Raw genomic sequence first — 115,343 nt, forward strand, 5'->3', positions numbered from 1 at the left:
TTGCGGTGGTGGCGGCTCGACAGCGAAGTACTCTTTCGAGAATCCGGCGGCGGCCAGCCTGTCGGCCAGTTGCCCTAGCCGCAGCGGGCAGGCGTCGCCCATGTCGCGATAGCGGTAGCCGAGCCCGCTGCCCGCAGCCACGGGCGCATCTTCCTTGGAACTGATGGAAAGCGAGAGCGAGGCCCGGTCGGGCAAGTACTTCGCTTCGACCTCTTGCGTGAACGCCATGCCGGCGGCGTCGACGAAAGCAGCGAAGACGTTGCCGACCGGTGGCCGCGGCGAGGGATTCCACGGTTCGGCATACGGCGGCGGCAGCATGCCGGGGAAAAAATCCAGGTCGAACCGATCGCAGAGATGGCGCAAGGTCAACGCCGCCTCGTCGCCAGCGATCACCGCGTCGAGCACGCCGAGGTAGCGTTGCATCATGACGTGCGCGGGCACGCTGGAATCCTGTTCGGGATCGGCCAGATAGCGCTGGTGCTGCGCCTCGCAAGTGTAGGGCTGGCTCCACTGTTCCATCGCATAGGACGGCGGCGGCGCGGCCCGCGCGAACGCTGGCAGGGCGAAGAGCAGCAGCGGAATCGAGCGGATGGCGGCGCGTTGCATCGGGTGAGCATCCCGGCGGGCTGGCCGGCCCATCATACCGGGTGCTCGCGCGCCGTCCGCGCCGGGTGGGCTGACAACCCGGCGTCATGGCCTCATAACCGCGGGTTTGCATTCGCTGCCACGCAGGGCGCTATCGTCTCGGCTCCTCTTGCCGAGACCCGCCCATGCCCGACCCGAACTGGAAGCTGGAAACCATCGCCGTGCACGGTGGCTACCGTCCCGATCCGACCACCCGCGCGGTGGCCGTGCCGATCTACCAGACCGTGGCCTATGCCTTCGACGACACCCAGCATGGCGCCGACCTGTTCGATTTGAAGGTGCAAGGCAACATCTACAGCCGCATCATGAACCCCACCACCGACGTCCTGGAACAGCGCATCGCCGCGCTGGAGGGCGGCATCGGCGCGCTGGCGGTGGCGTCCGGGCAGGCGGCGGTGACCTATGCCATCCAGACCATCGCCGAGGCCGGCGACAACATCGTGTCCTCCAGCGCGCTGTACGGCGGCACCTACAACCTGTTCGCGCACACCTTGCCGCTGTCCGGGATCCGGACCCGCTTCGCCGACTATCGCGATCCGGGCGCCTTCGCCGGACTGATCGACGAGCGCACCAAGGCGATCTTCGTCGAGTCGATCGGCAACCCGCGCGGCAATGTCACCGACCTGGAAGCGGTGGCCGCCATCGCCCACGCCCACGGCGTGCCGCTGATCGTCGACAACACCGTGCCCACGCCATACCTGCTGCGGCCGTTCGACTTCGGTGCCGACATCGTGGTGCATTCGCTGACCAAGTACCTGGGCGGCCACGGCACCAGTCTGGGCGGGGCGATCGTCGATTCCGGGCGCTTTCCGTGGGCGACGCATGCGCAGCGCTTCCGCCGCCTCAACGAGCCGGACGTGAGCTACCACGGCGTGGTCTACACCGAGGCGCTGGGCGAGGCGGCCTACATCGGCCGCGCGCGGGTGGTGCCGCTGCGCAACACCGGTGCGGCGCTGTCGCCGTTCAACGCGTTCCAGATCCTGCAGGGCATCGAGACGCTGCCGTTGCGCATGGACCGGATCAACCAGAATACGCTGGCGCTGGCGCGTCACCTGCAGGGCGAGGCCAAGGTGGAGTGGGTCAACTACGCCGGCCTGCCGGACCATCCCGAGCATGCGCTGGCGCAGAAGTACCTGCGCGGCCACGGCTCCGGCGTGCTGACGTTCGGCCTGCGCGGCGGCCGCGCCGCCGGCGCATGCTTCCTCGATGCGCTGCAACTGTTCACCCGCCTGGTCAACATCGGCGACGCCAAGTCGCTGGCCACGCATCCGGCGTCCACCACCCATCGCCAGCTCTCGCCCGAGGAATTGCAGCGCAGCGGCGTCAGCGAGGACACGGTGCGGCTGTCGGTGGGCATCGAGCACATCGACGACCTGCTCGCCGACCTGCGGCAGGCGCTGGCGCAGGCCTGAGCCACGCCGCGCGCTGCATGCGTGCTCAGCGGAAGAACTGGCTCGGCGGCTGCCCGAACTGGCGCTTGAACATGGCGGTGAACGCGCTGGGGCTGTCGTAGCCCAGCTCCACCGCCACGTCGATGATGCGGTCGCCGGCGGCCAGCCGTTCGAGCCCGCGCAGCAGGCGCAGTTGCTGGCGCCACTGGCCGAAGCGCATCTGCAGTTCGCGCTGGCACAGGCGCTGGATGGTCTTGACGTCCACGCCCAGCTGCGCGGCCCAGGCGTGCAGCGTGGTGGGAGCGGCCGGGTCGGCGTCGAGCGCGGCGGCGATGCGCAGCAGGCGCGGATCGCGCGGCTGCGGCAGGTACAGCGGCAGCGCCGGCAGCGCATGCAGTTCGTCCAGGATCAGCCGCATCAGCCGCCCGTCGCGCGAGTCGGCGGCGTGGTCCCAGGGGATCTCCGCGGCGCTGCGGATCAGCGCTTCCAGCAGCGGCTCCACCGCCATCACCGTCGGCGTGTCTGGCATGCCGGCGATGGCGGCGGGACGGATGTACAGGCTGCGCATGCGCAGGACGCCGATCCAGCGCACGCTGTGCTCGGTGCCGGCGGGGATCCACAGCGCGCGCGTGCTCGGCACCACCCAGTGGCCCTGGCCCGAGCGCACCACCATCAGGCCGGACACCGCGTAGATCAACTGGTGGCGCGCATGCCGGTGCGGGGCGATGGCGCTGTCCGGTGTGTAGTCGATGGCCTTGCACACCACGTCGGCGGGCGCGTCGTCCGCATTGCGGCCGGACCCCGGCACCATGATGTCCTTTTTGCGATGGTTGCTGGGCATGTCGCGCGAGAAGGTCGGGGCAGGGCAGCCTACCATGCACGCACTCCCGGCAATGCCTGTCCCGCCATGTCCACGTTGCGTCCTGCCGCGCCCGTCGTTTCCTCCCCCGCCGCTCCCGCCGCCCCGCGCAAGGTCGCGTCCGGCGTCCTGGCCGCGATCACCTCCTCGCACCTGATCAACGACATGATGCAGTCGCTGATCCTGGCGCTGTACCCGGTGCTCAAGGGCCAGTTCCAGCTCAGCTTCGCCCAGGTCGGGCTGATCACTCTCACGTACCAGATCACTGCTTCGCTGTTCCAGCCGCTGATCGGGCTGCGCACCGATCGCCGACCGGCGCCGTATTCGCTGCCGATGGGCATGAGTTCCACCATGTGCGGGCTGTTGCTGCTGGCCTATGCGCCGAGCTTCGGCATGGTGCTGCTGGCGGCGGCCTTGGTCGGGATCGGCTCGGCGATCTTCCATCCCGAATCCTCGCGCATCGCGCGGCTGGCCTCGGGTGGCCGCCACGGCCTGGCCCAGTCGGTGTTCCAGGTCGGCGGCAATACCGGCACCGCGCTGGGGCCGCTGATCGCCGCGGCGGTGATCGTGCCCAACGGCCGCCACAGCGTGGCCTGGTTCGGCGGCGCGGCACTGCTCGGCATCGCCTTGCTGTCCTACGTCGGGCGCTGGTACGCGCTGCATCTGCAGGCCGCGCGCGCGACGCCGCGGCCGGCCGCCGCGGTGCCGGCGCTGCCGCGCGCCACGGTGGTGCGGATCGTCGGCATCCTGCTGCTGCTGATCTTCTCCAAGTATTTCTACATCGCCGGGCTGAGCAGCTACTACACCTTCTACCTGATCCAGCGCTTCGGCGTCTCGGTGCAGAGCGCGCAATTGCACCTGTTCGCGTTCCTGCTGGCGTCGGCGCTGGGCACGCTGATCGGCGGCCCGGTCGGCGACCGCATCGGCCGCAAGCCGGTGATCTGGGTGTCGATCCTGGGCGTGGCGCCGTTCGCGCTGGCGCTGCCGCACGTGGGCCTGCATGCGGCCACCGCGTTGACCGTGCTGATCGGCTTCGTGTTGTCCTCGGCGTTCTCGGCGATCCTGGTGTACGCGCAGGAAATGATGCCCGGGCGCATCGGCACCATCTCCGGGCTGTTCTTCGGCTTCGCCTTCGGCATGGGCGGGCTGGGCGCGGCGGTGCTGGGCCTGCTCGCGGACCACCGCGGCATCGTCTTCGTGTACCAGGTGATGTCGTTCCTGCCGCTGCTGGGCATCGTTGCGGCGTTTCTGCCGAGCCGGCGGCCGGCGCACTAGCGCGACCGCGCTTGGCCGGCATCGACCGGCACGGACAGCTTGGCGAAAGCCTGCGGCCGCATGCTGTCGCGCCGGCCGTCGCGCCCCCATCGCTGTCTTCGCATGCCTGTCATCGCCCTGGTCTCGTCCGTTGCCCACGCCTGGTCCACGCTGGTCGACCTGGTCGCCAGCCACGCGGTGGCGCCGCTGCTGGCGGCGCTGCACCTGACCGGACTCAGCGACGATCCGCACGACATCGCCGCCTCGCTGCTGGTGGCGGCCCTGCAGTTGTCCATCATCGGCGTGCTGTTCCGGCCGCTGGAGAGCCTGTGGCCGGCCGAACGTTGGGAACACCGGCGGCTGGCGCGGATCGACTTCCACTACACCTGGCTGATGTTGATCGGGGTGTTCCCGCTGTTCTCGTTCCTGATCCTGACCCCGGTGGTCAACGCACTGGGCGGCGCCGACCCCAACGCCGCGGCGGCGCCGGAGACCGGCCTGCGCCATGCCTGGCCGTGGCTGGACCAGCATCCGCTGGCGCTGTTCGCGCTGTACTACCTGGCCTACGACTTCACCTACTACTGGATGCACCGGGTGCAGCACTGGATGCCGTGGTGGTGGGCCATGCACAGCATGCACCACAGCCAGCGCCAGCTCAGCTGCTGGGCCAACGACCGCAGCAACTACCTGGACGGCATGCTGCAATCGTTCGTGCTGGCCGCGGTGGGCATCGCCTTCGGCATCGAGGCCGACGAGTTCGCCTGGCTGATGCTGCTCGGCGAACTGGTGCAGAACCTGTCGCACGCCAACGTGCGCTTCGGCTTCGGCCCGGTGCTCGACAAGCTCCTGGTCGATCCCCCGTTCCATCGCCTGCACCACATGCGCGTGGATCCGGAGCGGCCCGGCCTGCACAACTGCAACTTCGGCCAGGTGTTCGCGTTCTGGGACGTGCTGTTCGGCACGGCGCTGTACGGCGAGCCGGTGCGGCCGACCGGGGTGGGCGATCCGATGGTGGACCGCGACAACGAGCTGGGCCTGGTCGCGCTGCAGTGGGAAGGGCTCAAGCGCTTCTGGGGCGCGGTGTGGCGCCGCTCCGGCTGGACACCGGGCGAGGTGGCGTTCGGTGAGGACTATGCGCCGATTCCGGTGGATCACGCGGGGATGCCGGTGGGCGGTGGGGATTCGGGAGTGGGGATGACCAGCCGTTCGGCTGTGGAAAGCCGGGATTCGTAGGAGCGGTGGCGGTTGGCGATGCGGCTGTTGCCTGCTTCGCTGGCTGTCGTACCCTCACCCCACCCCCTCTCCCGGGGGGAGAGGGGCTTACTGCGCTCACTGCTTCTTCAGACAACCGCTCATGAAGGTCTTGCGGGCGTCGCCCTGCAGCTTCTGCGTGGCCGCCTGCGCATTGCAGTCCTTCATCCGCTGCTGGGAGGCGTTGCCCGCCGCCGGGGCGGTGCCGCCGCTGAGGCAGGCCTTTTGCGCGCTCTTGTACTCATCGCCTTTCTTGCCCTTGTTCTGGGCCGAGCACTTGGCCATCAGGGTCTGTTGTGCGGTCTGCGGCTTGGTCGCAGCAGTGGCCAGCAGTGGGGCGGCGGTGAAGCTCAGCAGCAGACAGGTGGCGGCGAAGCGGGCGGAACGGGTCATGGCGGCAGCTCCGGTTGGATGTGCCGGCAGGGTGCGCCGGCACGGGTGACCGGATCATGACGCCGCGGTGGCCGGGTCGGCAATGCGGCGCTGCGGCAAGGCGTCGGCGGCCTGCGCCGGCCCGTCGAGGAACAGCATCTGCGGCGGTGGATGCATCAGGAACTGCTGGTGCGAGATGTTCCAGGCGTAGGCACCAGCCAGCGGGAACGCCAGGCAGTCGCCAGGCGCCAGTGCGGCCACCGGCTGGTCGCGGGCCAGCACGTCCTTGGGCGTGCACAGTTGCCCGACCAGGGTCACCCGCGCATCGCGCAGCACTGGCGGCTGCGTGCCGCGCAGCACCAGGAACGGATGATCGTGGCCCTGCGCGGCAGGCGTGCGGAAATGATGGGTGCCGCCGCGGCCGATGGCGAACTGCGCGCCATGGCTGCGCTTGATGTCCAGCACCTCCATCAGGTACCAGCCGCAGGCGGCGCTGACGTAGCGGCCCGGCTCCAGGCGCAGGCGCAGGCCCTCGCCATGCGTGCGCAGCAGCGCCGGCAATCCCGCGCAGAACGCGGCCCAGTCGAACGAGGCCGCCGGGTCGGCATAGTCCACGCCGAAGCCGCCGCCCGCGTTCACCGTCAGCGGGCCCAGCGCATAGGCCTGGCGCCAGCCCTGCACGGTCTGCAGGTAGTGCGCGATCAGGCGCAGCTGCAGTTGCGCATCGCGCTGGTGCGACAGCAGGTGGAAATGGAAGCCGTCCAGGCGCAGCCCGGCCGCGCCGCGCAGCACCTGCATGGCCGTGTCCAGGTCGTCCGCGTCCAGGCCGAACGGCGAGGGCCGCCCACCCATCACCAGACGCGTGTCCTGCATGCCCGGCACCACGATGTTCAGGCGCAGGAACACCGACAGCGGCCGCTCCCGCGATGCGGCGATGCGCGCCAGCCGCTGCAGTTCGCCCAGGCTTTCCACATGCACGCTGCAGTCGGGCAGGCTGGCGGCCAGCTGCAGTTCGGCATCGAGCTTGCCGGGGCCGCCGAACAGCAGCCGGCGCCCCGGCTGGTGCGTGTGCAGCCACTGCAGTTCGCCGCCGGAGGCGGCCTCGAAGCCGTCCACCCACGGCGCCAGCGTGCGCAGCACGGGCGGCTCGGCGTTGGCCTTGGCCGCATAGAACAGTTCGCAATCGGCCGGCAGCTGCGCGCGCAGCGTCGCCGCGTGCGCCTGCAGCGCCGCTAGGTCGTAGACGTAGGCGCAGACCGGGCCGTCGGCCTGTGCGCGCAGCCGCGCCAGCGCCGCCTGCAGCGGGGCGGAATCGATGCGCAGGCTCATGCCGCCGCCTGCCGCAGCGCGGCGCTGCCGATCGGGTTGGGCAGGAAGCTGTAGTCGGCATGGCGATCGGCGCGCTGCAACAGGCGCAGGCGCAGGTTGTTCTTGGCCGGCAGCGGCGCGCCGTCGAGCAGGGCCTGCAATGCCGGCTGCGCGCCGTGACGCTGCTGCCAGCGGCGGGCGATGTCGCCGACGATCTGCCACAGCTGCCGTTCGCGGCGGTCGTGGCCGTCGGCGAGGTGGAAGATCGCTTCGGCCAGGTTGTTGACCAGCGCGCAGTAGGCGATGCGGTTCCAGCCGCGTTCGGCGCTGTAGTACAGCGACTGTCGCGCGGTCTCGGACATGCCGGGCAGGCGTGCCGCCGGCCAGCGCGACGGCAGCAGCTTGGTGCCTTCCAGGTCGCGGATCCACACCTGTGTCGGCAGGCCGCCTTCGCAGCCGATCACGGTGTTCTGCAGGTGCGGCTCCAGCACGATGCCGTAGCCGAACCAGGCGCTCCACACGCCGTCCAGCAGCAGCTGTGCATAGGCGCGGAACCAGGCCGCCGTGGCTGCCTCCAGGCTGCTGCCGCTGCGCTGCGCCAGCGTCTGCAGCGCGGCGGTGCAGGCCGGCTGGCCGCGCGCGTCGTTGGTGAACAGCGCACCGGCCACCTGCGGGCGATAGCGCGCGCGCTGCGCCGCCGGGATCGCCTGCCGGTACAGCACGCCGAAGCTCTCGCCCAGCTCGCGGCAGGCCTGTGCATCGGCATCCAGCGCGGAGAAATCGAGGTCGGTGGCGGCCGGTTCCAGCAGCACGTGGAAGCCAAGCACGCGCTGCGCCAGCGCCTGCCAGTCCGGCGCCAGCAGGCGGGTCAGCGCCACCGCGCTTTCCAGTTCGTACCAGGCGTTCTTGCGCACGCAGTTGGTCAGGCGCACATGCACCGACAGCTTGAGGAAATGATCGAGGTCGGCGTGGTAGAGCGTGCGCACCGACGAGGTCGGGCGCAGCGCCAGGCCACGTTCGCCCAGCGGTTCGATCCAACCGCGCGCCTGCGCCTGGCGCAGCAGCGGATGCGCCAGCACGCGCTCGGCCTCCCACGGGTGGCAGGGGTACAGGTCGGCGCCGCCGCCGGCCTGTGCCAGGGTGGTGCGCACGTCATCGCCCTGTGCGCGGTACAGGCGCGGGTCGATGCGGAACCAGAACAGCGGGAAGGCGCTGCGCGCTTCCGGCGCGCAGGCCAGCACCTGGTCCAGCGGCACGCCCTCGCGGCTCTTGGGCGTGGGATGGAAGGCGTGGCCCCACAGCATCGACTGCTCGGCATCGATCAGTGCCTCGCCGGTGGGCTGGGCGGCGTCGGCCTGGCGCAGCAGCTGCGCGGTGATGGCGACGCTGTTGGCGCTCTGCGCCAGCAGTTCCAGGTTGGGCGCGTGCTCGCCTTCGCTGAGCTCCTGCAGCAGCAGGCGCACCAGCGTCTCCGCGTCCAGGCAGTGCCACGGACGGCCGTCAGCCTTCAGGTAGGGCGCCGAGGCGAAGCGGCAGCGGCCCAGGCGGTCGGCATGCGCCAGGCGCACGCACAGTGTCGCGCCCGAGTGCAGTTGCAGGCGCAGCCAGCGCTCGCCGGCGGCGGCCACGCCGGGGCGGTCCAGGCCGCGGTAGTCGAAGTCGGCCAGGCCGCGACCGAGCGCGACTTCGCGCAGGTAGCAGTTGAGCCAGCAGGTGATCGCCTGCGCTTGCGCCAGGCTGTCGTACCACGGGTCATGCATCGGCAACGGGGACATGGACGGTTCTCCGAACGGACGTGAGCATCAGGGCCGGCAGCAGCGCCAGCAGGGCGGCCGCGGCGGCGGCGAGGAACGGCACGGCCAGGCCATGGCCTTGCACCAGGGCACCGGCGAGGACGCCGCCGGCGACGCCGGCGTATTTGCCGGCGGCATCGAAGCGGCCGAACAACTGGCCCGCGCCGCGCCCGCCGGCGATCTCGGCCAGGCTGCGGTTGAGGCCGCGCAGCGCCATCCACATGCCCAGGCCGAACAGCAGCCGCGCGGCGATCAACCAGCCGGGCGCCGGCGGCGCCATCTGCAGCAGACAGGCCAGGGCGAACAGCGCCAGCCCCGCCGGCAGCGGCGACATGCGGTGGTCGCGACCGCGCCAGCACGGCATCAGCACCAGGTAGACCAGGTGCGGCAGGCTGTACAGCAGGCCGGCGACCGCGCTGCTGCCGATGCCGTGCGCCTGCGCATACGGCAGGAAGTAGGGAAAGGTCACCACCATCGCGAAACAGAACAGGAACTGCGTGGTCCACAGCGCCCAGCGCTGGCGGCGCTGCGCCGCATCCGCCTGCGGCATGGCGGATGTGGACGCAGCTGCCGCCGGCGCGCGCGGCGGATCGGCCGGCAACCGCCAGCTCAGCGCGAAGGCGAGCAACGGCAGCAGCGCCAGGTAGCGGTACAGCGACTGCGCCGGCCCCAGCGCGGTGGCCAGGCCGAGCAGCGCCGGCGCGGTGACCATCGCCAGGCGTGCCGAGAACTGTGTCCAGTCCAGCGCCCGCGCCAGCGAGCCACTCTGCGCCTGGCTGCTGAGATAGGCGTTGGTCGCGGCCAGCGAGCCGCCGCAGGCGCCCTGCACGACCAGGCCGGCGACCAGCCAGCCCAGGTTCGGCGCGAAGCCGGCCATGAGGAAGCCAAGCGCCAGGCCGAGTTGCGCGCGCAGCAGCGAGCGCTTGCGCCCGTAGCGGTCGGCCAGCCGCCCCCAGGCGCTGGCGGTGAGCGCGGTGCACAGCGTCGGCAGCACGTACAGCACGCCGCTCCAGCCGATCGCCGCGCCCGGCGCGAGCTGCTGCAGCACCTGCGGCAGGAACAGCGGCATGCCCAGCGCGGTGAAGGCAGCCAGATAGTGCGCGGCCAGCACCGGGCCGAGGAGGCGCTTCATCGCCCCGCCCCGGCCGCGACCGCGCGCGCCGGCAGTGCATCCTCGCGCAGCAGGTTGGGCGCGCTGTCGCCGTAGAACTTGTTGATGTCCGCCGCGCCGGTGATCTGCTTGCCGAGCAGGCTGCCGGCGCTGAGCAGGTACTTCACCGGCAGCGTGGGCGCGTCCAGCAGCGCCTGCGCCGGGGCGGTGTCGATGCCGTCCTCGCGCAGCGCGCGCAGGGTGCCGTGCAGGCGCGCGCGCAGCAGTGCGTACAGCGGGGCACGCAGCCCCGGCTGCCGTTCCGCCAGCCCTTCCAGCACCGCCTGCAGATCCAGTTGCAGGATGATGGTGCAGAACATCCGCGCCAGCGCGGCGTCGTCCTGCACCACGATGCGCGCGTCGCGCGGAGCGCCCAGCGCGGCCAACGCCGGCCGTTGCGCGTGCAGCCGCGGCAGCAGCACCCGCGCCGCGTCGTTGTCCTTGAGCAGCAGCCGCGGCGCGCGGCCGGCGGCGTAGATCAGCACGCTGTTCTGCTGATTGGCCTCCAGCGCGATGCCGTAGCGCAGCCACAGCCGCAGGTGTACCTGGCACATCAGCGCCAGGTAGCCGTCCCACCAGGCGGCGAGGTCGCCGCCATGGAAGCGCTCGGCCAGGTGCACGGCCAGCGGCCGGCCATCGGGCAGCGTCGCGCACAGGCCGGCCACCGGCACCAGGGTCGCCTCCGGCAACGCCGGATAGCGGCGCAGCAGGTAGGAGAGGTGGCGTGTCTCGCCGACATGGCCGGCATGCGCCTCGTCCACGTGCAGGTAGCGTTCGCCCAGCGCCGGATCGTGCGCGGCGAGGTCGCACAACACGCGTTCGAACCAGTGCCCGTCGTACAGCGTGGACGGCTTGATCAGGCGCAGGTTGAGCGCGCCGAGGGTGCGCATCGGCACCGGCAGCTTCAGATGATGATCGGGAAACGCCAGCGGGATCACCGTGCGCAGCGACAGCGACGGGCGCACCTGCAGCCACGGCTGCGGCGCGGCGATCGCGCCGTCCGGCAGGGCGAAGCCGTCCTCGCCCAGCCGCGCGAAGATCAGCGGGTGCAGCGGCCAGGCGACGTGGTCGGCGTCCAGCGCCGGATCCAGGCCGAGCATGCTCGGGCGCGGCCAGAACGCCGGCGGCGGGGTGGTCTGGGTGACCTGTGCGACCGGCAGCGCCAGCCAGCGCAGGGCGAAGCTGGGGCCGAACTCCGGTGCGTAGCGCGGCAGGTCGGCATCGTCCAGACCGAGCTTGGCGCGCGCACTGGGATAGAACGGATGGTCGCGGTGGCTGGCCAGTTGTTCGCAGCGGTAGGCGCGTTCGTGCGCGTCGGCGGCGTCCAGCGCGGTGGCCAGCAGCGGCTGTTGCTGTGCGTAGGCCTGTCGCGCCAGCGCGCGCTGGCGCACCGCGCAGTCGGCTTCCTCGACATAGGCGCGGTGCAACGCCTGGGTTTCCGCGTCGAGCCCGGCGCCCAGCCGTGCCAGCCACTGCGCGGCGCCGGATTCGTAGGCAGCTTGTTGCCCGGTGTGCACGACCCAGCCGTCGCTGCAGGCGCTCACGGTCTGCAGGTAACCGGCGCGGCGCAGCGGCAGCCATAGTTCGCCGTCGGGCAGGTGCGCGATGCGCCACCAGATGGCGTCCGCGGGCAGCGACGCCTGCGCCCAGGCGGCGAGCACCGCCGGCGGCGGGGTGGCCGCGGCGCCGCGGCTGACGATGCCGCGCAGGTCTTCGCGCAGGCAGGCGTCGATCACGCGCAGGTCGATGTAGCGGCGGTCGGCGTCCTGGTTCATGCCGCCACTCCGGTGGTGGTGTCGATGCGCCAATGCAGCGACGCCTCGGTGCTGGCCAGCGCCTGCTGCAGGTCCGCCTCGGTATCGGCGAGCACGTCCAGCACGCCCAGGTAATCCTTGTTGGAATGGCTCAGGCGGATGGCGTCGCCGGGTTGCCGCAGGCGCCGGTAGCGTGCCTCCCAGTGCGTATCGCTGCTGGCGTGGTCGGCGCTGGCCACCGCCAGCGTGCCGTCGTGCTCGGCCACGTAGTAGCGCACCAGCGCCTGCGCGCGGCGCGCCTGCAGCACCGGCAGCGGCCGGCCCAGGTGCAGGCCGAGCACGCTGTCGAACCAGTGTCCGCCGAACAGGCGATCGAGCAGGAATTCGCGGCCGTCGCCGATGCTGCGGTAGTTGATCTCCACCAGCACCGGGCCGTCGGCGGTGAGGATGAACTCGCTGTGGCACACGCCGAAGCCGATGCCGAACGCCTGCAGTTGCGCCAGCGCCTGCTGCAGCACCGGGGTGTCGATGGCGCTGCGCCAGCGCGCCTCGCATTCGACGAAATGCGGTGGCGCCGACAGCTGCACGTCGAAGCCGCCGATCGGCTGCAGGCTGCGCCCGTCGCCCAGCGTTTCCAGGGTGAACAGCGGACCCTCCAGCACGCTCTCCAGCAGCACGCTGCGCTGCGGGTGGCGCTGCCAGAAATCATCGAGGTAGGCCTGCAGCGCCGCCGCGTCGGCGCAGTGGCGCACGTCCAGGCTGGCCACGCCTTCGCGCGGCTTGGCGATCAGCGGCCAGGGCGCCTGCGCCGGCGGTTGCCCGCCCGGCGCCAGGCTGCAGAACCACGGCGCCGGCAGGCCGAGCGCGCGCAGCCGCTGGCGCATCGCCGCCTTGTTCTTGGCCGCGTAGCAGACCTGCCAGTCCTTGCCCGGCACGCCGAGCGCGGCGGCGACCACGGCGGCGCTGGTCTGCAGGTGGTCGCTGTTGCTGAACACCGCGCGCGGTGGCTGCGGCAGGCCGCCGAGCAGGTCGAGCACGCCCAGCGGATTGAACACGTCGCACTCCAGCACCTGCACCGGTGCGGCCGGCGGATGGCGGCGGAAGTGGTCGAGGTGGGCGTGGCGGTGGTCGGTCAGCAGCAGCACCGGCACGCCCAGGCGCTGCGCGGCGGGAAGGAAGCCATCGGTCACCGCCGGGTGGCAGACGTGGCTGAGGAGCAGCAGGGGAGCGTCGTGCGAGGTCATGTGCGGGTCTCGTCGGGCGCAGGCGCACGCACGCCACCGGCGCGGCCGCGCGGAGGCGGACACGGGAGGCATGCGCCGCGGCTGCGGCAGGGTCGCGTGGTTGCCTGGCGCATCGCATCGGGCGCGCGCTGGGTGGGGAAGGACGCGGCTGCGTCCGTTGCACTGGCCCGCGTCTCCCGCGGGCGGCGGCGCGCCGTGCTGGCGCGCGGTGGTGCGGTGACCGGCGTCGTCGTCCGACGCCGGGGTGGATCAGAATTTGTACTCGAGGCCGACGGTGACGCTGCGGCCTGGCGCCGGCTGCCGGCCCCAGGGGCTGGTGTCGATGCCGCGGTACCAGTACTTGCGATCGAACAGGTTGTTGACCGCCAGCGACGCGCTGAGCTTGCCGCTGGCGCCTTCGCTGAGCACCTGGCTCAGCTGCGCGTTCCACACCCAGTAGGCCGGCAGTTCGCCGACCGAGCCGATCGCGTTCTCCTGCACGGTGTTGGCCGCATCGCTGAAGGCGCGGCTGAAGTAATAGCTGGAAACGGCGACGGTGGTGTGACCGGAGTCGGGCCGGTACGACGCGCCGAGGGTGAGCTGGTTGCGCGAGGTGTAGGGCACGCGCAGGCCGTCGTACACGCCCGATTTCTGCCGTGCGTCCAGATAGGCGTAGCCGGCGTTGAGGGTCAGCGCGCGCAGTTGCGCCGGGCTCCACTGCAGTTCCACTTCGCCGCCCTGGTGGCGTGTCTTGCCGAGGTTGCGGTAGGTGCGCGTGGTGTTGTCGAGCTGGATCTGCTGGTCGAAGTCGATCAGGTAGCCGCCGAACTGCACGCGGGTGCGTTCGTTGGGCTGGTAGCGCGCGCCGGCCTCGTAGTTCCAGGCCAGTTCGGCGTCGAGGTTGTCGCCGAAGATGATCTGGGTGACCTGCGGCGCGCGCAGCGAGCGCTGCCCGTCGGCGTACAGGTACCACTGCGGGCTGGCCTGGACGCCCAGGGTCAGACCGGGCAGCACGTCGTCGGTCTTGTTGCGCGTGCGCGCGCCGCTGGCCAGGTTGTAGTAGCGCGAATCGACCTGCTCGTAGCGCAGGCCGGGGGTGACGGTGACGCGGCCGTCGGCGAAGGCGATCGCGTCGCTGACGTAGGCGGCGGCGCCGCGGTCCTTGAAGCGCCAGTCGCGCACCAGGGTGTACAGGCCATCGCTCAGGCGGGTGTTGCCGACCAGGAAGTCGATGTCCTCGTTGATCGCGCGCGCGCCCAGCGTCCACTGCTGGCGCACCGCGCCGTCGCCCATCGTCCAGCTCAGCCGCGGCTCGCTGCCGTAGACGCGGAAATCGCGCGGCGCGCTCTGCCGCAGCTGCGGCGGCAGGTCGGGGCGCCAGGTCTCGCTGGAGGCCGACCGCATGCCGACGATGAAGTTGCGGCTGCTGCGCGCGCTGAAGTTGCTCCAGTCCAGGCGCAGGTCCTGGAACGGCCCCACATCGCCGAAGTCCTGCTGGTAGACCAGCGAGGCGCGCGTGGTACGGCCGTTGAACTCATCCAGCGGCCGCGTCGACTGGCGCGGATCGCGCAGGTAGTCGGCGGTGGACAAGGCGCCGGCCATGTCCATGTCGGCGACGTAGCGCTGCACGCTGGCCTTGAGCAGTTTGTCCGGCGCCAGCCACCACTCCGCGCGCAGGCGCAGGTTCTTGATGTCGGTGGCGCTGTGCTCGCGCCAGTAGTCGCCCTTGGTCCAGTTGGCGTCCAGTTGCAGGCCGAAGGTATCGCTGGCGTAGCCGCCGGTACTGATCGCGGTGTCGCCCAGGTAATGCCCGGCGCCGCCGGCGGTGACCTTCTGCCCCAGCGTGGTGGTCCAGGTGGTGGGGATGTCCGGGCTGATCAGGTTGATCACGCCGCCGACGTTGTTGGGGCCGTACTGCACCGCCGCGCCGCCGCGCACGATGTCGATGCGGTCGACCTGGTTCAGGCCGACCGGGAACAGCGACAGGCTGGTCTGCCCATACGGCGCCAGCGCCAGCGGAATGCCGTCTTCCAGTACCTGCACGCGGCCGCTGCGGCTCTCGTACAGGCCGCGCAGCATGATCTGCGGCAGCGCGCCGGTGCCGGTCTCGTCGAACACCTTGATTCCCGGCACCTTCTGCAGCGCGTCGTCCAGCGAGCGGTTGGCGCCGGTGCGCAGCTGCGTGCTGTCGATCACCTGGCGGCTGCCGGCGTAGTGCTGCACGTCCTCGACGGTGGAGCGGCCGAGCAGGCTGCCCTGTACCTGCACCGCGTCGAGCTGGCGGATCCGCGCCTGCGCGTCGGCGTCGGGCGGCGTGTCCTCGGCGCGCGCGCTGGAAGGGGCGAGCATGGCGGCGGCGAGGGCGACGGGCAGCAGCGAAGGGGAAAGCGAAGCGATCAAGACGACGACTCCAGAGGCACGAAAACGGTCAGGGACTGCGCAGGTCGGCCGCGCGCTGGCGCAACGCGGCCTGCAGCAGCGCGCGGTCTTCGCCGGCGAACAGCCACTGCAGGTCCGCCTGCGCCAGCCAGTGCGCGCGTTGCGCGGCGTCGCGGGGATTGGGGCAGAAGGGAACGCCAGCAGCGCGGCAGGCCGCGTCGATCGCCAGCAGCTGTTCCCAGACCTGCGGATGGGTGGGCTGCGGGCCGACGCCCAGGTCCAGCGCCAGGTCCAGCGCGCCTTCCATCACCAGCGACACGCCGGGCACCTGCAGGATCTGCGGCAGGGCGCGCACGCCGGCGGCGCTCTCGATCATCGGGATCACGCGCAGGCGCGCGCGGCTGCCGGCGATGTAATCGGCCAGGGCCACGCTGCCGAAGCCGGTGACGCGGCCGCCGGTGATGCCGCGGCGGCCGTGCGGCGGGAAGTGCGCGGCGGCGACCGCGCGCTCGGCCTGCTCGGCGCTGTCCAGCCCGGCCAGGACCACGCCGCGGGCGCCGGCGTCGAGTACCCGGCCGATCAGCTTGGCATCGACCTCGGGCACGCGCACCCAGGGTTCGCAGCCGCCCAGCTCGCAGGCGCGGATGGCGTGCTCCAGCTCGGCGGGCGAGCGCAGCACGTGTTCCAGATCGAGTACCGCGAAGTCGTAGCCGACATGCCCGAACATCTCGCACAGCAGGGCACTGGGCACGGAGTTGAGCAACCCGATCTTGCAGGCCATGGGGGGAGGGCGCGCGGAACTGGGGAAGGGAGCGCAATCCTGCCGTAAACGAGAATGCTTATCAAGACGATCGGCCGCGGGCCTTCCCAGCCGCCGTAGACGCTTTCTGTGCGCTACCGCGCTTTTCGCTGCGACTCACTCTCCGAAGAGGAGCCGCTTTTGCGAATCCCCAATCCCCAATCCCCAATCCCTGCGGTCAAGGCCTCAGCGCGCCGCGGCACGCATCCCCCGATACGGCGGCGTCGCCATCACCATTTCCGCCAGCGAATAGGCCAGTTCGCGCTCGGCCATCACCGTGCCGTCGGCGCCGTGGTCGAGCAGGTGCTTGACCTCGGCGTCGCTGTGCGCACGCGCCAGCAGGGTCAGCGCCGGGTTCAGCGCACGCAGTTTGGCCAGGGCTTCGCCGGCTTCCAGCGGTTGCGGGATCGCCAGGATCGCGATCTTGGCCCGGTCCGGGTGCGCCTCGGCCAGCACCCGGTCGGCGGCGGCGCTGCCGCGGATGCCGGGGATGCCGTCGGCGTGGGCGCGCTCGACGTGGTCGCGGTTGTCGTCGATCACCAGCACCGGCACGCCGCGCTCGCGCAGCACCGCCGCCAGCGCGCTGCCGACCCGGCCGTAGCCGATCACGATGGCGTGGTCGACCAGGTCCAGCGACGGGCCCGGCGGCAGTTCCGGTTCCACCGTCACCGGCGCCTCCACCGCCTGCCGCGCCTGCCAGCGATCCAGCCAGGTGAACAGCAGCGGGTTGGCGATGATCGACAGCAGCGCGCCGGCCAGGATCAGGTCGCGGCCGGTCTCGGGCAGGATCGCCAGGCTCACGCCCAGGCCGGCGAGGATGAAGGAGAACTCGCCGATCTGCGCCAGGCTGGTGGAGATGGTCAGGGCGATGCCGGTGGGGTGGCCGAACGCCCGCACGATCACGAAGGCGGCCAGCGACTTGCCGACGGTGATGGTCAGGAACGTGGCCAGCACCTGCCAGGGATGCTCGAGCAGGATGTGCGGATCGAACAGCATGCCCACCGAAACGAAGAACAGCACCGCGAAGGCGTCGCGCAGCGGCAGCGAGTCGTTGGCGGCCTTGTGGCTGAGCTCGGACTCCTTCAGCAGCATGCCGGCGAAGAACGCGCCCAGCGCGAACGACACGCCGAACAGAGTGGCCGAGCCGAACGCCACGCCCAGCGCGATCGCCAGCACCGACAGGGTGAACAGTTCGCGCGAGCCGGTCGCGGCGACCTTCTCCAGCGCCCACGGAATCGCGCGGCGGCCGACCACCAGCATCACCGCCACGAAGGCGGCCATCTTCAGCAGGGTGACGCCGAGCGCGCCGAGGATTGCCCCGGTGTCGGCGCCCTTGCCGCCGAGCGCGTCGGCCAGCGCGGGCAGCAGCACCAGCGCGAGCACCATCACCAGGTCCTCCACGATCAGCCAGCCGACCGCGATGCGCCCGCGCAGGGTTTCCAGCAGGCGCCGTTCCTCCATCGCCCGCAGCAGCACCACGGTACTGGCCACCGACAGCGCCAGGCCGAACACCAGGCCGTGCAGGGTCGGCCAGCCCATGCTCCAGGCCAGCCCCCAGCCGAGCAGGGTGGCGACCGCGATCTGCGCCAGCGCGCCGGGGATCGCGATCCACTTTACTTCCATCAGGTCTTCGAGAGAGAAGTGCAGCCCCACCCCGAACATCAGCAGCATCACCCCCAGTTCCGACAACTGGTTGGCCAGGGCCTGGTCGGCGACGAAGCCCGGCGTGAACGGGCCCACGCAGATGCCCGCCACCAGATAGCCGACCAGCGGCGAGAGTTTGAGGCGATGGGCGAGCGTGCCGAGGATGAAGGCGAGCGCGAGCCCGACCGCGATGATGTCGATGAGACTGGTGTCGTGATGCATTCAGGATCGCAGAACAAGTAGGCCCCGAGTGTCGCCGATCGGGGCTTTTGTCGGCAAATCGGTAGGGGGCGCCAAACGGCCGGCGGAGCCGGGGCATCGTGATTGGGCCACAGGCCTATTACGTCGAGGGCTGCGCGTGCGGCGACAACGGGACCATCTCGGGCGGCGGCTGGGCGGCTGGGCAGCTGGCATCGGGAGCGGGCGGCCGCGAGACGCATGCCCCCGGCATCGCGCAGATGGGGGCACGGGCACGCTTGCCAGGGTCGGCGAGCCGCGCAACCGGCGCCCCTGGTAGTGCGGTATCCAGGCCCCGGGCTTCTGCTCCCCGACACCCTGAGTGGGATGGAAGTCGCAGCGATCGGGTCCCCCGCGCAACTCCCTGTCAGGAAAGGCATTACAGCGGATGATGGACGTTATCTGTCTACTGTTTCGGCCCATCCCGTGGTGTATGTTTGCGCCAATTAGGTGTCCTGCCAGGACCAGGGTGGCATGGCTAGACTGAAGACATTCGCGAAGGGACTGCTCCTGAGCTCCGTGTACTGCGCCGGATACCTGATGGCGTGGCAGTTGTCTCTGGACCAATGGTTCCTGCCCGCCGGCCTGCGCGCGGCCGTGTTGCTGTTCATGCCCTTGCGGCTATGGCCCTACTTGCTGCTTGGCGATGCCGCTGCGCTGCTGGTGCTGCGTGTGCCGCTGATCGACGAGGGACAGAGCGCGGCCTGGGCCTATCTCAGCCCGTTGCTGCTGATGCCGCTGTCGGCGCTGGTGCCGTTGTGGTTCCGCCGCCGCGTCCCCGACATGCTGGTCTGGCAGCAGCGGTTGCTGCCGGTGGTGCTTGGCATGGCGCTGTGGGGCGTGCTGATCAACAAGGCGCTGAACTGGGTGCTGGATGGGCCGACCACCGACATCAACGTCGAGAACGCGCTGAAGTTCTGGGTCGGTAACTATCTCGGCATCCTGGTGTTCGTGTTGCCGGCCTTGCTGTGGGTGCGCCGCGAAGGCACCGCGCTGATGTCGCGTGGGCTGATGCACGACAGCCTGCGCGCGGCGCTGATGGTGGCGGTCCTGTTCGCGGCGGCGATGAACGTACCGGATGGAGTGGCGCGCCAGTTCCTGCTGGTGATGATGATCGTGCCGGGTTTCTGGCTGACCCTGGGCCACGAGTGGCGCGGTGCTGCGGTCGGCATCGTCATGGCCGACATCGCGGTGGCGATGGCGCTTGCCAAGTCGCATCACGCCGGTGCGTTCGACCTGGAAACCTTCTACGTGCAGATGCTGGTGTCGTTCGCCGCCACCACGCTGTTCGTGCTCGGTACCCGCATCGCCGGGGTGATGGACCAGGCTCGGCGCCTGGGCTTCGCCGAACAGGAGGCGCTGCAGGTGGCCCAGGCCAGCTATATGTCGGCCGAGCGCACCCTGCGTAATCGCGTGATCGAGTACACCGACATCCACGTGCACATCAACAAGCTGCGCCGCGACATCGCCAGCACGCTGAAGGAGCATGGCCACTACGCCGCGGCGATGGAAATGAACCGTACCGGGGTGATCCAGGCGCAGTTGCTGGACGATTACGTCGCGGCACTGTATCCGCTGGATATCGAAACCCACGGCCTGTACGGCGCGCTGAACTCCATCGCCTTCGCCAACGCCTGCGATACCGAGGTCGAGGCGCGCCTGCGCGGGGATTCGCGGCGGCTGTCGATCGGGCTGCAACTGGCGGCGTATCGCTGCGTGCTCAATGCCATGGAAATCCTGCCCGATGCGGGCCGGCACACGATCACCGCACGGGTCTGGTCGGCACGCGGCAAGCGCGGCGTAGTAGTGACGGTGGAAGCCGACGCGGCGATGCCGGGCAGCGGCCGCAAGCATCACAGCGCCAACGAGATGGACTGGGAACTGGCCAGCCGGTTGAAGGCTCATGACGGCACCTGCCGGCGCCGTCATGAGCAAAAGATCAGCTTCCTGATCTCCGAGCCGCTGGAAAAGACCGTTACTTCTTGATGGTCACGGTCCAGACGTCGCCGTTGGCGCTGCTGGCCAGCTGCACGGTGAAGTAGCGCGCATCGTAGACCACGGTGCCGCGGCTGCTGTCGAAGGTGTCGACGGTGCTCACCCGATCCACGTCCTTGCCCATCGGCGTCACCCAGGCGGTGTCGCCGACGCGGCCGATCGCGCCACGCACCTGGCCGGTGGAGTCGTTGATCTGCAGGTAGGTCACGCCGTTGCGCTCGAACTGGTAGATGCGCGCCGACGCGTTGGTGGACAGATTGGTCGCCGCCGGCGCGCTTTCACCCAGACCACGGATGGAGATCGGGCTGCCGTTGCCGCCGCTCGGGCAACAGCTCTGCGCATAGGCGCTGGACGCCAGCGCCGAGCACGCGACGATGCCTGATAGCACCGCTATTTTTGAAGTTTTCCACATGACACGGTCCTTCCCCGGATGGGGCTTTTTTGCCTGCCGTTCAGGCGATTCCACATTACGCGAATCGCAACAGGCCACTGTTGACAAATAATCAATCGATTCATACTTGTGATGTGGCTCACGCTTATTTTTGCGGAAGAATTCCCGCAAATACGCCGCATCGGCTTGCTCAGGTATGGCCCCAGGTCACGCGCGATTCGCGTGACCATCCGGCATCGCCGGGGTGTCGGGCGTGGACCTTACTGCAGTTTCCATGCCATACAGTGCAGGCCTGTCCTCGCGGTGCAGCAGGGCATTTTGTTTATGGCGTTCCGTTTTCCGCACAGCCAAGTAATGCCGAATGCCACTGTCGATGGCGAGCGAGTTGCATCGTGGGGAAAATCCATCGCGCCGTCGCCCGGCGTTTGTCGAATGCGATCACGAGTCGTGCCGTGTCTGAGATGGCCATCACCGACGTGACGCGATGGGTGCAGTCGGGTGGCCGGATCCGCCCGGATCGCGCGGCGAATGTTTGACGCCTCTGCGCGTCGCTGCCGGCCGCGATCAGGCGGAGTGCCGCTGCAAACGCATGGTTCGAACGGACGACGGCGCGAGTGCGATGCGTTGCCGAACGGAGACGAGGTTGATGAGCGCGCGCTTGCCGACGCTTCGTCACCGCTGCGTTGGTGCCCATCCGATTCCTGCGTCAGCGGCGTAGCGCCGCACGCCATCGAGACCGACCCGGCGGACATGCGGTCGCGGCGTTGTCTGCGATGAACGTGGCGGCGGCGGTGCCGGGACACCGCCGCCGCAATGCATCACCAGCTGTAGTTGACGTTGGCGTAAGCGAAGGCGCCGTTGAAGCCGAACGGCGAGGAGGTGCTGTACGGCAGATAGGTGCGGGTGCCGGCGCCGGCGCGCGAGCGGTCGGGATACTCGTTGAGCACGTTGTCGCCGCCGACGGTCACGCGCCAGCGGCCCAGCGTGTAGGCCGCCGACAGGTCCAGGGTCCATTTGGCCGCGTAGGTCTGGTCGGCGGCCGGCGTGGTGCCGAAGTCGGTGAATTCGCCCCAGCGCGTGGCGGTGGCGGTGAAGGCCCAGGCGCCGGGCGACCACACGCTGCTCAGGAAGAACTTGTCGCGCGGCGAACCACGGGTGATGCGGCCGATCTCGGCGCGGCCGATGCGCACCGCGGTCGGGTCGATCGCTTCCAGCACCGCCGGGTTGCCGGCGATCTTCTCGATGTCGGTCTTGTTGTAGTTGTAGCCAGCGGTGAGGTCGAGGCTGCTGGCGGGCAGCGCCAGCTTGTAGGTGCCGATGGCGTCCACGCCCTGGGTCTTGGTGTCGATGGCGTTGGTGAAGTAGCGGCCGCCGCCGATGCCGGCGTAGCCATTGCCCTGCAGGTAGTTGCGCACGGCGGTGGAGGTGAGATTCTCCGAGAGCACGATGCGGTCGTCGATGTCGATGCGGTAGGCGTCGAGGGTGATGTACAGCGCGTCCACCGGCTGCAGCACCAGGCCCAGGCCGTAGTTCTTGGACTTCTCGGCTTTCAGCGGCTCGGCGCCGAGCGCGATCGCCGCCGGGTTGTCGGTGCGGAAGGTGCCGATCTCGAACGGTGTGGCGGCGATGCTGCCGTCGGGTTGGGCGACGTTGATGAAGTTGGTGGCGACCGACTGGAAATACTGCTGCTGCAGCGACGGTGCGCGGAAGCCGGTGGAGACGGTGGCGCGCAGCGCGACCTTCGGACTGAAGGCGTAGCGCAGCGAGAGCTTGCCGGTGGCGGTGTCGCCGAAGTCGCTGTAGTTCTCGTAGCGCCCGGCCAGGCCGGCGGAGAACTTGTCGGTGATGTCGCCTTCCAGGTCGAGGTAGGCCGAATAGCTGTTGCGATCGTAGTGGCCGGAGTCGCTGGGCTTGAAGCCGGCGAACACCTGCGCGCCCGGCAGCAGCGTGCCGTTGGCCGAGGGAATGCCGCCGTTGACGTAGGACGCCGGCGCGCCCGGCGATTCGTTGAATTTCTCGCCGCGCCACTCGGCGCCGAAGGCCAGGGTGAGCGGGTAGGCCAGGCCGACTTCCAGCGATTTGCTGAAGTCGGCGTTGAGCACGTTCTGGGTGACCTGCAGCGCGCCCGCATAGAACTCGGTGGGGCTGGCCAGGCCCAGGCTGTTGTTGAGGCTGTGGCGCACGTCGAAACTCAGATCGTTGCGGCCGTAGTTGTAGCTGAGGTCGATGGCCAGGCCGCCGGCGGTGCTGGACTTGACCCCGCCGACCCAGGACACGTCCTTGCTGACGTTGTAGATCTGCGGCAGGAAGCCATCGGGGTAGATCTCCGGGCGGTTGCGGTTGTCGCCGGACCAGCGGAAGTAACCGTTGGACAGCACCTCGCGGCGGCTGAGCATCGCGTAGGAATAGAAGGTGATGTAGTCGGCCGGGCTGTACTGGCCGTTGTAGGAGACCGCGCCCTGGTCCACGTCGGGGTCGCCGTAGCGCTGCTGCACCTGGCCCTGGTACGGCGTGGCGCGGTCGGTCTGGTCCTGGTGTCCGGCCTGCGCGGCGAAGTGCACTGTGCCGGTCTCGGCGAAGGTGAGGCCGGCATCGCCGGAGAGCTGGTACTGCTCGCCGTCGCCGGCGCTGTACTTGCCGTAGCGCCCGGCCAGGCTGCCGCCCGTGCCGCTGCCCTTGAGCACGATGTTGATGACGCCGGCGATGGCATCGGAACCGTATTGCGCGGAGGCACCGTCGCGGAGCACTTCGATGCGTTCGACCGCGGCGATGGGAATGGTGTTGAGATCGGCCGGCGAGGAGCCGCGGCCCTGCGCGCCGTTGAGGTTGACCAGCGCGGTGGTGTGGTAGCGCTTGCCGTTGACCAGCACCAGCACCTGGTCCGGCGAGAGCCCGCGCAACTGCGCCGGGCGCACCGCATCGGAGCCGTCGGTGATCGCCGGGCGCGGGAAGTTCAGCGACGGCACCGCGCGCGACAGCGCAGTGGCCAGTTCGGTGGTGCCGGTGGACTGCAGCGTCTCCGGCGAGATGATGTCGATCGGCGAAGCCGATTCGGCGACGGTGCGATCGGCCACACGCGTCCCGGTCACGATGACGGTGTCCAGCGTTTGCGCGTTGCCGGAGTTCTGCGCGTGGACCGAAACGGCGGACGTCGCCAGGCACAGGGCGACGGCGTGGGCGAGCGGAGTGAGCGTGCGCGTCATGGGGGAGGCGGCTCCAGAAGTGGGGGGAGGCGCCGCTGCATGCGCACTCCCCTGTCCCCTGGCGGATGCGACGACGCGACCTAGGGATTACCGGTTGATGTCAGTGGAGTCAATATTCCGTTAAGCCTGATGCCGAGGTTGCAATTGCAACCACCGCTGCAGGCGTTGCGGCAGCGCCAATCCCGGGATTTTCCGGGCGTGTAGACAAAACGCCGGCCATGCGCACGGACATGGTGCACGGCGGTGCCTGCGCGCGGGCGCTGCGGCGTTTTTCGCATCGCGATGTGCAGGATGCTGGCTGTGCGGCACGGGGCAGAGCACGGTGTTGGGCGCGTCGCGGTTGCACGCGCGCAGCATGTCGTGCGCATGCCGCTGTCCCTGTAGGAGCGGCTTCAGCCGCGACACGTCACAGATAGAACGTCGCGGCTGAAGCCGCTCCTACGGGTGCAATGGCGTTGCGTTGCAGAAGCGCGGGCGAGCCGGCGAGCGATTCGCTCGATCGCCTGTTTCGGCGAGATCGAACTTCACGGTGCAGGCTGGGGTGAGGATCCGGAAAGGTGCCCGTGTGGCGAATTTCGTTCTTCGTAAATCTCGTTCTTCGTAGGAGCGGCTTCAGCCGCGACGCGCCACCGGCGAAGCGTCGCGGCTGAAGCCGCTCCTACAACACAGCCTAGGCCGGCGAAAACATCGCAGGCTGGTGGAGTTCGAATCCCCAATCCCAAATCCCGAATCCCCGCCCCAACAACAACGGCCCGGAAATCCGGGCCGTCGTCATGCCGTTCGACGCAGGCGCAATCGATGCCCGCGCATGCGATCACCAGCGGTAATTGATCCGCCCGTACACGTAGGCACCGTTGAAACCGTACGGCGAGTAGTTGCTGTACGGCAGCATGCCGTAAGTGGAGTTGATCAGGTTGGCGGTCTTGTCCGGGTACTGGTCGAACACGTTGTCCGCGCCCAGCGTCAGCGTCCAGTTGGTGCTCGGCTTGAAGCTGGCCGAGGCGTCGACCACCCAGTCCGCGCCGTAGGTCTGGTCGCGGGCGGCGGTGGCCGAGTTGCGCACGGTGAACTCGCCGTAGCGGGTGGCGGCCAGGCTCAGATCCCACTTCGGCAGCTTCCAGGTGCCGCTGAGGATCAGCTTGTCCTTCGGGTAGCTGTCTTCCAGGCGGCCGATCTCGTCGCGGCCCAGGGTGGTCTGGGTCGAGCCGATGGCGGCCAGCGCCTGCGGCTGGGTCACCGCATGGGTGATGTCGGTCTTGCTGTAGCCGTAGCTGGCGGTGAGGTCTAGCGTGCTGGCCGTCAGCGGGATGCTGTAGGTGCCGACCACGTCGACGCCGCGGGTGCGGGTGTCGGCGGCGTTGCTGAAGTAGCGCACGCTGGTGACGTTGCTGTAGCCGAGCTGGCGCAGTTTGCCCAGCACCGCCGCGTCGTTGAGGTTGGACGAGAGCAGGATGCGATCGTCGATCTCGATCTGGTACGCGTCCACGGTCAGGTACAGGCGCTCGACCGGCTGCAGCACCAGGCCGAGGCTGTAGGACAGCGAGGTCTCGGCCTTCAGCGGCGCGGCGCCCAGGGCCTGGGCCACGGCGCTGTTCACCGGGAAGGTGCCGGATTCGAAGAAGCTGCCGTTGATGTAGCTGCTGGTCACCGCCTGGTACTGCTGCTGCGCCAGCGACGGCGCGCGGAAGCCGCTGGCAACGGTGCCGCGCAGCGCCACCTTGTCGGTGAACGCGTAGCGCGCCGACAGCTTGCCGGAGGTCTTGCTGCCGAAATCCGAGTAGTCCTCGTAGCGGCCGGTGAGGCCGGCGGAGAACTTGTCGGTCAGGTCCGCTTCCAGCCCCGCGTACACCGCGTAGTTGTGGCGGTCCGAATGCACCGCGTTGAGCGGCGCGAAGCCGGCGAAGCCCTGCGCGCCGCCGGTGGTGCCGGTGTACGAGGCCGGCTCGCCGGGCGATTGGTTCCACTTCTCCTGGCGGTACTCGGCGCCGAAGGACAGCGTCACCGGATAGGCCAGGCCCCACTCCAGCGGCTGGGTGAAGTCGGCGTTGACCGCGTTCTGGGTGTACTCCAGCGCGCCGTCGTAGAAGCGACTCGGGCTGTCGACGCCGAGGCTGTAGTTGATGCTGTTGGCGGTGTGGAAGTCGACCTTGTTGTAGCCGTAGTTGTAGCTGACGTCCCAGGTGAAGCCGCCGGCGGTGCTGCCCTTCAGGCCGGCGACCAGCGAGCGGTCCTTGGAGTACTGCTCGATCTGCGGCACGTAGCCGTCCGGATAGACCTGCGCCAGCAGCGCGGTCTGGCCGTTGTGGTTGCGCGAGCGGTAGAACGCGAACGAGGTGATGTCGCGGTTGCTGGCGATCGCGGTGGCGTAGCCGGTGAGGTTGTCGCTGAAGCGGAACTCGCCGTTGGCCGAGACCGCGGTGGCGTCGACCTTGGGGTCGCCGTAGACGAAGGTGGTCTGGCCGATGCCGGGATAGTTGCCGGTGTTCGGCGCGGTGCCCTGGTAGGGGCCGGCGCGGTTGGTGGCGTCCTGCTGGCTGATCTGCCCGGCCACGTGCAGGCTGCCGCGGCCGTCGCCGAAGCCGACCCCGGCGTCGCCGGAGAGCTGCGACTTGGCGCCGTCGCCGGCCGAGTACTTGCCGTGCTCCACGGCCAGGCTGCCGCCTTCGCCGGCGCCCTTGAGCACGATGTTGACCACGCCGGCGATGGCGTCGGAGCCGTACTGCGCCGAGGCGCCGTCGCGCAGCACTTCCACCCGCTCGATCGCGGCGATCGGGATCGCGTTGAGATCCACCGCCGAGGCGCCGCGGCCGATGGTGCCGTTGACGTTGATCATCGCCGAGGTGTGGCGGCGCTTGCCGTTGACCAGCACCAGCACCTGGTCGGGCGAGAGCCCGCGCAACTGCGCCGGGCGGATGCCGCTGGTGCCGTCGGTCAAGGCCGGGCGCGGAAAGTTCAGCGAGGGCAGGGCGCGCGACAGCGCGGTCGCCAGTTCCGAGGTGCCGGTGGCCTGCAGTGCCTCGGGGGTGATGATGTCGATCGGCGATTGCGACTCGGCGACGGTGCGGTCGCTGACGCGGGTGCCGGTGACGATCACCGTGTCCAGCGTGCTGGGCGTGCTCGGTGCGTCGGACACGGTCTGGGCGAAGGAGGGGGCGGCGAGGGCGGCGAGCACGGCGCTCGCCAGCAGCGACAACGGACGGTTCATGAAAACTCCAGCAGATGCCGAAACGGCAGGCGGGGCATGCGGCGACCGGCAGGGCCGGCAGGCCGCGTCCTCAGGGATGTCTAATTATTTTTTAACATGCGTGCTGCGTCGCAGGATGCAAGCGCATGTTCTTATTCCATTGCGTTCTAAGGGGCGGCAGAACGCCGCGCGCCACCGTCCGCAGAGGGCGGACGGTGGCCGCAATGGCGAGGGACGAACAGCGTTCCGGCGGCGTCCGCGCTCACCGGGACAGATGCGGCGTAGGCCTGTTGGTCGTGCGAGCCACGCGTGGCGAGACGTCGTCGCCCATCGCGGCGACGCCCGCCAGGGTCGCTCAGAAGCGGTAGCTCACCCGCCCGTACCAGTAGCGTCCGTTGAAGCCGAACGGCGACAGCGGCGAGTACTGCAGGCCGTTGGGGCGGTCGTCGTAGATGTTGTTCAGCGCGGTCCGGGTCGGGTACTGGTTGGTGACGTTGTCGGCGCCGACGGTGAAGGTCAGGTCGTGCCAGGCATAGCTGGTGGACAGGTTCAGCAGCCAGCGCGCGGCGAAGCCCTGGTCCTGGCTGCCGTCGGCCTCGTCGCCGCGGCGGGTGATGGCGCCATAGCGGGTGGCGTCGCCGTGCAGGGTCCAGCCGGCCAGGCTCCAGTCGCCGCTGAGCACGTACTTGGTGCGCGGCGTGGCATCGGTCAGCAGGCCCTGGCTGGCGCGGCCGAAGTTCGGATCGGAGATCTCCAGGATCTCGATCTTGTTGTAGTTGGCGCTGAAGCTGAGGTTGAGCGTGCCAGCACGGTCGAGGTCAAGCAGGTAGTTGCTCACCCAGTCCACGCCGCGGGTGCGGGTGGTGGCGCCGTTGACGAAGAACTGCGCGGCGCTGACCTGGCCGATCGGCACGGCCAGCGAGATCTGATCCGAATACAGGATCTGGTCCCAGATGCGGATCTGGTACAGGTCCAGGGTGGAATTGAAGCCGCCTCCGGGCTGCCAGACCGCGCCGATGCTGTAGTTGGTGGATTTCTCCGGCGACAGCGGCTTGGCGCCGAGCGCGATGGCCACCGGATCGGAGGTGCGGTAGGTGCCGATCTGGCTGAGCACGCCGTCCACCGGCAGGGTCACCACCGAGGCGTAGTTCTGTTGCGCCAGCGAGGGCGCGCGGAAACCGTTGGAGATCGTGCCGCGGACGGCGAAGGCGTCGTTGAGCTGGTAGCGCGCCGACAGCTTGCCCGAGCGGGTGGTGCCGGCATCGCTGTAGTCCTCGTAGCGCGCGGCCACGCCGCCGGACAGGCGCTCGCTCAGGTCCGCTTCCAGGTCCGCGTACACCGCCTTGCTGTGGCGCTGGAACTGCCCGGCCACGGTCGGCGACAGGCCGGGGAACACCTGGGAGCCGCCTGGATACGGTGCGCCGGTGTCCGGGTTGATGGCATTCGGATCGAAGTAGATCGAAGTGGGCGAGCCGGCCACCACGGCGTACTTGTCCTGCCGGTACTCAGCGCCGAAGGCGAGGTTGACCGGGTAGGCCAGGCCCCAGTCCAGGGACTTGCTGAAGTCGGCGTTGAGCGCGTTCTGCTCGTTGCGGAAGCCGCCGGCGTTGAAGCGCGTCGGCGAGGCGCCGGTGCTCCAGTACAGGTTGGTGTTGATGGTGTTGCGCAGATCGAAGGTGACGTCGTTCTTGCCGTAGTCGGCGGAGACGTCCCAGGTCCAGCCGCTGTCGGTGCTGCCCTTGAGCCCGAGCACGGCGGCGCGGTCGTTGGACGGGTTGTAGATCTGCGGCAGGAAGCCGTTGGGGTAGACCGCCTGCACGTTGCGGTCGCTGTTGTCCCAGGCGCGGTAGTAGCCGTTGGACAGCACCTCGCGACGACTGACGTTGGCGTAGCCGTACAGGTCGACGTGCGGGGTGAGCGCGTAGCCGAAATTGACCAGCCCCTGGTAGGTTTTTACCGCGGGGTCGCCGTAGCGCTCGTAGGGCACCCCGCTGGGGTTGGCGGCACCGGCGAGGGTGGTGGCCTTGTCGGTGTTCTCGGCGCGATTGGTGTTCATCGCGTTCTGGTAGTTCCACGACACCCGCACCCAGCCCGGCGCCTCGCCGCCCGGCGCGCCGCCGAAGGCCAGGCCATAGGAGCCGTCGATGCCGTTCTGCGCGCCGTCGCCCTTGTCCATGATGCCGCCGTTGACCGCGACGCTGTTGCTGCCGGCCTTGGCGCCGTGCTTGAGCACGATGTTGATGACGCCGGCGATGGCGTCGGAACCGTATTGCGCCGACGCGCCGTCGCGCAGCACCTCGATGCGCGCGATCGCCGACATCGGGATCGAGTTGAGGTCGGCTGGGGCCGAGCCGCGCCCGACCGACGGGTTGTAGTTGACCAGCGAGGTGGTGTGGTAGCGCTTGCCGTCCAGCAGCACCAGCACCGCGTCCGGCGACAGGCCGCGCAGGGTCGCCGGGCGCAGCGCGTCGTTGCCGTCGTTGATCGCCGGGCGCGGGAAGTTCAGCGAAGGCAGCAGCTTGCCGAGCGCGCTGGCGAGGTCGCTGGCGCCGGTGGCCTGCAGCGCTTCCGGCGCGATGATGTCGATCGGCGATTGCGATTCGGCGACCGTGCGGTCGGCGATGCGGGTGCCGGTGACGATGATGTTGTCCAGCGTGGTCGGCGCCTGCTGGGACTGGGCGAGGCTGTTGCCGGAGGCGAGCACGAGCAGGACGGCACGGACGAGGGGGAGGCGGCGTTGCGTCATCGGGCGGAGACTCCTGGCTGGGGGATTGGCGCGGGTCTGGCGATTTCCGGTGGGGCGGGGGATGCTGCGGTGCAGCGTGTGCCATCGGATTGAAATCCGTTTTTCACATGGGCGCGTATACAAATAACGGACCTGGGTCGGGTTTTCGCGGCGGCCCGCGCGCCGCGCCGGACCGCGCCGCATCGCCGCCCCGGGTGGGCCGGGGCGGGCGAAGCGGCTACACTTCCGCCTCGCTAGCCGAGTGCCCTGCCTTGATTTCCCTACGTAATTTCGCCTTGCGCCGCGGCGAGCGGCTGTTGCTGTCCAATGTCGACCTCACCCTGCATGCCGGTTACCGGGTGGGCGTGGTCGGCCGCAACGGGGCCGGCAAGTCCAGCCTGTTCGCGGCGGTGAAGGGCGAACTGGAGGCCGACAAGGGCGATGTCGACCTGCCCGGCAAGGTGCGCATCGCCAGCGTGGCCCAGGAAACCCCGTCGCTGCCGGACCCGGCGCTGAGCTTCGTGCTCGGCGGCGACACCGCGGTGGCCGCGGTGCTGGCCGAAGAGGCCGAGGCGACCGCGCGCGAGGACTGGGAGGCGGTCGCCGCCGCGCACACCAAGATGGCCGAGATGGGCGCCTACGACGCCGATGCGCGCGCCGGCAAGCTGCTGCACGGCCTCGGCTTCCCGGCCGAGACCCATCACCGCGCGGTGTCCTCGTTCTCCGGCGGCTGGCGTGTGCGCCTGAACCTGGCGCGCGCGCTGATGATGCCCAGCGACCTGCTGCTGCTCGACGAACCGACCAACCACCTCGACCTGGACGCGGTGTACTGGCTGGAGCAGTGGCTGCTGAAGTACCCGGGCACGCTGCTGCTGATCTCGCACGACCGCGAGTTCCTCGACAACGTCGCCACCCACACCCTGCACCTGCACAACGGCGGCGCCAAGCTGTACACCGGCGGCTACACCGATTTCGAGCGCCAGCGCGCCGAGCAGTTGCGCCAGCAGCAGATCGCGCACGAGAAGGAACAGGCCGAGCGCGCCCACCTGCAGAGCTTCATCGACCGCTTCAAGGCCAAGGCCTCCAAGGCGGCGCAGGCGCAGAGCCGGATGAAGCGCCTGGAGAAGCTGGCCGGCACCGAGGCGGTGCGCGCCGAGCGCGAGTTCCGCATCGAACTGGCGCCGCCGGCCAAGCTGCCGTTCTCGCTGATCCGTCTCAACCACGCCGAGGCCGGCTACGGCGCCGACGCGGTGATCCTGCACAACGTCGGTTTCGGCCTGGAGGCCGGCCAGCGCATCGGCCTGCTCGGCCCCAACGGCGCCGGCAAGACCACCCTGGTCAAGACCCTGGTCGGCGAACTGCCGCCGATCGCCGGCGAGCGCATGGCGCACCCGGACCTGCGTATCGGCTACTTCGCCCAGCACACGGTGGAGTCGCTGCACGAGGGCCAGTCGCCGATGGACCACATGCGCGAGATCGACAAGGAGGCCAGCAACCAGGCGTTCCGCGATTTCCTCGGCAAGTGGAATTTCCCCGGCGACCGCGCGTTCGAGCCGGTCGACGGGTTCTCCGGCGGCGAGCGCGCGCGCCTGGCGCTGGCGCTGATCGCCTGGCAACAGCCCAACGTGCTGCTGCTCGACGAGCCGACCAACCATCTCGACCTGGAAATGCGCGAGGCGCTGGCCGAGGCGCTGAGCGATTTCGAGGGCGCGATCGTGATGGTCTCGCACGACCGCCACCTGATCGGCCTGGTCTGCGACACCTTCTGGCGCGTGGCCGACGGCGTGGTCGAGCCGTTCGACGGCGATCTCGACGCCTATGCCGCGTGGCTGCGCACCCGCCCGGCCGCGCAGGGCACCAAGCAGAAACTGGCCGAGGCCGCGCCGACCCCGCCGCCGCCGGTCAAGCCGCTGCCGGCGAAGAAGCCGCCGAATCCGCACAAGCTGGCCGCCGCGGAGAAGCGCGTGGGCGAACTGGAAGCGACCCTGGCCGAACTCGACCGCCAGCTCGCCGATCCCAGGCACTACGCCGATGCGGAGAAGATGGCGGTGCTGGGCCGCGACCGCGAGGCCGCCGCGCGCGACCTGGCGCAGGCCGAGCAAGCGTGGATGGAACTGATCGACGGCGCTTGAGCCGCGGTGGGATCTCGCCATTGCCGGTGTGTGCCGGCGAGCACGGATGATCCACGTCGCGCCAGCGTTTCCTTCTTCCTGCGGGGCCATGGCCCCCTTTTGGGGGAAGGTGCCCCGAAGGGGCGGATGAGGGTGCGGGTGCCGGGGGAGTCGGAGTGGCCAGCCGTGCGTGCCGCCGCACCCTCACCCCAACCCCTCTCCCGGAGGGAGAGGGGCTTCAATCGCTTCTTCACGCCGCTCCAGGCCAGGCCGGAACGCGAGCCGGCACCCCGTGTGGGAGGGGCTTCAGCCCCGACGCCACATCGCCTCAGTCAACGGCAAAGTCTCGCCTGCATGGCATGCGCCAGCACCCAGGGCTGCGCGCGCGCCTGGCCCACGAGGACGCTGCTGGCGACAGCGGCACGCCGTGCCCGGAGGCAATCGCGCGCGCCGGACGTGCCGTGCAGGAGGAGGACGATCGCATCCGACGACGCGCGCGGCGCCGGCCCGTGCCGCTCAGGCAGCAGCGCTGGCCACGACCAGCAGGCCGCCAGCGATCGCCGCCCAGTCCAGCGGCGTGCGCGAGCGCAGGCTCTGCAGCGAGGGGCGGGCGGTCGGCGTCGGTCGCAGGCTGGCCTTGAGCGCCATCAGCGCCAGGCCGGCGGCGCTGAGCGCCCAATGCCATTCGCTGGCGCCGCCGCGCAGGAAGTAGGCCAGATGCAGCACGCACAGGCAGGCCAGTGCGGCCGCCAGCACGACGTCACGCGAGACCAGGCCCGGACGGGTGGTCAGGACAGCACGGTTCATCAGCATGGTTCCCCCGAAACGGTCAGCGCCATCCCCGGCGCACAGTGCGACTGCGACCGGGATCATAGTTCGGCCCCGGCATGGCCGCCAAGCGGCAGTGCACAAATTCTTCACATCCTTGTCAGGCCGTGCTGGTAGGCAGCAAAGCGCGTGCCGGGAGTGCCTCGACGTGCCTGGAGACGCCACATCCGGCTGCGGCGCTGGCGCTCAGTTCGCCTGCGCCACCTGCTCGGCCAGCAACCACTCGCGCAAGCGCCGCGCGGCGTCGCTTTCCGCGCGCGACCGCAGCCGGGTCAGCCAGTAGCGGCCGAGGTCGATGCGGGTGGTGAACGGGCATACCAGCCGCCCGGCATCCAGATCCTGGGCGAACAGCCGCAGCGGCAGCAGGGCCACGCCGTGGCCGGCCGCGGCGATGCTGGCCAGGGTCAGCGAGGCATCGCAGATCGGGCCGCCGGCCAGCACCTCGGGCGCGCCGGCGGCCTGCAGCCAGCGCGGCCATTCGTCCAGCCGGTAGGAGCGCAGCAGGGTGGTCCTGGCGAGGTCGGCAGGCGTGCGCAGCCGTTGCGCCAGCGCCGGCGCGCACACCGGCGCGAACGGTGCATCCAGGATCGCGGTGGCGTGCTGACCTTGCCAGTCGCCATCGCCGAAGCGGATCGCCAGGTCCAGGCCTTCGCCGGCCAGGTCGACCCGGTTGTTGTGGGTGTACACGCGCAGTTCGATGTCCGGGTGTGCGGCGTGGAAGGCGTCCAGCCGTGGCAGCAGCCAGCCCACCGCGAAGGTGCCGACCACGCCCACGCTCAGCGTCTCGCGATAGCGGCCGCCGGCGAAGCGTTGCAGCGTCCCGGCGATGCGGTCGAAGGCCTCGGTCAGCACCGGATGCAGGCGCAGGCCCTCGTCGGTCAGGGCCACGCCGCGCGGCAGCCGCTGGAACAGCACCACGCCCAGGCGCGCCTCCAGTTGCTTGATCTGATGGCTCAGCGCGGCCTGGGTCACGCACAGCTCGGCGGCGGCGCGGGTCAGGTTCTGGTGCCGTGCCGCGGCTTCGAAGGCGCGCAGGGCGTTCAACGGCAGATGTGGACGGATCATTGCCAGGTATCAATTCGGCTCATGGGTGCGATTGAATAACCTCGCTGGTGGGGGTGGGTCAATGCGGCCATCATCCTGGCTCCCGACGGAGGTGGACGATGCTGACGAGACGACGGTTCCTGCAGGGCGTGGGAATGGGCGCGAGCCTGCTGGTCGTGGCTGGTGCGCAGGCAAAAACCGCTAAAAATCCGGCGCCGACGCTACAGCAGCGGCTGGCCGAGATCGAGCGGCGCAGTGGTGGCCGGCTCGGCGTGAGCCTGCTCGACGGCAGCGGTGCGACGCTCGGCGGACAGCGCCAGGACGAGCGCTTCCCGCTGTGCAGCACCTTCAAATTTCTATTGGCGGGGGCGGTGCTGCAGCGGGTCGACCGCGGCGAGCTGGCCCTGGAGCGGCGCCTGTCGGTGCGCAAGGCGGATCTGCTGGCGAATGCGCCGGTGTCCGAGCGCCATGTCGGCGGCACCCTCAGCGTGGTCGAACTGTGCCGCGCGGCGATGATCTACAGCGACAACACCGCGGCCAACCTGCTGCTGCCGCTGGTCGGCGACCCGCCCGGGGTGACCCGCTTCCTGCGCGCGCTGGGCGATACGCAGACCCAACTGGACCGCAACGAGCCGGGCATGAACGAGTTCGTCGCCGGCGATCCGCGCGACACCACCACGCCGGCGGCGATGGCGGCGACGATGCGTGCCCTGTTGCTCGGCGACGTACTGCAGCCGGTGTCGCGGCAGCGCCTGATTGCCTGGATGCGCGACAACCGTACCGGCAACGACTGCCTGCGCGCCGGCCTGCCGGCGGGCTGGCAGATCGGCGACAAGACCGGCAGCAACGGCACCGATACCCGCAACGACATCGCCATCGTGTGGGCGCCGGGACGGCCCACGCCGCTGCTGCTGACCGCGTATCTCAATGGCGCCACGGTCGACAGCGCTGCGCGCGATGCGACGCTGAAAGCGGTGGCGCAGGCGGTCGTGGCCTCGCTGCCTGCGCAGACGCGGCGTACCGGCTAGGCGGCGTTGCGCGCGCTGTATCGCCTGCGTTCGCTGCAATCGCGCCGGATGCAGGTCGCTCTCCCGTAGGAGCGGCTCCAGCCGCGACAGGCTTCACCGCGAAGGTCCGTCGCGGCTGATCCCACACACACGGGAACCGCAGCCATGCGTACGAGACGCTGCTCGCGAGCAGCGGCGACGCCACGTGCCGATGCCGCGTGCGATCGCCTGCGTTGTACCCAACGGCCACAGCCGCCGAGGCCGTGCTCACTGATCGTGCGGTCCCTTCCATTCCCAACCCTGTTCGGAGCGTCCCATGCGTCGATTCGTGTGCTGTTCGTTGGCCATTGCCCTCGGTCTGTCTGCCCACGCCGCGCAGGCGCGGGTCTGGGAACCTGCACCGGGCCACGTGCAGGTGCCGATCTGGCCCGGCGCGGTGCCGGATGCGTTGCCGCATCCGAAGCCGGAAACGGCTGGACCCGGGGCCAGGATCGACAACGTCAGCCGGCCGACCATGACCGTGTACCCGGCGCAGGGCCGCAACACCGGCGCCGCGGTGGTGGTGTTTCCCGGCGGCGGCTACCAGATGTTGGCGATGGACCTGGAGGGCACGGAGATCTGCGACTGGTTGGTCTCGCGCGGCATCACCTGCGTGCTGTTGAAGTACCGCGTGCCGAACTCCGGGCCGACCTGGGTCAACGACCGGCGCTACTACCCCAAGGTGCAGACCGCGCTGCAGGACGCGCAGCGCACGCTGGGCCTGGTGCGCCAGCAGGCCGCCACCTGGGGTGTGGACCCACACAAGATCGGGGTGATGGGCTTTTCCGCCGGCGGGCACCTGGTGGCGGCGGTGAGCACGCACTTCGCCCAGCGCACCTATCCGCTGGTGGATGCCGCCGATCGCGTGAGCTGTCGCCCGGACTTCGCCATCGCCGTGTATCCGGGCCATCTGTGGGTGCACGAGGACGAGGACGCCGACACCCGCAATCCCACCGATCTGGCCTTGCGTCCGGACATCCGCGTCGTCGCCGACACCCCGCCGACCTTCCTGCTGCAGGCCCAGGACGACTACGTGGACGGCATCTCGCAGGTGCTGGCGTACTACGTCGCGCTCAACCACGCCGACGTGCCCACGGAAATGCACATCTACGCCAAGGGCGGCCATGCCTTCGGCCTGCGCGCGAAGAACCTGCCGATCGCGCAATGGCCGCAGCTGGTCGAGACCTGGCTGCGGACGATCGGAGTGCTTGAGGGCCGGGATTAGGGACAGCCGGGATTGGGGATTCGGGATTGGCAAAAGCGTGTCGGCGCGCGGATTGCGCTTTCACGAATCCCCAATCCCGACTCCCCAATCCCGCCCGCCTCCGGCGGGCTCCTGATACAGCCGCGCCGGTCCGCCCATCGCCGGATCGCTGATGCCGGGCTTGCCGGTTTCCACGCGGCCGGCCAGGCGCTGGCGGGCGTTGTCCTGGACCAGCCACAGGTCGTACCAGCCGCCGCTCGGCTTGGCATTCCAGTGAATGCGCTGCTCCGCACCGGGCGCCAGCGTCACTCGTTGGCGCGGTTGCGCCTGTGCATAGGCGGCCGGTTCCAGGGACACGCCGAGCGGGGCGGTACCGGGATTGCGCAGGACCAGGCACAGCGCCTGTGCGTCGTCCGGGTCCTGGGCGATGTCGGCCTGCAGCAGCGGGGCGCTCAGGTCGCCGCGGTAGTGGCGGTGGAAGCCGTTGGGGCCGAGCAGCCACAGGTCGTAGCTGCCGTCGTAGGTGGTCCAGGCGCCGTCCAGGGTCGCGCCGGTGCCCACCGTGTAGCGGCGCGGGATCGCGTCGAGGAGATAGCGGTCGTAGACGTGCAGCACCGCCGCTGCGCCGGTGTTGGCCATGCGCAACTGCACCTCGCCGCGCTCCGGCACGTGCTGCAACTGCACCGTCGGCCGATACGGCAAGGCACGTGCGCGGCGCACGCCGAACGCCTGGCGCGGTGCCTGCAGTTGCGCCGGCAGCGGTGGCACTGCGTGATCGTGCAACGCCGCGGCGCGCGCGGCCGCCTCGCGCACGTCCGGCAGGTCGGCGACGAACGGGCGGGTGTCGGCCTGGCGGAAGTCGAAGGCGTCCAGAAGATCGCCGCAGACCGCGCGGCGCCACGGGGTCAGGCCGGCGGCGGCGACGCCGAAGCGGCGCTCCAGCAGGCGCAGCACCGAGGTGTGGTCGTAGACCTGCGAATCGACCCAGCCGCCGCGGCTCCACGGCGAGATCACGTACAGCGGTACGCGCGGGCCCAGGCCATAGGGACGCCCGCGCAGCTCCGGCGGATCGGCCTTGGCGTCGCCCGGCGCCGGGTGCAGGTGATATTCGCCGTCGGTGGCGACGCTGGAGGCGCCGGCCCAGCCGCCGGCCACGGACGGGTCGGGCGAGGGCGGCGCCGGCGGCGGCACGTGGTCGAAGAAGCCGTCGTTCTCGTCGAACATCAGCAGCAGCGCGGTGCGCGCCCACACCTTGGGGTCGGCGGTCAGCGCGTCGAGCACGCGCGCGGTGTAGGCCGCGCCCTGCGCCGGGCTGGACGGATCGGGATGCTCGCTGCCGGCGGCGTCGGCGATGATGAAGCTCACCGACGGCAGTCGCGCGGCCAGCACGTCCTCGCGCAACTGCGCCAGGCTGCGGCTGGAGACGCCGCGTGCGCGCAGTTGCGGATCGTGCCCGGGCGCACCGCGCCAGGCCGCGCGGAACGGCGCGAAGCCGGCCAGCGGGTTGTCGGTGAAGTTGTCGGCCATGTCCTGGTAGATCTGCCATGACACGCCGGCCTGTTGCAGCGCCTCGACGTAGCTGGGCCAGCGGTAGTCGTCCGGATCGCCGCCCAGTTCCGGGAAGTTGTCGTGCGAATTGGCGATCGCCGGGCCGCCGGCGCGCGCGTGCGGATCGTTCTGCCCGGTCCACAGGAACACGCGGTTCGGATTGGTGCCGGCCTGGATCGCGCAGTGGTAGGCGTCGCAAACGGTGAAGGCCTCGGCCAGGGCGAACTGGAACGGCAGGTCGTCGCGTTCGTAGTGGGCCAGCGCGTGGTCGCGCTTGGCCGCCGGCCACTGGCCCATGCGGCCGTGGTCCCAGGCCTGCTGCGCGTTCGGCCAGGTATGCGGGGTGCCCTGCACGCGCATGGTGGCGAAGTCGCGCGCGGTGCGCAGCGGGAACGGCGCGAGCTGGCGGCTGCCGTCGGCGCTGGGCTGCAGCCACACCGTTCGCGGCGCGGTGCCGGGCAGCGGCGGGGCGGGGATCGGGAAGCGGTCGCCGAAGCCGCGCACGCCGGCCAGGCTACCGAAGTAATGGTCGAAGGCGCGGTTCTCCTGCATCAGGATCACCACGTGCTGCAGGTCGTCGAGGGTGCCGCTGCGCACGTCCGGGGCGATCGCGGCGGCGCGGGCGATGCTCGGCGGCAGCAGCGCGGCGGCGCTGGCGGTGAGGCCGGCGCGGAGCAGTCGGCGGCGGGTCTGGTCGGTCATGGCGGTCCCGGGAATCGCAAAGCGGCGGCGGCCGGGATCGGCCGCCGCCGCGAGACTGCCACGGCGCCGGTTACAGGTCGACCATGAAGGTCAGGCCGACGGTGCGCGGCGGCGCGATGAAGGCGCTGTCGCTGCCGTCCACGCCGTTGAGGTAGCGCTTGTCGGTGAGGTTGCTGATCACCAGGTCCAGCCTGGCCTGCTGCAACTGCGGGCTCAGTCCGCCCAGGGCGATGCCGAGATTGGCGTCGAAGGTGGTCACCGCATCCAGCGCCGCGCTGTTGGCCGCGTCCAGGTAGCGCCGGCCCAGGTAGCGGCCGGACAGGCCGCCGTGCCAGCGCTGGCCCTGCCAGTCGGCCGACAGCACCAGGGTCTGGCGCGGCTGGCCAATCACCTGCGAGCCCGGCGCGATGTCCAGCGCCTGGTCGCGCGCGGCGTTGCCGCTGCCCAGGTAGGTCGCCTTGTTGTAGGTGTAGGCGCCGTTGAGCCGCCAGCCGTTGTCCCAGGCGTAGCCCAGCGCCAGCTCCACGCCGCGCGCGTGCACGCCGCCGAAGTTCTCGTAGACGCCGTCGGTCTCGCCCAGGTAGTCGATGCCGGTGACGAAGTTCGCCGGCACGTAGACGATGCGGTTGTCGAAGCGGATGTCGTACAGGGTGATGCTGCCGGTCAGCGGCCAGCGGCTCATGCGCAGGCCGACTTCGATGTTGTCGGCGGTCTCAGGCTTGACCTTGCTCAGCACCAGCGGATCGGTCTCGCCGAGCACGCCGGAGGGGATCGCGGCGAAGTTCTGCGAGAAGCCGGCGAAGGCTTCCATGCCCTTGAGCGGCGTGGTCCAGGTCAGGCCGGCGGAGAACAGCGGATCGGAGTGCGAATCCGATTCGATGTGCGCGGCGTCGCCGATGCGGCGGTCGCGGGTCTGGTCGACGAAGAACTGCTTCACGCCCACGCGCCAGGCGAAGTCGCCGTAGCGCATCACGTCCTCGACGTAGTACATCTGCTCGTCGGTGCGGTAGTCGTCCTTGAACTGCACCCAGTACGGCACGTGGTCGAAGGCGATGTTGGTGCCGACGTTGAGCAGGCGGTGCCAGTCGCGGGTGACGCTGCGGTCGTAGCGTTCCAGCCACAGGCCGCCGCGCACCGTGTTGTGCAGCCCGCCGAAGTCCTGCGCCCATTCCACGTCGGCGGTGACGCCGCCGCGCTGGTTGTCGTAGTGGCTGTGGCGGTAGGACTGCACCGGCAGCGAGCCGGCCGGGTAGCAGGCCGGGTTGGACTCGGCCGGCAGGGTCGCGGTGTCGGCGCAACCGGGCAGCATGCTCGCGGCCGCGCCGCCCGGGGTGACGAAGTAGAGCTTGCCCAGGGCGCTGCCGCCGTACACGGTACGGCCGCCGGTGTATTCGGATTCGGGACGCCCGGCGCCGTCGTTGGTGACGTCCACCAGATAGGGCGGGATCCAGTCGCCGCGGCCCTGCATGCGGTGCGCGTAGCCGGTCAGCGTGGCCTTGAAGCCGTTGCCGCCGTCGAACAGGCCGCGCAGGTAGCCGAAGGTGTTCTTGCGCAGCGCGCGCGAGCCGGAGCGGTAGTTCTGGTCGTAGTAGGGAATGCCGGTGAGCGTGCCGGTGAGCAGGTCGTGGTCCGGGTCGGTGGCGAACTGCGCCGGGGTGACGCTGCTGTACTCGGATTCGTTGGCGTCGTCGTAGGACAGGTAGCCGCTGAGCGTCCACGCGCCGAGGTCGCTGACGAACTTGCCGGCCAGGTGGTCGCGGGTGGTGTGGCCGCTGCCGTCGATCCAGTCGTCGTTGCTGGCGTGCGAGCCGCTGACCCAGGCGCGGGTGCCGCCGAGGTCGCCGCTGTCGTAGCGCGCGTAGTACTTGCGCGCCTGGTTGTCGCCGATGCCGAAGGCCATGCGCACGCGCTGCTGTTCCAGCGGCTCGCTGGTGAGGAAGTTGAGGGTGCCGCCCAGCGCCTCGTTGGAGCGCGAGGCGATGTCGGCGGTGCCCTGGCTGACCTCCACCGTCTCCAGGTCCAGCGTGTCGATGAAGCGGTTGGCCTTGGAGCCGCCGCCGTAGGCCGAGCCGCCGTTGGGCACGCCGTCGATGGTGGTGCCGATCTGTTGGTCGTCGCGGTTGGTGACGAAGCCGCGCATGCTGATCTGCGTGCCCCAGTCGGAGGAGCCGAACGCATCGGCCTCGGTGGCGATCACGCCGGGCAGCTCGTTGAGCGCGTCGTTGACGCTGCTCATCGCGAACTGCCGGTCCAGCGCCTCCTTGCTGACGTTGATCTTGGCGTAGGTGGTGGCCTGGCCGAGCACCTGCACTTGGTCCAGGGTCGAGACGCGGTCGCTGCCGTCGGCCGGGGCGGTGCCGTCGACGCCGTCGCTGGCCTCGGCGGCATGGGCGCAGGCGATGCTGGTGGCCAGCGCCAGGGCCAGCAGGGTGCGGGTGGGGGTGCGGAAATACGCCGAAAAGGTCATCGGGTGCGCGGCTTGCGTGAGGGGCGCTCATGGTCCGATCGAGCGGTTTCGCGCGTGTGACCGCGATCTTGCGAATCCATGCATCGTGCGCAAATCGGCATGAAAGATGCCTGGCGCGATGCTCCGGCATGCGCAGCGCCGGCAGCAGGGGCCGCGCGCCGCCGAGGCGGCCGCGGTGGCCTCCGTCGCTTTCCGAGATGGGCGTTGGCGTGCGCCCCCCCGGAGCTTGGACGGTTGGCCGCCGGAATTGCCCTTCAGCGAGATCGCTGCGTGCGCAGCGCGGTCGGGATCCGTGTCAGGCGCGTGTGCCGGCATGGACGAGGGTTCCGTCGCAGCGAGGCGATGTCCTTGCGTGGTCGCGCCACGTCGCGCCAGTGCCGCACGGGGCGCGCGACCGCGGCCGGCGCCCGCCGTGATGGCGCACCACACGGCCGACCCGGCATCATCGCCGCTGCCGCCGCCGGCGGGACCGCCCTGGAATTTCCTGCCCGATGAGCCACGAACTGATCTATCTGCTGCTGATCTTCGCCCTGCTGGTGATCCCGCGCGCGCTGCAGCGTTTCAAGATGCCGGCGCCGCTGACCTGCCTGCTGTTCGGCATCATCGCGATGCTGGCGATGGGGCCGCGCGCGCACGACCCGGTGGTGACGCTGCTGGCCACGCTCGGCATCTCCTCGCTGTTCCTGTTCGCCGGCCTGGAAGTGGACCCGAAGGCGCTGCGCCGCGGCTTGTGGCCGCTGCTGCTGCACCTGGTGGTGCGCGGCGGCACCCTGTTCGGCGTCGGCTGGCTGGCCTGGCGCTACGCCGGGCTGTCGTGGCAGGCGGCCGGGTTGCTGGCGCTGGCCCTGCTGACCCCGTCCACCGGTTTCATCATCGAGTCGCTGGGGCGGCTGGGGCTGGACGAAGAAGAACGTTTCTGGGTCACCAGCAAGGCCATCGCCGGCGAGCTGCTGGCGCTGGCGGCGCTGTTCGTGATCCTGCAGGCCGGCGATCCCTGGCAGATGGGCCTGTCCAGCCTGGCGCTGCTGGCGATGCTGGTCGGCTTGCCGCTGCTGTTCGTGGCCCTGGGGCGCTGGGTGGCGCCGCAGGCGCCGGGCTCGGAGTTCTCGCTGCTGGTGATGGTCGGCCTGATCGCCGCCTACATCACCTATTCGCTCGGCGTGTACTACCTGGTCGGTGCGTTCATCGCCGGGCTGGTGGCGCGGCTGCTGCGCCAGCGCATGCCGCTGCTGGCCTCCGATGAGAACCTGCAGGCGGTGCGCCTGTTCGCCTCGTTCTTCGTGCCGTTCTACTTCTTCAACGCCGGCACCAAGGTGCCGAGCGGGGCCTTGAGCCTGCAGGCGCTGGGTCTGGGCCTGGCCCTGACCGCCTGCGTGCTGCCGCTGCGCATCGGCATCCTCTGGCTGCAGCGGCGGGTGCTGTTCGGCGAGGGCGCGCGCAGCAGCCTGCGGGTGTCGCTGGCGCTGTCGCCGACGCTGATCTTCACCCTGGTGCTGGCCGGCATCCTGCGCGACCGCTTCGCCATCGCCGACGCGCTGTTCGGCGCCCTGCTGCTGTACGCGGCCCTGACCACGTTGCTGCCGGCGCTGCTGCTGCGGATGCCGTTCGACGTCAGCCCGTTGGAGGCGGCGCCGGCCGCGCCGGCAGATCCCGCGTCGGCGCAGGTACCGACGGCGCCGGATGAGCCGGTCGCCGAGGCGCCGCTGGTGGACGCACCGACGCCGTCGGCGGGCGCGCCGGAGACCGCGCCGCGGCCCCAGCCCGGGCCGGCGTGAGCCGAGACGCTTGAAAGCCGGCGTGCGGCCCCCATACTGGCCGCCTCCGTTGCTCTCGCGTTTTTGCCGCCATGCCGATCTACGCTTTCCAATGTGCCGCGTGCGGTCACAGCTTCGACCGCCTGCAGAAACTGTCCGATCCGGATCCCGAGACCTGTCCGTCCTGCGCCGCCCCGGCGGTCAAGCGCCAGCTCACCGCGCCGGCGTTCCGCCTGTCGGGCAGCGGCTGGTACGAGACCGACTTCAAGAAGGATGGCGACAAGAAGCGCAACCTGGCCGAGTCGGGGAGTACGGCCAGCAGCGGGGACAGCAAGCCCGCGGCCGCCGCGGCGACGTCCGATGCGCCGGCCAAGCCCGCTGCGGCGGCCACGCCTGCCGCCGCCAAGCCTGCGGCAACCTGAGCCTCGCCAGGCCGCGCAAGCGCGCGGCCTCTCGTAGGAGCGGCTTCAGCCGCGACCGCGGATTACCCGGTCGCGGCTAATCCAAAAGGGCGCAAACGCCGCCCCAACTCGACCTGTCACGTCATGCATCGGGCCGCGCAGCACGCCACGCGGCCCGTCGCCTAGGCTCAGCGCGCCCCGAAGCGCGCCCGGCAGCCGCCGTTGACCCACACCGTATTGCCTTCGTAGCCCCAGGTGCGGCCTTCCGCGCAGGTGGTGCCGGACAGCTGTTCGATCAGTTCCGGGCGGCCCTGGCGGCTGTCCCAGGAGCAGGTGCGCAGGCGCTTGTCGTCGCTGCTGCAGGTCACCGTGTAGCCGCTGTCCAGCGGCGGCCGGCCCGGCCCCCAGCCGCCGCCGCCGCGGCCCTGGGCGAACTCGCCGCGACAACCGTCGTCGACCCATACCGCGCCATCGCGCGAGCCCCAGGTGCGGCCCTCGATGCAGCGGGTGTCCGACAGCTGCCGCACCAGCATGGCGTTGCGCCAGCCGGTCGGGCACACGCGCTGGCGCTGGTCCTGGCTCTCGCAGCGCACGGTGCCGGCCACGCCGCCACTGCCGCCGCCGTCGCCCCAGTTGCCGCCCCAATTGCCGCGACCTTCGACGAAGCGACCACGGCAGCCCTGGTCCACCCACACCACGCCGGGCGCCGAGCCCCAGGTGCGTCCTTCGATGCAGGGCGAGTCGGACAGGGTGCCGACCAGTCGCGCAGGCCCGCGGAACGGCGTTGCGCATTGCTGGCGGCGGCGGTCGTTGCTGGAGCAGGCGACGGTGCGGCCGTCGAAGCCCGGTTCCTGCCGCCAGCCATCGCCGCGGCCGCGCAGCGAAGTGGCGATGTCCTGCTGGATGTTGCCGAAGCCCCAGCCGCGGTCGATCTGGTCCAGGTAGAACTCGAGCTGGTCGTCGGGGATCTGCCGGCCGCGCGACTGGTCGGCGTACTCGCGCTCGATCACCCGGACCCGGCCGGGGACCGACAGTTGCCGCAGGTCCTGCGGCGCGTAGGCGCGTGCGCTCTGGGCCGCGGCCGGGGCGCTGGACAGGGCCAGCGCGGCGATCACCAGCCAGCCACCAAGGTGCTTCAACATGGGTTCTCTCCTCCCCGTGAATGGTGCGCGGACTATAGCCGCAGGCCAACTTAAGCCAGGATGAGTCATGCGCGATTTGCCCGGGCCGACGCGCCGCCGCAGAATACCGGGCTTGCCGGCGCCTTCTGCGCCGGGCGCCCCCTGTTTGGAGCTAGCGATGCGTACCCACTTCTGCGGCCTGGTCGACGAGACCCTGATCGGCCAAACCGTCACCCTGGCCGGCTGGACCGATGTGGCCCGCAACCTCGGCGGCGTGTGCTTCATCGACCTGCGCGACCACGAAGGCATCGTGCAGGTGATGGTGGAGCCGGAGAACGCGGAGGTGTTCAAGGTCGCCGCCAGCCTCGGCTACGAGGACGTGCTGCAGGTCGAGGGCGTGGTGCGCGCGCGGCATGCGGTCAACGACAAGCTGCGCAGCGGCAAGGTCGAGGTGATCGCCACGTCCATCACCGTGCTCAACAAGGCCGCGCCGCTGCCGTTCCACGCGCACGAGAACCCGGGCGAGGAAACCCGCCTGAAGTACCGGTATCTGGATCTGCGCCGCCCGGAGATGCAGCGCATGCAGCGCACCCGCATCAAGCTGGTGCAGGCGCTGCGCCGCTACCTGGACGAGCGCGGCTTCCAGGACATCGAGACGCCGATCCTGACCAAGGCCACCCCGGAAGGCGCGCGCGACTTCCTGGTGCCGGCGCGCATGCACCCGGGCGAGTTCTACGCGCTGCCGCAGTCGCCGCAGCTGTTCAAGCAGATCCTGATGGTGGCCGGCTTCGACCGCTACTACCAGATCGCGCGCTGCTTCCGCGACGAGGCGCTGCGCGCCGACCGCCAGCTCGAGTTCACCCAGCTCGACATGGAGTTCGCCTTCGTCCGCGAGCGCGACGTGCAGGACTTCGTCGAAGCCATGGTCCGCGCCATCTTCAAGGAGGTGGTCGACGTCGAGCTGGCCGCCGAATTCCCGCGCATGACCTGGGCCGAGGCCATGCGCCGCTATGGCTCGGACAAGCCGGACCTGCGCATCGCCCTGGAACTGACCGACGTGGCCGACCTGGTCAAGGACAGCGACTTCGCGGTGTTCAGCGCCGCGGCCGCCGATCCCGACGGCCGCGTCGCCGCGCTGCGCATTCCCGGCGGCGCCAGCCTGTCGCGCAAGCAGATCGACGAGTACGCCGCGCACGCCGCCAAGTACGGCGCCAAGGGCCTGGCCTACGTCAAGATCGCCGACAGCGGCGAGATCAGCTCGCCGATCCAGAAGTTCTTCGGCGAGGCCGCCTTCGCCGCGCTGCTCGGCCACGTCGGCGCCGGCAACGGCGACATCGTGTTCTTCGGTGCCGGCGCCTACGGCAAGGTCTCCGACTTCATGGGCGCGCTGCGCCTGAAGGCCGGCAAGGACTTCAACCTCATCGCCGACGGCTGGCGGCCGCTGTGGGTCACCGACTTCCCGATGTTCGAATGGGACGAGGAAGCGCAGCGCTACGTGGCCCTGCATCACCCGTTCACCGCGCCGGCAGTGGACGACATCGCCGAGCTGCGCACGCATGCCAAGACCGCGGTGTCGCGCGGCTACGACATGGTGCTCAACGGCAACGAGATCGGCGGCGGTTCGATCCGTATCCATCGCCCGGACATGCAGAGCGCGGTGTTCGAGCTGCTCGGCATCGGTGCCGAGGAAGCGCGCGCCAAGTTCGGCTTCCTGCTGGATGCGTTGAACTACGGCGCACCGCCGCACGGCGGCATCGCCTTCGGCATCGACCGCATCGCCGCGCTGATGGCCGGCACCGAGTCGATCCGCGACGTCATCCCGTTCCCCAAGACCACCGGCGCGCAGGACCTGATGACCGACGCACCGTCGCCGATCGCCGACGCGCAGTTGGCCGAAGTGCATGTGCAGGTGCGCCCGCAGGCGCAGTGATCCCTTTCTTCCAACCGTAGCGCAGGCCGACACATGAGCGAGACCGCATTCAATCTGGAGTGGGAGACCCTCGGCAACGAGGGCGCAGTGGAGGCCATCGTCACCCAGCGCGCGCGCGTGTTCGGCGGCTGGCTGGTGCGCGCCGGCAGCGGCGCCAACGCGCCGCTGGCGTTCGTGCCGGATCCGGAGGGCCGTTGGGACGGCGAGGACTTCGGCGAGGACGATTACGAGTACGAGGAAGACGACGAGGAAGAAGAGGACGAGGAAGAAGGTGAGGACGAGGACGAGGACGACGGCGAAGAGGCCGACGCCGACGCCGACCCGGCGCACCCGGCGCGCTGAGCCGTGCTGATCCGCCGCGCCACGCCGGACGATGCCGCGGCGGTCACCCGCATCGCCACGGCCACCTTCTGCGAAACCTTCGGCCATCTGTATCCCGCGCAGGACCTGCAGGCCTTCCTCGACGAGGCCTATTCGCTGGAGCGCGCCCAGGTCGTGCTGGCGCATCCGGACTACGCGATCTGGCTGGTCGAGCACGACGGCGCGGTGGTCGGACACGCCGCTGCCGGCCCCTGCGGCCTGCCACACGCCGAGGTGCGTCCCGGCGATGGCGAACTGAAGCGCCTGTACCTGCTGCGCGCCCACCAGAACGGCGGCTGGGGTGCCAGGCTGTTCGACACCGCCCTGGCCTGGCTGGAGCGCGACGGCCCGCGCACGCTGTGGGTTGGCGTGTGGTCGGAGAACCTGGGCGCGCAGCGTTTCTACGCGCGCTACGGCTTCGAGAAGGTCGGCACCTACGAATTCCCGGTGGGGCAGGTGCGCGATCTGGAATTCATCCTGCGCCGGCCGCCGCGCGCGGCCTGACGCCTGCGGCCGGTCACGGCCCGGGCGCCGCCGCGTCGACGCCGCGGCAACGCTGGCGCGCTAGAGTGCAGGCCTGTCCAGCCTGCAGGAGAGCTCGCCATGTTCCGACCGTGGATGGGAATCGCCGCCGTATTGCCGCTGCTGGCCGCGTGCGCGCCGCCAGCGTCGCTGCAGCCGGCCAGTGCCGGGCCGACCGTGCAGGGCGATGGCCGCTGCAACGTCGAGGCCGTGGCCTGGGCGGTGGGCCAGGAGGCCACCCAGGCGACCATGAGCCGGGTCTGGAAGGAGAGCGGAGCCGGCGTGGTACGGCCTATCGCGCCGGGCCAGGCGGTGACCCGCGACCTGCGCCTGGATCGGCTCAACGTGTTCCTGGATGGCAGCAACCACATCGTCCGCACCACCTGCGGCTGAGTCGCCGATGGCCGCCGCGCCCCAGGTGCTGTTGCTGCACGGCATCTGGAATGCGCGGCCGTGGCTGTTGCCGCTGGCGTTGCGCCTACGCCGCGATGGCTGGCGCGTCGCCAGCTTCGGTTATTCGACCGCGTTCGGCGGCGCCGAGGCCGCGCTCCCACGGCTGCACGCCCGCATCGAACGTATGGCCGCCACCGGTCCGGTGGCGCTGGTCGGGCATAGCCTCGGCGGCCTGATCGCCTTGCAGGCCTTGCGGGAGGCGCCCTCGCTGCCGGTGACCCGGGTGGTGTGCCTGGGCAGCCCCTTGGCGGGCAGTGCCGCCGCCCGCGCCCTGGCGCAACGGCGGCTCGGACTGGCGCTGGGCCGCAGCGCGGCGCTGTTGCAGCAGGGCGTGGCGCGCTGGGACGGGCCGGCCGAGGTCGGCATGGTCGCCGGCACCGTGGCGCGTGGGCTGGGCGCACGCTTTGTCGCGCTGGGTACGGAGTCCGACGGCAGCGTGGCCCTGGCCGAGACCCGCGTGCCCGGCCTGGGCGATCACTGCCGGGTGCGGGCCAGCCACAGCGGCCTGCTGTTCTCGGCGCAGGCCGCGCGGCAGACCGCCTCGTTCCTGCGCGACGGCCGCTTCGCCGCCTGAGCCGGTCGCCAGACATCGAGCGTCCGGCGGCGGTGGCCGGCGCCGCGTCGCGGTGTCCGCCCGACCGCTTTGGTGCCGGCACAGGCGATGCCGTCGCTCAGGGCGTCACGAAGGTCTTCAGCCAGTCCAGCGTGGGGTTGAGCGCCCAGGCGGCGGTGCCGCTGCGGTAGTTGCCGTCGACCAGAACGCCCGTGCACTGGGTGCCGGGATAGCCGCCGAAGCCCATGAAGCAGTGGTCGGCGTAGAGGTCCTGCACCTCCCGGTCCTTGACGATGTACCAGCCGCTGCCATTGCTGCGGAAGCACGACTGCTGCCCGTCGCAGCGCAGGCCGGTGACCAGTTGCGCCTGGGTGCGGGCGATGTTCTCGGTGCCGCCGACGAACATGTCGCGCTCGCCGTTGATGATGCGCAGGCGATCGGACGGCAGGCTGTGGTTGCCGTCGGCGATGCACGACGCCAGGTTGTAGTAGGCGGTGTAGGTCGTGCCGGTGCCCTGGCCGAACGAGGCGGCGACCCGGGGATCGTAGTCGTGCGCCAGCACCGAGATGATCGAGCCCTGGCTTAGCCCGCCGGTCACCACGCCCTTGGAGCAGTCGGCCTTGTCGCGGGCGCATATTTGGGCGATGGCGCTGTTGAGATTCTGCGCATCGAAGATGGCCTTGGCGCGGTTGCCGATGACGCCGCAACTGCCGAAGCTGGCGTTGTCGTACTCCACCGAGGCCGCCACGAAGCCCTTGGCCGCGGCAGCATTCACCGCGGCCATCGCCCAGTTGCTCTGGTAGTTCTCGCCGGTCCCGCCGATATGCACGTAGACCGGGTACTTGCCCGTCGCGCGGGGTTCCTGGCCGCTGATCGAGTAGGTGGTGAGGCCGGCGCTGTAGCGGCCCCTGAAGGCGTCGGTCTGGGCGCTGGCCAGGCCCGGGGCGGCAAGGGCGAGCAGGCCCAGGCAGCGCAGGGCCAGCGACAGGAACGGGGCGGGGGTGGTGCGGGACATGAGGGATCTCCTTTCGGTGCGATGGAAAGCGGGCGCGACTTGCGCGTTCAGCCTCCAGGTGGGGCGTGACAGTTCTGGCAGCGATGTGGCGCGCATGGGTAGACAGTCCGCCAAGGTTCGACCGGCAGCACGGGTCGGCGCGCGCTGGAGTGGGCGCCGGCCGGGGAACGGGCGGCATGCGCCGGTCGCACGCGCGGTCGGTCGTCGGCGCGGCCAGGCCGCGGGATGTGCGCGGCATCAGGTAAAATCCGCGTCTTGTCCTTACAACTGTCCGGAACGCCCCATGGGTAGAGGCCCCTCGATCGAAGCCCGCAAGAACGCATCCGATGCGAAGCGCGGCAAGATTTTCACCAAGATCATCCGCGAGATCGGCGTCGCCGCGCGCGCCGGCGGCGGCGATCCGTCCAACAATCCGCGGCTGCGCGTGGCGATGGACAAGGGGCTGGCCTCGAACATGTCCAAGGACGTGATCGAGCGCGCGATCAAGAAGGCCACCGGCGAACTGGAAGGCGTGGAGTACGAGGAAGTGCGCTACGAGGGCTACGCCCCGGGCGGGGTGGCGGTGATCGTGGACTGCCTGACCGACAACCGCGTGCGCACCGTGGCCGACGTGCGCCATGCCTTCAGCAAGTGCGGCGGCAACATGGGCACCGACGGCTCGGTGGCCTTCATGTTCAAGCGCCTGGGCGTGCTCAGCTTCGCCGCCGGCGCCGACGAGGAGAAGATCACCGAGGTGGCGATCGAGGCCGGTGCCGACGACATCGTGGTCTACCCCGAGGACGGCGCGATCGACGTGCTGACCGCGCCGGAGGCGTTCCAGGCGGTCAAGGACGCCATGGACGCGGCCGGCCTGGCCGCCGACCACGCCGAAATCACCTTCCGCGCCGACAACGACATCGCCGTGGACGGCGACACCGCGGTGCAGGTGCGCAAGCTGCTGGACATGCTGGAAGACCTGGACGACGTGCAGAACGTCTATTCCAACGTCGACCAGGCCGCGCTGAGTGACGGGGGCTGAGACCATGAAACCCGGGGCCCGGGGCCCAAGACCCGGAACCCGGAACGGCGTCGTGCCGGTGCCGGAGGCATCGCCGACGTCGATGGCTGCCGCGGGCAGCGCTGCCAGGACGCGCACGGCCGTTGCCAATCCCCAATCCCCACTCCCCAATCCCGGCACCACCCGCATCCTCGGCATCGACCCCGGCTCGCAGCGCACCGGCGTGGGCATCATCGACGTGGATGCGGCCGGCCGTACCCGGCACGTGCACCATGCGCCGCTGGTGCTGCTCGGCGAGGGCGACTTCGCCCTGCGGCTCAAGCGCCTGCTGCACGGGCTGGATGCGCTGATCGAGGAGTACCGGCCGCAGGAAGTGGCGATCGAACGCGTGTTCATGGGCAAGAGCGCCGACGCGGCACTGAAGCTCGGCCATGCCCGCGGCGCGGCGATCTGCGCGGCGGTGCTGCGCGAGCTGCCGGTGCACGAGTACGCCGCCAAGGAGATCAAGCTCGCCGTGGTCGGCAAGGGCGCGGCGGAGAAGCAGCAGGTGCAACACATGGTCGGTCTCATGCTGAGCCTGACCGGCAAACTTCAGGCCGACGCCGCCGACGCACTGGCCGTCGCCATCACCCATGCCCACGTGCGCGCCACCGCGCAGCGCCTGGGCGTCAGCACGCAGCAGGCGTGGAGTAGAAAATGAGTGGAGCTGGGATTCGGGAGTGGGGATTAGGGATTGGCAACAGCCGGGCGCATGCGCGCCGGCCCCGCTTTGGCGAATCCCCAATCCCCAATCCCCAATCCCGGCGCCTCCAGGGAGGCGCCCAATGATCGGCCGTCTGCGCGGGATCCTGGCCTACAAGCAGCCGCCGTGGCTGGTGATCGACGTGGGCGGGGTGGGCTATGAGCTGGAGGCGCCGATGAGCACCTTCTACGACCTGCCCGATGTCGGCCGCGATGTGATCCTGTTCACCCACTATGCGCAGAAGGAGGACAGCGTGTCGCTGTACGGCTTCCTGCGCGAGGGCGAGCGGCGGCTGTTCCGCGACGTGCAGCGGGTCAGCGGGATCGGCGCGAAGATCGCGCTGGCGGTGCTGTCCGGGGTCAGCGTCGACGAGTTCGCGCGGCTGATCACCGCCGCCGACGTCACCGCGCTGACCCGCATTCCCGGGATCGGCAAGAAGACCGCCGAGCGCATGGTGGTGGAGCTGCGCGACCGTGCGGCCGACTTCAGCGGTGGTGCGCCGATCACCGGACAACTGGGTACCGACGCGGTCTCCGAGGCCACGGTGGCGCTGCAGCAGCTCGGCTACAAGCCGGCCGAGGCGGCGAAGATGGCGCGCGACGCCGCCGCCGACGGCGACGAGGTCGCCACGGTGATCCGCAAGGCCCTGCAGGCGGCGCTGCGCTGACCTCGGGTCGGCTCGGCTCCCCGCTCTTTCTTCACGTTCTGGCGCTACTCTTCCCACCATGTCCAGCTCCTCCAGTTCCGCCGCCCGCCCGGGCAGCCACGATCCGCACGCCAAGACGGGCTTTGGGGTGATGCTGACCGCCATCGGCGTGGTCTTCGGCGACATCGGCACCAGTCCGCTGTACACGCTCAAGGAAGCGTTCTCGCCGCACTACGGGCTGACCCCGGACCACGACACCGTGCTGGGCATCCTGTCGCTGGTGTTCTGGGCGCTGATGCTTGTGGTCACGGTCAAGTACGTCACCGTGATCATGCGCGCCGACAACGACGGCGAGGGCGGCATCATGGCGCTGACCGCGCTGGCCCAGCGCACCCTGCCGGGCGGCTCGCGCTCGATGTACGTGGTCGGCATCCTCGGCATCTTCGGCGCCTCGCTGTTCTTCGGCGACGGCGTGATCACCCCGGCCATCTCGGTGCTGTCGGCGGTGGAAGGCCTGGAGGTGGCCGCGCCCAAGCTGGAACCGTTCGTGGTGCCGATCACCCTGGTGGTGCTGGGCATGCTGTTCATGGCCCAGCGCTACGGTACCGAGCGCGTTGGCAAGGCGTTCGGGCCGATCACCCTGGTCTGGTTCGTGGCGCTGGGCGCGATCGGCGTCTACAACATGACGCGCGCACCGGAAGTGCTGCACGCGCTGAACCCGTGGTGGGGCGTGCGTTTCTTCGCCGAACACAACTGGCACGCGGTGTTCGTGCTCGGCGCCGTGGTGCTGGCGGTGACCGGCGGCGAGGCGCTGTACGCGGACATGGGCCATTTCGGCGCCAAGGCGATCCGCCGCTCGTGGCAGTGCGTGGTGCTGCCGATGCTGACCCTGACCTACCTGGGGCAGGGCGCGCTGGTGCTGCGCGACCCGGCCGCGGTCAGCAACCCGTTCTACGAGGCGGTGCCGGAGTGGGCGCTGTACCCGATGATCGTGCTGGCTACCGCGGCCACGGTGATCGCCTCGCAGGCGCTGATCACCGGCGCCTACTCGGTGGCCAGCCAGGCCATGCAGCTGGGCTACATCCCGCGCATGCACATCCGCCACACCTCGCATTCCACCATCGGCCAGATCTACGTGCCGGCGGTGAACTGGTGCCTGCTGGCGCTGGTGGTGGTGGCGGTGATCGGCTTCGGCGACTCCACCTCGCTGGCCACCGCCTACGGCGTCTCGGTCACCGGCACCATGCTGATCACCACCGTGCTGATGGTCATCTACGCGCGCGCCAACCCGCGCGTGCCGGCGCCGCTGCTGTGGCTGTTCGCCCTGGTCTTCCTGGCCGTGGACTGCGCGTTCTTCTACGCCAACATCATCAAGTTCCTGGACGGCGCCTGGTTCCCGCTGCTGCTGGGCCTGATCCTGTTCACCCTGATGCGCACCTGGCGCCGCGGCCGCAAGCTGCTGCACGACGAGATCCGCAAGGACGGCATCAAGCTCGACACCTTCCTGCCCGGGCTGATGCTGGCGCCGCCGGTGCGCGTGCCCGGCACCGCGGTGTTCCTGACCGCCGACCCGATGGTGGTGCCGCACGCGCTGATGCACAACCTCAAGCACAACAAGGTGCTGCACGAGCGCAACGTGTTCCTGACCGTCGAAACCCTGCAGGTGCCGTACGCGGCGGCCGGGCAGCGGCTGAAGATCGACGCGATCGGCGACGAGTTCTACCGGGTCTACGTGCGCTTCGGCTTCATGGAGACCCCGGACGTGCCGCTGGCGCTGATGCGCTCCTGCGACCAGGGCGGGATCTACTTCGACCCGATGGACACCACCTATTTCGCCAGCCGCGAGACCATCGTGGCCAGCGCCAACCGCGGCATGCCGATCTGGCGCGACAAGCTGTTCGCGGTCATGCACCGCAACGCCGCCCCCGCCACCGGCTTCTTCCGCATCCCCGGCAACCGCCTGGTGGAGCTGGGCGCGCAGGTGGAGATCTGAGGCCGCCTGCGGCGGCCGGGATTGGGGAGTCGGGATTCGGGATTGGTCAAGGCCATGGCGCCCAGACCGTCCCACAGCCGATACTATTGCGCTACCAATCCCGAATCCCCATTCCCCACTCCCGGCTCTAAATGGACCGCATCATCGCCAGCAGCGCCACCCGCGAGGATGACGCGGCCGAGGCCAGCATCCGCCCCAAGCGGTTGGACGACTATCTCGGCCAGCAGCCGGTGCGCGAGCAGCTGTCGATCTACATCGAGGCGGCCAAGGCGCGCGGGGAGGCGATGGACCATGTGCTGATCTTCGGGCCGCCGGGCCTGGGCAAGACCACGCTCAGCCACGTCATCGCCAACGAGCTGGGGGTCAATCTGCGGGTCACCTCCGGCCCGGTGATCGAGAAGGCCGGCGACCTGGCCGCGCTGCTGACCAATCTGCAGCCGCACGACGTGCTGTTCATCGACGAGATCCACCGCCTGTCGCCGGTGGTCGAGGAAGTGCTGTACCCGGCGATGGAAGACTTCCAGATCGACATCATGATCGGCGAGGGCCCGGCCGCGCGCTCGATCAAGATCGACCTGCCGCCGTTCACGCTGATCGGCGCCACCACCCGTGCCGGCCTGCTGACCGCGCCCTTGCGCGACCGCTTCGGCATCGTCCAGCGCCTGGCCTTCTACACCCCGGACGAGCTGGCGCAGATCGTGCGCCGTTCCGCCAGCATCCTCGGCATCGCCTGCAACGCCGATGGCTGCGCCGAGATCGCGCGCCGCGCGCGCGGCACCCCGCGCATCGCCAACCGCCTGCTGCGGCGGGTCCGCGACTTCGCCCAGGTCCGCGCCGGCGGTCAGATCGACCTGGCCGTGGCGCAGGCCGCCACGCAGATGCTCAAGGTCGATGCCGAGGGCTTCGACGAGCTGGACCGGCGCATGCTGCGCACCATCATCGAGTACTTCGACGGCGGCCCGGTCGGCGTCGAGTCGCTGGCCGCCTCGCTGTCGGAGGAACGCGGCACCCTGGAGGACGTGATCGAGCCCTACCTGATCCAGCAGGGCTACCTGATCCGCACCGCCCGCGGGCGCATGGCGACCAACAAGGCCTATCTGCACTTGGGCCTGCAGCCCAAGCGGGATTCGGGAATGGGGATTGGGGATACAGGAGCGCTGTTTTGACCGCGATCGACCCGACCACGCCGTCGCCTGGCGAATCTCCATTCCCGAATCCCCAATCCCCGCGTCTATTCAGTTGGCCGACACGCGTCTACTGGGAAGATACCGACGCCGGTGGCGTGGTCTACCACGCGCGCTACGTGGCCTTCCTGGAGCGGGCGCGCACGGAGTGGTTGCGGGCGCTGGGGTATGGTCAGGAGCGTCTGCGCCTGCAGCACGATCTGGTGTTCGCGGTGCGCGCGATGCAGCTCGATTTCCTGCGCCCGGCGCGCCTGGACGATTCCCTGCAGGTCGGCGTCGCGCTGTCGCAGTGCAAGCGCGCCAGCCTGGTGTTCGCGCAGTCTATCCGCCGCGACGACGGGGAGCTGCTGTTGCGCGCGCAGGTGCGGGTGGCCGCGCTCAGCGCCGGCAGCTTCCGCCCGCGCGGCATGGACGACGCGCTGCACGATGCATTGAAAGTTCTTGAAATCACTGAAGCCGAATTACTGAGGAACGACGGATGATCGCATTGCTCCTGGCCCTGCAGGACACGGTGGTGGAGGCGCTGCCGCAGGACGTGACCCAGACCGCCACCCAGGCCGTCGCCAACACCGCCGCCCACGGCGGCATCAACTACCTGGACCTGATGGTCAAGGCCAGCCTGCCGGTCAAGGTGATCGTGCTGCTGCTGCTGCTCGGCTCGCTGATCAGCTGGGTCATCATCTTCCGCAAGGGCAAGGTGTTCAAGGACGCCAACCGCGAGGCCGACGACTTCGAGAACCGCTTCTGGTCCGGCACCGACCTGAGCAAGCTCTACGCCGGCGCCACCGACCGCAACCGCGTGGTCGGCGGCCTGGAGGCGATCTTCGAGGCCGGGTTCCGCGAGTTCACCCGCCTGCGCGACAAGCGCCGGCTCGACGCGCGCATCCAGCTGGAAGGCGCGCAGCGGGCGATGCGCGCCACCTACGCGCGCGAGGTCGACCGCCTGGAGCGCAACCTGGAACTGCTCGCCAACATCGGCTCCACCGCGCCCTACGTGGGCCTGGTCGGCACCGTGTTCGGCATCATGGTGACCATGCACGACATGATCAACAGCGGCCAGCAGGCGGGCATCGCCGCGGTCGCGCCGGGCATCTCCGAGGCGCTGTTCGCCACCGCCATCGGCCTGTTCGTCGCGATCCCGGCGGTGTGGGCCTACAACCGCTTCACCACCCGGGTCGAGCGCCTGGCCGTGCGCTTCGAGACCTTCTCCGAAGAGTTCAGCTCCATCCTGCAGCGCCAGGCCAGCGGCGACTGAGCGTCGCCCGTCTGCCCACGACTCCCAGGATTCCCGCATGACTGCCGCCATTTCCCGCCGCAAGCGCCGCAAGCTCAAGTCCGAGATCAACGTCGTGCCGTACATCGACGTGATGCTGGTGCTGCTGATCATCTTCATGGTCACCGCGCCCTTGCTCAGCCTGAGCGTGGACGTGGATCTGCCCGATTCCACCGCGCGCTCGGTGGAGAGCAAGAAGGATCCGGTGATCGTCACCGTCGACGCCGAAGGCCGCTACACCCTGACCCTGCAGGACGGCAAGCCGGAGAAGATCGCCGCGCCGGAGCTGAAGGCGAAGATCCAGGCCTTCGTCGGCCAGAACAAAGACGTGCCGGTGTTCGTCGCCGCGCCCGGTACCTCGAACTACCAACTGGTCATGGACACCATGGTCATGCTGCAGCAGGCCGGCGTGCCCAAGGTCGGCCTGATGAGTCAGCCCGGAAACAATGCACGCTGAAGCCGATTCCCGCCCGCCGCAGCAGCGCGGCGACGACAAGGGGCTGATCTTCGGGGTCGCCCTGGCGTTGCTGGTGCACGTGCTGATCGCACTGCTGTTCTTCCTGGCCTGGTGGTGGTCGCCGGTGCGCCAGGTCGAACCGGCCGCCGGTTCGCCGATGGTCGAGGCCTCGCTGGTGGTCTCGGCCGCCGACGTGCGCTCGGCGCAGAAGGCGGTGAAGGACGCGCCCAAGCCCTTGCCCGAACCGCTGCCCGAGCCGGTCAAGGACGTCGCCGAGGAAGACACGGTGCCGCCGCCGCAGCCGCTGCCCACGCCCAAGCCGCAGCAGGCGCCGACCCCGCAGCAGCAGAAGGCGCAGGACTTCGTCCCGGTGCCCGACAAGGTCGACCAGGACCGTGCCAGCCGCACCGCGATCTCCCAGGAAAAGGAGAAGCAGGAGCAGGAGGCCAAGCGCCGCCAGGAACAGATCGACCTGACCGAGCAGAAGCGCCAGCAGGAGGCCGAGCAGAAGCAGCGCCTGGCCGCGCAGCAGGAAGAGGAGCGGCAGAAGAAGATCGCCGACATCCGCAAGCAGCGCGAGAAGCTGGAGCGCGAGGCCCAACTGGCCCAGCAGAAGCTGCAGCAGATCGCCGACCTGAACGCCAAGAAGGCGTCGGCGGCCGCGGCTACCACGCCGCAGCAGGCGCCGGGCCAGAACGGCACCAACACCGACCTGCAGGCCAAGTACGCCGCGGCGATCCAGCAGGCGGTGCTGAGCCAGTGGGTGCGCCCGGACTCGGTGCCGCTGGGGCAGAAGTGCAAGATCTCGATCACCCAGATCCCAGGTGGCCAGGTCATGCAGGCCAAGGTCAGCCCCGACTGTCCCTACGACGAGGCCGGCCGCCGCTCGATCGAGGCCGCGGTGCTGCGCGCCCAGCCGTTGCCCTACCGTGGCTTCGAGACCGTGTTCGCGCGCAACTTGACCTTCAACTTCACCGCTCAGGACCAATAACCCCGGCGGCTGGCGCCGCGTTGCGCGCGCCCCGCCATCCACCCAGCATGCGATGGGCGATAATGTGCCGCGTCCTGCCATCGGCTTCACATGGCGATGGTTCATGATTGCGAATACGTTCACCCGCGCATTGCTATCTCTTGCGCCTTTCCGATCCTGCTGAGCGACCCATGAAGAAACTGCCGCGCTGGCTTGCCGTTCTCACCGCCCTGTTGCTGCCTCTCGCCGCGTCCGCGCAGGACAAGGGCCTGGAAATCGACATCGTCGGCGGCAATGCCTCGGCGACCCCGATCACCGTGGTGCCGATGCCGTACCAGGGATCGGCGACCCCGCCGAGCACCGACGTCGCCGCCGTGGTCCGCGCCGACCTGGATCGCTCCGGCCAGTTCCGCAACCTGCCCGAATCGCAGATCGTGGAGCGTCCGACCCGCGGCAGCGAGGTGCAGTTCGCCACCTGGCGTGCGCTCAAGCAGAGCTACCTGGTCGTGGGCCGGGTGATGGATGCCGGCGAAGGCGCCTACCGCGTCGAGTACGAACTGTTCGACGTGGGCAAAGGCGAGCGCATGCTCGGCCTGGCCATGACCGCCCGCGCCAACGCCATGCGCGACGTCGCCCACCAGATGGCCGATGCCATCTACGAGAAGATCACCGGCGTGCGCGGCGCGTTCTGGACCCGCATCGCCTACGTCACCGCCAGCGGCAAGGGCGGGGCGATGCGCTATGCGCTGATGGTCGCCGACTCCGACGGCTACAACCCGCAGACCATCGTCCGCTCGGCCGAGCCGCTGCTGTCGCCGAACTGGAGCCCGGACGGCAAGAAGCTGGCCTACGTGAGCTTCGAGCGCGGCAACTCGTCGATCTACATCCAGGACATCGCCACCGGTGCGCGCCAGCTGGTCTCCAGCTTCCGCGGCATCAACGGCGCCCCGTCGTTCTCGCCGGACGGCAAGAAGCTGGCCCTGGCGCTGTCGCGCAGCGGCAACCCGGAGATCTACGTGATGGATCTGGGCAGCAAGCAGCTGACCCAGCTGACCAACCACTTCGGCATCGACACCGAGCCGACCTGGGCCCCGGACGGCAACAGCATCTACTTCACCTCCGACCGTGGCGGCCGCCCGCAGATCTACCAGGTGCCGGCCACCGGCGGCAGCGCCACCCGCATCACCTTCCAGGGCAACTACAACGCGACCCCGAGCGTGTCCTTCGACGGCAACAAGCTGGTCGTGGCCCAGGGCAGCGGCAACACCTACAAGATCGCGATGATGGACCGCAGCCTGGGTTCGCCGCGCTGGAGCACGCTGTCGACCGGTTCGCTGGACGAGTCGCCGAGCTTCGCCCCCAACGCCAGCATGGTGCTGTATGCGGCGCGTGAAGGCGGCCGTGGCGTGCTGTACGCGGTCTCGGCCGATGCTCGCGTGCGGCAGCGCCTGGTGCTCGCCGATGGCGACGTGCGCGAACCGTCCTGGTCGCCGTATCGCACTGCACGTTGACATGTAAGTTTGGTGTTAATATTTCGCTGTTGAACCCCTCATCGGCCCAGGAGCCACAAGGTATCGCCATGAACAAGACCACCCGCGTTCTGCTTGTTTCGCTGTTGTCCGTTGCAGCTCTGGCCGGCTGCTCCAAGAAGGTCAAGGAACAGCCCCAGACCGACACCACCGGCACCACCGGTACCACCGCCCCGACCGGCCCGTCGACCTCCGGTCTGTACGGCCCGGGCGACCTGGACACCGATTCCTGCCTGCGTCAGCGCGTGGTCTACTTCGACCTGGACAAGGACGCCGTGAAGCCGGAATTCCAGGCGATCATGGCGTGCCACGCCAAGTACCTGCGTGACCGTCCGTCCTCGCGCATCACCCTGCAGGGCAACACCGACGAGCGTGGTTCGCGCGAGTACAACATGGGCCTGGGCGAGCGTCGTGCCAACGCCGTGTCCTCGGCGCTGCAGGCCAACGGTGGCTCGGCTGCGCAGCTGACCGTGGTCAGCTACGGCGAAGAGCGTCCGGTCTGCACCGAGTCGAACGAGTCCTGCTGGTCGCAGAACCGTCGCGTCGAGATCGTCTACACGGCGCAGTAAGAAAAGATGCGTATCGGTGTCCTTACATCGATGATCGTCGCGGCGGCCCTCGTGGCCGCCGCGCCGGCTCATGCGCAGCGCGCAAGCCTGGCCGACCGCGTTTCCGCGCTCGAGCAGCAGGCCATGAATACCCAGGCCAACACCGACATCCTGAACCAGCTCAACCAGCTGCGCACGCAGATGCAGTCGATGGAAGCCACGATCGAACAACTGCAGCACAGCAACGACCAGCTCAAGCAGCAGATCAAGGACCAGTACCTGGACCTGGATGGCCGCGTGGGCCGGCTGGAGGGTGGTGCAGGGGCAGGAGCGACGCCGTCGCTGCCGCCGGCCAATGGCACCGCACCGGCTGTCGCGCCGGCCGCGCCTGGAGGCAAGCCGTCCGCCGTCGCCGAGCCGCCTCCGTCGGTGCACGGCGACGCCGGCACCCTGGCCGCCGCAGGCGACGAGCGGGCTGTCTACAACGTCGCCTTCGATGCACTGAAGGCCGGCAAGTACGCCGACTCGGCGAACCTGTTCCAGAACTTCCTGCAGGCCTACCCGAACGGCGTGTATGCGCCGAACGCGCTGTACTGGCTGGGCGAGAGCTACTACGCCACCAAGAACTTCCAGTTGGCCGAGGCCCAGTTCCAGGACCTGATCGGCCGCTATCCGACCCACGACAAGGCGCCGGGCGCGCTGCTCAAGCTGGGTCTGTCCCAGTACGGCGAAGGCCGCGTCCAGGATGCCGAGCAGACCCTGCAGCAGGTCGGCGCGAAGTATCCCGGGTCCGATGCCGCGCGGACCGCGCAGGACCGCCTGCAGTCGATCCGTCTCGGCCAGCAGCTGCGCTGAGCCCCTTACGCTGCCGCCGCCGTCGCGGGAGCATCTTTCTCCCGCCATGGCCGCCGTTCCCAGCGATATCGTCCAAAGCCCGCTGCCCCGCCTGAAGCTGACGGAGATCTTCCTGTCGCTGCAGGGCGAAGCCGAGAGCGCCGGCTGGCCCACTGTGTTCGTGCGCCTGACCGGCTGCCCGCTGCGCTGCAGCTACTGCGACACCGCCTACGCCTTCCATGGCGGGCAGTGGTGGGACATCGACGCGATTCTCGAAGAGGTGGCGCGCCACGGCGTGCGCCATGTCTGCGTCACCGGCGGCGAACCGCTGGCGCAGAAGCGCTGCCTGCAGCTGCTGCAGCGCCTGTGCGACGCCGGCTACGACGTGTCGCTGGAGACCTCCGGCGCGCTGGACATCGCCGAGGTCGATCCGCGTGTGTCGCGGGTGCTCGACATCAAGACCCCGGCGTCGCAGGAAGCGCATCGCAACCGCTGGGAGAACCTGCCGCTGCTGACCGCGCGCGACCAGATCAAGTTCGTCCTGTGCGGCCGCGCCGACTACGAGTGGGCGCGCGCCGTGGTCGCCGAACACCGGCTGGACACGCGCTGCACCGTCTGGTTCTCGCCGAGCAAGAGCGAACTGACCGCGCGCGACCTGGCCGACTGGATCGTCGCCGACCGCCTGCCGGTGCGGTTCCAGATGCAGTTGCACAAGCTGCTGTGGAACGACGAGCCTGGTCGCTGAGCGGCCGGGATGACCAGCCATTCGGCTGTGGAAAGGCGGGAATTCGGGATTAGGGATTCGTAGGAGCGGCTTCAGCCGCGACGGATCTTGTCCGAACTTTCATCGCGGCTGAAGCCGCTCCTGCATGGTCAAATGGACCATGTGGATCCCATCCGTCCATGTGCCGCCGCTTTTGCCAATCCCCAATCCCCAATCCCCACTCTCAAATCCCCGCCCTCATGAAAAACGCCGTCGTCCTTCTCTCCGGTGGCATGGACTCCGCCGTCGTCGTCGCCATCGCCCGTGCGCAGGGGTTCGCGGTGCATGCCTTGAGCGTGCGCTACGGCCAGCGCCATACCTCCGAACTGGATGCGGCCGCGCGCGTCGCCTCGGCGTTGGGCGCGGTGGCGCACAAGACCGTCAATGTCGACCTGCGCAGCATCGGCGGCTCGGCGCTGACCGACGACATCGAGGTGCCGGACGCCGGTGGCGACGGCATCCCGGTCACCTATGTGCCGGCGCGCAACACCATCATGCTGTCGGTGGCGCTGGGCTGGGCCGAGGTGCTGGGCGCGGCCGACATCTTCTGCGGGGTCAACGCGGTGGACTACTCCGGCTATCCCGATTGCCGCCCCGAGTTCATCGACGCGTTCCAGACCCTGGCCAATTTGGCGACCAAGGCCGGGGTGGAGGGCGCCGGGCTGCGCGTGCACGCGCCGCTGCAGCACATGAGCAAGGCCGACATCGTGCGCGAAGGCGTGCGCCTGGGCGTGGACTTCGGCCTGACCGTGTCCTGCTACCGCGCCGACGACGCCGGCCGCGCCTGCGGCCACTGCGACGCCTGCCGCCTGCGCGCGGCCGGCTTCGCCGACGCCGGCGTTGCCGACCCGACCCGCTACGCCTGATTTCGCGAAACGCCCCGTGCTGGGGTAGACTACGCGCCCCGGTGCAACGCCGGGGTCTTGTTTTGGGCCGTTAGCTCAGTCGGTAGAGCAGAAGACTTTTAATCTTTTGGTCGATGGTTCGAATCCATCACGGCCCACCACTCCGCTCAGCGGGTCACGCGTCGCCTTTGGCGGTTTTTTCGCCATATCCTGACATCACTCCTGAATTCAACGCGAGTCGCGCTGGTCCCATGATCGGGACTGCGTGGTCGTCGGATGCTGCGACTCCCAGCCTTGCGCGACAGCTGCAAGCGGTCGCACTGGTTTGCGGCCACCGTCCCCGATCGTTCATGCCAGGGGCTGCAGGAGCAACGCGAGGCACAACCCCAGCATGAACAGCGCGACCGCCGCATCCAGCAACCGCCACGCAGTGGGCTTGCGGAACACCGGCTGCAGCAGCCGCGCGCCGTAGCCCAGGCTGCAGAACCAGGTCGCGCTGGCGAGGCACGCGCCGAGTGCGAATGCCCAGCGCAGCTGTCCCGGGTAGCGTGTGGAGAGGCTACCCAGCAGCACCATGGTGTCCAGGTACACATGCGGATTGAGGAAGGTGAAGGCCAGGCAGGTCAGCAGGACGCGCCGCCAGCTCCGCTGATCCTTGCCGTGCGCCAGCAGGCCGCCACTGCCGCGCCAGGCGCGTCGTGCCGCCAGCAGCGCGTAAGCACCGAGGAAGGCCGCGCCGCCGTAGCGTAGTCCCTGCAGCACGCCCGGCCAGGCATCCGCCACGGCACCGATGCCGGACACGCCGAGGAGTATCAGCGCGATGTCGCTGGCGGCGCACACCGCCACGACCAGGCCGACATGCCGACGCTGCAGCCCCTGGCGCAGCACGAAGGCGTTCTGCGCGCCGATGGCGACGATCAGGCTAGCGCCGGCGACGAAGCCGGCCAACAGTGCGTGCAGCAACATGAGGAGTGCCCGGTGACGTGGGCGGGCATGCTGCATGTGCCAGCAGGATTAGCCAAACTAATTTTTCTGTAGGCTGTAAAGAATTCCTAATCTGCATCGCTGCCATGGACCTGCTCCACCCCCAGCTGTCCGCTTTCGCCGCCGTCCTGGAAGAAGGCAGCTTCGAAGCCGCCGCGCGCCGCCTGGCACTGACGCCATCGGCGGTCTCGCAGCGGATCAAGGCGCTGGAAGACCGGCTCGGCCAGGTGCTGATCGTGCGCCAGACCCCTTGCCGGCCGACCCCCGCCGGCGAGCGCCTGCTGCGCAGCGTGCGGCCGATGCAGGTGCTGGAGGCCGAGGCGGTGGCCGACCTGTTGCCCGCGCCTGCGAGCAGCGCAGCGGCACGCAGCATCGCCATCGCCGTCAACGACGACTCGCTGCAGACCTGGTTCCTGGACGCGCTGGCGGCGCTGCACGACGCGCATGGCTACCTGTTCGATATCCAGGTGGACGACCAGGACCACACGCTGGAGCTGTTGCGCAGCGGCGCGGTCCTCGGCGCCGTCACGTCCGTCGGCAAGGCGTTGCAGGGCTGCAATGTGCTGTCGCTGGGCGCGATGCGCTACCGCGCGATCGCCTCGCCGGCCTTTTTCGCCCGCTACTTTGCCGACGGACTGGATGCGGCGGCGCTGGCCCGCGCCCCGATGATCGTCTACAACCGCAAGGACGCGCTGCAGGCGCGCTTCGTGCGGCGCATCACCCGCGCGCGGCTGAGCCCGCCGATCCACTACCTGCCGACCTCCATTGGCTTCGTCGAGGCGGCCGCGCGTGGACTGGGCTGGTGCCTGGCGCCGGAGCCGATGCTGGTGGCCGCGCTGCGGCAGCGGCAGATCGTGGTCGTCGACCCGCAGCGCTGGCTCGACGTGCCGCTGTACTGGCAGCATGTCGCGGTCCGTTCCAGGACGCTGCAGTACATCGCTCGGGCGCTGCGTGCCGCAGCGGAGGGTATGCACGCGCCAGCGCCGCTTCCCTGAGCGTCGCTCGCGTTGGGTCGCTTGCTCCGGTGCCGATCATCGTCCAGGGCGACCTCCTGCTTGTGACGGCAGCAGTGCATCGACGTCGAGTGCTGCCCGGGATCAGGTCAGGGTCGTTTCGTGGATGACGCCGCTCGGCCTCATGCCGCCTCGTGCAGGAACGCAGCGCCGGCGTCTGTGTCCGCAGGGCGCATCAGGATCCCGGTCAAGGCTTGGGTGATGTGAGTGGACGAACCGTCAGGGCGAAGGGAACGGCGGACGACGGCGTCAGGCCTGCGCCGTGCTGAAGATCCCGGCCAGGCTCTCGCTCAGGATCAACTGCAGATGCATGCGGTTGAGCTCCACGCCGGTGGTCATCATCATGTGCAGGCCGCCGCACATCGCCGCGACCGCGTAGACGCGGGCCTGGAATTCGGCTTCGCTGCCGCTCCAGCCGTGGTCGCGCAGCATGCGTCGCAGCAGGTCGCCGAGGTTCTGCACCAGGGACACGTTGAGCCGGCGCGCGTATTGCGCCAGTTCGGGGTCGCGTGCGGCGGCCAGGTCCATCTCCAGATCCAGGCGCCGCCGCCGCTGGTTGGCATCGGCCACCAGCCAGTCTTCCAATGCGCCGGCGATGAACGTGGTGGCGTCCTGGTGCGGCGGCGGTTGCAGCAGCCACATGGTGCGGATCGCACGCTCGTAGCCGCGTTCCATCAGCGCCTGGACCAGGCTGCGCTTGTCGTCGAACTGCCGACGCACCGCGCTGCAGGAAACCTCGGCGGTCCCGGCGATCAGTTCGAAGGTGGTGGCGCCGAGGCCGTTCTCGACGATGCAGCGCTCGGCCGCATCGAGGACGTCATCGTGCAGGCGCTGCTCGCGTTCGCGGGCGCTGTGCAGCCGGACTACGTTGGACATGGCGTGAGCTCGGGGGGAAGCGATGCCACATGAAGGGGAGGTTTGCCGGGCGACCGGCCGCGACGCGCACGCGATGCGTGACGCCGCCGCGGACGGCATGCCGACAAAGGCAGCGCGATTGTAGACGCGATGCGTCGCGGTCGCGCATGCGGCGGCAAGTCGGTCGATCCCGTAGCCACCACCGTGACGGGCGGCACGCTCGAGTGGGGGTGTCGATGCGCGCAATAAACGCAGTGGACACGGCTGCATGACTGGGTGCGTCTGTCCGCAGTGGAGCGCGAGCGTGGGAGCGGGCGGTTTCAGTGGCGCCGGCACGACACGACGCACCGCGGGGTGCTGCGATTGCGGATGTGGACAGGGGGACACGTGCTGCCGGAAAGTTCCAGGCCGTGTGCGGACCAGCCTGGGAGTCCGGCGGGCACTGCTACCGACTTCGGGAAGTGTGCCGTAGGAGCGGCTTCAGCCGCGATTGGCGTTACCTGGAACGCCTCGTCGCGGCTGAAGCCGCTCCTACGAGGCAACGTGCATCGGTTCCAGCGTGGCGGGAGCGAATTACTGGCGCTGCCCCCGTGTCGCCGTGCTTACCAGCCGAACGGCGGCGGGCCGTAGGCGCCGGGGTAGTAGCCGCGGCCGAACACCGGGCCGTCGCCGCGGCCGACGCTGATGCTGATGCCCATCTGCCGCGGCTTGCCGTCGTCGGTGTAGGAGGTCTTGCACATGTTCAGATTGGCGGCCTGGTAGTTGCTGTTGCCGCCATGCGTGGAATAGCCGATGCCGGTGGCGACGCTGCCGTGCACGTCGCCGTTGCAGCGGTCGGCCTGCGCCTGCAGGGCCTCGGCGCGCGCCTGCGCTGCCGCCGCCTTCTGCGCCGAGGCCGAGGTGCCACTGGTGTCGCCGTAGTAAGCGCCCGGCGGATCGGCCTTGGTGCCGGGATCGGCATAGGTGATCGGCTGTTGCGGCACGCTCAGGTCGAGCTTGCGCTTGGCGGCCTCGCTGTCGCTGGTGGCATCGGCGGTCTGGGCCAGGGCGGGGCCGGCGAGCAGGGTGCAGACGAGAAGAAGGAGGCTGCGGTTCATCGGGCATCCGCCAGAAGAGAGGGGCCCGGCGGAGCCTGTCAGACGCTCCGCCGTGACGCTGACGCTATCAATACCACGTTGAACCCGGCCTGTCGGCGCCGTGGGCCGCGCTGCGACGTGCCGATGCTGCAGGCGCTGGTGCCGCCCTTCAGCCCTGTCCGTGCACCACGTCGAGCAGTTGCTGGCCGTAGCGGGCCAGCTTGCTGCCGCCGATGCCGCCGACCCGCGCCAGTTCATCCAGGCTGCTCGGGCGCTGCTCGGCGATGTTGCGCAGGGTGCTGTCGTGGAAGATCACGAAGGCCGGCACGTTCTGTTCCTTGGCCAGGCCGGCGCGGAGGTCGCGCAGCGCGTTGAACAGCGGCAGGTCCTGCGCCTGCACCGGCACGCCGGTGCGCGGGCTGCCGCTGCGGTCGCCGCGCTCGCGGCCGCGGCTGGGCAGTTCGCGGCGCATCATGATCTTGCGTTCGCCCTTGAGCACCTGGCGGCTGGCGTCGGTGAGGCGCAGGCCGCCGTAGGCGTCGCTGTCCACTTCCAGCAGGCCGGTGGCGACCAGCTGCCGGAACACGCCGCGCCAGGCGCGCGCGTCCAGGTCCTTGCCGATGCCGTAGGTGCTGAGCTGGTCGTGGCCGAACTGCTTGATCTTCTCGCCCTCGTTGCCGCGCAGGATGTCGATCAGGTGGCCGACGCCGAAGCGCTGGCCGCTGCGGTACACGCAGCTCAGCGCCTTCTGCACGGCGACCGTGGCATCCCAGGCGTCGGCGGGCTGCAGGCAGTTGTCGCAGTTGCCGCAGGGCTGCGGATAGGTCTCGCCGAAGCCGGCCAGCAGCACCTGGCGGCGGCACTGCATCGATTCGCAGTAGCCCAGCAACTGGTCGAGCTTGCGCCGTTCCACGCGCTTGCGCTCCTCACCGGCCTCGCCCTGCTCGATCATCTGCTTGAGCAGCACCACGTCGCCCAGCCCGTAGCACAGCCAGGCCTCGGCGGCTTCGCCGTCGCGGCCGGCGCGGCCGGTCTCCTGGTAGTAGCCCTCCAGCGACTTGGGCAGGTCGGTGTGGGCGACGAAGCGCACGTCGGGCTTGTCGATGCCCATGCCGAAGGCGATGGTGGCGCACATCACGATGCCGTCCTCGCGCAGGAAGCGGCGCTGGTTGTCGGCGCGCACTTCGGCCGGCAGGCCGGCGTGGTAGGGCAGGGCGTTCAGGCCTTCGCGGGCCAGGAATTCGGCGGTCTCCTCGACCTTGCGCCGCGACATGCAGTAGACGATGCCGGCGCTGCCGCGGTGTGCGCGCAGGAAGTCCAGCAGCTGGCGCCGCGCATTGTCCTTCTGCACCACGGTGTAGCGGATGTTGGGGCGGTCGAAGGAGCTGACGAAGTGGCGGGCCTGGGCCAGGTCCAGGCGCTCGGCGATCTCGCGCTGGGTCGGCGGATCGGCGGTGGCGGTGAGGGCGATGCGCGGGGTCTGCGGCCAGCGCTCGTGCAGCACGGTGAGCTGGCGGTATTCGGGGCGGAAGTCGTGGCCCCACTGCGACACGCAGTGCGCCTCGTCGATGGCGAACAGGGCGATGCGGCTGCGCTCGATCAGCGACAGGAAACGCGGGGTCAGCAGCCGTTCGGGAGCGACGTAGAGCAGGTCCAGTTCGCCGGCCAGCAGGTCGCGTTCGACCCGCTGCGCGGTCTCGCCGTCCAGGGTGGAGTTGAGGTATTCGGCGCGCACGCCGAGCTGGCGCAGCGCCTCGACCTGGTCCTGCATCAGCGCGATCAGCGGCGAGATGACGATGCCGGTGCCGTCGCGCAGCAGCGAGGGGATCTGGTAGCACAGCGACTTGCCGCCGCCGGTGGGCATCAGCACCAGCGCGTCGTGGCCGGCGGCGACGTGTTCGACGATGTCCTGTTGCAGGCCGCGGAACTGGTCGTAGCCGAAGACGCGGCTGAGCAAGGCGTGGGCGGGGGAAGACATCTGTGTAGGATACCGCGCCGCGCAAGGGCGGTTGCCTTCCGGATATCCGCAAGCGGGTATCAGGCGAAGCTGCGGCGTGCTGTAGGACTCACTCACGGGTCCTGCGGCGGTGAAGAACCAGGCCTGCTTGGCCGACCTGGTAAGGCGTCGGGACTGAAGTCACTCCCACAGTGCAGCCTGCTAGCGTCTCGCAGGCTCCGGTGGGAGCGGCTTGTCTCCTTTCGGGGTCAGTCGCGACGGGCCTGGTCATGAGCACCCGTCGCGGCTGAAGCCGTTCCTACAAGGGGAGCCAGGCGTGACGAGGTAGCGATAGGCACGCATGGCCGCCCAATCCGGGCGACGGAGAGCGCGCAGCGTCGCCCGGTTGGCCCGCCCTGCCTGCCAGACAGGCAGGGCGGAACCCCTTACTGCAGCAGCGAGCGCAGCATCCAGGCGTACTTCTCGTGGGTCTGCAGGCGCTGGGTCAGCAGGTCTACCGACGGGTCGTCGCCGGCGTCGTCGGCGGTCTTGAGCACCTTGCGCGCGGTGCGGCACACCGCTTCGTTGCCGACCACCAGCTGGCGCACCATTTCGCGCCAGTCGGCGCTGTCGCTCAGGCCTTCCTCTTCCGGGATCGAGGTCAGCGCGGCGTATTCCTTGTAGGAGCCGGGGGCGTTGAAGCCCAGGGCGCGGATGCGCTCGGCCACGTCGTCCAGCGCCGCCCACTGCTCGGTGTACTGGGTCTCGAACATCAGGTGCAGCGAGTTGAACATCGACCCGGTCACGTTCCAGTGGAAGTTGTGGGTCTTCAGGTACAGGGTGAAGGCGTCGGCCATGTAGTGCGACAGGCCGTCGGCGATCTTCTTGCGATCGCCGCCGCCGATCCCGATATCGATGTTGGGCGCGGACGGCGCCAGGCCGGCCAGCGGCTGGCCGGCGGCGACGGCCTTGCTGGCGGTGTTCTTGGTCTTGCCGGGGGTCTTGTTCTTGGCCATGGGAATTCCTCCTGGGGGTTACGGACGAGATGGCGTCACAATAGACAGACTAAAGCATGTGCTGTGATTCAACGTTCAATGGCATCCGATTGATGAACGCTATCGAGAAACCTTCCTTGCCGGCACGCCTGCGCGAACGTCGCGCCGCGATCGACGGCGCGCTGACCCGCGACCGTGGCCGCCTGCTGGGCCTATGGTCGCGCTGGCAGGCCGCGCCCGGCAATGCCGCGCTGGAGACGGCGTTCGAGCAGGCGCTGCAGACGTCGCAGGCGCGTTGCGCCGCGCGTGCGGCGCAGCAGCCGGCGATCACCCTGGATCCGCAGTTGCCCATCGCGCGCGAGGCCGAGCGCATCGTTGCGCTGATCCGCGACCACCAGGTGGTGGTGATCGCCGGCGAGACCGGTTCGGGCAAGACCACGCAGTTGCCGAAGCTGTGCCTGGCCGCCGGGCGCGGCGCCGCCGGCATGATCGGCTGCACCCAGCCGCGGCGCATCGCCGCGCGCGCGGTGGCCAGCCGCGTGGCCGAGGAACTGCGCACGCCGGTGGGCGAAACGGTGGGCTTCCAGGTGCGCTTCAACGACCGGGTCGGCGAGCAGACCCGGATCAAGTTCATGACCGACGGCATCCTGCTGGCGGAGATCGCCAGCGACCGCTGGCTGTCCAGCTACGACACGATCATCGTCGACGAGGCGCACGAGCGCAGCCTCAACATCGATTTCCTGCTCGGCTATCTGAAGCAGTTGCTGCACAAGCGCCCGGACCTGAAGGTCATCGTGACCTCGGCCACGATCGACACCGCGCGCTTCGCTGCGCATTTCGACGATGCGCCGGTGATCAGCGTGGAAGGCCGTACGTATCCGGTGGAGGTGCGCTACAGGCCGCTGGAAGAGCCGGGATTGGAGAGTGGAGATTCGGGAGTGGAAACGGCGGATGCCCGCGAGCGCTCGGCATCCCGTGCTGCTGCCAATCCCGACTCCCGAATCCCCACTCCCGGCCTCTCGGTCAACGATGCGATCGTGGCGGCGGTGGACGAAATCACCCGGCTGGACCCGCGCGGCGACGTGCTGGTGTTCCTGCCTGGCGAGCGCGAGATCCGCGATGCGCACCAGGCGCTGGAACGACGCAAGTACCGCGAGACCGAGGTGCTGCCGCTGTACGCGCGGCTCTCCAACGCCGACCAGGACCGGGTGTTCAACCCTGGGCCAAAGCGGCGTCTGGTGCTGGCCACCAACGTTGCCGAGACCTCGCTGACGGTGCCGCGCATCCGCTACGTGGTCGATCCCGGCTATGCGCGGGTCAAGCGCTACAGTCCGCGGCAGAAGCTCGATCGCCTGCACATCGAACCGATCTCGCAGGCCAGCGCCAACCAACGCAAGGGCCGCTGCGGCCGCATCGCCGAGGGCATCTGCTACCGGCTGTACGCCGAGGCGGATTTTACGGCGCGCCCGGAGTTCACCGATCCGGAAATCCGCCGCTCCAGCCTGGCCGGGGTGATCCTGCGCATGCTGCAGCTGGGGCTGGGCCGGATCGAGGATTTCCCGTTCCTGGAGCCACCGGACGAGCGCGCGGTGGCCGATGGCTGGCAGCAGTTGGTGGAGCTGGGCGCGGTCGGCGAGCCGGACCGCCATGGCCTGCGCAAGCTCACCGAGATCGGCCGCAAGATGGCGCGGCTGCCGGTGGACGTGAAGCTGGCGCGGATGCTGGTGGCGGCGCAGCAGCACGGCTGCCTGCGGCCGATGCTGGTGATCGCCGCGTTCCTGGGCATCCAGGACCCGCGCGAGCGCCCGCCGGAGGCGCGCGAGGCCGCCGACAACGCGCACGCCAGGTTCGCCGACGGGCGCTCGGAATTCGTCGGCATCCTGCGCCTGTGGGACGGCTACCGGCAGGCGCACGAGGACCTGACCCAGTCCAAGCTGCGCGACTGGTGCGGGCGGCATTTCCTCGGCTTCCTGCGCATGCGCGAGTGGCGCGAACTGCACCGCCAGCTGCATCTGCTGTGCGCGGAACTCGGCTGGACCGAGGAGCCGGCGGCGGCCTCGCTGCAGCCGTTGCTGGCCGGCGCCGCCGCGCCGGCCCCGGCGCGCGATGCCGAGACCGCGGCGCGCGCGACCCGCGGGCAGTTGCACCGCGCTGCGCGGCTGGCCCGCGAAGGCCGCGGCACGCCGGCCACGCCCGTGCCGACCGCGGTCCCGACTCCGCCGCCTGCGCCCGCCGATGCGGGCGAGGCGCCGCGCGCCAGCGAGCGCGAGCGCGCCGCGGCCTACCAGGCGCTGCACCGCGCGCTGCTGGCCGGCCTGCCGACCCAGGTCGGCCATCGCACCGAGAAGGGCGACTTCCTGGCGCCGCGGCAGCGCCGCTTCCTGCTGTTCCCGGGCTCGGCGCTTGCCCGCAAGCCGCCGCCGTGGGTGCTGCCGGCCACGCTGCTGGACACGCAGAAGGTGTGGGGCCTGACCAATGCCGCGATCGAGCCGGACTGGGTGATCGCCGAGTTGCCGCACCTGCTGGCGCGCAAGCATTTCGATCCGCACTGGTCGCGCGCACAGGGTCAGGTGTTGGCTTCCGAGCAGATCAGCCTGTTCGGGTTGGTGCTGGCGCCGAAGAAGCCGGTGCACTACGGCCGCATCGATCCGCCCGGCGCGCATGAACTGTTCGTGCGCCAGGGCCTGGTGCCGGGCGAGATCAACACCCGTGCCAGCTTCGTCGCCGACAACCAGAAAGTGCTGGCGCAGGCGCACGAGGAAGAGGCCAAGTTGCGCCGTGCCGGCATCGTCGCCGACGAGGACTGGCAGGCGCGCTGGTATCTGGACCGGATTCCCGGCGAGATCCATTCCGCTTCCGGCCTGGACGCCTGGTGGAAGGCGCTGGCGCCGGAGCAGCGGCGCGCCCTGCACTGGTCGCTGGCCGATCTGCTGCCGGGCGAGGGCAGCGCGGCCGAACGCTATCCCACGTATTTCCGGCTGGGCGATGCGCGGCTTCCGCTGCACTACCGGTTCGAACCGGGCGCGGCCGACGACGGCGTGACGCTGGAGGTGCCGGTGCACCTGCTCAACGCGCTGGATCCGGCGCGGCTGTCGTGGCTGGCGCCGGGCTTCGTCACCGACAAGGCGGCGGCGCTGATCCGCAGCCTGCCCAAGGCCCTGCGCCGCAACTACGTGCCGGCACCGGACTTCGCCCGTGCGTTCTACGAGGCGTTCCCGCAGCCCAGCGCCGACGACATCCGTGGCGAGCTGGCGCGGTTCCTGCAGCGCGCCACCGGCGCGCCGCTGAGTGCGCTGGAGTTCGACGAGAGCACGCTGGAGCCGCATCTGCGCATGAACCTGCGCCTGCGCGACGAGGCGGGTAAGGTGCTGGCCGAGTCGCGCGACCTGGACGCGCTGCGTGCGCGCTTCGGCGAACGTGCCGGGCAGGCCTTCGCCGCGCGCGCCGGCCGCGCCATGGCCGCGACCGGACTGCGCGAGTTCCCGGCGACGCCGATCCCGCTGCAGGTGCCGGGCGAAGCCGGGGTGCCGGCGTATCCGGCATTGGTGGACGAGGGCGACAGCGCCGCGCTGCGCATCTTCGCCGACCGTGCGCAGGCCGAGGCGGCGCATCCGCGCGGCGTCCGCCGGTTGCTGGAGATCGCCCTGGCCGACAAGGTCAAGCAGGCGCGCAAGCAGTTGCCGGTGTCGCCCAAGACGGGGCTGCTGTACGCCGCGATCGAATCGCAGGAACGCCTGCGCGGCGACCTGGTGGAAGCGGCGTTGAACGCGCTGCTGGAGCAGGGGCTGGAGGCGATCCGCGATGCCGACGGTTTCGCCCAGCGCCGCGACGCCGCCGCCAAGCAGCTGTTTGGCGAGGCGATGGAACGGCTGAAGCTGGCCGAGGCGATCATGGGCGCGGCCGCGGAACTGAAGCCGCAGCTGGAATCGCCGCTGATGGGCTGGGCCAGCGGCAACCTCGACGACCTGCGCGCGCAACTGGCGGCCTTGCTGCACCCGGGCTTCCTGCGCGAGACCCCGGCCACCGCGCTGGCGCAGTTCCCACGCTATTTGCGCGCGATGATCCTGCGCGCCGAACGCGCCAAGCGCGATCCGGCGCGCGACCAGGCGCGGATGCTGGAACTGAAGCCGTTCGTCGACGCGTTGACCGACGCGGCCGCCGCCGGCCGCAGCAGCGACCCGCAGTGGCAGGCGCTGCGCTGGGACCTGGAAGAACTGCGGGTGTCGCTGTTCGCGCAGGAACTGGGCGCCCGCGCCGGCATCTCGGCCAAGAAGCTGGCGCAGCGGGTGGCTTTGCTGCGGTGATTACCAGCCGTTCGGCTGTGGAAAAGCCGGGAGTGGGAATGGACAGCCTACGGCTGCCGAAGAGCGCGCGGGATTGGTGGTGGGATTCCCGTGCTGCTCCCGTAGCACCCGCGTGAGCAGCATTCTTGTGGGAGGGGCTTCAGTCCCGACGCGTTCAGCGGCAGGCGTCGGGGCTGAAGCTCCTCTTACAAAGGGATGCGCCGTGTGGACGGTCAAGCATGTGCGCTGCAACGGCGTGTGGTGTTTGGTGCAAAGCACCGACGCAGTCGCGTCTTGCCGTGTCGCAGGAGCGGCTTCGGCCGCGACCATCGTGGCGCCATGCGTCGCGGCTGAAGCCGCTCCTACGCGTACGCTCCAGGGCTATTGGAGGTGCCCTGCATTCCCGCTGCTCTGGCGTTCATGCGTCGGGGCTGAAGCCCCTCCCACAGCAGCCGCTCCGGCGCGTGCGCCATGCGCTATGCCTCGCGGGCGAACGGCGCGGTGGTGATTCGACGTTGCCTGGCCTTGCCTAGCCAGTTCACCTGTTTGCCGTAGGAGCGGCTTCAGCCGCGACCGTCGTGGCGCCATGCGTCGCGGCTGAAGCCGCTCCTGCGCGTACGCTCCAGGGCGATTGGAAGTGCCCTGCATTCCCGCTGCTCTGGCGTTCATGCGTCGGGGCTGAAGCCCCTCCCACAGCAGCAGCTCCTACGACATGCGATCACGGCCTCAACGTTTCAGCCCGCAGCAATCCAACGAATCCCCACTCCCCACTCCCCAATCCCCGCCGCTCAGTCATCCACCCGCTCGCCCATCAGCTCGCGCTGGCGCTTGTCCAGTTCCTCGGCGTAGCGCTTGCGCACGAAGCTTTCGCTGAGCACGCCCAGCACCTTGCTCTGGTCGTCGACCACCGCCAGTTCGTCGCTCTGGGTCAGGTCGAACTGGCGCATGGCGGTGACCACGTCGGTGTCGGCGGGCAGGGCCACGTCGCGGTTGCCGGCGTAGTCGACGATGGCCGCGTCGGCGTTGACGCCGTCGGCATAGGCGGCGGCCAGGGTGACCAAGCCGGCGTAGTGGCCGCTCTCGTCCTCCAGCACCACGCGGGTGCCCGAGCCGAGCGGGAAGCGGCGGCGGAACTCGGCCACGCTGGTGGTGGCGGCCAGCGGATGCACGTCCTTCTGCATCATCCGCCCGGCGCTGAGGTGCTTGACCCAGCCGACGTCGCGCGCGCTCTTGATGGTTTCGCCGCGCAGGTGCAGGCGCCAGGTGGAGAACGAGTAGCCGAAGATCTGGCGGACGATGGTGTTGGCGACCAGCACCGCCACCATCACCGCGCTGGCCAGCACGAAGTCGTGGGTGCCCTCGAGCACCAGCATCGCCATCGTCATCGGCGCGCCGATCACCGCAGCGGCCATCGCCGCCATGCCGGCCAGCGACGCGGCGGTGCCGTCGACCAGGGCCATGCCGCTGCCGAGATTCAGCACGCCGGCGAACAGCCCGCCGACCAGCGAACCCATGAACAGCGAGGCGAAGAACAGGCCGCCGCGGAAGCCGAAGCCCAGCGAGATCGCCGAGCCCAGGCACTTGAGCAGCAGCAGGATGCCCAGCCAGCGCAGCGAGGTCGGGCTGGTCAGGTCCAGGTGCAGCGCGCCGTGTCCGGAGGACAGCACCTGCGGGGTGATCAACGCCAGCGGGATCAGCAGCAGGCCACCGGCCACCGGGCGTGCCCAGCGCGGCAGCGGGCTGCGGTTGATCGCCTGTTCGATCGCGCCGATCAGGCGCATCACCGCCACCGCCAGCAGCGCGCAGAGCACGCCGAGCAGCGCGTACAGCACATAGTCGCGGGCCTCCAGCGCCGAGGCCGCCGAGGCCGGCAGCAGGTACGGCTGCACCCCGGCCAGCTGCGACACGAACACCGCGCCCAGCGAGGCCACCGCCACCGGTGCCAGCGCCGATGGCGAGTACGCGCCGATCACGATCTCGAACGCATAGAACGCGCCGGCCAGCGGCGCGCCGAAGGCCGCGGCGATGGCCGCGCCGGCACCGGCGCCGACCAGGGTGCGGATGTCGGCGCGACGCAGGCGCAGCACCCGGCCCAGGTGCGAGCCGCTGCCGGCGCCCATCTGCGTGTACGCCGCTTCCAGGCCGACCGAGGCGCCGACGCCGTTGGAGAACAGGGTCTGCACCGAGACGATCAGGTTGTCGCGCATCGACATGCGCCCGCCATACAGCGCGTTGGCTTCGACGGCGTCGACCAGTTGCCGCTTGCGCGCGCGCGCGGCCATGCCGAGCAGGCCGACCAGCAGTCCGCCCAGCGGCAGCACCAGCAACTGCTGTGCGCTCAGGTCCGCCATGGCGCTGAGCCGCTCGTCGGCCTCCAGGCCGTACAGCCAGGCCTGCGCGCCATGCGCCAGGCTGCTCTGCAGCAGGGTCAGCAGGCCGGCGATCACGCCGACCAGCAGGGCCAGGGCGATGAACCAGACATCGCTGGCGCGCAGGCGCCGACGCAGCGCATCGGCGAGGCTGTGCGAGGCGTCGGCCAGTCCCGGCCGCGGACGCAGATTCACGGCATGCGATCCTATTTGACGCGACGGACCTTGGCGCGGGTGTTGTAGTTGCCGACCTGCATGTACCACACGCCCATGATCCCCGGGGTGATCTTCACCTTGGGCGCAGAGAGGTGCACGCTGGCCAGGCTCGCCGCCTCGGTCTGCTCCCACTCCTGGCCGTTGGCCAGCACGTACTTGCGGCCCTTGCCGAAGCCGGTGAAGTCGCCGACCAGGGTGCTCTCGATCGGCTCGGCGCTGCCGAAGTCGAAGAAGCCGCGATTCTTGGTGATCACCTCGCGGCGGCCTTCTTCCTTCGCTTTTTCCAGCGCCACCGCGGTTTCCTTGGCGACCTTGCCCTGCAGCCAGTCGTTCAGCGCGGTCAGTTCCTGCGGCGACAGCTTGTCCAGCCCGGCCGCCTTGAACTCCTGCGGCGACATCTGCGTCTGCAGATCGCCGGAGACAGTGCGCTGGGCGAGCGCCGGGGCGGCGGACACGGCGAGCGCCGCGCACAGGACCAGGGGAGCGAGACGCGCGAAGGACATGGCGAGGATCCGGGCAGTGGGATGCGCCGTAGTGTAGTCGCAAGCGGTGACTGCGCATGGGATGCCGGGCGCGCCGGGACCGCGCCGGCGCCCGGTTCAGTCCTCGGCGGCGGCAGGCACGCCCGACGTGCGCGGCGGGCGCCGGTACACGAAGTCCGGCGCCGGCGCGGCGGCTTCGCGCTGCGCCAGCGCCTGCAGCGCCGCGTGCGCCGGGGCGCGTTCGCAGACCGGGTCCAGGGTCGCGGCATCGCCGCTGAGCGCCAGCGCCTGGCAGCGGCAGCCGCCCCAGTCGATCTCGCGCTTGGGACAGCCCTGGCACACCTCCGGCATCCAGGCGCTGCCGCGGAAGCGCACGAAGGCCTCGCCGTCTTCCCAGATCGCCGCCAGCGGGCGCGAGCGCAGGTTCTCGAAGCGCATGTCTGGCAGGGTTTCGGCGGCGTGGCAGGGCAGCACGTCGCCGCGCGGGGAGATGTTGACGAAGCGCTGGCCCCAGCCGCCCATGCAGGCCTTGGGCCGGTGCGCGTAGTAGTCGGGGGTGACGAAATCGATGTGCAGGCGGTCCTGCAGCCGCAGGCGCGCGGCGTCCACCGCGGCCACGGTGGCGTCGATCTGCGCGCGGCTGGGCATCAGCGCGGCGCGATTGCGCAGGCCCCAGCCGTAGTACTGGGTATGGGCCACCTCCAGGCGTTCGGCGCCGAGCTCCAGCGCCAGCTCGATCATCGCCGGGACGCGTTCGGCGTTGTGGCGGTGGATCACCGCATTGATCGTCAGCGGCAGGTCGAGCGCGCGTACCGCCGCGGCGAACGCGCGCTTCTTCGCCAGGCTGTCGCGGTAGCCGGCGATGCGGTCGGCGCCGGCGGCGTCGGCATCCTGGATGCTCAGCTGCACGTGTTCCAGCCCGGCCGCGACCAGGTCCGCCAGCATCGGTGCGCCGCCGGCCACCCCGGAGGTGATCAGGTTGCTGTACAGGCCCAGCGCACGCGCATGCGCGACCAGCTCGGGCAGGTCCTTGCGCAGCATCGGTTCGCCGCCGGAGAAGTGCGCCTGCAGCACACCCATCGCCGCGGCCTGGTCCAGTGCCGAGCGCCAGCCGGTGGTGTCCAGTTCCTCGCGCAGGCCGGCCAGTGCGATGGGGTTGGAGCAGTACGGGCAGGCCAGCGGGCAGCGGTGGGTCAGTTCCAGCAGGATCGACAGCGGCGGCGGCACCGGCGCGGTCATGCGCGCAACAACCGCTTGGCGTGCAACTGCTGCGCCAGCTCGCGCACGTCGCGTTCGACCTCGTCCGGGTCGGCCTCGAATTCGGCCGCCAGTTCCGCGGCGATCGTCGCCAGGCTGCGGGCGCCGTCGCAGCGCGAGACGATGGCGTGGGCGATCTCGTCCAGTTCGATCACCCGCTCCGGCGCCAGCAGCACCCACTGGTCGCGGGCGCGGTCGTGCTGCAGGCGCACGCCGACGGCGAGCCGCGGCTGGCTGCTGGCGTCCAGCGCACTCATGCCGCGGCCTGTGCGGCGTCCGGCACGAACGCGTCCGGCCAGGCCACGCCCGGCTGCACGTAGGCGAAGTGCAGCGCATCCAGTTGCGACCACAGCACCCCGCACTTGAAGCGCAGCGCGTCCTGCACCAGTTGCTGCTTCTCCACGGTGTCGGCGTGGCGCTTGACGTAGTCCAGGGCGAAGTCCGAATCGCGCGGCGCCTCGTGCAGGCGATGCTCGAAGTACGCCAGCGCTTCGCGGGAGACGAAGTCGTAGTGCTGCAGCATGCCGGCCACGCGGTGGCCGATGATGCCCGGGGCGAACAGCTCGGTCAGCGACGAGGCGATCGCCTCCAGCAGGCTCTTTTCGCGTACGAAGTGCAGGTAGGCCTGCACCGCGAAGCGGGTGCCGGGCAGCAGGCCGCGGCCGGACTGCACCAGGTCGCGGTCCAGCCCGAGCGCGTCGGTCAGGTGCAGCCAGCGGGCGATGCCGCCTTCGCCATCGGCGCTGCCGTCGTGATCGACGATGCGCTGGCGCCAGATCCGGCGCAGTGCCGGGTCGTCCATCCGCGCCAGGATCGCCGCGTCCTTGAGCGGGATGCAGCGCTGGTACTCGTAGCGGTTCAGCGCCCAGGCCTGGACCTGGCCGCGGTTCAGGCGCCCGCTGTGCAGCAGGGCGTGGAACGGGTGCTGGTCGTGGTACAGCCGCGCGCCGATCGCGCGCAGCGCGGTTTCCAGTTGCTCGGGGCTCAGCAAGGCGCTCACGGGCTCGGTCTCGCGGGTGATGCGGGAAGGCGGGTCATAGCGCGATCTCCATGCCGTCGTGGGCCACGTCCCAGCCGTGCGCGGCGACCGTGGCGCGTTCGGGAGAACCGGCGTCGAGGATCGGGTTGGTGGTGTTGATGTGGATGAAGACCTTGCGCGCCACCTGCAGATCGGCGAAGGCGCGCAGGGTGCCGGCTTCGCCGTCGATGCTCATGTGGCCCATGCGCTGGCCGGTCTTGGCGCTGACGCCGAGCTGCACCAGTTCGTCGTCGCGCCACAGGGTGCCGTCGAAGAACACCAGTTCGGCGCCGCGCAGGCGCTCGCGCAGGGCATCGGTCAGCGCCGCGCAGCCGGGGATGTAGTGCAGGCGGTGTCGGCCGTCGTCGATGGTCAGGCCCAGCGTCTCCTCGGCCGAGCCAGCCAGGTCGCCGCTGTGGCGGGATTCCATGAACAGCGGCACCTTGCCGGGCACCGCGAACGGGGTGACCTGCAGGCCGAGCAGCGACAGCGGCGTGTCCAGGGCGAAGGGATGGCGGTGCACGTAGGCCGGGTGCAGTGCGTCGAATACCGGGTTCTGCGCCAGCAGGTCGAGCACGCGGCTACTCGCGTACAGGTCGAAGCGCTGGCTCTCGCGCATCGACAGCAGCCCGGCGATATGGTCGATCTCGCCGCTGGTCAGCAGCACCGCCTCGATCGGCGAATGGCGCTGGTCGCGCTGCGGCCACAGCGCCGGCGTGGCCAGCACCTGCTGGCGGAAATCGGGTGAGGCGTTGATCAGCAGCCAGCGTTGGCCATCGACGCTGACCGCGATGCTGGCCTGGGTACGGCGTTGGGCACCCGGGTGTTGCTGCCACGCGCGCTGGCTCGCCGGCGTGTGGCAATTCCACTGCGGATGCCCTCCGCCTGCCGCCGATCCCAATACGATGAGGTGCATCCGGTCTCCGTCTTTAGCGCCTGGCCGGTCGCGCTTCGGTCGTGGGAAGGGAGGAGTGCGCGGGTCAGAGCTCGCCGGAGGCGTAGCAGTTGATTTCCGCGCCGACGCAGATTTCGCGGATCACGGGCTTGTTCCACTTTTTCATGTGCGTTCCTCTTGGAGTCGGACTAGGGACGACGGCGGCGCATGCAGACAGCAGCGGGTCGCCGTCGCGTTCGAGCATAGGCGCGGGCCTTGGGGCGGTTGTGAAATTCCGGTAAAAAGCGCCGCAAGTCGCAACCGGATCACAGTGACGCGGCGGTGCGTATCCGCGGTGCGCCGCCCGGCGCGCTACCGGCGCAATTGTGAGAACGCGCACAAGCGCGTTAGTGTAGGCGGCACCGTTTCGTCGACTGCGTCCGTCCTTGAACCACACCGTCCACTCCGGCCTGGAGGCGTTGCTGCAGCGCCCGGCGGCCGCGACCCTGGCGCCCGCCCTGCGCGCGGCGCTGCTGCAGGCCTGGCAGGCGCAGGCCGAGCCGCCGCCGCGGCTGCCGTGGCCGGTGCTGGCCGACACCCTGGACGCGCTGGCGCTGCTGTCCGCCGACGAGGCGTCGCTGCTGGCCGCGCTGCTGTTCGATCTGCCGGACCTGCGCGCGCAGTTGCCGCAGCTACCGATCGTCCCGCCGGCGCGGGCGCAGGCGGTGGCCGGCCTGCTGGAGGCGCAGGACGCCGCCGACCCGGTGTGGGCGCTGCACGCCGGGCGCGAAGCCGGGCGCAACAGCGAGGGCCTGCGCCGGCTGCTGCTGTCGATCGTGCAGGACCTGCGGGTGGTGCCGATCCTGCTGGCGCGGCAACTGGCGCAGATGCGCGTGGCCGACAAGGCGCCGGAGGCGCAGCGCCGCGCGCTGGCGCAGCTGACCCGCGACATCCACGCGCCGCTGGCCAACCGCCTGGGCATCTGGCAGCTGAAATGGGAGCTGGAGGACCTGGCGTTCCGGCACCTGGAGCCAGACACCTACCGGCGCATCGCCCGCGAGGTCGACGAGAGCCGGGTGGCGCGCGAGCGCTACATCGAAGCGGTCAAGAAGATCCTGTCCAAGGCGCTGGCCGAGCAGGGCCTGCGCGCGGAGATCAGCGGGCGGCCCAAGCACATCTACAGCATCTGGCGGAAGATGCAGAAGAAGCGCCTGGCCTTCGACCAGCTGTACGACCTGCGCGCGGTGCGGGTGATGGTCGACGACGTCGCCGCCTGCTATGCGGCGCTCGGCGTGGTGCACGCGCTGTGGGCGCCGGTGCCCAGCGAGTTCGACGACTACATCGCCCGGCCCAAGGCCAACGATTACCGCTCGCTGCATACCGCCGTGGTCGGCCCGGAAGGGCGCACGATCGAGGTGCAGATCCGTACCCACGACATGCACGCGCAGGCCGAGCTGGGCGTGGCCGCGCACTGGAAGTACAAGGAGGGCGGCAAGGGCGCGGAGAAGGCTTTCGACCGCAAGATCACCTGGATGCGCCAGTTGCTGGAGCAGTCGCAGGACGGCGAGCAGGGCGGGCTGGCCGGGGCGCTGGACGCCGAGCTGGTCGAGGACCGGGTCTATGCCTTGACCCCGATGGGCGAGGTGATCGACCTGCCGCAGGGCGCCACCCCGCTGGATTTCGCCTACCACGTGCACACCATGGTCGGGCACCGCTGCCGCGGCGCCAAGGTCAACAACCGCATCGTGCCGCTGACCCACAAGCTGCGCAGCGGCGACCGGGTGGAGATCCTCACCGGCAAGGAGGCCGAGCCGCGCCGCGACTGGCTGCTGCCGGCCAACGGCTACCTGGCCAGCGGGCGCTCGCGCGACAAGGTGCGGGCCTGGTTCCACAAGCTGGACCGCGCGCGCAACGTGCAGGCCGGCAAGGAACTGCTGGAGCGCGAGCTCAAGCGCCTGGGGCTGCAGCACGCCGACCTGTTGCCGGCGGCGAAGAAGTTCCATGCCGACGGCGTGGAGGAGCTGTACATCCAGGTGGCGCTGGGCGACGTCGGCCCCAGCCAGGTCGGGCGCGCGCTGCACGAGGCCGAGCGCGCTGCGGCGCAGCCGGCCGCGCCGGCCATGCCACGGCCGACCGCCCGCCGCACCGGCCTGGGCAAGTCCAAGTTCACCGTGCAGGGCGTCGGCAATCTGCTGGTGCAACTGGCGCGCTGCTGCCAGCCGGTGGCCGGCGAGCCGATCGCCGGCTACCTGACCCGCACCCGCGGCGTCACCGTGCATCGCAGCGACTGCGCCGCGTTCGCGCGGCTGGCCGCCAGCCATCCGCAGCGGGTGCTGCCGGTGGAGTGGGGCCAGGCCGGCGGTGGCTACGAGGTCGACGTGCTGGTGCGCGCGGTGGACCGGCGCTGGCTGCTCAAGGACATCACCAACCTGATCGCCCAGGAAGAGGCGCACGTGCTGGAAATCAACAGCGAGAACGTGCGCGACAGCGGCCTGGCGCAACTGCGGCTGCGGCTGAAGGTCGGCGATTACGGGCAGCTGTCCACCTTGCTCGGCAAGCTCGACGCGCTGCCTGGCGTGCACGAGGCGCGGCGGCTGGGCTGAGTGGCGTCGGCATGCCTGCCGGGAGGCCTGCCAGCGGGTGGGCCACCCACCGTGCGCGCGGCCGGCGCGACGCACAGCTGTTCGTCATCGGGGCAACGCTAAGCTTGTGCGGTGAGCATGCCGCCGGATCAGGTCAGGGACGAACCCAAGCGCAGACAGCGACCGGTGCCGCTGTGGCGCGATCGGCGTGCCTGGCGCTGGGTGCTGGCGGTGCTGTTGGTGCTGGGCACGGCCGTGGTGGTGTTCCGCCGTCCGCTGGCCGACCTGATCTGGCCGGAGCCGCGCATCCAGCAACTACTCGACCAGGGCCATGCGGCGCTGCGTGCGGGCCGGCTCAGCGCCGCCGACGGCAGCGGTGCGCGCGAGCGCTTCGAGGCCGCGCTGGCGCTGGACAGCGACCGCATGCAGGCACGCGTCGGGCTGGCCGCGACCGGGCGCGCAGCGCTGGGGCAGGCGCGGGCGGCGCTGGCCGCCGGCCGCTTTCCGCAGGCGCGCGAGGCGCTGGCGCTGGCGCGCGCGCTGCAGGTGCCGCGCGCCGATGCCGATCGCATCGAGGCAGCATTGCGCGCGCGCGAGGCCGCGCACGCCGGCATCGACCAACTGCTGCAACGGGCGGCGCAGGCGCGCCGCGACGGGCATCTGGACGATGGCCCGGACGCGGCCTTGCCGCTGTACCAGCGTGTCCTGGAGTACGCGCCGGAACGCACCGCGGCGCTGGAAGGCCGCGAGGATGCATTGTCGGAACTGCTGCAGCACGCACGCGCCGACCTGGCGCGCGGCGACCTGGCCGCCGCCGCGGCGCTGGTGGAGCGCGCGCGTGGCTACGACCCCGGCCATGTCGACCTGCCCGAGACGCAGGCGGAACTGAACCGGGCGCTGGAGCGCCTGCAGCGCGAGGCCGAGCAGGCCCTGCGCCGGCAGCGCCTGGACGCGGCGGCACACGCGTTTGCGCAGTGGCACGCGGCGGTGCCGGATGCGCCCGGCGCCAGCGACGGCCTGGAGCGGGTGGCGGCGGCCTACGCCGTGCAGGCGAGCCGCGCCGCCGCCGATTTCCGGTTTGGCGAGGCCGAGCGCGCGTTGCGCAAGGGCCTGGCGCTGGCGCCCGACAGTCGCGTCCTGGCCGATGCCCGGCAGGCGCTGCAACGCGCCCGGCAGAGCCAGGCCACGCCGCCCTCGCGGATGTCGCCGGCCGAGCGCGAGCGCCGCCTGCAGCGCCTGCTGGCCGACCTGCAGGCCGCCGAGGCGCGTGGCGCCTGGCTGACCCCGCCCGGCGCCAGCGCCTACGACACCTTGCTGGCGGCGCAGACCCTGGCGCCGCGCGATGCGCGGGTGCGCGCGGCCGAGCAGCGCGTGCTGGCGGCGCTGCGACGCTGTTTCGACGATGCCATGCGCGGCAACCGGGTGCTGGCGGCGAGCGCCTGCTACGACGCCTGGCGCGCGCTGGCGCCGGGCGGCAATGGCCTGGCCACTGCGCGGCGACGCCTGGCGCAGCGCTGGCTGGCGGTTGGCGACGAGCGCCTGAGCGGCGGCGATGCCGCCTTCGCGCGGCAGGCGCTGCAGCGCGCCCGCGCGATCGATCCGGCGACCCCGGAACTCGCCGCCTTCGAGCGCCGTTTGCGTAGCCTCAGTCAGGGGCGCTAGTGGTCACAGTGAAAGCTTGGGGCTTCCCTCGGCTGGAGCTGCGGCGCGTCGGGACTGAAGTCCCTCCCACAGTGGGTGCTGAGAGGTTCCGGCGATCGGTGTGTGTGTCCTGGGCTGCGCGCATCCTGGTTTGCATTGCCCGCGTGGGTGCGCGACAGCGCCTGACGCACCGTTGCGGGGTGCCTGCCATTGCAATGGCGGGTGCACACGCGTAGGAGCGGCTTCAGCCGCGACAGGCGTCACCGATAACGCGTGTCGCGGCTGAAGCCGCTCCTACGAGACGGTGATGGGTTTCGTCAGGATCCGGCGAGAGGAAATTGTTCCAGTCCCGACCGGACTTGCAGATGTGTCGGGCCGAAGCCGCTTCCGCGTGTGCAGATCGGGCCTTGCTTCCATCGTGCACGACGCGCGCGCTTGCCTTTGCGCAGGACGGCCTACGTCAGCGGCACTGCCTGCAACACCGTGTGGGAGGGACTTCAGTCCCGACGCGATAGGCAACGGTGCGCCAACGCAGCTCAGGCTAGGAACGCCTCGCGTACCGTGGCGCGCGCGGCGTCCAGCGAGAAGTGGGTCTCGATGTTGCGCAGGCCGTTGTCGGCCAGCCGCTGCCACAGCGCCGGATCGGCGTAGAGCTGCGCGATGGCGTCGGCGAACGCGGCGGGGTCGTCGGCGATCAGCACGTCCTCGCCGTCGCGCAGGTGCATGCCTTCCACCGCGCACGCAGTGGCCACCACCGGCTGGCCATGCGCCATGCTCAGGTTGACCTTGCCCTTGACCCCCGCGCCGAAGCGCAGCGGCGCCACGGCGATGCGCATGCCGTCCATGTAGGCGGCGATGTCCGGCACGTGGCCGAGCAGCTCGACGCCGGTCGTCGCCTCGCCGAGGCGGCGGATGTCCTCCGGCATGTCCGCGCCGATGCAGTGGAAGCGCACCTCCGGCAGACGCACGCGCACCGCCGGGAACACCTCCTGCAGGAACCAGCGCACCGCGTCCACGTTGGGCGCATGGCGGAAGCCGCCGACGAACACCACGTCGCGGCGCTGCGCCCACGGCAGGCCGGGGCCGGCGACCTCGTGCAGGTTCGAGATCAGCGCCGTGCGCACCTGTGGCGCCTCGCGCTGCAACTGTTCGCGTTCGACCGCGCTGACCAGCACGGTCACGTCGACCTGCGCCATCACCTCCAGCTCGCGCGCGCGGGTGCGTTCGGCCTCGCGCAGCAGGCGCGCGTCGCCGGCCAGTTCGGCGCCGCGGCGCTCGCGCAGGTAGTGCAGGTCCACGGTGTCGAACAGCCGCCGTGCCTGCGGCGCGAACCGGCGCAGCAGCGGCAGGCAGGCATGGGCGACGTGGTGGCGCACCAGCAGCACGCTGTGGAACCGCGCACCGTGCTGCTGCAGGAACCACGTCAGATTCTTCAGGTAGGGCGCGTACCACACCTCCACGCCGAGCCGCTGCAAGGCCTCGCTGTGGCGGCTGGCATAGCTGCGCTCGCTGGGCACGAACACCACGTGCGCGCCTTCCTCCAGCAGCAGGCGGATCAGGTTGAGCTGGCGCAGCGAGGCGGAGTCGCGGTCCGGCTGCGGCAGCGCTTCGTCCAGGATCAGCACCTGGCGCTGCTGGCGATGCAGCAGCGCCGGTGTCGGCACCTCGCCGGGTGCCAGGTGCCGTGGCAACACCTCGGCCCACTTGGCAGCGAAGACCGCACGGTTGCGCACCTGGTAGGCCTTGATGCCGCTGCCGGTATCGGTGCCGTTGCTGGTGCCTTCGTCGTGCACGACGCGGCTGGCCGGCTGCACCAGCGTGCGCAAGCCGGCCGCACGTATCGCGAAGGCGAGGTCGGTGTCTTCGTAGTAGGCCGGCATGTAGCGGGTGTCGAAGCCGCCCAGCGCCAGGAAGCGTGCGCGCTCGATCGCCAGCGCCGCGCCGCTGCCGTAATCGACGTCGCGCAGGTAGGCGTAGCGCGGATCGTCGGGCGACTCGAAGCGGCCGTAGCTCCAGGCGCTGCCATCGGCGAAGACCACGCCGCCGGCATCCTGCAGGCGGCCGTCGGGATACAGCAGTTGCGCGCTGACCAGGCCGGCCTGCGGCAGCTGCGCGAAGGTGTCCAGCAGCGCGTCCAGCCAGCCCGGCTGCGGCACGGTGTCGTTGTTGAGGAACACCAGATAGCGGCCCTGCGCGCGCGCGGCGCCGTCGTTGCAGGTGGCGATGAAGCCGCCGTTGTGCTCGCGCACGTGGTAGTGCAGGCCGACCACCTGCGGCAGCCACTGCGCGGTGGCATCGCTGCTGCCGTCGTCGATCACCAGGATCTCGCACGGCGCGGCCGGCGGATGCGCGGCCAGCGCGCGCAGGCAGGCGAGGGTATGGGCGACGTGGTTGTAGACCGGGATCACGATGCTGACCAGCGGCGCAGGGCTGTTCGGCACCGCGAACGGCGCGAACGGTGCAGGTTCCACCGCGAACAGCGCGCGCTGCGGCGGCGGCAGCGGTTGCGCATGCACGCGCAGGCGCTCCCAGGTGCTGCGCCAGCCGCGCGTGCGCAGGCTGGTCAGGCCGCGCCGGACCAGGCCGGCCAGGCGGTTCAGGGCGTAGCGCGCATTCGCCCACGACATCGACATCCGGTACCACTCCAACTTAAACGAAGAGGCCGTCGCGCCGCGCTGCCCGCTGGGCTGCGCTAGACTCGGCGGAATTTACATTCTCGCATTCCCGTGCCCCGACGCTACGACGATCACGACACCGACGATCAGGACGACGCCCTGGACAGCCCCGCCACGGTATGGCGCCGCCGTCTGCTCACCTGGGGCCTGGCCGCCGCCGCACTCGGCCTGGGCTTCCTGATTCCGTACACGGTCTATCTGAACAAGCAGGTCACCCAGCGGTTCGGCGAACTGCGCTGGCAGATTCCCACCCGTGTGTACGCGCGGCCGCTGATGCTGGCGCCGGACACGGCGATGGACCCGCAGACGCTGAAGACCGAACTGGATGCGGCCAGCTACCGCGCCGACGCCGGCGCCGAGCGTCCCGGCAGCTACCAGCAGGACGGCAGCCGCTTCACCATCGCCAGCCGCGGCTACGTCGACGTCGACGGGCGGGTCGCGCCGCGCCGCATCGAGGTCGCGTTGGCCGGTGGCCGCGTGGTGGCGCTGCGCGATGCGCAGACCCGCAAGTCGCTCAAGGCCGCGCGCCTGGATCCGGCGCGCATCGCCACCCTGTACGGGCAGAAGCAGGAAGAGCGGCGCCTGGTGCGCGTGGACGAGGTGCCGGAACTGCTGGTCACCGGCCTGCAGGCGGTCGAGGACCGCGACTTCAATTCGCACCACGGCATCGACCTCAGCGGCATGGTCCGCGCGGCCTGGGTGATGGTGCGCTCCGGCGGCAAGAGCCGGCAGGGCGCCAGCACCCTGACCCAGCAGCTGGCGCGCAGCGGCCTGCTCGGCATCGGCAAGGAACAGACCGTCACCCGCAAGTTCAACGAGATCCTGTACGCGCTGATCATGGAGGCGCGCTACGACAAGCGCACCATCCTGGAGGCGTATCTCAACCAGGTGTACCTGGGCCAGCGCGGCAGCCAGGCGGTACATGGCGTGGCCTCGGGCGCGGAGTTCTGGTTCGGCCGCGAACTCGATGCGCTGGCGCCGGAGCAGGTGGCGCTGCTGATCGGCCTGGTCAAGGGGCCGTCCTACTACGACCCGCGGCGCTATCCCGAGCGCGCGCTGGACCGGCGCAACTTCGTGCTCGGCAAGCTGCGCGAGAGCGAGCTGATCGATGAGCCGACCTATCGCAAGGCGCTGGCCGCGCCGCTGGGCGTGCCGGCCAATCCCGGCCTGGTCGCCGCCAACCGCTTCCCGGCCTATGTCGACCTGGTGCGGCGCCAGCTGGCGCGCGATTACCCCGAAAGCGCGCTGCAGGGCGCCGGCCTGAGCGTGCTCACCGGCATGTCGCCGTCGGCGCAGGCCTATGCCGAGGGCGCGGTGACGCGCACCATCACCGCGCTGGAGACCAACAAGAAGCGCCCGCCGCTGCAGGCCGGTCTGGTGCTCACCGACACCCATAACGGCGAGGTGCTGGCGGTGGTCGGCAGCCGCGACGTGGCCCAGCCAGGTTTCAACCGCGCGATCGAGGCGCAGCGCCAGGTCGGGTCGCTGCTCAAGCCGTTCGTGTACCTGCTGGCGCTGGCGCAGCCGGACCGCTACTCGCTGGCCAGTTGGGTCGACGACACCCCGGTCACCGTGCAGCTGGGCCGCGGCCGCACCTGGAGCCCGGGCAATTCCGATGGCCGCAGCCACGGCACCGTGCGCGTGGTCGATGCGCTGGCGCACTCCTACAATCAGGCCACGGTGCGCATCGGCATGCAGGTCGGGCCGGAGCGCGTGGCGCAACTGGTGAAGGTGCTGGCCGGCATCGAGGCCGAGGTCAATCCCTCGCTGATCCTCGGCGCGACGGACCAAAGTCCGTACGCGATGGCGCAGCTGTACCAGTTCCTGGCCTCCGGTGGCGAAATCCAGCCGCTGCATGCGGTGCGCGGCGTGCTCGATCCGCAGGGCAAGCTGCTCAAGCGCTACGACAAGACCCCGGCGCCGGCGCAGGAGGGCGACTCCATCGCCGCCAACCTGGTCGGCATGGCGTTGCAGCAGGTGGTCAGCAACGGCACCGCGCGGCAGTTGCTCAGCGATGGCCTGGGCAAGCTGTCGCCGGCCGGTAAGACCGGTACCAGCAACGATGGCGTGGACAGCTGGTATGCGGGCTACACCGGCGACCACCTGGCGGTGATCTGGATCGGCAACGACCAGAACAAGCAGACCGGCCTGTATGGCGCCACGGGTGCGATGCGGGTCTGGTCGGGCATCTTCTCGCGGCTGCCGAGCGCGCCGCTGCAAGTGCAGGGCAAGGGCATCGACTGGCAGTGGATGGACCCGGTGGGGTACAACAGCACCGACCCGACCTGCCCCGGCGCGCGCCAGTTCCCGTTCGTGGTCGGCTTCGTGCCGGCGTATGCCGCGTGCACGCCGCCGCAGGCGCTGCCGGAAGAAGCCGCGCCCGCCGAGGGCGAACATCAGGGCGGCGGCTGGCGCAGCTGGTTCGGCCTGGACAAGAAGAAAGACCCGCCTGCCGACGCGGCCGCGCCGCCGCCGGCGCATTGATTCCCGGATCCCGGATACCGCTCATGACCCCACGTCTTCCCGCCATCGCCGCCCTCAGCCTGCTGCTCGCCTCCTGCGTCAGCGCACCGCCGCCGCCGCCGCCGGCCGCGCCGGTGGACACCACCACGCCAGCGCAGCGCATCGCCGCGATCGACGCCAGCGGCGGTGCCGACGACACCGAACTGAGCGTGCAGCCGCTGCGCGATCCGGAAGTCGAGGACCTGCGCGAGAGCGCCAAGCGCAAGCGCAGCGCCGGCGACCTGGCCGGTGCCGCCGCCGCGCTGGACCAGGCGCTGAAGCTGGTGCCGGAGGATCCGGCGCTGCTGCAGGACCGCGCCGAAGTTGCGCTGCTGCAGAAGGACGACGCGCAGGCCGAAGCCTTCGCCAAGCGCGCCATCGACCTCGGCTCGCAGACCGGCCCGCTGTGCCGCCGCCACTGGGCGACCATCGAACAGGCGCGCCTGGCCCGCGGGCAGAAGGAAAACGCCGCCTCGGCGCATGCGCAGATCGCGGGGTGCACGGTGCCGGGGATCAAGAGGTACTGAGGGCTGGGATTCGGGAGTTGGGATTGGGGATTGGCAAAAGCGCATTCCGCGCGTTGCAGGCTGAGGTCGCTGGTTGGCGTGTCCTGCGCCTGCTTGGCCGAACGCACTGACCCGCGACGCGCACGCCTTGTGCTTTTACCAATCCCCAATCCCGACTCCCCAATCCCGGCACCACCCCCATGTCGTTAGCCCACGCCAGCACCGAAGCGCTCAGCGAAGGCGGTGCGCTTGCGCGTCAGCTAGACGCCTTCGTGCCGCGGCCGGCGCAGTTGCGGTTGACCGCGGCGATCGCCGAGGCGTTCGAGCAGCGCGACGTGCTGCTCGCCGAGGCCGGGACCGGCACCGGCAAGACCTATGCGTACCTGGTGCCGGCGTTGCTGTCGGGGCTGAAGACCATCGTGTCCACCGGGACGCGCGCGCTGCAGGACCAGCTCTACCACCGCGATCTGCCGCGGGTGCGGGCGGCGCTGGGCGTGGGTCTCAGCAGCGCGCTGTTGAAGGGGCGCGCCAACTACCTGTGCAAGTACCGCCTGCAGCAGGCGCGCGGCGAGCCGCGCTTCACCGCGCGCGAGCAGGTCGCGCAGTTCCAGCGCATCGTCGCCTGGAGCGGGCGCACCCGCTTCGGCGACATCGCCGAGCTGGACGCGCTGGCCGACGATTCGCCGCTGCTGCCGCTGGTCACCTCCACCGTCGACAACTGCCTGGGCACCGAGTGCCCGTTCTGGGGTGAGTGCTTCGTGGTGCAGGCGCGGCAGCGCGCGCAGGCGGCCGATCTGGTGGTGGTCAACCATCACCTGCTGCTGGCCGACCTGGCGCTGAAGCAGGAGGGCTTCGGCGAAATCCTGCCTGGCGCGCAGGCCTTCGTGATCGACGAGGCGCACCAGTTGCCGGAGCTGGCGGCGAATTTCTTCGGCGAAGGTTTCGGCATGCGCCCGCTGCAGGAACTGGCGCGCGACTGCGTGGCCGAGAGCCGCCAGGTCGCCGGCGCGTTGGCCAGCCTGCAGGCGCCGGCGCAGGCGCTGGAACAGACCCTGCGCGAATTGCGCGCGGCGATGGAGGGATTGCCGGCGCGCGGCACGCAATGGCGGCTGTTGGCCAAGCCGCAGGTGCGCGACGGTTTCGACGCGCTGCTGGCTGATCTGGCGCGGCTGCAGGAGCCGCTGGCGGTGCTGCGCGAGGCCTCGCCCGGCTTCGATGCCTGCGCGGCGCGCGCGCGCGAGCTGCGCACGCGGCTGGGCCGCTGGCTCGGCGAGGATGCGCCGATCCCGGATTTCGAGGCCGAGCCGGAACCGGACGTGCCGTCCAACGACGTGCTGTGGTACGAACTGACGCCGCGCGGCTTCCGCTGCCAGCGCACCCCGCTGGACGTGTCCGGGCCGCTGCGCGCGCACCGCGAGGCCTCGCGCGCGGCCTGGGTGTTCACCTCGGCGACGCTGGCGGTGAAGGGCGAGTTCGAGCACATCGCCACCCGCCTGGGCCTGAGCGACCCGATGACCTTGCTGCAGCCCAGCCCGTTCGACTGGGCGCGGCAGGCGCTGTGCTACCTGCCGGCGCTGCCCGATCCCGCCGCGCGCGGCTTCGGCACCGCATTGATCGCCGCGCTGCAGCCGGTGCTGGAGGCCTCGCAGGGACGCGCCTTCCTGCTGTTCGCCTCGCACCGCGCGCTGCGCGAGGCGGCCGAGGCGCTGCGCGACGGTCCCTGGCCGCTGTTCGTGCAGGGCGAGGCGCCGCGCGCAACCTTGCTGCAACGCTTCCGCGCCTCCGGCAATGGCGTGCTGCTCGGCTCGGCCAGTTTCCGCGAGGGCGTGGACGTGGTCGGCGATGCGCTGAGCGTGGTGGTGATCGACAAGCTGCCGTTCGCCGCGCCCGACGATCCGGTGTTCGAAGCGCGCCTGGAGGCGATCCGCCGCGACGGCGGCAACCCTTTCCGCGACGAGCAGTTGCCGCAGGCGGTGATCGCGCTGAAGCAGGGTGTGGGCCGGCTGATCCGCAGCGAGCGCGACCGCGGCGTGCTGGTGCTGTGCGACCCACGCCTGCTGAGCAAGTCCTACGGCCGCACCTTCCTGGACTCGCTGCCGCCGTTCGCCCGCACCCGCGACGTGGAGGACGTACGCCAGTTCTTCGCCGCCGAGGCCCCGCCGCCGGGCGATAATCCCGACACGGGCACGTCGCCGCCATCCGACTAGCCGACGCGCCGCTCTTGCTTCTGCGAATCCCAACTCCCGAATCCCCAATCCCGGCTCCCCAATGAACCTCCTCGCCTTCGAAACCTCCACCGAAGCCTGCTCCGTCGCCGTGCTGGTCGGCGACCGAGTGCTGGAGCGCTTCGACCTGGCGCCGCGGCGGCATGCCGAACTGGCGCTGCCGTGGGCCGAGCAACTGTTGGCCGAGGCCGGCATCGGCCGCCGCCAGCTCGATGCGGTGGCCTTCAGCCGCGGCCCCGGCGCGTTCACCGGCGTGCGCCTGGCGATCGCGGTCGCGCAGGGCATCGCCCTGGCCCTGGACCTGCCGGTGCTGCCGGTGTCCACGCTGCAGGTGCTGGCGCTGCGCGCGCCGGCCGACGCGCCGCGGGTGCTGGCGGCGATCGATGCGCGCATGGGCGAGGTCTACACCGCGGCCTACGCGCGGCAGGCCGACGGCGGCCTGCAGGCGCTGACCGCCGAGCAGGTGCTGAGTCCGGAGGCCTTCGTATTGCCGGAGCCGGACGCGGCCTGGGCTGCGGTCGGCACCGGGCTGGCGGCGGTCGATGGCACCTTGCAGCGCCGCTTCGGTGCCCACTGGCGCAGCGCCGATGCGCAGGCGCTGCCGCATGCCGCCGACGTGCTTACCCTGGCCGCGGCCGCATACGCGCGCGGCGAAGGCATCGCGCCGGAACGCGCCGAACCGGCCTACCTGCGCGACAACGTCGCCCTGACCCTGGCCGAGCAACAGGCGCAGCGGGCCGCGCGATGAGCGCCGCGGTGACGCCCGGCGACCGCTTCCGCGGTTGCCTGCTGGGACTGGCGGCGGGCGACGCGCTGGGGACCACCCTGGAATTCAAGGCGCCCGGCAGTTTCTCGCCGATCGACGACATGGTCGGCGGCGGCCCGTTCGAGCTGCAGCCGGGGCAGTGGACCGACGACACCTCGATGGCGCTGTGCCTGGCCCACAGCCTGCTGTATCGGCAGGGCTTCGACGCCGCCGACCAGATGAACCGCTACTGCAACTGGTACCGGCACGGTTACCTGAGCAGCACTGGCACGTGCTTCGACATCGGCAACACGGTGCGCGCGGCGCTGGAGCGCTACCTGCAGGGCGGGCCGGCGTTCAGCGGCAGCGACGATCCGCGCGCGGCCGGCAACGGCGCGCTGATGCGACTGGCGCCGGTGGCGATGTTCTATGCGCAGCGCCCCGAGGAACTGGCCGAGCGCGCCGCCGACAGTTCCCGCACCACGCATGCCGCGGCCGAGGTGCTGGATGCCAGCCGGCTGTTCGCCTTCCAGTTGCGTGCCGCCTTGCTGGGCGAGGACCGTGCGCAGGTGCTGCAGCCGACGGGCACGCCGCCGATGCAGACCCCGGCGCTGCGCGCGCTGGCCACCCGCGACCACGCCGCGGTGCCGGCAGCGCAGATCCGCGGCACCGGCTACGTGGTCGATGCGCTGTCTGCGGCGCTGTGGTGTTTCGCGACCACCGACAATTTCGCCGATGCGGTGCTGCGCGCTGCCAATCTGGGTGACGACGCCGACACCACGGCCGCGATCTGCGGGCAGTTGGCCGGTGCTTTCTATGGCGTCGAAGGCATTCCCGCGGCATGGCGCGCGCGGGTCCAGGATGCGACGGAGATTATGGCACTCGCCGATCGGCTGTACGCCGCCAGCGGCGCCGGCTGAAGGCTGCCGCGGACGCCGGCCTTGCGTGGCCGGCGTCCTTGGGGGTGCCGTGCAGCGGATCAGTAGTCGTAGCTGACGCTCAACCGCAGCGAACGCGGCGCCTGGCGCAGCAGGGCCGCGCCGTACACCGGGTCCGCGTTACCCGGGTCCGACTCCGAGTACGGGTACTTCCACAGCGTGGCCTGGCCGTTGAAGACGTTGAACACGTCCAGGGTGAAGGCCAGTTTGCGGTCGGCGTAGGCCGGCCGCCACGACACGCCGAGATCCAGTTGCTGCAGCCACGGCAGGCGGCCCTGGCTGCCCGGAGGCGCCGGCTGGCCCTGGTAGTAGTGATAGGCGATGCCGTAGCCTGAGGGGTCGCTGTGGTCGGGGCCGTAGGAGCCCAGCGCACTGAACGGCGAACCGGAGATCAACTTGAGGTTGGCCGACACCAGCCATGCGGGGTTGAGCTGGTAGTAGCCATAGAACTTGAACTGATGGGTGTGGTCGTTGCTCTGCGGGCCGTTGGTGTGCTCCATCAACTGCGCGAAGTCCCAGGCCTGGGTGGTGGACACCGCGGTCTGGCCGATGCCCGACAGCAACTGGCCCTCGGTGGTGCCGTAGCTGCGCGACCAGGTGTAGTCGAGGCGGCCGTACCAGCGCTGGTCGAACGGATGCTCCAGCGACAGGTTGAGTCCGTAGTAGTTGCGCTTGAACGCCGGGAAGCCGAACTGCGCGTTGCTCAGCGGCACCTTGACGTAGTTGCCCGAGGTGTCGACCAGGGTGAAGGTGTTGGCCCGGCCCGGGTTGATCAGCCAGCAGCTGACCGGGTTGCTGGCCAGGGTCACCGTGTGCCCTTGCGCCGCGGCGGCGGCGAACACGGTATCGCTGTCGCAGTAGTCGTCCACGCCGCTGCGCAGGACGCGGTAGGTGCCCTTGGCGCCGTAGACCCAGCTGTCGCCCCAGGCCTTGGTGAAGCCGAGGATGAATTCGTCCTGGAACGAGGGCTTGATGCCCTGGGTGGCGACGGTCTTGGGATCGGGCAGGATGCCGTAGTTGTTGTTGGACGAGACCGCACCGGAGATCTGGGTAAGGCCGGTCGGGTAGCCGTTGGCGTCGATGCCGCCGTAGGTGTAGTAGGTCGAGGTGGCCAGGGTGGCGCCGGCGGCGTTGAATGCCGGGTTCAGCGGCAGCGCCAGGTAGTAGCGGCCGGCGTTGCCGTACACCTTGAAGCGCGCATCGCCGTCGACGTCCCAGCTGAAGCCCAGCCGTGGCGCCCATTGCCCGCTGGTCTGCTTGATGTACGGCGCGCCGTCGCGGTTGTAGTTGGTGAACTGGTCCAGGCGCAGGCCGAGGTTGAGCAACAGCCGGTCGTTGACCTGCCAGTTGTCCTCCACGTACTGCGCGCGCTGCGCCGAGCGCACCGAGGCCAGGGCGCTGTAGATGTACTTGCGCACGTAGTAGCCGCCCTGGCCGTTGGGGTAGCCGCCGGTGGCCGGGACGCCGAGGCCGGTGTTGATCGGCACGTTGGGGTTGGCCTGGCCGTAGATCCAGTAGTAGCCGTCGCCCGAGGCCACCGAACCGCGGTTGAGCGCGCGCGCGTTCTGGTTGTCGATGCCGATGGTGATGCTGTGCGCGCCGATGGCGTAGTTGAGGTCCAGGCGCAGGTTGTCGGTGCGGTTGCCGCGCGCCGGATCGACCAGCAGCGAGGTGGTCTGTGCGTTGGTGATCGGGGTGCCGCCGGTGTAGGCCGGATTCTGGAACGAGGTGCCGCTGAGGTAGGTCAGCGCGCTGTTGTAGCTGGGATTGCCGGTGTAGTCGTCGGTGCGCTGCTGGCCGTACTGGGCGCTGAAGGTCAGGCGGTCGGTGAGATAGCCGGTGTACTTGGCGGTCCACAGGTCGCCGCCGGTCTTGGTGGTGTTGGCGTCGCCGCGCAGGCTGCCGATGTCGTAACCGCTGTAGTCGTAGTACTTGCCGCGGGTGATGTAGCGGCTGGAGGCGCCGGTGATCTCCAGCAGTTGGCTGTCGCTGATGTTCCAGTCGAGCTTGGCGTACCAGCTCGGCCGGCGGTACTGGTAGTCGTAGTAGTAGGTTCCCGGGGTGGTCTCGCGCGCGCCGTAGAAGCGATCGCCGTCCTGGCGCTGCAGTTCGTAGGCGCCGAAGAAGAACAGCCGATCCTGGATCAGCGGGCCGCCTGCGTAGATACTCTGGGTGCTGAGCGTGGAACCGCTCTTGCTGTCCGGCCGGTACAGCGCGCCATTGCCGGGCGCGTACACGTCCTTCTGCGCGGAGCGCAGGCCGTCCGGTTCCCAGGTCGCCTGGCCGCCGAAATGCCACTCGTTGCTGCCGCGCTTGCCGACCGCATTGATCACGCCGCCGTCGGAACGCCCGTACTTGGCGCTGTAGCCGCCGGTGTAGACCTCCAACTGGTCGATGCTGCCGTAGGGCAGGGTCAGTCCGCCCAGTCCGCGCAGCGGGTCGGTGGTGTTGAAGCCATTGATGTAGTACGCGTTCTCCGCGGCCGAAGAGCCGCCGAAGCTGAGCAACTGCGCGCCAGTCGGGCCTATGTAGGTGCCGCTGCCACTGTTGCCGGCCACGCCCGGCGCCAGTTGCGCGATGGCCTCCGCCGAGCGGCCCAGCGGCAGCCGCTGCAGCTGTTCGGCATTGATCACGGTGCGCGAGTCCACGCTGCTCACGTCGATCGCGGCGGCGGCGCGGTCGGCGCTGACCTGGACGCCGGCCAGGCTGGTGGTGGCGGGGCTGAAGGAAACGTCGGTGACGGCACCGACGGTCAGGCCGACGCCGTCGCGGCTGCCCAGCACGCTGCCGTCGGCACCTTTGGCGATGATGGTGTAGGTGCCCAGCGGCAACTGGCCGATGCTGTAGCGGCCACGCGCGTCCACGGCGACCTCGCGGCTGAGGCCGCTGTCGCTGCGCACCAGGATGCGCTGGGTATCGGCGGGCGCCTGACCGGCGACGGCGCCGGTGGTGGACTGGGCCTGGGCCGGCGGGAGGGCGAGGGCGGCACTCAGTGCCAGGGCGAGCAGGGCGGGCCTGCGGAGGGAGCGGTGGTTGTGCATGTGGGGGCGCGGCTCGGGTGGTGGTGGGGCGGGGGCACGCCGCGCCGACTCGAATCCGCCCGTCCTGGATGATGCGGTGTGCGCGGTAACGTTCCCCTGCTCCATTAACCTTAATGGGCCGCCATCACAGAAATGCCGCGTCGTTATGTCTGCGGCACCAATGGTTATGTCGGCCGTTCGACGTTGCGGGCGGTCGTACCCTCACCCCAATCCCTCTCCCGATGGGAGAGGGGCAGCGCTCTCCCTTCTCCCACCGGGAGAAGGTGCCCCGAAGGGGCGGATGAGGGTACGGGGCGAAGCCTCGAACTGTTTGCTACCGCCAGGCGCTGCGTGGCAACCGCACCCTCACCCCAACCCCTCTCCCGGGGGGAGAGGGGGGCGATCTGCGTGCGGCTCAGCGGTCGTCGACCAGGCTGCCGCCGGGCAGGAACACCCAGGTGCGGGTGACCTGCAGGATGTCGACGTTGTCGTCGGTGCGCGGCAGTGGCGGGAACGGCTGCGCGAGTTGCACGATCCGCAGTGCGGCGGCGTCGAGCATCGGCACGCCGCTGGAGCGCAGGATGCGGCTGCTCTCCAGGCTGCCGTCGCGGCGCACGCCGACGCTGATCACCACCTGGCCACCGAGCCGGCGCCGCCGCGCTTCGTCGGGATAGTTGAGGTTGCCGACGCGCTCGGCACGGTCGACCCACGCGCGCAGATAGTTGGCGTACGCGTATTCGCGGGTGCTGGCGGAGACGAACTTGCGGTTGGGGCGCTTGGCGTACTGCTCCGAGCGCAGGTGCACCTCGGCGGCCAGCCGCGCCATCTCGGCATCGCGCTGTTCGCGCTGCGCGTCCACCGGCCGTTGCGGGTCGTCGGTGCGCGGCTGGGTCTGCGCCGCCGGCAGCGGCTGCTCGCCGCGTGCGCTGCTGACCACGCGCGGGGTCGGTTCCGGTGCGGCGGCCGCGGTCTGCGCACGCAACGCCTGCGGCGCCAGCCCGTCCTGGCGCTGTGGCACCACGCCCGGCTGGCTGTCGCGTGGGCGCTGGGGTTTGTCGTGGTCGCCGCCGCCCTGCTGGTTGGCCTGGGCCAGGAAGTCGGCCTGTTTCGGTGTCAGCGGCGTGCTGGTCTGGCTGAAGATCACGTCCAGCGTCGGCACCAGCGGTGCATCGTCGTCGATCGCAAAGCCCACGCCCAGGATCAGCAACCCGTGCACGATCAGCGACAGCACCAGGGTGGCGCTGAGCCGTTCGCGCTCGCCGATGCGCGGCGCGGGCGTCGCGGCGGCCGCGCTCATCGCGCCGGATAGGCCTCGATGGCGTCGAACAGCAGCCCGGCGATGTTGAGCCCGAACTGCGCGTCCAGCTCGCGCACGCAGGTGGGGCTGGTCACGTTGACCTCGGTGAGGTAGTCGCCGATCACGTCCAGGCCGACGAAGCGCATGCCGCGCCGCTTCATCTCCGGGCCAACCTGGGCGGCGATCCAGCGGTCGCGCTCGCTCAGCGGGCGGCCTTCGCCGCGGCCGCCGGCGGCCAGGTTGCCGCGGAACTCGTCGCCCTGCGGGATCCGTGCCAGGCAGTAGTCCACGGCCACGCCATCGACCAGCAGGATGCGCTTGTCGCCGGCGCTGATGTCCGGGATGAAGCGCTGCGCCAGGGCCAGCTTGCGCCCGCCGTCGGTCAGCGTCTCCAGGATCACGTTGAGGTTGGGGTCGCCGGTGCCGCTGCGGAAGATCGATCGCCCGCCCATGCCGTCCAGCGGCTTCAGCACCGCCTGGCCGTGCTCCAGCACGAAGGCCTTGAGCGTGGCGGCGTCGCGGCTGACCAGCGTCGGCGGACAGCACTGCGGGAACAGCAGGGCGGCCAGCTTCTCGTTGAAGTCGCGCAGGCCCTGCGGGTCGTTGACCACCTGCGCGCCGGCGCGCTGGGCCACGCTGAGCACGTGGGTGTCGTACAGGAACTCCGCATCGAACGGCGGGTCCTTGCGCATCAGCACGACCTGGCCGGGGCCGAAGGTCAGGTCGGCGAACGCATCCAGCTCGAACCAGCTGGCCTTGTCGTCGCGTACCCGCAGCGGCGCAGCCTGGGCGGTCGCGCGGCCGTCGCGCAGGGTCAATCCGCCGGGACGCACGTAGTGCAGCCGGTGCCCGCGGCGCTGCGCTTCCAGCAGCATCGCGAAGGTCGTGTCTTTGGCGATCTTGATGCTGGCGATGGGGTCCATCACCACGATGACATCGAACGGCATGGGTGCACCTGAGAGACTGAGCGGAAGATGGTAGCGGGTCGGCGGGGGCGCCGCGCACCGGGTGTCGGACACGGCCGCACGGTGTCGCACGTTATCCGCCAAACTGTGACATAGTTTGTGCTGTTACGTGGTTCAACGCAGACCGGCAGCGGCGGCCTTGACAGTCGCAGCGGGTCTTGGGATACATGGCGTTTCGCAGCGAAGCCGGATCCGATGAAGCGTCGCGCGCTTGGGGGCAAGTGATGAGTGAAAACACGACTGCGGGTGGGGAACTCGCAGGCTTGCGGGTCATGGTGATCGACGATTCGAAAACGATCCGTCGTACTGCCGAAACGTTGCTGAAGCGCGAAGGGTGCGAAGTGGTGACGGCGACCGACGGCTTCGAGGCGCTGGCCAAGATCGCCGACCAGCAGCCGCAGATCATCTTCGTGGACATCATGATGCCGCGGCTGGACGGCTATCAGACCTGCGCGCTGATCAAGGGCAACCAGCTGTTCAAGGCCACGCCGGTGATCATGCTGTCCTCCAAGGACGGCCTGTTCGACAAGGCGCGCGGGCGCATCGTCGGGTCCGAGCAGTACCTCACCAAACCCTTTACACGCGAAGAGCTGCTGGGCGCGATCCGTACATACGTCAACGCCTGACCAGGGGGAAAGGCAGCATGGCCCGTATCTTGTTGATCGAGGACTCACCGACCGACCGGGCGGTGTTCACGCAATGGCTGGAAAAAGCCGGGCACCAGGTCCTGTCCACCGACAACGCGGAGGACGGGATCAAGCTGGTGCGCGAACAGGCGCCGAACCTGGTGCTGATGGACGTGGTGCTGCCGGGCATGAGCGGCTTCCAGGCCACCCGCGCGCTGTCGCGCGACGAGGCCACCCGCCACATCCCGGTGCTGATCATCAGCACCAAGAGCATGGAGACCGACAAGGTCTGGGGCATGCGCCAGGGTGCCACCGACTACATCGTCAAGCCGCCGCGGGAAGACGAGCTGATCGCCCGCATCAACCAACTGGTGGGCTGACATGCGCTCGCCCTTCGACATCCTCGAGGCCTACGAGCGGCGCAGCCTGGCGCATGCCGTGCAGATGCCCGAACGCGCCTTCGACGACGACGTGTGGCGCGGGGTCGGCTACCGCGTCGGCAAGCGCCACCTGGTCTCGGATTTCCGCGAAGTGGTGGAGATCGTGCGCATGCCGCCGGTCACCCCGGTGCCGGGCGCGCAGCCGTGGCTGCTGGGCGTGGGCAACCTGCGCGGCAACCTGTTCCCGGTGGTCGACCTGAAGCAGTTCCTGGAAGGCGAGCGCACCGCGCTGCAGGAAGGCCAGCGCGTGCTGATCATGCGCCAGAGCGGCGGCGACGTGGCCCTGACCATCGACGAGCTGTTCGGCCAGCGCAGTTTCACCGAGACGCAGGCGGTGGAGCCGGGCGATCTGGCCCAGGGCCGCTACGCGCACTTCATCGACCGCGCCTTCCGCGGCGACGCCCAGGACTGGGGCGTGTTCTCGCTGTCGCTGCTGTCGCGCACTCCCGAATTCCGGCAAGCCGCCGCCTGAGCGCGCGCGCTGCCTCCGCATCGAAGACCGAGGTCGCATCATGAGTACTGCTCCGGACGCCCGCAAGGCCAGCAAGCTCGGCAGCGTGGGCACGAGTTTCTGGCTGGGCCTGCTGGCGTTGTCGCTGGTCGTGTTCGGCGCCAACACCGGCGTGGCCACCTGGCAGGGCAACCGCCTGGCCGGCGCCAGCACCGGCGCGGCCGACCTGCAGGTGCTGTCGCAACAGCTGGCCAACCAGGCCCGCGACGCGGTGTCCGGCAACGCCGAGACCTTCAAGCAGTTCAAGCAGACCAAGGCGAAGGTGGAGAGCACCGTCGCCGAGCTCAACGCCCGCTACGCCAACGAAGCCGGCGTATCCGGGCCGCTGCAGACCCTCAACGGCACCTGGGCGCCGCTGGCCAAGAACGCGCAGCAGGTGGTGGACAGCGAACCGGCGGTGCTGGCGCTGGCCGGCAACGCCGACCGCTTCGTCGGCGGCGTGCCGCAGCTGCAGGCGCAGTTGAACGAGGTGGTGCGCGCGATGACGGTCGGCGGCGCGCCCGCCGCGCAGATCTACAACACCCTGCAGCAGGTGGTGGTGGCCGGCACCATGGCCCGCCGCGTCACCGAAATGCGCGCCGGCGGCCGCGGTGCGGCCAGCGCCGGCGACGCGCTGGCGCGCGATGCGGTGGTATTCGGGCAGATGCTCGAGGGCCTGCGCAACGGCAACGAGGAGCTGGGCATCGCCCCGGTGCGCAACGCCGCCGCATTGGCCGCGCTGGAGCAGTCGCAGGCGCAGTGGGCGGAAATGAAGAAGGACCTGGACGCGCTGCAGGCCAGCTCGCGCAGCCTGTTCGCCGCACAGTCCGCCGCCGCGGCGCTGACCGCCGGCTCGGGCAAGATGCTCGAGGACAGCAAGAAGCTGTTCGACGCCTTCTCCGCGTTCGGCTCCACCCGCGACACCCGCCTGTTCCCGAACTTCTGGCTGGGCGTGATCTCCGGCCTGCTGGCGCTGCTGTCGATCGTCGGCTTCGTCTGGACCACGGTGCGCAGCCGCAGCCGCGAGCAGGAAATCCGCCTGCAGACCCAGGTCGAATACAACAGCCGCAACCAGCAGGCGATCATGCGCCTGCTCGACGAAATCAGCTCGCTCGGCGAAGGCGACCTGACGGTCAAGGCCTCGGTCACCGAGGACATGACCGGCGCCATCGCCGACGCGATCAACTACGCCGTCGACGAGCTGCGCCACCTGGTGACCACCATCAACGACACCTCGGCCAAGGTCGCCGTGTCCACCGAGGAAACCCAGGCCACCGCGCGGCAACTGGCCGAGGCGGCGGGGCACCAGGCCGAGCAGATCGGCTCGGCCTCCGTGCGCATCAACGAAATCGCCGCCAGCATCGAGCAGGTGTCGCGCAACTCCACCGAATCGGCGGAAGTGGCGCAGCGCTCGGTGGTGATCGCGGCCGAGGGCGCCGGCGTGGTCCGCGAGACCATCCAGGGCATGGACCAGATCCGCGACCAGATCCAGGAGACTTCCAAGCGCATCAAGCGCCTGGGCGAGTCGACCCAGGAAATCGGCTCGATCGTGGAACTGATCAACGACATTTCCGAGCAGACCAACATCCTGGCGCTCAACGCCGCGGTGCAGGCCGCCTCGGCCGGCGAGGCCGGCCGCGGTTTCGCGCTGGTCGCCGACGAAGTACAGCGCCTGGCCGAACGCACCTCCGGCGCCACCCGCCGTATCGAAGGCCTGGTGCAGACCATTCAGGCCGATACCAACGAAGCGGTCAGCTCGATGGAGCAGACCACCTCCGAAGTGGTGTCCGGCGCGCGCCTGGCCGAGGACGCGGGCACCGCGCTGACCGAGATCGAGCGCGTGTCCAACGCGCTCAACACCCTCATCAAGAACATCTCCATCGCCGCGCACCAGCAGTCGGCGGCGGCGATCGACATCACCCAGACGATGGACGTGATCCGGCAGATCACCGGACAGACCTCGCAAGGCGCGGGACAGACCGCCGAATCGATCGGCCGCCTGGCGCAACTGGCGGCGGACCTGCGGCGCTCGGTCGCCGACTTCAAGCTGCCGGCGTAAGCGGGCCGGAACCGGGTGGAAGGAAGCGCGCATGACGTACCGTGAACAACTCCCGCATCCCGTCGCCGCGCCCGCGCGGCACGGCGCGTGCCCGGCCGTGGAGACGCGGCGATGAGCGCGCTGCGCGATGCGATGAGCCATGCCGCGCTGGGCTGGGTCAAGCCGGAACTGGACGAGACCCTGCGTCAAGTCCGCGGCGAGATCGAGGCCTTCGTCGAGGAACCGGCCGACACCGGCCGCATGCGTTTCTGCGCCGGCTACCTGCACCAGGTGCAGGGCACCTTGCGCATGGTCGAGCTGTACGCGCCGGCGATGGTCGCCGAGGAACTGGAACTGCTGGCGATCGCGGTGCAGAACGGCCAGGCGGCCGACCGCGACGAGGCCTGCGCCACGCTGATGCGCGGTACCGTGCTGCTGCCGGATTACCTGGAGCGCCTGCAGGACGGCCACCGCGACATTCCGATCGTATTGCTGCCCTTGCTCAACGAGATCCGCGCCGCGCGCGGCGAAGCCGGCCTCAGCGAGGGCGCGCTGTTCGCGCTGGCGCCTGACGCTGCCGCCGCCACCGAGGCCGAGCTGGATCATGCGCGCGGCAGTCTCGCCGGGCGCAACCGCGAGCTGCTCGACACCGTCGGCACCGCGATCAAGGAAGAACTGCTGCGGGTCAAGGACGCGCTGGACCTGCATCTGCGGACCGGCGGCGACGTCGCCGCGCTGCAGACCCAGGTCGACGAGCTGGGCAGCGTCGCCGATACCCTGGGCGTGATGGGCCTGGGCGTGGCGCGCAGCGTGGTGGTGCAGCAGCGCGACGCGCTGCGCAGCATCGTCGACGGCGCCCGCGCGGCTGACGAAGGCCTGTTGCTGGATATCGCCGGTGCGCTGCTGTACGTGGACGCCTCGCTCGACGACCAGGTCGCCTATCTCGGCGCCGGCGGCGACGTGCACGACGACGCCAGCGCCGCCGAGGCGCGGCGCACGGTGGAAGTGCTGGCGCACGAGGCCATCGCCAATTTCGGCAGCGCCCGCGAGCATTTCGTCGCCTTCATCGAGACCAACTGGGACCATGCGCGCCTGGACGAGGTGCCGCGCCTGCTCGGCGAGGTCGCCGGTGCCCTGCGCATGCTGGAACTGCCGCAGCCGGCCGACTACCTGGAAGGCGTGCGCCGCTACGTCGCCACCGAGCTGATCGGCAAGCGCCGCGTGCCCAGCGGCCGCCAGCTCGACACCCTGGCCGACGCGATGGCCAGCCTCGAGTACTACCTGGAAGCGCTGCGCGAGCGCCGCCCCGGGCGCGAGGAGATTCTCGACATCACCCGCAGCAGCCTGGAAGCGCTGCGCTACTGGCCGTTGCCCGACACCGCGCCGGCCGCGCCGGGCGTATTGCCGAGCGGACGCGAGGCGACCGAATCGGTTGCGCCGCTGCCGCCGGTGGCCGCTGATCGCATCGACGCGTCGGCGCCCCCGTCCATCGCCGCGCCGGTCGTACCGGCCTGGGATCTGGCGTCGGCCGAGAATACGCTTGAGACGACGCCGCGCACGCAGGACGCTGCGCCGTCCGCACCGCAGGCGCCGCAGTGGAGCCTGGCGACGGACGAATCCGACACCGCGGCCGAACACGCCTCCGCGCCCGCCGGCGAAGGCGCTGCGCGCGACGAGCAGGAGCCCACGGCACCGTCGCAGGCACTCAGCTTCGATCCGGTCGCGGCCGAACAGGACAACTGGACCGGCACCACCGAACCGCTGCACATCAGCCTCGATTCCCTGGAGCTGGAGCAGGATGCACTGCGGTCGCAGACGCCATCCACGCTCGCCCAGGAAGACGAGGCCGCAGCCGCTTCCGCGGCGTCCGCCTCCGATGTCGCCGGTTTCGATCCGGTGGCCGCCGAGTATCCGGAGCAGGCGCAGACCGATGTGCCGGCCGCGTTCGCTGGCCTGGACGAACACGACGATCCCAACCTGATCATCGTCGACACGCCGACTGTTGCAGAAGACGCCGACCCTTCCGCGCCGCCGCTGGTCATCGAACTGGAGGACGCGCCGTCGTTCGCCGACGCGCCTGGCGCGTCCGCCGACGAGGTGCATACGCTCGACTGGCACGCTGCTCCGGTCGCGCAGGACGAGCAGGCCGCGTCCGCGCTGGACGACGCTGGCGCTCACATCGCCCACGGCGAACGCCTCGACGCGGCAGGGGACGTCGAGCCAGCAGACGCCGGTGCCGACGCCGAAGACGCCGCGCACGCGATCCCGACGGAGGCCGCGGAGGCCACCGACGCCGCACGCGAGACCGATTCGCACGCGCCCATGGATGGCCCGGCGCAGACCGATGCCGGCCTTACCGCCATCGACGAAGCCGCGCACACCGATGCCGTGGCCGATGCGCCATCGGCGCCGGAGCATGCCGCGCTGGAATCCGAGGAGCATGCAACGCCCGAGCCGGTACAGGAACACGCTGCACCGGTGTCGGACGCCGAAGCCGCGTTCCTGGCCGACCTGGAGGCTGCTGCCGCGCAGTTCGACGTGACCTCGGCCGCCCACAGCGGCGAGCCTGCGGCCGCAGCATCCGCCAGCGCGGAGGCGAGTGCTGCGCCTGCCGCCGCTCCGCCTGCCGCCGAGACCGGCTTCATCGACGGCGATGGCGAGATCGACGAAGAGATCCGCGCGGTGTTCCTCGAGGAATTCGACGAGGAACTGGTCAATCTCGGCACGCTGCTGCCAGCCTGGCGCGCTGCGCCCGGCCACCTGGAAAGCCTGCGACCGATCCGCCGCGTGTTCCACACCCTGAAGGGCAGCGGCCGCCTGGTCGGCGCGCGCGTGCTCGGCGAGTTCAGCTGGAAGATCGAGAGCATGCTCAACCGCGTGCTCGATGGCTCGCGCCCCGCCAGCCCGGCGGTGGTGGCGATGGTCGAGCAGGCCTACGCGGTGCTGCCGCAACTCAATGCCGCGCTGCGCGGCGACGGTGCGGTGCAGGCCGACCTGGACGCGATCCAGGCGGTGGCCGAACGTATCGCCGCCGGCGAGGAGGCGTTCTATTTCGCCACCCCGCAGGCGACCGTCGCGCCGCGCGCGGGCACACCGGCGTCGGTGGACAGCGTGCTGCGCGAGATCCTCGAAGCCGAGGTCGCCACCCATCTGGAGACCGTGCACGCCTGGCTGCAGGACGCCCCGCAGCCGGCGACCGAAGCGCTGCTGCGCGCAGTGCACACCATGAGCGGCGCGTTCGCGATGACCGACGTGCCGGAGATCACCGCGGTCACCGGGCCGGCCGAGAGCTACGTCAAGCGCGCGTTGGCCGCCGGCAGCGTGCCGAGCGCCGAGGGCGTGCGTGCGCTCGAGGACGCGGCGCGCGCCATTGCCGCCACCATCGCGGAACTGCAGGCACCGTCGCCGGTGATTCCGCCGTTCACCGACCTGGCGCAGCGCCTGCGCGCGCTGGTGGAGACGCTGCCGGAAGTGCAGTGGCCGCCCATCGCGCACGACGAGGACGACGAAGACCTGTCCGCGTCGGCACCGGCCGAGGCTGGCCTGGATACGCAGGCCGTGCAGGCGGTGGAACTCACCGCCGCCGACGACCTGTCGGCATTCCTGGGCGATGCCGCGCACCTGCATGAGACGTTGCCGGCGGATGACGTTGCCGGGCAGCCCGACGCGGTCGATGCCGACCAGCATCGCATCGATGTCCACGCGGACGCCGCATCCGCGCCGTCCTCGGACGGAGCGGCGTCGTCCACGCCGGCAGACAGCGACGCCACCACCGACGCGGATGCGGCCACGCTGGCGTCGGCGAGCGAGGACGAGCCGCTTGCTGTTGAGCCGGCGGCCGCCCAGGACCATGCGCAGCGCCATGACGCAGCAGCGGAAGACGAGGCGGCGGCACCGCATGACGAACACGACGCCGACGAACAGGCGGCCCTGGCGCAGGACGGCCAGCTCGACGAGCTGACGGTCGAGGCGCCGCTGAGCGCCGAGCAGGTGTCGGACCCGGCTCCGGAAGCGTTGGACCAGGCGGCGCAGGACGCGACGGTCGATGCGGTCATCGCCGATGCTGCGACCGATCCGCCGATGGACGCGCAGGAACTGCAGGCGCCGCAGGCGCCGGAGCATGCTGGCGAGTCGCACGGTTCCGAGGCTCACGCAATCGAAGCGCAGGACGGGGCAGCCCAGGATGCGTCCGTGCATGCGCCGGAGTCGCAGGTGCCGGATCATTCCGCGGCCGATCGCGACGCCGACCGCGACGTCGACGCGACCGAAGCGCAGGCAACGGATCATTCGGCAGCGGACCACGCTGTCGAAGCCCATGCGACCGACGCGCAGATGAGCGACAGCCGGGACGCGTCCGTACACGGGCAGGATGCGCGGGCATCGGATCAGGATGCCGCGCACGGCGACGCCGATGCGTCGACCGACGACACCGCTGAAGCGCACGAGCAGCAGTTCAACGAGGACGCCCCTGCGATCGGCCTGCGTCAGCACCCGTTGGCGCCGTCGAGCGGCTGGCGCCACGACGGCGTGGCCTCGGCCAACGACGATACCGAGGCCGCCGCCGAGCACGGCGAGGTTGCGCTGGATGCCGCTTCGCCTCTGCACGAGGGGACGGGCGAGGGCGGTGCGAATTCCCTCGCCACCGACACCGTGGGCGAGCACGCCGACACCGACGCGGACGCAGAACCCGTCGAGCCGACCAGCGATGCAGGCGAGAACGTGCTGCAGGATGTCGCCGCCGAAGCGGACGATGCCGCACACGCGCCGCCGTCCGACGCCGATGAGACGACGGACGCGCATCATGCGGCGCCCGACGCAGCGCCCGACGCAGCGCCTGACGCGCCGCAGGGCGACGCCGCTCAGGACGACACGACCGCGGCGACCGAGACGGACGCGACGGCATCGGCCGACGAAGCGCACGAAGAAACCGATCAGCACGCGCCGGCGGCAGCCGCACCCGCGCAGACCGACGTTGACGCCGCGCATCCCACGGCCGATGCCGCGCGCACCGATCTATCGGCCGTCGATCTGGGGCCGCTGGACTTCGCCGACCTCGATCGCGAGCTGGTCGATATCTTCGTCGACGAAGGCAAGGACCTGCTCGACCACTGCGATCGCCTGATCGCCGAGCTGCGCGCCGCGCCGCAGGACCGCGACGTGCTCGGCGGCCTGCAGCGCGACCTGCATACGCTCAAGGGCGGCGCGCGCATGGCCGGCATCAACGCCATCGGCGACCTCGGCCATGGCATCGAGTCCTTGCTGGAGGCGGTCGCCGCCCATCGCACCGAGCTCGACCGCCAGGACGTGCAGTTGCTGGAGCGCGGCTTCGATCGCCTGCACCAGTTGTTGACCCTGACCGGCAACCACCGTGCGGTGGCGATGCCGCAGGACCTGATCGGCGCGTTCGACGCGCGCACGCACGGGCAACGGTTCGCCGCCGCAGGCGATGCCGCGACCGCCGCTACGGCGCCGGTCGCGGTGGCAGACGACGCGCTGGCTGCCGCGGCGCTGGCCGCCGTGGCGGCGCCGCTGTCGGCACCGCTGCCGGTGGAGGGCACGCCCGACGAAGAGTCGACGATCGCGCGGCCGATGCAGGAACAGGTGCGCGTGCGTGCCGACCTGCTCGATCGCCTGGTCAACCACGCCGGCGAAGTGGCGATCTACCGTTCGCGGCTGGAGCAGCAGTTGGGCGCGTTCCGCGGCGCGATGGCCGAACTGGACCGCACCAACGCGCGTCTGCGCGACCAGCTGCGGCGCCTGGATCTGGAAACCGAGGCGCAGATCGTCGCCCGCTACCAGCGCGAACAGGACCAGGCCGAGCAGAGCTTCGACCCGCTGGAACTGGACCGCTTCTCCACGCTGCAACAGCTCAGCCGCGCGCTCAACGAGTCCGCGGCCGACCTCGGCGGCCTGCAGGGCGTGCTTGACGACCTGGCGCGGCAGTACGACGGCCTGCTGCAGCAGCAGTCGCGCGTCAGTTCGGAGTTGCAGGACGGGCTGATGCGCGCGCGCATGGTGCCGTTCGACGGCCTGGTGCCGCGGCTGCGGCGCGTGGTGCGCCAGGCCGCCAGCGAGACCGGCAAGCAGGTGCACCTGAGCCTGGAAGGCACCCACGGCGAACTCGACCGCAACGTGCTCGACCGCATGGTCGCGCCGCTGGAACACATGCTGCGCAACTCGGTCGCGCATGGCCTGGAGTCGCCGGAGCAACGGCGTGCCGCGGGTAAGGCGGAGGAGGGCAACATCGCCATCCGCCTGCGCCGCGAAGGCTCGGAAATCGTGCTGGAAGTGGCCGACGATGGCGCCGGGCTCGACCGCGAGGCGATCCGCCGCCGCGCCGAGCAGCGCGGCCTGATCGCCGCCGACGCGACGCTGTCCGACGACGAACTGGATGCGCTGATCTTCGCGCCCGGGTTCAGTACCTACGACCAGGTCAGCCAGCTGGCCGGCCGTGGCGTGGGCATGGACGTGGTGCGCAACGAAGTGCGCCAGCTCGGCGGCTCGGTGGACATCCACTCCGTGCGCGGCCAGGGCGTCACCTTCACCCTGCGCCTGCCGCAGACCCTGGCGGTGACTCAGGCGGTGTTCGTGCAGATCGGCGAGACCACCTTCGCGGTGCCGGTGGCATCGGTCAGCGGCATCGGCCGCATCGGCCGCGAGCGCTTCGAGGCCGGCACCGGCGGCTACCGCTACAGCGGCGAGGAATACGCGCTGCACGACCTCGGCTCGCTGGTCGGGCAGGCGCCGGCACGGGCCGAAGGTCAGGCGCAGGTGCCGCTGCTGCTGGTGCGCGCGGGCGATCTGCGCGCGGCAGTGGCGATCGACCAGGTGCTCGGCAACCGCGAAATCGTGGTCAAGCCGGTCGGCCTGCAGATCGCCTCGGTGCCCGGCATCTACGGCGCCACCATCACCGGCGACGGCCGCGTGGTGGTGATCCTCGACATCGCTCCGCTGGTGCGTCGCTTCCTGGCGCAGCCGTTGCGGCCGGTGGTGGAGGCCGCGCCGACCGAACAGCGCCGCGTGCCGCTGGTGATGGTGGTCGACGACTCGCTGACCATGCGCAAGGTCACCGGCCGCGTGCTGGAACGGCACAACTTCGACGTGGTGTCCGCGCGCGATGGCGTCGAGGCGCTGGAGCGCCTGGAAGAGCGCGTGCCCGACCTGATGCTGCTGGACATCGAGATGCCGCGCATGGACGGCTACGAACTGGCGACGGCGATGCGCGCCGATCCGCGTTATGCCGCCGTGCCGATCGTGATGATCACCTCGCGCAGCGGCGAGAAGCACCGCCAGCGCGCCTTCGAACTGGGCGTGCAGCGCTACCTCGGCAAGCCTTACCAAGAGTTGGATCTGATGCGCAACGTCTACGACCTGCTGGGGATCGCCCGTGTTCGCGAATGACGGCGACGCCACCTCCACGCCGGTCGCGTTGCTGGCACGTCCCGGCAAGGCGCGCGAGCGCCTGCGCGAAGCGCTGCACCTGGTCGGCGCGGCGATCGTGCTGGAAGACGACCCGGGCGCGATCGACGCGCAGACCCTGGCCGATGCTGCCCCCAGCGCGGTGCTGATCGCGCTGGAACCGGCGATCGAGGACGCACTGGAGCGGCTGGATGCGGCGCTGGCGCTGCCCGGCGTCACTGTGATCTTCGACGAGGCCGAGCTGGCCGCGCGCCGCGAGGGTTGGGAAGCGCAGCGCTGGGCGCGGCATCTGGCGGCCAAGCTGCAAGGCCATCAGGACGTGCTGCCGCCCGGCCGCGAGACCGAGACCGGTCTGCAGCCGGAGCCGGGCCTGCCGGCGACACCGGCGCAGTTGCACGAGGACGCGCCGATCGGCCTGCATGTCGACGAAGCCGCCGGCTTCGCCGCGGCCGTGCCGGAAGACGGCGTCTATACTTGGCAGCCGCCTGCCGACGTCGCGCCGGGTTTCGAGGAACTGCAGTTCGCGCGTGCCGAGGCTGCTGCCAGCGAAGCGCCTGCGGCGCCGGCCGCACCGCAGGCCGATGCCACACCGGCTGCGCCCACAGCCGCACCCGCGGCGCTGCCGGCCAGTGCCTGGTCGCTGGTCGACGACGACGCGCCCTTGCTTGCCGCTGCGCCACGCGCGTCGCAACACGTCCCGCAGTTCTCCACCGAAGGCCTGTCGCTGGTCGCGCTGGAGTCGGAAGAGCCCGCGTCCACGAGCGGTGCCGGTGCAGGCACCGCCGCGCGCGGTGCGGTGCTGGTGATGGCCGGCATTGGTGGCCCCGATGCGATCCGCCGCCTGCTTGCCGCACTACCTGACAGCTTCCCGCTGCCGCTGCTGGTGCAGTTGCGCCTGGACGGCGGCCGCTACGGCAACCTGGTCAAGCAGATCGCGCGCGTGTCCGCGCTGCCGGTGCTGCTGGCCGAGGCCGGCGAGCCGGTCGCCCCCGGCAACGTCTACATCCTGCCCGACGACGTCGGCGTGCATGGCACGGCCGGCCTGCGCTTCGTTGCCCAGGACGCCGGCGCCTCCGTGGTCGCCGGCCTGCCGGCCGCGCACAGCGCGGTGCTGCTGCTCAGCGGCAGCGACCCGCAACAGGTGGAGGCCGTGCTGGCGCTGGCCGCGCAAGGCGCCTGGGTGGCCGGGCAATCCGGCGACGGCTGCTACGACCCCGCCGCCGGCGCGCACCTGATCCTGCAGGGCCATCCCGGCGGCGATCCGGCGCAACTGGCCCAGGCCTTGACCGCGCGGTGGAGCGGCTGAGCGAGGCGACCCACGCCATTTCCCGCCGAGCCCGCATCGCGCGTTTTTTCCGGTTTCAGGACGAAGTCAATCCATGAGCAGCTACGCCAGCAACGACGAAATCCGCGGTGTCCTCATCCTGGCCGGCAGCGAGCGCGTGCTGCTGCCCAACGCCACCATCGCCGAAGTGATGTCGCGCGTGCCGGTCGAACCGCTGCCCGACGCCCCGCACTGGCTGCTCGGCCAGATCGCCTGGTACGGCTGGAAAGTGCCGCTGGTCTCCTTCGCCCGCCTGACCGGCCTTGGCGCCGAGATCGTGGCCGCCAACAACAAGATCGTCGTACTCAAGGCCCTGGGCGGCAACCCCGACCTGCCGTACGTCGCCCTGCTGACCCAATCCTTCCCGCAGCTGATCTCCGTCCCCCGCGACGGCCTGCTCGCCGACGCCTCCGAAGAAACCCTCCCGCCCGGCGTGCACATGCGCGTGCTGCTGGGCGAGCAGAGCGCGTTGCTGCCGGATCTGGAGGCGATCGAGGGGATGGTGGTGGAGCGGTTTGCGGCGGTTATCTAGATCGGCAGCAGTCTTGCAACGGCCTTGCTTCTGACTGCGTACCGCAACCATCCTGGCCGATGCTATGCGCGCTTCAGCGAAGACCGCCTCGGTTCGTTGCCAGTGGATAGGGCCATCGTCTAGCATCGCTTCTCGTAATGACAAGGATTGTCGTATGCGCAACGTGCGTGCACCCGTTCGCTGTACTGCGTCGCTCAGGGATGACGCGACTGCCCGCTCTCGGGCATTCCAGCTGTTTGGTTCTCCCATAACACTGCCGAGCCTTTGGCCGCGCGCTGTTGCGCGTCGATCGGCCTCCGGCTGGACAGGCAGTTGGCAACCGCTGACTCGATTGGCTTGATCGACTTCTTGCAAGGACGCGCGATGAACACGATGCACCACGAACGTACCTCCGGCGGCGCCATCCGTCTTGCGCTGGTGATGGCGCTGTTCTTTCTGTTCATCGGTTCGGCGTTCGCCGGGACAGAAGGGCCGAAGCAGAAATTCGTGGTCCGCGACGCGGAGGGCAGTGACCACGGCACCTACACCACTCAGTCGGAGGCGGAGGCGGCGATCAAGGCGATTCCTGGGCCTAAGTACCAGGAGGATGCCTATCAATACGCGGACACTATCAAGAGTTCAGTTGTTCGAGAGGATGGTGCCACGCTGATTACGTATTGGCTCGGACGTGAGAAGGCAAAGGACGAAGATTGGGTATACACCTCAGGGAATGTGGAAAAGATAGCGACTGAGCAAGAGGCCTATGCTTTGCTTGAACAGAGGGCGAGGCAAAAGGCACCTCAGTGCGGATCGCCGCAAATTGTTCCAAGGAATAATTGGGGGGATAACAGTTCGGGTCCTTACCCGCAGTATGACGTTGGATATGAAATGCAGGCGCGACAGTTTACCGTCAATGCTTTTTTTAAGGACTGCAGCGATACGTATGCCTATGGAGATTCGATCAGTCGAAAGAGACGTACCGAGTGTGCGCGACCTTACACCCAGTGGCATATCAGTGATCAGGGCTGCACGAACAAAGTGATCTTCGCCACCATCGAAGTCTCCACTCTGCAATGCGGCGATGAGCAAGGTAAGGCAGGTAATCCAGTTGGCGCCGGCAACTCCGGCTTGGTCGGCAACCCCTGCGACGTCAAGACCGGCGAGAAATTCCAGGCCGAGCGCGACCTGGATCTGGGCTGGATCACGCTGACGCGTTACTACCACTCGGGCATGGCATTGAACGCGGGCGGCTTCGGCCCCGGCTGGACCTTCTCGCACAGTCTGCACCTGACCATCCAGGGCGATACGCTGGGCTTGATCGAGGGTAGCGGTTATGCCGTGCCGTTCCGCAAGAGTGGCTCCGAGTATCACGCGGCCAACGCCTCGGGTGAACGCATCGTCGCCAATGGCGACCAATGGGTGCTGGATCGCCAGGATGCGATCTACACCTTCGATGCCAAGGGCAAGCTGGTCTCGCGCATGGCCGAGGATGGCAGCGGATGGGTGTACGGCTATAACGCGCGTGGGCGCTTGCAGAGCATCGCCTCGGTGCAGGGGCGCTCCATCGAACTGGTGTATGCCGACGACAACGACGACGCGCTCATCACCGGCATCGTCTCAGGTGGGGTGCAATTGGCCAGCTACGGCTACGACCAGCAGCGCCTTGCCAGCGTCACGTATGCCGACGGCAAGAGCCGGATCTATCACTATGAGGACACGCGCTTCCCGCGCCATCTGACCGGTGTGACCACGGAGGACGGCCAGCGCTTCAGCACCTTCGCCTACGACGAGGTCGGCCGTGCGACCTCCAGCCAGCACGCCGGTGGCATCGACGGCATCACCTTGGCGTACTCGGCTGCCGGTACTCGCGTCACCGATGCGCTGGGCGATGTCAACGATTACACGATGACCGAGGCGGGTGGTACTTCACCGAAGGTCGCCGCCGTGGCCAGAACCGACGGGACGCTGCAGTACAGCTACAACGATCAGTCCAGCGACTTCCGCCGCCGGCTGAGCAGCGTCACCGATCGCCGTGGTATCCAGACTCAGCACAGCTACGCCGAAACGACCGAGAACGGTGTTGCGGTGAACATCCACACCGTGCGCGAGGCGATCGGGCAACCCCAGGAGCGCACCACGACGACGCGCACCGCGGCTGGCAGCAATCGCCTGCTGTCGGTGCAGACCGGCGGACGCACCGTGTCCTACAGCTATAACGATCGCCTGCAGCCGGTGCAGATGACGAGCAGCGACACGGCTTCAGGCAAGCAGCGCACTATCACCTACAGCTATTGCGAAGCGTCCGACGTAGCCGCGACCGACAGCGCCTGCCCGATCCTGGGCCTGCCCAAGTCGGTCGACGGCGCGCGCACCGACGTCAACGACATCACCAGCTTTACGTATTACCCCAGCGACGACAGCACCTGCGCCACCTCTCCGACCACCTGTCCGCACCGCAAGGGCGACCCGTGGAAGGTGACCAACGCGCTCGGCCAGGTCACCGAGTACCTGGCCTACGACGGCGCTGGCCGCGTGCTGTCGGTGAAGGACGCCAATGGCGTGGTCACCGACTACACCTACCACCCGCGCGGCTGGCTGACCGCCAGCAAGGTGCGCGGGCCCGACGACAGCAGCGAGAGCGACGATCGCGTCACCGCGATCGACTACTGGCCGACCGGCCTGGTCAAGCAGGTGACGCAGCCTGATGGCGCGTTCACACGCTTCACCTACGACGCCGCACACCGGCTGACGGATATCGCCGACAACACCGGCAACACGATCCACTACACCCTGGACAACGCCGGCAACCGATTCAAGGAAGACACCAAGGACGCCTCGGGAACGCTCAAGCGCACGCTCTCTCGGGTATACAACCAGCTCGGCCAATTGGCGACGCAGGCCACCGCACAAGGTGATCCGACCGACTTCGGCTACGATCCCAACGGTAACACCAAGACCGTCACCGACGCGCTCGGGCATGCCACCCAGAACGACTACGACCCGCTCAACCGCCTGGCGCGCACCCTGCAGGACGTGGGCGGCATCGCCGCCGAAACCAAGTTCGGCTATGACGCCCTGGACAACCTGACCAAGGTCACCGATCCCAAGGGCCTGGACACTACTTATGCCTACAACGGCCTGGGTGACCTGACCAAGCTCACCAGCCCGGACACCGGCAGCACCACGTACACCTACGACAGCGCCGGCAACCGCGCCACCCAGACCGACGCGCGCAACATCAAGACCAGCTACGGCTACGACGCGCTGAACCGTCTGACCCAGGTCACCTATCCGACCACCACCCTCAACGTCAGCTACACCTACGACGTCAGCCAGACGGCCTGCGCCAGCGGCGAGACCTACGCAGTGGGCCGCCTGACCCGGATGCAGGATGGCAGCGGCAGCACCGACTATTGCTATGACCGCTTCGGCGATCTGGTGCGCAAGGTGCAGACCACCAACGGCAAGGTGTTCGTGGTCCGCTACGCCTACACCAAGGCCGGGCAACTGAGCCACCTGACCTACCCGGATGGGGCGGTGGTGGACTACGTGCGCAACGCCCAGGGCCAGACCACCGAGGTCGGCGTGACCCCACCTGGCGGCACCCGCCAGGTGCTGCTGAATCAAGCCACCTACTATCCGTTCGGCCCGGTCGCCGGCTGGACCTACGGCAACGGCCGTCCGATGCAGCGCGTGCTGGACCAGGATTACCGCCCGTTGGCGGTCAACGACACCCGCAGCGATGGCCTTGCGGTGGGCTTCGCCTTCGATCCGGTCGGCAACCTCAGCGCACTGACCGCGCCCGGCAATACCGCGCCGGTCATCAAACTGGACTACGACCCGCTGGGCCGGCTGACCGCGTTCAAGGACGGCCCGACCGATACGGTGATCGACGGCTATAGCTACGACGCCACTGGCAACCGCCTGAGCGCCAAGGTCAACACCACCACCCAGACCTACACCTATCCGACCACCAGCCATCGCCTCAGCAGCGTGGCCGGCACGGCGCGCAGCTATGATGCGGCGGGCAACACCACGGCCATCGGCGGCACCGCCGTGCAGTACGTGTATGGCGCCAACGGCCGACTCTCCCAGGTCAATCGCAACGGCGCCAAGGTGGCGAACTACGCCTACAACGGCCGTGGCGAGCAGGTGCGGCGGGTGGGTAAGACCAACGTCTACACGCTGTACGACGAGAGCGGCCACTGGCTGGGCGACTACGACAACAACGGCGCAGTCGTACAGCAGGCGATCTGGCTGGACGACCTACCGGTTGGCGTGCTGGCCAAGACCACGCTGCGCTACGTGCAACCAGACCACCTGGGCACGCCGCGCGCGGTGATCGACCCGGTCCGCGACGTGGCGATCTGGCGCTGGGACCTGAAGGGCGAAGCCTTCGGCACCACCGCCCCGGACCAGGACCCGGACAAGGACGGAACCGCCTTCGTGTTCGACATGCGTTTCCCAGGTCAGCGTTACGACGCGCTGAGCGGGCTCAACCAGAACTACTTCCGAGACTACGAAGCCGGTACGGGGCGGTATGTGCAGAGTGATCCGATTGGATTAGATGGTGGCATAGCATCTTTTGAATACTCCTCCAGTTCCCCACTGGCGGCTTCTGACTCGTTAGGTCTGCAAAGTCGG

At 70.0% G+C, this 115,343-nt stretch carries 81 protein-coding genes, 1 tRNA gene and 1 pseudogene (2 of these 83 cut by a window edge); 46 read left to right on the forward strand and 37 right to left on the reverse strand.

What is annotated here, in order from left to right:
• On the reverse strand, positions 1-606 hold the 5' portion of the coding sequence (locus AC1PMG_RS05750) for a hypothetical protein (protein WP_043091771.1). The gene continues 147 nt to the left of window position 1, outside the view; the window shows 606 of its 753 coding nt (coding positions 1-606); the start codon lies at positions 604-606; its stop codon lies off the left edge, out of view.
• A gap of 164 nt (positions 607-770) precedes the next feature.
• On the opposite strand from AC1PMG_RS05750, the gene AC1PMG_RS05755 reads away from it, so the two are divergent.
• A complete protein-coding gene (locus AC1PMG_RS05755; RefSeq protein WP_481110961.1) occupies positions 771-2,057 on the forward strand; it encodes an O-acetylhomoserine aminocarboxypropyltransferase/cysteine synthase family protein in 1,287 nt (428 codons plus the stop codon).
• A 25-nt stretch (positions 2,058-2,082) separates the two neighbouring features.
• Here AC1PMG_RS05755 and AC1PMG_RS05760 read toward each other — a convergent pair whose 3' ends face one another.
• Positions 2,083-2,913 carry an AraC family transcriptional regulator gene (locus tag AC1PMG_RS05760; protein WP_481110962.1) on the reverse strand — a complete coding sequence of 277 codons (831 nt, stop codon included), beginning with the start codon at positions 2,911-2,913 and terminating at the stop codon, positions 2,083-2,085.
• Between the two features lie 30 nt (positions 2,914-2,943).
• Between AC1PMG_RS05760 and AC1PMG_RS05765 the strand changes: the two genes are divergently transcribed.
• Both AC1PMG_RS05765 and AC1PMG_RS05770 read left to right on the forward strand, forming a co-directional pair.
• Complete coding sequence (locus AC1PMG_RS05765) at positions 2,944-4,170, forward strand: MFS transporter (protein ID WP_481110963.1); 1,227 nt, start codon at positions 2,944-2,946, stop codon at positions 4,168-4,170.
• Positions 4,171-4,272: 102 nt separating this feature from the next.
• The gene (locus AC1PMG_RS05770; RefSeq protein WP_481110964.1) at positions 4,273-5,382 is read left to right on the forward strand and encodes a sterol desaturase family protein; all 1,110 of its coding nucleotides are present in this window, start codon (positions 4,273-4,275) and stop codon (positions 5,380-5,382) included.
• Between the two features lie 96 nt (positions 5,383-5,478).
• On the opposite strand, the gene AC1PMG_RS05775 is transcribed toward AC1PMG_RS05770, so the two are convergent.
• From AC1PMG_RS05775 to ybaL, 9 genes are all read right to left on the reverse strand, one after another.
• Complete coding sequence (locus tag AC1PMG_RS05775; RefSeq protein WP_017910801.1) at positions 5,479-5,793, reverse strand: PsiF family protein; 315 nt, start codon at positions 5,791-5,793, stop codon at positions 5,479-5,481.
• A 54-nt stretch (positions 5,794-5,847) separates the two neighbouring features.
• Entirely contained in the window at positions 5,848-7,101 is a 1,254-nt protein-coding gene (locus AC1PMG_RS05780; protein WP_481110965.1) for a type III PLP-dependent enzyme, read from the reverse strand.
• The gene (locus tag AC1PMG_RS05785) at positions 7,098-8,855 is read right to left on the reverse strand and encodes an IucA/IucC family protein (protein WP_481110966.1); all 1,758 of its coding nucleotides are present in this window, start codon (positions 8,853-8,855) and stop codon (positions 7,098-7,100) included. The genes AC1PMG_RS05780 and AC1PMG_RS05785 overlap by 4 nt, the downstream gene beginning before the upstream one ends.
• Positions 8,833-10,005 carry an MFS transporter gene (locus AC1PMG_RS05790; protein WP_481110967.1) on the reverse strand — a complete coding sequence of 391 codons (1,173 nt, stop codon included), beginning with the start codon at positions 10,003-10,005 and terminating at the stop codon, positions 8,833-8,835. The genes AC1PMG_RS05785 and AC1PMG_RS05790 overlap by 23 nt, the downstream gene beginning before the upstream one ends.
• Positions 10,002-11,798: an IucA/IucC family protein gene (locus AC1PMG_RS05795; protein WP_481110968.1), complete on the reverse strand. Its 1,797-nt coding sequence runs from the start codon at positions 11,796-11,798 to the stop codon at positions 10,002-10,004. The genes AC1PMG_RS05790 and AC1PMG_RS05795 overlap by 4 nt, the downstream gene beginning before the upstream one ends.
• Positions 11,795-13,021 (reverse strand): ATP-grasp domain-containing protein, encoded by a 1,227-nt coding sequence (locus AC1PMG_RS05800; protein ID WP_481110969.1) that lies wholly within the window; start codon positions 13,019-13,021, stop codon positions 11,795-11,797. The genes AC1PMG_RS05795 and AC1PMG_RS05800 overlap by 4 nt, the downstream gene beginning before the upstream one ends.
• 249 nt (positions 13,022-13,270) lie before the next feature.
• Complete coding sequence (locus AC1PMG_RS05805) at positions 13,271-15,349, reverse strand: TonB-dependent receptor family protein (RefSeq protein WP_481111616.1); 2,079 nt, start codon at positions 15,347-15,349, stop codon at positions 13,271-13,273.
• 79 nt (positions 15,350-15,428) lie between these two features.
• Positions 15,429-16,160: an HpcH/HpaI aldolase family protein gene (locus AC1PMG_RS05810; protein ID WP_150409772.1), complete on the reverse strand. Its 732-nt coding sequence runs from the start codon at positions 16,158-16,160 to the stop codon at positions 15,429-15,431.
• A 204-nt stretch (positions 16,161-16,364) separates the two neighbouring features.
• Positions 16,365-18,044, reverse strand: a complete 1,680-nt coding sequence (gene ybaL / locus AC1PMG_RS05815) for a YbaL family putative K(+) efflux transporter (RefSeq protein ID WP_342074076.1) — start codon at positions 18,042-18,044, stop codon at positions 16,365-16,367.
• A gap of 489 nt (positions 18,045-18,533) precedes the next feature.
• Here ybaL and AC1PMG_RS05820 point away from each other — a divergent pair, with 489 nt between their 5' ends.
• A complete protein-coding gene (locus tag AC1PMG_RS05820; protein WP_342074075.1) occupies positions 18,534-20,045 on the forward strand; it encodes an MASE1 domain-containing protein in 1,512 nt (503 codons plus the stop codon).
• Here AC1PMG_RS05820 and AC1PMG_RS05825 read toward each other — a convergent pair.
• From AC1PMG_RS05825 to AC1PMG_RS05840, 4 genes are all read right to left on the reverse strand, one after another.
• Positions 20,035-20,466 (reverse strand): hypothetical protein, encoded by a 432-nt coding sequence (locus tag AC1PMG_RS05825; RefSeq protein WP_026144368.1) that lies wholly within the window; start codon positions 20,464-20,466, stop codon positions 20,035-20,037. The two genes, AC1PMG_RS05820 and AC1PMG_RS05825, sit on opposite strands and share 11 nt — an antisense overlap.
• A 797-nt stretch (positions 20,467-21,263) precedes the next feature.
• Positions 21,264-23,648, reverse strand: coding sequence for a TonB-dependent receptor plug domain-containing protein (locus AC1PMG_RS05830; RefSeq protein WP_481110970.1), 2,385 nt, complete (start codon positions 23,646-23,648; stop codon positions 21,264-21,266).
• A gap of 814 nt (positions 23,649-24,462) precedes the next feature.
• Positions 24,463-26,853 carry a TonB-dependent receptor plug domain-containing protein gene (locus AC1PMG_RS05835; RefSeq protein WP_481110971.1) on the reverse strand — a complete coding sequence of 797 codons (2,391 nt, stop codon included), beginning with the start codon at positions 26,851-26,853 and terminating at the stop codon, positions 24,463-24,465.
• Between the two features lie 334 nt (positions 26,854-27,187).
• The gene (locus AC1PMG_RS05840) at positions 27,188-29,578 is read right to left on the reverse strand and encodes a TonB-dependent receptor plug domain-containing protein (RefSeq protein ID WP_481110972.1); all 2,391 of its coding nucleotides are present in this window, start codon (positions 29,576-29,578) and stop codon (positions 27,188-27,190) included.
• Between the two features lie 251 nt (positions 29,579-29,829).
• Here AC1PMG_RS05840 and AC1PMG_RS05845 point away from each other — a divergent pair, with 251 nt between their 5' ends.
• Complete coding sequence (locus AC1PMG_RS05845) at positions 29,830-31,689, forward strand: ABC-F family ATP-binding cassette domain-containing protein (protein WP_267105640.1); 1,860 nt, start codon at positions 29,830-29,832, stop codon at positions 31,687-31,689.
• 495 nt (positions 31,690-32,184) lie between these two features.
• Here AC1PMG_RS05845 and AC1PMG_RS05850 read toward each other — a convergent pair whose 3' ends face one another.
• Both AC1PMG_RS05850 and ampR read right to left on the reverse strand, forming a co-directional pair.
• On the reverse strand, positions 32,185-32,475 hold the full coding sequence (locus tag AC1PMG_RS05850; RefSeq protein WP_481110973.1) for a hypothetical protein: 291 nt from the start codon (positions 32,473-32,475) through the stop codon (positions 32,185-32,187).
• Between the two features lie 207 nt (positions 32,476-32,682).
• Positions 32,683-33,561, reverse strand: a complete 879-nt coding sequence (gene ampR, locus AC1PMG_RS05855; RefSeq protein WP_481110974.1) for a LysR family transcriptional regulator AmpR — start codon at positions 33,559-33,561, stop codon at positions 32,683-32,685.
• A gap of 98 nt (positions 33,562-33,659) precedes the next feature.
• On the opposite strand from ampR, the gene bla reads away from it, so the two are divergent.
• Together bla and AC1PMG_RS05865 are read left to right on the forward strand one after the other, a co-directional pair.
• A complete protein-coding gene (gene bla / locus AC1PMG_RS05860; protein ID WP_481110975.1) occupies positions 33,660-34,568 on the forward strand; it encodes a class A beta-lactamase in 909 nt (302 codons plus the stop codon).
• A gap of 319 nt (positions 34,569-34,887) precedes the next feature.
• A complete protein-coding gene (locus AC1PMG_RS05865) occupies positions 34,888-35,811 on the forward strand; it encodes an alpha/beta hydrolase (protein WP_481111617.1) in 924 nt (307 codons plus the stop codon).
• Between the two features lie 77 nt (positions 35,812-35,888).
• On the opposite strand, the pseudogene AC1PMG_RS05870 reads toward AC1PMG_RS05865, so the two are convergent.
• A pseudogene (locus tag AC1PMG_RS05870) lies at positions 35,889-38,040 on the reverse strand (phosphocholine-specific phospholipase C); the annotation flags it as partial.
• Positions 38,041-38,110: 70 nt separating this feature from the next.
• On the reverse strand, positions 38,111-40,507 hold the full coding sequence (locus tag AC1PMG_RS05875; protein ID WP_481110976.1) for a TonB-dependent receptor domain-containing protein: 2,397 nt from the start codon (positions 40,505-40,507) through the stop codon (positions 38,111-38,113).
• A gap of 491 nt (positions 40,508-40,998) precedes the next feature.
• On the opposite strand from AC1PMG_RS05875, the gene AC1PMG_RS05880 reads away from it, so the two are divergent.
• The gene (locus tag AC1PMG_RS05880; RefSeq protein WP_481110977.1) at positions 40,999-42,282 is read left to right on the forward strand and encodes a cation:proton antiporter; all 1,284 of its coding nucleotides are present in this window, start codon (positions 40,999-41,001) and stop codon (positions 42,280-42,282) included.
• A gap of 71 nt (positions 42,283-42,353) precedes the next feature.
• On the forward strand, positions 42,354-42,683 hold the full coding sequence (locus AC1PMG_RS05885) for an FmdB family zinc ribbon protein (protein ID WP_481110978.1): 330 nt from the start codon (positions 42,354-42,356) through the stop codon (positions 42,681-42,683).
• A 167-nt stretch (positions 42,684-42,850) separates the two neighbouring features.
• Here AC1PMG_RS05885 and AC1PMG_RS05890 read toward each other — a convergent pair whose 3' ends face one another.
• Entirely contained in the window at positions 42,851-43,804 is a 954-nt protein-coding gene (locus AC1PMG_RS05890) for a DUF3011 domain-containing protein (protein ID WP_481110979.1), read from the reverse strand.
• A 157-nt stretch (positions 43,805-43,961) separates the two neighbouring features.
• Between AC1PMG_RS05890 and aspS the strand changes: the two genes are divergently transcribed.
• The 5 genes from aspS (at position 43,962) to AC1PMG_RS05915 (ending at position 47,622) form a co-directional block, all read left to right on the forward strand.
• On the forward strand, positions 43,962-45,713 hold the full coding sequence (gene aspS, locus AC1PMG_RS05895; RefSeq protein WP_481110980.1) for an aspartate--tRNA ligase: 1,752 nt from the start codon (positions 43,962-43,964) through the stop codon (positions 45,711-45,713).
• Positions 45,714-45,746: 33 nt separating this feature from the next.
• Positions 45,747-46,055, forward strand: a complete 309-nt coding sequence (locus AC1PMG_RS05900) for a DNA primase (RefSeq protein ID WP_481110981.1) — start codon at positions 45,747-45,749, stop codon at positions 46,053-46,055.
• A gap of 3 nt (positions 46,056-46,058) precedes the next feature.
• The gene (locus AC1PMG_RS05905; RefSeq protein WP_481110982.1) at positions 46,059-46,577 is read left to right on the forward strand and encodes an N-acetyltransferase family protein; all 519 of its coding nucleotides are present in this window, start codon (positions 46,059-46,061) and stop codon (positions 46,575-46,577) included.
• A 99-nt stretch (positions 46,578-46,676) separates the two neighbouring features.
• Positions 46,677-46,988: an I78 family peptidase inhibitor gene (locus tag AC1PMG_RS05910; RefSeq protein WP_267105631.1), complete on the forward strand. Its 312-nt coding sequence runs from the start codon at positions 46,677-46,679 to the stop codon at positions 46,986-46,988.
• A gap of 7 nt (positions 46,989-46,995) precedes the next feature.
• Complete coding sequence (locus AC1PMG_RS05915) at positions 46,996-47,622, forward strand: esterase/lipase family protein (protein WP_481110983.1); 627 nt, start codon at positions 46,996-46,998, stop codon at positions 47,620-47,622.
• A 97-nt stretch (positions 47,623-47,719) separates the two neighbouring features.
• On the opposite strand, the gene AC1PMG_RS05920 is transcribed toward AC1PMG_RS05915, so the two are convergent.
• A complete protein-coding gene (locus AC1PMG_RS05920; RefSeq protein WP_481110984.1) occupies positions 47,720-48,616 on the reverse strand; it encodes a hypothetical protein in 897 nt (298 codons plus the stop codon).
• Between the two features lie 283 nt (positions 48,617-48,899).
• Here AC1PMG_RS05920 and AC1PMG_RS05925 point away from each other — a divergent pair, with 283 nt between their 5' ends.
• The 15 genes from AC1PMG_RS05925 to AC1PMG_RS05995 all read left to right on the forward strand — a co-directional run bounded on the left by AC1PMG_RS05925 (position 48,900) and on the right by AC1PMG_RS05995 (position 61,558).
• Positions 48,900-49,634: a YebC/PmpR family DNA-binding transcriptional regulator gene (locus AC1PMG_RS05925; protein ID WP_209229715.1), complete on the forward strand. Its 735-nt coding sequence runs from the start codon at positions 48,900-48,902 to the stop codon at positions 49,632-49,634.
• An 82-nt stretch (positions 49,635-49,716) separates the two neighbouring features.
• Positions 49,717-50,313 (forward strand): crossover junction endodeoxyribonuclease RuvC, encoded by a 597-nt coding sequence (ruvC, locus tag AC1PMG_RS05930; RefSeq protein WP_481111618.1) that lies wholly within the window; start codon positions 49,717-49,719, stop codon positions 50,311-50,313.
• Between the two features lie 124 nt (positions 50,314-50,437).
• Positions 50,438-51,022, forward strand: coding sequence for a Holliday junction branch migration protein RuvA (gene ruvA / locus AC1PMG_RS05935; protein WP_017907444.1), 585 nt, complete (start codon positions 50,438-50,440; stop codon positions 51,020-51,022).
• A 58-nt stretch (positions 51,023-51,080) separates the two neighbouring features.
• A complete protein-coding gene (locus AC1PMG_RS05940; protein WP_017907445.1) occupies positions 51,081-52,994 on the forward strand; it encodes a potassium transporter Kup in 1,914 nt (637 codons plus the stop codon).
• A gap of 131 nt (positions 52,995-53,125) precedes the next feature.
• Positions 53,126-54,160, forward strand: coding sequence for a Holliday junction branch migration DNA helicase RuvB (gene ruvB / locus AC1PMG_RS05945; protein WP_342074059.1), 1,035 nt, complete (start codon positions 53,126-53,128; stop codon positions 54,158-54,160).
• Positions 54,157-54,660, forward strand: coding sequence for a tol-pal system-associated acyl-CoA thioesterase (ybgC, locus tag AC1PMG_RS05950; RefSeq protein WP_481110985.1), 504 nt, complete (start codon positions 54,157-54,159; stop codon positions 54,658-54,660). The genes ruvB and ybgC overlap by 4 nt, the downstream gene beginning before the upstream one ends.
• Entirely contained in the window at positions 54,657-55,433 is a 777-nt protein-coding gene (gene tolQ, locus AC1PMG_RS05955) for a protein TolQ (protein ID WP_043091800.1), read from the forward strand. The genes ybgC and tolQ overlap by 4 nt, the downstream gene beginning before the upstream one ends.
• Positions 55,434-55,470: 37 nt before the next feature.
• Positions 55,471-55,908 carry a protein TolR gene (gene tolR, locus AC1PMG_RS05960; RefSeq protein WP_017907449.1) on the forward strand — a complete coding sequence of 146 codons (438 nt, stop codon included), beginning with the start codon at positions 55,471-55,473 and terminating at the stop codon, positions 55,906-55,908.
• A complete protein-coding gene (gene tolA / locus AC1PMG_RS05965; RefSeq protein ID WP_267105627.1) occupies positions 55,898-56,899 on the forward strand; it encodes a cell envelope integrity protein TolA in 1,002 nt (333 codons plus the stop codon). Before tolR ends, tolA begins: the two co-directional genes overlap by 11 nt.
• A 170-nt stretch (positions 56,900-57,069) precedes the next feature.
• The gene (gene tolB / locus AC1PMG_RS05970) at positions 57,070-58,389 is read left to right on the forward strand and encodes a Tol-Pal system beta propeller repeat protein TolB (RefSeq protein ID WP_148828954.1); all 1,320 of its coding nucleotides are present in this window, start codon (positions 57,070-57,072) and stop codon (positions 58,387-58,389) included.
• 68 nt (positions 58,390-58,457) lie between these two features.
• Entirely contained in the window at positions 58,458-58,976 is a 519-nt protein-coding gene (gene pal / locus AC1PMG_RS05975) for a peptidoglycan-associated lipoprotein Pal (protein WP_342074057.1), read from the forward strand.
• A 6-nt stretch (positions 58,977-58,982) separates the two neighbouring features.
• A complete protein-coding gene (gene ybgF / locus AC1PMG_RS05980; protein WP_481110986.1) occupies positions 58,983-59,810 on the forward strand; it encodes a tol-pal system protein YbgF in 828 nt (275 codons plus the stop codon).
• Between the two features lie 46 nt (positions 59,811-59,856).
• On the forward strand, positions 59,857-60,534 hold the full coding sequence (queE, locus tag AC1PMG_RS05985) for a 7-carboxy-7-deazaguanine synthase QueE (protein WP_043091803.1): 678 nt from the start codon (positions 59,857-59,859) through the stop codon (positions 60,532-60,534).
• A 218-nt stretch (positions 60,535-60,752) separates the two neighbouring features.
• A complete protein-coding gene (gene queC / locus AC1PMG_RS05990; protein ID WP_026143259.1) occupies positions 60,753-61,418 on the forward strand; it encodes a 7-cyano-7-deazaguanine synthase QueC in 666 nt (221 codons plus the stop codon).
• A gap of 64 nt (positions 61,419-61,482) precedes the next feature.
• Positions 61,483-61,558, forward strand: a tRNA-Lys gene (locus tag AC1PMG_RS05995).
• Positions 61,559-61,745: 187 nt separating this feature from the next.
• On the opposite strand, the gene AC1PMG_RS06000 is transcribed toward AC1PMG_RS05995, so the two are convergent.
• Positions 61,746-62,363, reverse strand: coding sequence for a LysE/ArgO family amino acid transporter (locus AC1PMG_RS06000; protein ID WP_481110987.1), 618 nt, complete (start codon positions 62,361-62,363; stop codon positions 61,746-61,748).
• 104 nt (positions 62,364-62,467) lie between these two features.
• Between AC1PMG_RS06000 and AC1PMG_RS06005 the strand changes: the two genes are divergently transcribed.
• Positions 62,468-63,376: a LysR family transcriptional regulator ArgP gene (locus AC1PMG_RS06005; RefSeq protein WP_481110988.1), complete on the forward strand. Its 909-nt coding sequence runs from the start codon at positions 62,468-62,470 to the stop codon at positions 63,374-63,376.
• A 267-nt stretch (positions 63,377-63,643) separates the two neighbouring features.
• Here AC1PMG_RS06005 and AC1PMG_RS06010 read toward each other — a convergent pair whose 3' ends face one another.
• The 4 genes from AC1PMG_RS06010 to AC1PMG_RS06025 form a co-directional block, all read right to left on the reverse strand.
• Positions 63,644-64,270 (reverse strand): TetR/AcrR family transcriptional regulator, encoded by a 627-nt coding sequence (locus AC1PMG_RS06010; RefSeq protein ID WP_017912596.1) that lies wholly within the window; start codon positions 64,268-64,270, stop codon positions 63,644-63,646.
• Between the two features lie 581 nt (positions 64,271-64,851).
• Complete coding sequence (locus AC1PMG_RS06015) at positions 64,852-65,346, reverse strand: hypothetical protein (protein WP_263392567.1); 495 nt, start codon at positions 65,344-65,346, stop codon at positions 64,852-64,854.
• Positions 65,347-65,494: 148 nt separating this feature from the next.
• Positions 65,495-67,303 (reverse strand): DNA helicase RecQ, encoded by a 1,809-nt coding sequence (gene recQ / locus AC1PMG_RS06020; RefSeq protein WP_481110989.1) that lies wholly within the window; start codon positions 67,301-67,303, stop codon positions 65,495-65,497.
• 404 nt (positions 67,304-67,707) lie between these two features.
• Positions 67,708-68,277, reverse strand: coding sequence for a Dps family protein (locus tag AC1PMG_RS06025; RefSeq protein WP_481110990.1), 570 nt, complete (start codon positions 68,275-68,277; stop codon positions 67,708-67,710).
• 92 nt (positions 68,278-68,369) lie between these two features.
• Between AC1PMG_RS06025 and hrpA the strand changes: the two genes are divergently transcribed.
• Complete coding sequence (hrpA, locus tag AC1PMG_RS06030; protein WP_481110991.1) at positions 68,370-72,560, forward strand: ATP-dependent RNA helicase HrpA; 4,191 nt, start codon at positions 68,370-68,372, stop codon at positions 72,558-72,560.
• A gap of 767 nt (positions 72,561-73,327) precedes the next feature.
• On the opposite strand, the gene AC1PMG_RS06035 is transcribed toward hrpA, so the two are convergent.
• From AC1PMG_RS06035 to pqqA, 7 genes are all read right to left on the reverse strand, one after another.
• Positions 73,328-75,103, reverse strand: a complete 1,776-nt coding sequence (locus AC1PMG_RS06035; protein WP_481110992.1) for a chloride channel protein — start codon at positions 75,101-75,103, stop codon at positions 73,328-73,330.
• 11 nt (positions 75,104-75,114) lie between these two features.
• Entirely contained in the window at positions 75,115-75,627 is a 513-nt protein-coding gene (locus AC1PMG_RS06040) for a hypothetical protein (protein WP_481110993.1), read from the reverse strand.
• A 96-nt stretch (positions 75,628-75,723) separates the two neighbouring features.
• On the reverse strand, positions 75,724-76,845 hold the full coding sequence (gene pqqE / locus AC1PMG_RS06045; RefSeq protein ID WP_481110994.1) for a pyrroloquinoline quinone biosynthesis protein PqqE: 1,122 nt from the start codon (positions 76,843-76,845) through the stop codon (positions 75,724-75,726).
• Complete coding sequence (pqqD, locus tag AC1PMG_RS06050) at positions 76,842-77,120, reverse strand: pyrroloquinoline quinone biosynthesis peptide chaperone PqqD (RefSeq protein WP_481110995.1); 279 nt, start codon at positions 77,118-77,120, stop codon at positions 76,842-76,844. The genes pqqE and pqqD overlap by 4 nt, the downstream gene beginning before the upstream one ends.
• Entirely contained in the window at positions 77,117-77,863 is a 747-nt protein-coding gene (gene pqqC / locus AC1PMG_RS06055; protein ID WP_481110996.1) for a pyrroloquinoline-quinone synthase PqqC, read from the reverse strand. The genes pqqD and pqqC overlap by 4 nt, the downstream gene beginning before the upstream one ends.
• A gap of 34 nt (positions 77,864-77,897) precedes the next feature.
• Positions 77,898-78,797 carry a pyrroloquinoline quinone biosynthesis protein PqqB gene (gene pqqB / locus AC1PMG_RS06060; RefSeq protein WP_481110997.1) on the reverse strand — a complete coding sequence of 300 codons (900 nt, stop codon included), beginning with the start codon at positions 78,795-78,797 and terminating at the stop codon, positions 77,898-77,900.
• Between the two features lie 64 nt (positions 78,798-78,861).
• Positions 78,862-79,020, reverse strand: a complete 159-nt coding sequence (gene pqqA, locus AC1PMG_RS06065) for a pyrroloquinoline quinone precursor peptide PqqA (RefSeq protein ID WP_267110822.1) — start codon at positions 79,018-79,020, stop codon at positions 78,862-78,864.
• A gap of 181 nt (positions 79,021-79,201) precedes the next feature.
• Here pqqA and AC1PMG_RS06070 point away from each other — a divergent pair, with 181 nt between their 5' ends.
• Positions 79,202-81,358 carry a RelA/SpoT family protein gene (locus tag AC1PMG_RS06070; protein ID WP_481110998.1) on the forward strand — a complete coding sequence of 719 codons (2,157 nt, stop codon included), beginning with the start codon at positions 79,202-79,204 and terminating at the stop codon, positions 81,356-81,358.
• Between the two features lie 117 nt (positions 81,359-81,475).
• A complete protein-coding gene (locus tag AC1PMG_RS06075) occupies positions 81,476-82,999 on the forward strand; it encodes a hypothetical protein (RefSeq protein ID WP_481111619.1) in 1,524 nt (507 codons plus the stop codon).
• A 515-nt stretch (positions 83,000-83,514) separates the two neighbouring features.
• Here the strand turns inward: AC1PMG_RS06075 and AC1PMG_RS06080 are convergent.
• Positions 83,515-85,611 (reverse strand): glycosyltransferase, encoded by a 2,097-nt coding sequence (locus AC1PMG_RS06080; protein ID WP_481110999.1) that lies wholly within the window; start codon positions 85,609-85,611, stop codon positions 83,515-83,517.
• A gap of 93 nt (positions 85,612-85,704) precedes the next feature.
• Between AC1PMG_RS06080 and mrcB the strand changes: the two genes are divergently transcribed.
• The 5 genes from mrcB (at position 85,705) to AC1PMG_RS06105 (ending at position 92,551) form a co-directional block, all read left to right on the forward strand.
• Positions 85,705-88,137, forward strand: coding sequence for a penicillin-binding protein 1B (gene mrcB / locus AC1PMG_RS06085; protein ID WP_481111000.1), 2,433 nt, complete (start codon positions 85,705-85,707; stop codon positions 88,135-88,137).
• A gap of 23 nt (positions 88,138-88,160) precedes the next feature.
• Positions 88,161-88,682: a tetratricopeptide repeat protein gene (locus tag AC1PMG_RS06090; protein ID WP_267100132.1), complete on the forward strand. Its 522-nt coding sequence runs from the start codon at positions 88,161-88,163 to the stop codon at positions 88,680-88,682.
• Positions 88,683-88,861: 179 nt separating this feature from the next.
• Entirely contained in the window at positions 88,862-90,868 is a 2,007-nt protein-coding gene (gene yoaA, locus AC1PMG_RS06095; protein ID WP_481111001.1) for a DNA repair helicase YoaA, read from the forward strand.
• Positions 90,869-90,929: 61 nt separating this feature from the next.
• Positions 90,930-91,634 (forward strand): tRNA (adenosine(37)-N6)-threonylcarbamoyltransferase complex dimerization subunit type 1 TsaB, encoded by a 705-nt coding sequence (tsaB, locus tag AC1PMG_RS06100; protein ID WP_481111002.1) that lies wholly within the window; start codon positions 90,930-90,932, stop codon positions 91,632-91,634.
• Positions 91,631-92,551 (forward strand): ADP-ribosylglycohydrolase family protein, encoded by a 921-nt coding sequence (locus AC1PMG_RS06105; RefSeq protein WP_481111003.1) that lies wholly within the window; start codon positions 91,631-91,633, stop codon positions 92,549-92,551. The genes tsaB and AC1PMG_RS06105 overlap by 4 nt, the downstream gene beginning before the upstream one ends.
• A gap of 59 nt (positions 92,552-92,610) precedes the next feature.
• Here the strand turns inward: AC1PMG_RS06105 and AC1PMG_RS06110 are convergent, their stop codons facing one another.
• From AC1PMG_RS06110 to gshB, 3 genes are all read right to left on the reverse strand, one after another.
• Positions 92,611-95,610 (reverse strand): TonB-dependent receptor, encoded by a 3,000-nt coding sequence (locus AC1PMG_RS06110; protein WP_481111004.1) that lies wholly within the window; start codon positions 95,608-95,610, stop codon positions 92,611-92,613.
• A gap of 394 nt (positions 95,611-96,004) precedes the next feature.
• A complete protein-coding gene (locus AC1PMG_RS06115; RefSeq protein WP_481111005.1) occupies positions 96,005-96,886 on the reverse strand; it encodes an energy transducer TonB family protein in 882 nt (293 codons plus the stop codon).
• On the reverse strand, positions 96,883-97,833 hold the full coding sequence (gene gshB, locus AC1PMG_RS06120) for a glutathione synthase (RefSeq protein ID WP_481111006.1): 951 nt from the start codon (positions 97,831-97,833) through the stop codon (positions 96,883-96,885). Before gshB ends, AC1PMG_RS06115 begins: the two co-directional genes overlap by 4 nt.
• 242 nt (positions 97,834-98,075) lie before the next feature.
• Here gshB and pilG point away from each other — a divergent pair, with 242 nt between their 5' ends.
• From pilG to AC1PMG_RS06160, 8 genes are all read left to right on the forward strand, one after another.
• The gene (gene pilG, locus AC1PMG_RS06125) at positions 98,076-98,477 is read left to right on the forward strand and encodes a twitching motility response regulator PilG (protein WP_003472648.1); all 402 of its coding nucleotides are present in this window, start codon (positions 98,076-98,078) and stop codon (positions 98,475-98,477) included.
• Positions 98,478-98,494: 17 nt separating this feature from the next.
• The gene (locus AC1PMG_RS06130) at positions 98,495-98,857 is read left to right on the forward strand and encodes a response regulator (protein WP_026143267.1); all 363 of its coding nucleotides are present in this window, start codon (positions 98,495-98,497) and stop codon (positions 98,855-98,857) included.
• A 1-nt stretch (position 98,858) separates the two neighbouring features.
• Entirely contained in the window at positions 98,859-99,389 is a 531-nt protein-coding gene (locus AC1PMG_RS06135; protein WP_017914762.1) for a chemotaxis protein CheW, read from the forward strand.
• Positions 99,390-99,429: 40 nt separating this feature from the next.
• Positions 99,430-101,466 (forward strand): methyl-accepting chemotaxis protein, encoded by a 2,037-nt coding sequence (locus tag AC1PMG_RS06140; RefSeq protein ID WP_150411104.1) that lies wholly within the window; start codon positions 99,430-99,432, stop codon positions 101,464-101,466.
• Positions 101,467-101,577: 111 nt separating this feature from the next.
• Entirely contained in the window at positions 101,578-108,846 is a 7,269-nt protein-coding gene (locus AC1PMG_RS06145) for an Hpt domain-containing protein (protein ID WP_481111007.1), read from the forward strand.
• The gene (locus AC1PMG_RS06150; protein ID WP_481111008.1) at positions 108,833-110,170 is read left to right on the forward strand and encodes a chemotaxis protein CheB; all 1,338 of its coding nucleotides are present in this window, start codon (positions 108,833-108,835) and stop codon (positions 110,168-110,170) included. Before AC1PMG_RS06145 ends, AC1PMG_RS06150 begins: the two co-directional genes overlap by 14 nt.
• 73 nt (positions 110,171-110,243) lie before the next feature.
• Positions 110,244-110,720, forward strand: a complete 477-nt coding sequence (locus tag AC1PMG_RS06155; RefSeq protein WP_148829659.1) for a chemotaxis protein CheW — start codon at positions 110,244-110,246, stop codon at positions 110,718-110,720.
• A gap of 363 nt (positions 110,721-111,083) precedes the next feature.
• Positions 111,084-115,343: the 5' portion of an RHS repeat-associated core domain-containing protein gene (locus tag AC1PMG_RS06160; protein WP_481111009.1), read on the forward strand. Its footprint extends 432 nt past the window's final position; 4,260 of the gene's 4,692 nt are visible here — the first part of the coding sequence; the start codon lies at positions 111,084-111,086; its stop codon lies beyond the right edge, outside the window.

Source organism: Xanthomonas sp. NCPPB 2250, assembly GCF_056725265.1.

Coding starts and splice junctions, on each gene's coding strand:
- AC1PMG_RS05755 (WP_481110961.1), top strand. CDS start 771: ATGCCCGACCCGAACTGGAAGCTGGAAACCATCGCCGTGCACGGTGGC.
- AC1PMG_RS05760 (WP_481110962.1), bottom strand. CDS start 2,913: ATGGTAGGCTGCCCTGCCCCGACCTTCTCGCGCGACATGCCCAGCAAC.
- AC1PMG_RS05765 (WP_481110963.1), top strand. CDS start 2,944: ATGTCCACGTTGCGTCCTGCCGCGCCCGTCGTTTCCTCCCCCGCCGCT.
- AC1PMG_RS05770 (WP_481110964.1), top strand. CDS start 4,273: ATGCCTGTCATCGCCCTGGTCTCGTCCGTTGCCCACGCCTGGTCCACG.
- AC1PMG_RS05775 (WP_017910801.1), bottom strand. CDS start 5,793: ATGACCCGTTCCGCCCGCTTCGCCGCCACCTGTCTGCTGCTGAGCTTC.
- AC1PMG_RS05780 (WP_481110965.1), bottom strand. CDS start 7,101: ATGAGCCTGCGCATCGATTCCGCCCCGCTGCAGGCGGCGCTGGCGCGG.
- AC1PMG_RS05785 (WP_481110966.1), bottom strand. CDS start 8,855: ATGTCCCCGTTGCCGATGCATGACCCGTGGTACGACAGCCTGGCGCAA.
- AC1PMG_RS05790 (WP_481110967.1), bottom strand. CDS start 10,005: ATGAAGCGCCTCCTCGGCCCGGTGCTGGCCGCGCACTATCTGGCTGCC.
- AC1PMG_RS05795 (WP_481110968.1), bottom strand. CDS start 11,798: ATGAACCAGGACGCCGACCGCCGCTACATCGACCTGCGCGTGATCGAC.
- AC1PMG_RS05800 (WP_481110969.1), bottom strand. CDS start 13,021: ATGACCTCGCACGACGCTCCCCTGCTGCTCCTCAGCCACGTCTGCCAC.
- AC1PMG_RS05805 (WP_481111616.1), bottom strand. CDS start 15,349: ATGCTCGCCCCTTCCAGCGCGCGCGCCGAGGACACGCCGCCCGACGCC.
- AC1PMG_RS05810 (WP_150409772.1), bottom strand. CDS start 16,160: ATGGCCTGCAAGATCGGGTTGCTCAACTCCGTGCCCAGTGCCCTGCTG.
- ybaL (WP_342074076.1), bottom strand. CDS start 18,044: ATGCATCACGACACCAGTCTCATCGACATCATCGCGGTCGGGCTCGCG.
- AC1PMG_RS05820 (WP_342074075.1), top strand. CDS start 18,534: ATGGCTAGACTGAAGACATTCGCGAAGGGACTGCTCCTGAGCTCCGTG.
- AC1PMG_RS05825 (WP_026144368.1), bottom strand. CDS start 20,466: ATGTGGAAAACTTCAAAAATAGCGGTGCTATCAGGCATCGTCGCGTGC.
- AC1PMG_RS05830 (WP_481110970.1), bottom strand. CDS start 23,648: ATGACGCGCACGCTCACTCCGCTCGCCCACGCCGTCGCCCTGTGCCTG.
- AC1PMG_RS05835 (WP_481110971.1), bottom strand. CDS start 26,853: ATGAACCGTCCGTTGTCGCTGCTGGCGAGCGCCGTGCTCGCCGCCCTC.
- AC1PMG_RS05840 (WP_481110972.1), bottom strand. CDS start 29,578: ATGACGCAACGCCGCCTCCCCCTCGTCCGTGCCGTCCTGCTCGTGCTC.
- AC1PMG_RS05850 (WP_481110973.1), bottom strand. CDS start 32,475: ATGAACCGTGCTGTCCTGACCACCCGTCCGGGCCTGGTCTCGCGTGAC.
- ampR (WP_481110974.1), bottom strand. CDS start 33,561: ATGATCCGTCCACATCTGCCGTTGAACGCCCTGCGCGCCTTCGAAGCC.
- bla (WP_481110975.1), top strand. CDS start 33,660: ATGCTGACGAGACGACGGTTCCTGCAGGGCGTGGGAATGGGCGCGAGC.
- AC1PMG_RS05875 (WP_481110976.1), bottom strand. CDS start 40,507: ATGACCTTTTCGGCGTATTTCCGCACCCCCACCCGCACCCTGCTGGCC.
- AC1PMG_RS05880 (WP_481110977.1), top strand. CDS start 40,999: ATGAGCCACGAACTGATCTATCTGCTGCTGATCTTCGCCCTGCTGGTG.
- AC1PMG_RS05885 (WP_481110978.1), top strand. CDS start 42,354: ATGCCGATCTACGCTTTCCAATGTGCCGCGTGCGGTCACAGCTTCGAC.
- AC1PMG_RS05890 (WP_481110979.1), bottom strand. CDS start 43,804: ATGTTGAAGCACCTTGGTGGCTGGCTGGTGATCGCCGCGCTGGCCCTG.
- aspS (WP_481110980.1), top strand. CDS start 43,962: ATGCGTACCCACTTCTGCGGCCTGGTCGACGAGACCCTGATCGGCCAA.
- AC1PMG_RS05900 (WP_481110981.1), top strand. CDS start 45,747: ATGAGCGAGACCGCATTCAATCTGGAGTGGGAGACCCTCGGCAACGAG.
- AC1PMG_RS05910 (WP_267105631.1), top strand. CDS start 46,677: ATGTTCCGACCGTGGATGGGAATCGCCGCCGTATTGCCGCTGCTGGCC.
- AC1PMG_RS05915 (WP_481110983.1), top strand. CDS start 46,996: ATGGCCGCCGCGCCCCAGGTGCTGTTGCTGCACGGCATCTGGAATGCG.
- AC1PMG_RS05920 (WP_481110984.1), bottom strand. CDS start 48,616: ATGTCCCGCACCACCCCCGCCCCGTTCCTGTCGCTGGCCCTGCGCTGC.
- AC1PMG_RS05925 (WP_209229715.1), top strand. CDS start 48,900: ATGGGTAGAGGCCCCTCGATCGAAGCCCGCAAGAACGCATCCGATGCG.
- ruvC (WP_481111618.1), top strand. CDS start 49,717: ATGGCTGCCGCGGGCAGCGCTGCCAGGACGCGCACGGCCGTTGCCAAT.
- ruvA (WP_017907444.1), top strand. CDS start 50,438: ATGATCGGCCGTCTGCGCGGGATCCTGGCCTACAAGCAGCCGCCGTGG.
- AC1PMG_RS05940 (WP_017907445.1), top strand. CDS start 51,081: ATGTCCAGCTCCTCCAGTTCCGCCGCCCGCCCGGGCAGCCACGATCCG.
- ruvB (WP_342074059.1), top strand. CDS start 53,126: ATGGACCGCATCATCGCCAGCAGCGCCACCCGCGAGGATGACGCGGCC.
- tolQ (WP_043091800.1), top strand. CDS start 54,657: ATGATCGCATTGCTCCTGGCCCTGCAGGACACGGTGGTGGAGGCGCTG.
- tolR (WP_017907449.1), top strand. CDS start 55,471: ATGACTGCCGCCATTTCCCGCCGCAAGCGCCGCAAGCTCAAGTCCGAG.
- tolA (WP_267105627.1), top strand. CDS start 55,898: ATGCACGCTGAAGCCGATTCCCGCCCGCCGCAGCAGCGCGGCGACGAC.
- tolB (WP_148828954.1), top strand. CDS start 57,070: ATGAAGAAACTGCCGCGCTGGCTTGCCGTTCTCACCGCCCTGTTGCTG.
- pal (WP_342074057.1), top strand. CDS start 58,458: ATGAACAAGACCACCCGCGTTCTGCTTGTTTCGCTGTTGTCCGTTGCA.
- ybgF (WP_481110986.1), top strand. CDS start 58,983: ATGCGTATCGGTGTCCTTACATCGATGATCGTCGCGGCGGCCCTCGTG.
- queE (WP_043091803.1), top strand. CDS start 59,857: ATGGCCGCCGTTCCCAGCGATATCGTCCAAAGCCCGCTGCCCCGCCTG.
- queC (WP_026143259.1), top strand. CDS start 60,753: ATGAAAAACGCCGTCGTCCTTCTCTCCGGTGGCATGGACTCCGCCGTC.
- AC1PMG_RS06000 (WP_481110987.1), bottom strand. CDS start 62,363: ATGTTGCTGCACGCACTGTTGGCCGGCTTCGTCGCCGGCGCTAGCCTG.
- AC1PMG_RS06005 (WP_481110988.1), top strand. CDS start 62,468: ATGGACCTGCTCCACCCCCAGCTGTCCGCTTTCGCCGCCGTCCTGGAA.
- AC1PMG_RS06010 (WP_017912596.1), bottom strand. CDS start 64,270: ATGTCCAACGTAGTCCGGCTGCACAGCGCCCGCGAACGCGAGCAGCGC.
- AC1PMG_RS06015 (WP_263392567.1), bottom strand. CDS start 65,346: ATGAACCGCAGCCTCCTTCTTCTCGTCTGCACCCTGCTCGCCGGCCCC.
- recQ (WP_481110989.1), bottom strand. CDS start 67,303: ATGTCTTCCCCCGCCCACGCCTTGCTCAGCCGCGTCTTCGGCTACGAC.
- AC1PMG_RS06025 (WP_481110990.1), bottom strand. CDS start 68,277: ATGGCCAAGAACAAGACCCCCGGCAAGACCAAGAACACCGCCAGCAAG.
- hrpA (WP_481110991.1), top strand. CDS start 68,370: ATGAACGCTATCGAGAAACCTTCCTTGCCGGCACGCCTGCGCGAACGT.
- AC1PMG_RS06040 (WP_481110993.1), bottom strand. CDS start 75,627: ATGTCCTTCGCGCGTCTCGCTCCCCTGGTCCTGTGCGCGGCGCTCGCC.
- pqqE (WP_481110994.1), bottom strand. CDS start 76,845: ATGACCGCGCCGGTGCCGCCGCCGCTGTCGATCCTGCTGGAACTGACC.
- pqqD (WP_481110995.1), bottom strand. CDS start 77,120: ATGAGTGCGCTGGACGCCAGCAGCCAGCCGCGGCTCGCCGTCGGCGTG.
- pqqB (WP_481110997.1), bottom strand. CDS start 78,797: ATGCACCTCATCGTATTGGGATCGGCGGCAGGCGGAGGGCATCCGCAG.
- pqqA (WP_267110822.1), bottom strand. CDS start 79,020: ATGCTCGAACGCGACGGCGACCCGCTGCTGTCTGCATGCGCCGCCGTC.
- AC1PMG_RS06075 (WP_481111619.1), top strand. CDS start 81,476: ATGCCGCCGGATCAGGTCAGGGACGAACCCAAGCGCAGACAGCGACCG.
- AC1PMG_RS06080 (WP_481110999.1), bottom strand. CDS start 85,611: ATGTCGATGTCGTGGGCGAATGCGCGCTACGCCCTGAACCGCCTGGCC.
- AC1PMG_RS06090 (WP_267100132.1), top strand. CDS start 88,161: ATGACCCCACGTCTTCCCGCCATCGCCGCCCTCAGCCTGCTGCTCGCC.
- yoaA (WP_481111001.1), top strand. CDS start 88,862: ATGTCGTTAGCCCACGCCAGCACCGAAGCGCTCAGCGAAGGCGGTGCG.
- tsaB (WP_481111002.1), top strand. CDS start 90,930: ATGAACCTCCTCGCCTTCGAAACCTCCACCGAAGCCTGCTCCGTCGCC.
- AC1PMG_RS06105 (WP_481111003.1), top strand. CDS start 91,631: ATGAGCGCCGCGGTGACGCCCGGCGACCGCTTCCGCGGTTGCCTGCTG.
- AC1PMG_RS06110 (WP_481111004.1), bottom strand. CDS start 95,610: ATGCACAACCACCGCTCCCTCCGCAGGCCCGCCCTGCTCGCCCTGGCA.
- AC1PMG_RS06115 (WP_481111005.1), bottom strand. CDS start 96,886: ATGAGCGCGGCCGCCGCGACGCCCGCGCCGCGCATCGGCGAGCGCGAA.
- gshB (WP_481111006.1), bottom strand. CDS start 97,833: ATGCCGTTCGATGTCATCGTGGTGATGGACCCCATCGCCAGCATCAAG.
- pilG (WP_003472648.1), top strand. CDS start 98,076: ATGAGTGAAAACACGACTGCGGGTGGGGAACTCGCAGGCTTGCGGGTC.
- AC1PMG_RS06130 (WP_026143267.1), top strand. CDS start 98,495: ATGGCCCGTATCTTGTTGATCGAGGACTCACCGACCGACCGGGCGGTG.
- AC1PMG_RS06135 (WP_017914762.1), top strand. CDS start 98,859: ATGCGCTCGCCCTTCGACATCCTCGAGGCCTACGAGCGGCGCAGCCTG.
- AC1PMG_RS06140 (WP_150411104.1), top strand. CDS start 99,430: ATGAGTACTGCTCCGGACGCCCGCAAGGCCAGCAAGCTCGGCAGCGTG.
- AC1PMG_RS06145 (WP_481111007.1), top strand. CDS start 101,578: ATGAGCGCGCTGCGCGATGCGATGAGCCATGCCGCGCTGGGCTGGGTC.
- AC1PMG_RS06155 (WP_148829659.1), top strand. CDS start 110,244: ATGAGCAGCTACGCCAGCAACGACGAAATCCGCGGTGTCCTCATCCTG.